Here is a 98,006-nt window from a genome sequence, read left to right as displayed (position 1 = left end):
CTCGACAGAACAGGCCAGTAAGCTGGGCGTGCAAATGACGAACCTCGAGGACCTGCTGCGTCGCTCCGACTTTGTAACACTCCATACCTCCCTGACCAGTGGCCCCTCTGGGACACGTGGCCTGATCGGCGCTCATGAGCTGAGTCTGATGAAGCCCGGCGCTCGCCTGATTAACTGCGCGCGCGGCGGCCTCATCGATGAGGAGGCCCTGCTGCAGGCACTCAAAGAGCAGCGCCTGGCCGGCGCCGCGCTCGATGTGTTTAGCCAGGAGCCGATTCGCGACCATCCCCTGCTGCGGGAGCTGGTCAGCCATGAGCAGGTGGTGACTACTCCTCACCTGGGCGCTTCCACCGAGGAGGCTCAGGTCGGGGTGGCGCTCGATGTGGCCGAACAGATTGTGACGGTCCTGCGCGGTGGCTTCCCACGCGCCGCGGTCAATGCCCCGCTCATTCTGCCCGAGACCCTGCAGGTCCTTCAGCCTTATATGACACTGCTGGAGAAAATGGGGCGCCTCTATACCCAGCTTCAGCCAGGTCCCCTTCATCGCATCGAGCTGTCTTACAGCGGCGAGATTACGGCTTACGACCTGCGCCCGCTCCAGGCCGCTCTCATCAAGGGCTTGCTGGAACCAATCTCGGACGCGCATGTCAATATGATCAACGCTCCTCTGCTGGCCAAGCAGCGCGGCCTGGAGATCACGGAGCAGAAGTCACCAACGTCCAGCGAGTTCGCTAATCTGGTGACGCTGCGCGTCTTGGATGTCAATGGCCGAGCTTCTTTCGCTGGTCAGGGCGAGAGCGAGGCTGAGCGGGTCGAGCTGCTCAGCGGGACGGTCATGCATGGAGAGCCACGTATCGTACGGGTGGGGCGCTACTGGACAGAGTTCGTGCCCGAGGGCTATATTCTCTTCTGCCACAATCCCGATCAACCTGGTATGATTGGGCGCGTGGGCACTATCCTGGGCAAGGCCGGGGTCAATATCCGCCATATGGATGTCGGACCGATCGAGCGCGCTCCTCGTCCACGTCGCCCCGGCACCAAGCCCGATATTGCCCTGATGATTATCTCAGTCGACGACCCGATCCCCGATTGGGCCCTTGAAGAGATCCGCGCCGCCGGCGATATCTTCGGCTTGACAGTGGTTCATCTCTAAGGAGTCACAGGCAGTCCTTTCCTTCCCGCCCGGTAACGCCCGCAATCCGGGAAGCAAGGACTGCCCTGTTCTCTTCTCCTTCTTCTTCAAACCCGCTCTCCCCAAGTCATTGGACCTTGAGCAGCTGACGCTCGGCCTCTTCTTGCTGCGAGCGCTCTTGCAGGAAACGCCTCCTGAGCTTGCGCTGCAGCAGACGGCTTATGGCAAGCGAGAGTACCATGACTGCCACTAAGATCAGACAGGCCGGTAGGGTATATTGCTGGATCAGGGCCACGCCCCAGCGCCAATGCTTTCCAAGCACCATGCCGACGCGAATGATCACCACGCACCAGAGCAGGGAGCCAAGCAACATGGCCAGGAGGAAGCGCCGATAGTTCAGGCGCGAGATCCCTCCCAGAAAGCAGGCAAAGGGTCGCACGTAAGGGGTGATCCGCGAGAGGAAGATCATCCAGACCCCCGCATGCTGAAACCAGCCCTCCGCCACATTCACTTTGCTCTCATCGATACGCAGGAATTTCATCAGCCGCATCAGCGCCGGACGCCCTCCTCGTTCGCCGATCCAGTAGGCCAGACAGGCCCCCGCACAGCTCCCAAACAGCGCCGCCCCTGCCAATGGCCAGAAGTCTAGATGGCCAAGCGTGACCAGCGCCCCGGTGAGGAGCAAGAGCGTACTGTTGATCACCGGAATTCCACAGCTTTCCAAGAGAAGAAATAGAGCCACAATACTATAAATAACTATTGGATGCGCCTTCAATAGCATATGATCGAGAAGGAACTGGATCAGTGTCTCTAGCATGTTGTTCCTTTCTGCTTAGACCAAACCACGCCAGCCAACGAGCGTCAGCGTTCTCACTCGCGGAAAGCGGCTCTCTGCTTCTTACCCCTCTTCTTGAAGAGTATACAACAGAAGACGCCTTTACTTTTCAATCATGAAACGGCCACGGACTTGTCTCAAGCTGAGTCTTCATGTACCCTTTTTACTTCACTGATAAGACGTGCGGGTCTTCAAGAGGGTTGCAAGATCTGGCCCGAAGCGGTGAGCAATCTTGCTGTGCAACAAAGTTGGTCTGGCAACGTATCATCTAAGCGAATAGCCTTCTTCGATGCCAGGGGAGCGCACGAGCAGGTCGGTAGACGAGATCTTATTGTCTGTCAGACAGATGAGATTCATGTCTCTGCCTCGCCCGTGTGCACTCGTCGGAGGTCGAAGTGGCTCTGGCAAAAAGGGGACAGCAGTGAACCTGGCGGCTTGAGCGCCTGCGAGTCGGTCGAACGCCAGGCAGGAGAGAGGATCTTCTGCCTGCTCTGCTCTTCTTCACTTTTTCTTTCTTTTTTGTCCTCTGCTGGGGCTGCTCGCTGTCCTGTTGTGCTATTACTGTGCATCTCTACGTTAGCAATTTCGCTCTGAAGAGAACGAAAGGAGTTCACCGATATATGACCGCCGTCACCCCGGCCTCTAGAGGTCAGCGCCTACGGCGGCCCACACGCGCCGAGGCACGCTTTGCTCTGGTCGTTCTATTAGTGATTAATATGCTCAATTACGCCGATCGCTATATTCTACCGGCGATCCTCCCCCGGGTCCAGCACGATCTGCAGATCAGCGATTTCGAGGCCGGGCTCCTGAATTCAGCTTTCTTGCTTGTCTATGGACTGACCACCTTGCCGCTGGGTATCTGGGCTGACCGCACGCTGCGCAAGAACATCGTCAGTCTCTGCGTCGGCCTCTGGAGCCTCGCCACCGCCATTACGGGGTTGACCCGAAACTTCATCCAGCTCTTCATCACGCGCTCGGTCCTTGGGATCGGCGAGGCTGGCTATGCGCCCGCTTCGCTCTCGCTGCTGGGTGACTATTTCCCTCCCGCCCAACGTGGGCGTGTGCTTTCCTACTGGGCGGCGGCGACGTTGATCGGCTCGGCGCTGGGTTTCGTAATCGGCGGCTTGATCGCCGATACACTCGGCTGGCGCTGGGCTTTCTATGTGGTCGGGCTGCCAGGGCTGGTGGTGGCTTTCCTGGCCTGGCGCCTCCATGAGCCTGCCCGTGGCTCGTTTGAGGAGGAGGAGGCACAGGAGACACAAGGGCGATCTGAGGCCTCTTCGTCGGCACTGGTGGCCGAGGGCCATGCCAGTCTGAGCAGCGATTTCTGGCGCCAGGCCCGAGCTATTGTGCGCATTCCTACCTATTGGGTGCTTTTGGGCGCCCTCATCTGCAGCTTCTTTACGATTGGGGGAACCTCAGCCTGGCTGCCAACGTACCTGTTTCTGGATTTTCACCTCACCCTGAGCCAGGCGGGCTTGCTGGCGGGCGCGCTCCTGGTCGGGAGCGGTCTGGTCGGTACAGTGCTTGGGGGCCTGCTGGCAGATCGCGCCCAGCGCCGCTTCCTCCAGGGGCGCTTGCTGGTGGCTACGCTGGGCTTCCTGATTGGAGCACCGCTAGCCTTGTTGGCTCTCCTCTTCCACCAGCTCTCCCTCTTCGTGGCAACGCTCTTTGTGGCTGGCGTGGCCCTCAATTTCTGTACTGGCCCATTGAATGCCGTTATCCAGGATGTAGTGCTGCCAGAAGTGCGCGCCACAGCTCTGGGCCTCGCCTTGCTGCTCGCCCATCTGCTTGGCGATGCCTCTGCCCCGGCGCTAATCGGCTTGCTGAAGGAGCACAGTTCTCTCCACCTCGCTCTGCTGAGTACCGCCCCCAGCGCCTTGCTGCTGGCTGGCTTGATCTGCCTCCTGGGTCTGCGCACAGTGGCACGCGATATGCAGCAGATGCAGCGTGCTCTGGAGGAGCGGCGCCAGCAAGGCAGCTGAGACCAGGTGAGGAGCCGCCTCTGCGACCATGACTCAGCAAAAAGCTCGCGAGTTATGGGAGGCTGGTAGAGGAGAGAGATAGCCAAAAGGAACGCCCCGCAGTGCGGGGCGTTCACAGGAAACCTGGAGCGGGCTACGGGATTTGAACCCGTGATCTCAACTTTGGGAAAGTTGCATGTTACCGCTACACCAAGCCCGCGTCTCACTCTTGACGGCATTTATTATAGCCCCTCCTCGCGCAAATGTCAAGAGGGGGGAAGGAAGAGGCCGACAGTTTTCCCAGGCTCCAGGGAGCCTGGTAGCCTCGTTTGTGATATCATGTCGACAGCGGTATCTTGGAGGTCTGGCGGCGCAGTACCGTCTGGCAGGCGAGAGCAGCACCACCACCTGGGGCGCAAGACCAACAAGCAATAGTACGAGCAAGAGATTAGTAAGCGCACAGCCAGCAGGGACTTCCCGACGGCAAGCAGCACGAGAGGAGGCAGTCATGGGCTTGCTTTCACGCCTGGCCTTGCTGCTGCGCATCCGCAGTAAGGCCGCCCTTGAGCGAGCAGAGGACCCGGCGCAGGTGCTCGATTATTCCTATCAGAAACAAGTGGAGCAGCTGCAGCAGCTTCGTCGCGCCGTCGCCGATGTGGCTACCAGCGAGAGACGCCTGGAACTTCAACAGGCAGAGCTGCAGCGCCAGACAGAGCGCTATGAGCAGAAGGCTTTTCATGCGCTTCGCGCTAATCGTGAAGATCTGGCCCGCCTGGTCCTGCAGCGCCGTGAGTTGTTGCTGGCTCAGCTCAATAGCTATGAGCAACAACTGGGGCAGGTGCGTGCGCAAAAGGAACAGCTGATTGAGCTGGAGCAGCGACTGAGGATGCGAGTGGAGGCCTTTCGTACCCAGAAAGAGGTCCTGAAGGCTCGCTATAGCGCCGCTCAGGCCCAGGCCCGTATTGAGGAAGCCCTCACAGGTCTGAGTACGGAGATGACGGAAATGCAGCTTGCCCTGGAGCGCGCTCAGGAGAAGATCCTGACAGCGGAAGCCCGCGCCAGCGCCTTGCACTCTCTCCTCGAACAGGGCACGCTGGACAGCCCTCTCTCTCCCCCTCTCCTGACCGCTGGCGGCAATGCTCTGGACCATGAGCTGGAACGACTTGATCGGGACGAGCAAGTAGAGCAGCAGCTCCAGTTTCTTAAGCGACGGCTCCTGTCAGATAGATCGGCATCAGAGGGGCAAGGCCATCTTCCCCCAGCGGAAGCGTAAGCGTCTTCGGCAGGTTCCTGTCTGTTGCCAGACGCTGCAGCCTGCAGCGCAAGGAACCAGAACCTGACTCGCCTTGCGCCTTGGTGGGAATCTGACCTGCCTCCTCAGCTTGCAAGGTCCTGGCCTTCGCTCCCTCTTCGCTGTGGTCCTCCTTCCTGGTGGCCTCCTGATGGCCCTACTACACCGTTCAGCCAACTGGCCGCCGTTACGCTCCGAGTAGCCCCCAGAAAAGAAAGGGCCAAGGGAAGAGTCAGCTCTTATCGCGATCTAGCTGCTTTTCTTCTCCTTGGCCTTGCGCGCTTTATAGTAGGAGCGTGGCTTGGGCCGGCGCGTCGTGTCCTCATAGGCTGGAGGCGCCGCCTCTTCGCGGGCCATCAGTTCGACCTCAGAGTGCTCTCCCATTAGCTCTTGCAGATCGTTATAGATATCGTAATTATCGATGACATCGGGCATGCGCAGCATGTGTCTTAAGACTTGCATCTGCGAGATCTGAGTCCGGTCATACCTGGTGGGTTCGGCACGCTTGAGCAGCTTCTCTACCAGGGCAATGCTATCTTCATGGGCCCCGATGTTGTTCAGGCGCTCATGAATGACTTGCAATTGTTCGTATAAGTTCATGGAAAGCTTACTCTCTTTCTAGGGTAGCGGTTACCGCTGGCCGAATATCACCCTCTATTATATGTTACTTGACCAGGCTGAGGGGTCACTTATCTTTCCCTGGGGAGCGGCTGCCACCCGGCTATCACCCGGCTGCCCCCAACTCCCAACTGGATGCGACGCGGGTCGCGAAGCGCCGGAGACGAATCAGGGTCCAGAAGAAGGCTACATGATGCAAAAAATAAGAAAGGAGCAGAGACTCATAAAGAGGAGAAGGGCGAGAGCAGAACGCTCCTCTTTGAGCGCCCTGAGCGGCGCGGCAGCGAGCCGCTCGACTGTATGTATGGGCTGAGAGCATGCCCCAGAGGCCTGGCAGAAAGCCCTCTCCAGCTCCCCGATCAACCACTGCTCAGCCACGCTCAGCCACGCTCAGCCATGTGTACCTACCGCACCACCAGGGTGCGATGATTCTGGTGATTGCGGCGCGCGCGCCAGGCACGCCGAGGAGGATCGACCAGCCAGCTCCAGGCACATTGCGCCACATAGACGCCGAGCGGCAAGCGCGGCGTTGGCACCTCTTGACCGCCAGGTGCAGCCTGCCGCTGGAGAATAGCTTGACGCAGCTCCTCTGCGCTCTGCCCGGGGAAGAGCGTGTAAGCCACGCCAATGTGCTGCCAGAAATGGGCATCGCTGCCACCAACCTCCGCCAGCCGCCATTGCTGGTTAGCCAGGCGTACTCTATGGCGCTGCGAGGCGTTTGCTGGCGAGGGATTGTACATCTCCAGAGCATCGATACAGTAGCCCTTGTTGAGGAGCTCTTCGATCCTGGCGCGGCTTAAACTGGGCACCAGACGCCCAAAGGGATGAGGCACGATGACCAGTCCTCCTTGGGCTTTGATCTCATCGATGGCTTCCTCTACCGGTCGCTGGGCGCGAGGGGCCTTCTCTACAAAGAGTCCCAGGAGATGGCCATCACGGGTGGTAACCTCGACCCCGATCACCAGTTCGAGAGGCGTCGCCGCTTCCGGGCCGTCTCCATCTTGACCGATGGCCTGCTCCCTGGCAAGCAGCTCAGCCACACGCCAGGCCCCTTCGAGGTGGTCGTGATCGGTGATAGCGATAAGACGCAATCCACGACGCCGCGCTTCCTTGATGACCTGCGCTGGACTGGCCCAACCGTCACCAAGGTTCGTATGCATATGAATATCTGCACGGCTGTATCCTGCAGCGGTCATCAAAGCCGTAGCGCTGGCCAGGCTCGTTTTGTGCTCATTGACTGTTGCAAAAGAGCGTTCCTTCGTCACCTACAACTCACTCCTTGTTACACTGTTCCTCAGAATAGAGCGGCAGCGCGATGTAGAAGGTCGAGCCTTCGCCGGCAATTCCCTCGCTCTCCATCCAGATCGAGCCTCCCATCGCCTCGGTCAGCTGACGACAGAGATATAGCCCTAACCCTGCACCGCGCTGCATACTGTTGAGAGCGTTGGGTAGGCGCATAAACCTGGTAAAGAGGCGCGCCTGATCTGCTCGCGAGATCCCCGGTCCCCAGTCACGCACCGCAATCAGTGCAAAAGCGCCCGACGGCGGCCTGGCCGGGCAGTGCTGACCCGCCAGAGAGGGGAGACCAGAGAGTTCTTCCCAGCTGAGACGTCGCGCCGAGATGGCGACGGGCGACCCCACCGGGGTGTATTTGAGCGCATTGCCAACGATGTTGAGAAGAATTTGACGTAGCCGCAGATCATCCGCCCACACCTGTAGATCCTCGGGCACCTCAATGGACATGCTCCTCTCCTCACGCACCAGGATCGGCTCCAGAATCTCCAGGATGAGCATGACAGGACGAACAACCTGCACCGGCTCCATTTTGAGCATGACACGGTCCTGGTCAATGCGGCTGGCATCCATCACATTGCCAAGCAGCAAGACTAACTCTTCACAGGCCCGGCGCGCGTTGTTGATGAAACGGGCTTTGGCCTCTTCATCCAGCGATTCCCCAAAATCCCCCAACAGCTCCAGATAACCCTGGATGGCCGTCAGCGGTGTGCGCAGCTCGTGCGAGGCAGTCATCAGGAAGTGATTCTTGAGGCGCTCGGATTCTTGCGCTTGCTTGAGAGCTTCACGCAATTCTGTATAGAGCTGCGCGTTATTCATAGCTATGGCCGCCTGAATGCCAATCTCTTTCAGCAGTTCCAGATGCCTCTGAGTGTAGGCCTGAGGCCGATAGGACTGCACGGAAAGCAGTCCCAGCACTTTTTCCCCATAGCGCAGCGGGACAAAGAGAATCGACTCCGCCGGTCGGTTGCTCCCAAGAAGATTCGCTCCTTCGTCGCTCGCCGCGAGACCGGCAAATTCAAGAAATTCTCGACTGGTTGTTATGAGTCGGCCAACCGGCTCATGAAAGAGGATATCATGCGTCTGCGGCAGAATGAGGCCGAACTCGACCGCAGGATACCTGACTCCATCGTCGATTAAGAATTCCATTACCAGCTTCTCGCCCTCGGCATCACGGACATAGCGGGCAATATAAAAAGCGTCGACGGGCATCATGGGCGCTACTTGCTCATAAATGGTCTGGTAGATGCTCTGCAGGTCCCCCGGGTCGTCAGGGGCCGAGAGGGCTCTCCCGATCTTGACAAGGGCTGCCCGCTCTTCGCTGTGCCGCTTCAGCTCTTCGTAAAGCCGCGTGCCTTCGATCACAATTGCAGCCTGGTTGGCAAACAATTCGAACAGTTCCAGAATCTCCAGCGTTGGGCGCAGGCCGTTGAGGGGAGAATCGGGCGTTAGAAAGCCAAGAAGAGAGTTATCGGCACCGCGCAGAGGCACGATCAGCAGATCTTCAACTTGCCATTCGGGGCCTAAATCCGGCTCGCCTAGCGGAGTAGAGTCCAGAGGTACGGCCTCGACGCGATCATCGACAATGATGAAGAAGCTGGCGAGGGTTGCGTCGCGCCAAATGGGGTCGCCTTTGGGTACAAAGTAGGAGTTACCGATGCGGTAGCGCTCGCAGATCAGCTTGTTGACCGCCTCCTCGGGCAGGGGGTGCTCGATCAGGTAGCGATGCTGCTCCGGCGAGAGGCCCGCTGAGGCCCTCGCCTCAAAAAAGCCGGCCCCGTTATTGAGATAGAGCGCCGAATAGCGAAAACGGAGCGCCTTACAGGCAGCTTCCGATACGCGCTGTAGCAGCGTATCAGTATCCATTCCCAGGCGTAATGAGGCACCGATATCTATGATGTGACGGAGCAACTCCCGCTGCTGTCGCTCTAGGCTGCTCTCCTGCTGCCTGGTTGATCGCTGTTTCACACGATGCATTCCCCTCTTCATGCCTGAAGACGAGATGAGACCTGCGAGTCAACCTCATTATAGCACAGTCTCCGCAGCTTCTGACACACACGGGCCTCAGCTCTCTCCAGAGGCCATGTGCAGTCGCCAGCGCTGCCGGCAACGGCTTCTCTGGCCAATCGAGAGAGAACTGGCTGGAACGGCTTGCCTTTCTGGAGGAGAGACAGTATGATAAGCGGGACCAGCCTGACAACAACACGCGTCTGACAGCAGCGAAGCAAGGTTGGAAGAGGCAAGAGCCGTCTTTGCTTTATCTTGCGGTAGAGACCGGTTTATGCAGATTGCCAGTCCCGCTAATCCACGTATTAAAGCGATCCGGGCCCTGCGCCAGCGCCACGAGCGCGAGCGCAGCGGTCGCTTCTTCATCGAAGGTATTCGCCTGGTGGCGGAGGCGCTCCAGACAGAAGCCCCCGTTGAGATGCTGCTGGTGGCGCCTTCTCTGCTGCGTAGCGACTTCGCCCGTTCCCTTGTGGCCCAGGCCCAGGCGGCAGGTGTCCCCGTACTGGAGGTGAGCGAGACAGTTTTTAGCAGCCTCTCGCAAAAGGAGGGTCCCCAGGGTCTGGCCGCCGTCGTCCGTCAACGCTGGCACCGTTTGGAGGAGCTGCACCCAGCTCCCGGCGACTACTGGGTGGCTCTGCATGCCGCTCAGGACCCGGGCAATATCGGGACAATCCTGCGCACCGCTGATGCGGCTGGCGCTCGCGGGGTGATACTGCTCGATCACTGCGCCGACCCCCATGATCCTAACGCTGTCCGCGCCAGCATGGGTGCCCTCTTCTCTCAGAGGCTTATTCGCGCCAGCCTGGCCGAGTTCTGGCGCTGGAAGGAAGAAACGGGCTGCACAGTGGTCGGCACCTCCGGGGCAGCTGCGACCGACTATCGCTCCCTGCGCTATCCACTTCCTCTGGTCCTGCTGATGGGTAGCGAGCGCGAAGGTCTCTCTCCCGCCCAACAGGCGAGCTGCGACCTCATGGTGAGCATTGCCATGACGGGCCGCAGCGATTCGCTTAACCTGGCGGTCGCCACGGCCCTGGTGCTCTACGAGATCTTCTATCAGTACCGCTCTTCACCTCCGCCTTCGCCTGCCTCCAGTTAGTTCCTGACAACCTCCTGCGACTCGCCGAAGGACGACTGCGACACTGCGGCAACAGGCTCGATGGTGACGAGCGTGGTGTGGAAGGTACTGCCACCATTGAAGTCCGCCAGGCGATCGGAAGTCAGCCAGTTGATATTGCGTCCATCGGGACTGAAGCGCGGCCACCAGACGGAGCTGGCCGCCAGCACGCCCGGACGCACCTCATCGCTTACTTCGGCAAAGACCAGACAGCTTCCCAGTTCGTTCGAGAGACGCACGAGCTGGCCATCTCGAATGCCGCGTGTTCGGGCCTCATCAGGATGGAGACGAACGCTAGGCCGCCCCTCTTTACGACGCAAGGTTGCTACATTGCCGAAGCTGGAGCTGATGAAGTGATGCGCACCCGGCGAGACCAGCACGAGGCGCTCGCGCTGCCCATTGGCTCCAGGACCAAGAGGCGCTTCGCCATCGGGCACCCAGTCGGGCAGGGGATCATAGCCTAGCTCTGCCGCCTGCTGCGAGTAAAACTCAACTTTGCCGGAAGGGGTGCCAAAGCGGCCATCGGCGAAAGGCAGGCGCCGCTCTTCTGGGATGGCCAGCGCCACCCACCCTTCACGCTGCAGGCGCTCCAGGGTGATGTCCTTCAGAAGCGGCGAGCGTGCCGCTGTGGCCTCCAGCACTCCCCGGATGACAGCTTCGGCATCTTCTTGCAGCCAGGGTTCGGTGAAGCCCAGTGCCTGCGCCAGGCCGCGCATGACATCCCAGTTGCTGCGCGCCTCCCCCAGTGGGGCAATGGCCTGGGCATTGTACTGAAGTGCAAGATGGCCATAAGCCTTGTGGAGATCGGTCTGCTCAAGCTGGCTGGTTGCTGGCAGCAAGATGTCGGCGTAGCGCGCTGTATCGGTTTCAAACAAGTCGTGGACCACGACAAAGAGGTCGTCGCGCTGGAGGCCCTCGACGATCTTGCCAGCGTTGGGGGAGGAGGCCACCGGATTGGCGTTATAGACATAGAGGGCATAGATGGGCGGGTCGGCCTCACCGGTGAGCAAGGCTCCCAGACGATTCATGTTGAGGGTGCGCGGCGCTGGCGGACAGGCCGGATCATGCTCGTGTTTGACTGCCTCAGCGTCCCACTGCAACCAGTCGCTGGTACTGTACATGACCCCTCCACCCACCAGCCCATATTGACCGGTCAAGGCCGGCAGGCAGAGCAGTGTACGGACAGTCTGCCCACCGTTGGTATGGCGATTGATGCCATCGGTCACCCGTAGCATAGCCGGAGTAGTAGTGGCATAGGTGATGGCCAGCTCCGTGATCGTTTCGACCGGTAGGCCAGTGATCTCCGCCGCACGCTCAGGTGGATAACGCATGATGCGCTCACACAGCTGCTCCCAGCCAACAGTATGGGCGTCGATCCAGGCCTGGTTGTGCAGGCCGCGGCTGATAATAACGTGCATCATAGCCAGGGCCAGGGCTGCATCGGTTCCAGGATAGGGCTGAATATGCCAGTCGGCAGAACGCGCTGTCAGAGTGCGCACCGGGTCGATGACAATAACTCGCGCCCCCTGATGCTGCGCCTGGCGCAGGAAAGGCATGATGTGCGGGGCCGTACTCGCTGGATTGCTGCCCCAGATCAAAATCAGTCGACTCTGCAGCAACATCTCTGGGGAAGGCGCCAGACGCCAGCCAATGGTGAGCCGCACCGCCTCCTCGGCAGCATACCCACAGATAGCACGCTTGAGTCGCGAGGCTCCCAGGCGATTCCAGAAGCGTGAGTCAGTCACGGCCCCGTTGACTAATCCAAGTGTGCCCGCGTAGCTGTACGGCAAGATGCACTGGGCTCCGTGCTCAGCAATGATGCGTCGCCAGCGTTCACTGATCTCAGCAAAAGCTTCCTCCCAGCTGATACGCACGAAGGAGCCGCTCCCTTTGGGACCCCGACGACGCTGGGGATACAGCAGGCGCTCGGGGTGATAGACGCGCTCCAGATAGCGATTCACCTTGGCACAAAGCCAGCCGCGGGTAATGGGATGATCAGCCCGCCCGCGCAAACTCACTGCCCTTCCTTGCTCGTCGACCAGGGTCTCTAAAGCGCATCCATCGGGACAGTCATGGGGGCAAGCGCCATAGACGAGACGCCCGGACGCCAGTGTCCCCTCTTTCCTCTCATCAGCAGAAGATGTGACCATGCGGAACAAGCTCCTCTACCAGTGAAAAGATCGCCAGCCCACCGCCCATCTTGCTCGCCGAAGGCAAAGACAGCTAGGGCCGGCTTTCCTCTTTTTCGATACGAAAAACCAGCTCCCCCGGGAAAGCAAAGCGTTCGAGCCGCCAGCCACAATCAGCAACCAGGGCGCGAAAGCGCGCTTCATAATAGGCCGCCATCCCTCGTTTTCCGCCACCCAGGCTCTGCCCGGGAAAGGAGACCAGCAGGTAGCGCGCGCGAATGGCCTGCAGGAGCCGCAAGCCGGCCTCTGGCTCAATATGCTCCAGACAAGGCAGGACTTTCAAGACAAAGGCGAGATCAACAGTCAGGTCCGGTGGCGCCTGCACGATGTCGCAGACTGTGGCCTCACCAGAAACCTCCAGGATCTCTAGAACGGCCTGCAGAAAGGCTGCCAGATCCTCATAGATATCACAGGCATAGTAGTAGCAGGCGCTCCCGGCGGATCGAAAGAAAGGCATCCAGGGCAGGGCCAAGGGATGGAAACCACAGGCGACATCGAGCACCCGCCTCACAGGCGGTAGATCGGCCAGCAAGCGCTCGTAGAAAGTAGCGAGCAGCTTGAGCCGTTCACGGGTTGAGGCATGCCAGGCCATCGCCCGACGGCAGACGACACGTAGCCGTTCCTCATCGCCGCTCGCCCGCGCCTGGCGCAGCTCTTCCAGCCAACGCTCATAGGGAGGCGTGCCGGCCAGATACATGCCTGCAATCTGATGCAGCCGGCGCCTGGTCGCCTTGATCGCCTCCTCGAGGTCAGCATAACGAGCCAGCTCCCGAGCACCTACAGCGGCGATCGTCCCCCTATACAGTGAACGGTACTTGCGGCTCGCCCGCACCGCTTCAACCAGCTGTGTGAGCCGCTTGCTGCTCTCGTTGCTCTCGCTCACCATGCAACAGCATTTCCAGGCGCTGCATCAGCTGCATCATAAAGCGCAGGTTATGGATAGTCGCCAGGCGCAGAAAGAGGGCATCGTTGACCTTAAAGAGATGATGCAGATAGGCCAAACTGTAGCGCGAACAGCAGAGGCAGTCGCAGAAAGCAGAGACCGGTCGCCGCTCGCGACGCAGGCGCTCATCGCTGAGGTAGACATACGTAAACCAGCTCCCATCGGGGTCAAGACGACTCGTGGTCGGGTCCTCAGTAAAGGAGTATAACCGAGCATGACGGGCGTCACGGGTTGGCATAGCACTGTCGAAGAGATCGTACCCCATGCGAGCACAGGCTACCACATTCAGGGGATGACCGATCCCCAGGCCATGCAGCGGAAAGGTCGCCGGAATCAGCTCGCGCGTCCAGGCCACGATTTCGCTCAGCAGCTGGCCCTCGCTGTCCAGCGGCCAGCCACCGAAACCAAAGCCATCAAAGCCAATCTCCAGCAAGGCCTCCGCGCAGGCGCGACGCAGCGCGAAATCGCCGCCTCCCTGCACGACCGCAAACAGCAGCGGACGCCGCTCGGGCGGCAGCTTCTTCTGTTCGACCAGGCGCACAAACTCGGCCTTGCCACGCCGAGCCCAGGCAATTGTCCGCTCGACTGACTCGCGCTGTCGCGACGGCGGCTCGTCAACATGGGTACAATCGTCCAGACAGACCACGACATCGCTGGCGTAACTGCTCAGCTGCAACTGGACACTCTTCTCAGGTGTGAGCAGGAAACGCCGTGTCGCTCCTTCTGGCTGAAAGGCCAGCCCCTTCTCTGTCAAGTGACCATAGCGAGCATTCTGGCGAATCAACGAGTAAGCCTGGAAGCCACCCGAATCGGTCACGATCGGACGCCGCCAACCGCTCAGCGCATGGACCCCCCCAATGGCCTCCACCGCTGAGGAACCAGGGCGCTGCATCAAATGGAAAGTATTCATGACGAGCGCCTGGACCCCACACTGCTCCAGGTCAAGACTGTCAACTGCCCGCACCACCGCCTGCGTCGCGTCGGGCAAAAAAGCTGGCAGAGAGACCGCCCCATGTGGGAGCACGAGCGCTCTTGACTTCTCCTGCGTCTCCGCACTCATCATCACTATGCCACTCTCTCTCGACTTGCTTGCTGCTCGCTACCGTCTACGCTTCAATGCCAGTACGATACCATAGGGCGCAGACGCGGGTCAAGTTTGCTCGATGTCGAGACCGGGCCGCGACTGGTCCCCGAGGCCATTCACCCCCAGGCCATCAGAGGTCAGCCAGTCTAAAACAGCCTCGGACATCTGGGCCACACTGTCCTGACGCTGCGAGCAACGTGGCAGCGAGTGCAGAATCAGCTGTCCATACTCCTTCGAGATCAGGCGCCGATCAAAGATAATGACGCTATTGCGCTTCCTGCCGCTCCAGGCCAGGCGGTTGAGCGTTCGCCGCAGGCGCAGAGCGGCGACGGGCACGGTCATTTGATGGAGCTGGTCGGCATACTGCTCGGCGCGTGCGGCCAGCGGGGGATCATTGAGAGCCGGCATTGGCAGGCGGGTGATAAACAGGCAAGAGGGCAGCGTCGGCAGTTCTTCGACCCCTTCCCAGAAACCTCCAGCTCCAAAGAGCATAACCCGCGGCTGTTCGGCGAAGATCTGCCAGAGCTGGCGCGGGGAGCCATCGATGCCATGACCGAGCAGAAGGATATCGCGGGCCTCCAGAGCGCTCTTAATGAAAGAGTACGAATTGCGCAAGGCGGCATGAGAAGTGAATAAGACCAGGATCTGGCCCTCTAAAGCTTCGGCCATCTGGAGAATGGCCTCATCCAGGCGCCGCTGATACTGGGGCATATTCGGCTCAGGGACATCGTTAGGAATGTAGAGCAGCGTCTGAGCGCAGCGATCGACTTCGAGCGAATAGGCTGGGCAGTGCTCCAGCTCCAGCGCCAGCCGGCCCCGCACAAAAGAGAAATCGCCGGCGACCGCTAAGGCCACGCCCGCCAGGACGGTTGCCCGCTGTGGCAGGAAGAGCAGGCGCTTCAGCATGGGTGCAACCTGAATCGGCTGGCCGTAGATAGCCGGGGCGTGCTCCAGCGGCTGCTCCACCAGCGGGGCCACAGTCGCGCTATCTAAAGCGCGAGGTTGCGGATGCAGCGGGGTTGGCGGAACCCGCAGCCAGTAGACCATCTCCCCTTCTGTGAGGGCAAAAGCCTGGTCCCCCTGCTCTTTCAGAACGCGCAGTCGTTGAGCGCTCATGGCAAACTCTGCCGCCAGGGCGTCGCTTAAGAGTCCTGGCCGCTCCTGGCGCGTTCTATTGCGGTTGCCCGTCAGCAGCAAGCGTTCAGCCTCCTGAGCCAGCTCGATCACCGTTTGTAGGCGCTGCGACAGCTGACGCCAGGCATGGGCCGCCTCATCCCAACTCTCCAGATTGAGCAGGGAACGCTGGAGGCGCAGGGCCTGGTCAAGGCGTTCGGCGAAGCGAGAACTTTGACCCTGGTTGCGTGCCACCTGCGAACGTCCACGCTCATGGCGAGACCCCTGATTGGCAGCAGGGGCACGCAACGCCTCATCCAGCAAGTGAGTCAGCGCAAGGAAAAAGTGATTTGCCGCCCCAGTGGCCTGACGCAGAGCCTGGAACCAGGAGAGCAAGCGCGTATCCAGCTCGGTCCGCGTGACCGTAGAAGAGGATGCCAGCTTCAGGGGAGCAGTGACGGACGGAGGAACCTCCTCGCGCAAGGCTGGAGCCGCGAGCGCCAGCAGACCCTGGTAACGCCCATTGGGCAGCTCGATTCCGAGTGTCTGCAGGAGCGTTAGCAGGCGTCCATGACTCAGCTCTAGCCCGCTACGGCGTGCCCACTCCTCTTCGAGGAGATCAGCATCGAGTATGAGGCGATAGGGAATCTCAGATAAGAGAGAATGGGAAGATGAGAGATCATCGAGCAGCCCTACATGGGTCGTCACCACAATCTGGGCAGCCCGTACGCGCTCCTCGGCTCGTTGATAGAAGCAGTAGCCCTTGCGACGATAGGCACAGCGCTCATAGATGCTGCCCAGGCGCTCATCGCTTGCCACAAGGCGCTCGCTTCCCGAACAGATGCGCTCCCAGCTCGCAACTTCGTAGGGCAAGAGCGTCAACTCGCCACGCTCACCCGTCAGCGTCTCCTGGGCCCACAGCGTAAACTTTGCAAAAGCACGAGCCTCCTCCGCGCGTGGCCCACCTCCCACTCGCACCTGGGCGGCTCCAAACCAACGATGCAAACAAAGATAGCCATCGCGTTCGGCCAGATAGGCCACCGAGAAACGCGCTCCTAGCTGCTCCTGGAGGCGGGGCAGCAAGGCATCTCTGATGCGATAGGCCGCCTGCGTGGAAGCGCAGCTGATCAGCAGACGAGGCAAGGGTCGCGAGGCTGCCTCTGTCTGCTTGGAGGCATCTTTGAGCCATTCAAGAGCCGTGAGCAGTAGCGGCATATAATCGTCGCTACCGAGCGTAGTCTCGATTAAAGCGGTCCCGCAGCGAGCAAAGGTTTCTTGCAGCTGATACTGCAAGGCAGCATAGCTAGTGAGGTGCTGACGTTCGCACTCTGAGCGTCTGGCCTCAAGCAGGATCTGCAGGTCAGGCACCATCTCTGGCGAGGCGGACATGAGAGGCTGAGCCAGCGAACGAGGGCGCTCGTCAGGAGGAGGCACGGTCTCGGGGGACAGGGCAGGGAGTGGCGAGCCGGCGTGCGCTACTGCGAACGAGAGAACCCGCGGGTCCATGCCCAACTGCGCGGCAAAATGCTGACCAAGGTTGCCCCAAATGGGGCCGCGCTGCAGCCCCTGCTCGCGCTGACGCTCGTGCAATTCCTGGCGAAAGAAGGTCAGCAGCGGCCAATCAGGCGGGGCATCAAGATGAGCAAGCTCCTCAAGCGCCGCCAGATCAATTGCCTGCAGGCGCTCATAGAGGGCGAGAAAGACATGCATAGCCAGCAAGGTATCGGCCATAGCCCGATGGCGCTCGGGGGAGCTGGGCACCCCCAAAAAACGCGCCACGTACCCCAGGCTGTAGCTCGGCAAGGAGGGGAGCAGCACCGACGCCAGCTCGAAGGTATCGATCAGCTGGTTATGATACGCCAACCCCTGTCGACGTAAGAAGCTCACATCAAAAGGGATGCTGTGCCCAACAATCGGAAAGCTGCCGACAAACTGCTGGAGCTTGCGCGCGATCGCCTCAAACGAAGGTACTCCGATCAGCTGCCGCGGCGTAATTCCCGTCAGGCGCTGCACCCGGTAAGGGATGGAGCGCCCCGGCGCCACCAGCGTTTCGAGCCGATCGAGGATCGTCGTGCCCTGGAACTTGACCGCAGCCACTTCGAGGATAGCATCTTGCTCTACGTGCAGGCCGGTTGTTTCCAGATCAAGCGCGACCCGGATAGGCGGCTTCTTCCCCATAGGAAATCTTTCTCTCCTGCTTGCTCACTCGCTCTTGTGCTCACCTGCTTGCTTGCGTACTTAGCGACCGCTGCTCTCCCAGCCGCAAGGCCAGGCTAAGGCAGAGTGTTGGGCAGGTCGGCAGAAGTAGCGAAGGGAGGCCAGCTTGCGAGCAGTCTCCGTGCCAGTTGAGCCGCCCTTCCCCGGTGACTGATGCGATGCTTCTCCTCCGGGGACAGCTCGGCTGTGGTCTTACCAAGCTCAGGAACGAGGAAAATTGGATCGTAGCCAAAGCCGTTGTTGCCGCGCGGCTCTTCGGCGATCTGACCTTCTACGACCCCTTCGACCGTGCGGCAGTAGCCCCAAGGCTCCGCAATGGCTATGCAACAGCGGAAACGCGCCGTACGTTGCTCCGGTGGAAGTCCTCGCAGACGCTGCAAGATAAACCGGAAGCGCTCCTCGTAGGGCGTCTCCCGCCCCATAAAACGCGCAGAATAGACGCCGGGCGCACCGCCCAGGGCATCGATCTCTAGACCTGAATCGTCAGCTAGCGCCAGTAGACCTGATGCTTTCGCATAGGCCCGCGCTTTGAGCTCAGCATTCTCACAGAACGTTTGCCCGCTCTCCTCTACCTCCAGCGTCAGCCCAATGTCTGCCGGGGAGACTACATGAAAGGGCAGGGCCTTGAAGAGCGCGCGCAGTTCTTCTAGCTTATCGCGATTCGCCGTCGCTAGCAGCAAGCGCCTTGGCTCTTGAGTGGGTTGATCGCTTGTCTCGCGTTGCTTCATCGACTTCAGATCACCACGGAGCAGACGCAGGAGGGAACACTCATCTCGTCAGGAGCCGTTAATGGGAACCGCTTCCCTTCCTTCGCCCTGATTTCCTGCGCAGGCAAGACCTTCTCAGGCCCGTTCGCTCCTTGTCCCAGGCGGATGATTTCGGATTTGATCCCATATTACCATACCGGGGTCACCTTGTCGAGAGGAGAAAGGGCCGCTAAACGCCCTGCCACCGGTCTCGCGGGACCGCCAGCGGCTACCTCCATCTTGTCGCCCATTGCCCCACCTTCAACCTTTTCGCCGACTGAAACGTATCTTTCTTAGAAGAGCGAACGATTAGACGAGCGAAGAAAAGCCTGCCAGACTGATCTGGATACGAGATGATGAGGTACAACTCGAACGATGACAGCAGCGCTGCTGGAGAACGAGCAAGACAGTCAACATCGGTCGCGGCTCGTTCTGGCTGGCAGCAGCGCCGAGCAAAGCGGAAAAGCGATTACGATACCTTGCCGAGGGGCTCAACCCCAGAGCCAATGGGCACACCACCAGGGCTGACAGCTTCTCTTCAGCAGGAGCCACCGCTCCCGGCTGGCGGCTTTGCTCATCTCCTTCGGTCGCTGCGCGAATACGACGGGCAGCTCTACCATCACTCGCTAGACGTCTACTTGCTTACAGCACCACTCCTGCAGGCTCTCCGTCTGTCGGCGCATGACAGTATCTTGATCGAGTTGGCCGCTCTTTTCCACGACCTCGGCAAACTGGCGCTGCCTAGACAGCTCTTGCATAAAGCGACAGCGTTAACTGCAGAGGAGTTCGCGCAGATCCGCACCCATTGCTTGAAAGGGGCCTTGCTCCTGAGCCGCCTGCAGGCTCCCCAGACGATGGTACAAGCCGTTTACCACCATCACGAGCGCTGGGATGGCCACGGCTATCCAACCGGGCTGGCCGGCGAGGCGATCCCTCTCGGCGCCCGCCTGATTGCGATCAGCGATGCTTTTGCCGTCATGACCAGCGGACGCAGTTACCAGGCGCCACGCTCCCCCCACCAGGCCCTAACGGAGCTTCGCCGCCATGCCGGCACCCAGTTCGATCCCACCCTGGTTGAGCTTTTTGCTCTGGCCCTCAAGAGCCGGGAGGCACTGCACCGGGTAACAGCATCGCCATTAGCCGGAGAAGCTCCTCTAGATCAAAAGGCTTGCGCAATAGATAAATACCGCGACGGCGTAGCTCTTCAAGCGGTAGGTCATTCCAGGCTGTGATGAGCACCGTAGGCACATTGCGCATGGTCTCAATCTCCTGCAAACGGTCATACAGTTCCAGACCATGCATACGCGGCAGCCGATAGTCTAACAGGATCAGCGCCGGCCTGACATGCGGAGCAGCATACAGCGTCAGCTCGCTCTCGCCAATCCAGAGCGGGCGGTAGTCCGTGCGCTCAAGAATGACCATTTGCAACAGCTCGCTGACGTCACGATCGTCATCTATAATCAGCACCGTCTTGCTTTCCTTCATAGGTCAGCCTGCAACTATTCTCGGCAAAGAGACAACCTTCTCATTTCGATAGAATAAGCACTACTTTCCTCCTTCGATAGAGACGCACCAGCTCCGCAAGAGGCACTCCTCTTTCAGAGAGTACTATTCTGGCTCAGGCTCGCCCCGGCCTGCCCTCTTCCGCCCCGCGGAGCATCCTGCCCCCGGAAATGAGGACGCCCGCACCAGTTGAAGCGGATAGCCTTTCTGCCAGCATGTATCTCCGCTGCGCTGTCAGCCACTTCACTGCGCCTGCGTGCGGCAGGATGCTCCTGGCCTGCGCGCCAAAACTGGTGCTTGACAGCCGCTCCAGATGAGGGGTATAATCAGAAGCGGCAATAGCCTCCGTGGCTAGCTCGGCCTGGAGTATTCAGGGTCGGAATGGTGCAGTTCCTTGTTCACCCTACTTCTAGCCGGTGTAGCTCAGTGGTAGAGCAGCGCCCTCGTAATGCGCAGGCCGTCGGTTCGAGTCCGACCACCGGCTCTTTTTTTTAGGTCGCTTCTGACTCCTCTGCCTATCGCTTTGCGCTTTGCTTTGCAGCATAGTTTCCTCGCCTCTCCTTCCCAGGAAACTTGCCTCCCCTAACCGATCACTGCAGGTGCGGGTCACCTATCGCCGCAGATATCGAGCCAGGCCAACTCGGACAGATACCCGCCTGGCCAGCTCCCCACGCAAGGGAGCGATGACGGAGGTCTTTCTCCTCTCCCCAGACTTGACGGCCAATTACTCGCCGCTCAAGCCCTGCCAGTCGGCCTCGCTGGCGGCGAACATGCTACCGATGGCCGCGATAATGAGACAGAAGCAGGTCACTCCTCCGATAATGTACCACCAGCTACTATTGGGAATGAGGGCCGGAATCCAGGAGAAAATCAGGGAATCGACGACAGCGAAAAGGGACGAGAGGAGGCCCAGGACAACGCTTCCCCAGAGGATTGGCGCCGGGAAGATCAGCTGAGCATGAAATGCTTCTCGATTGCGCAGGGCCAGCATGATCAGGTTGGCAAAGAGAAATGAGGCAGAGGTCGCCCAGACCAGCGTCGAAGAGGCCAGCATTACATTGTAGACTTCAGTGGTCAAGTCGACAGGAGAGCCAACGTGCACCACCAGCGGGGCCACAATGAAAATGAGGGCGGTGAGCATGATGGCCATGATGGTCTGAAAGAGGATGGCTCTGGCCGGAATGCGGTTGCGACTGAGACGCCCCACACCAGCAGGGAGACGTTGATCAATTCCCGCCACTAGCAGTAAGCGCGCATAGCTGCAGTTGTAGGCCACAATCGCGGTGAAAAAAAAGATGATCAGGCAAACAGCCATGAGGTTGCCAGCGATTTTGCCAAGGCTGAGATCAACAGTGGCCACCAGGGCCGGCAGCAGAGCCCCACTGGTCGGACCCTCGACGACAAGCAGGGCCGTTGTGGCGATCACGTAGCCGAGTAAGACAACCAGCGGCCCCCAGCAGAGGTGGCGCGTGATCACCCGTCGGTGCTTGATCTCACCGGCCATGTTGAGCGGCGTCTCAGCTCCGAGATAGGCCAGAATGACCAGGCCAAAGGTGGCAATGTTCCCACCATGTGGAACAAGGGCAGGCAGCCAGGGCCCTACCTCGCCAAAGTTGCTCAGGGGTGCATGTCCACTGAGCAGCCACCAGGCTGCCGCTCCCCCCAGAATGATCAGCGCTCCCACAATGGCGCCCGCCGCTGCCAGAATGACATTCGCTACGGTGCGAAAACGCTGGAGCGAGAGTAGGCCAGCCAGTGCCAGCGTGCCGATGATGATCAGTCCCTGCTGCCAGGGCAGCATCACCCACTGCCGATTTAACCCTTGAATAAAGGCCAGAACATTATCGGCGGCACTGACCATCACAAGAACACCTGGGAACCAGGCACAAAAAGCCGCAAAGAAGCTCCAGTAGCCTCCAAAGGCTTTGTGAGTCCAGTTATAGAGCGATCCCTCGTATGGAAACATCACCCCCAGTTGGGCAGTGGCGATGACACTGGGCAGAAAGAAGACCAAGGCCCCAATCACCAGATAGGTGAGCGCCGCCGGTCCCGCCGTACTGGCCGTGTTGCAGTTGGTAATGAAGAAGACAATCACGATAAAAAAGGCGGTCATTTCCAGGGTGCCCAGCACCGCCGGCATGGCTTTGACGACGTATTCCTCTGAGGCCAGCGGCTCTTGAGCACTGTGCCATTTGCTCCTCTCTGAATAGAGCGCCATGCGTTTTCTCCCCCTGACCCGCACCTTCCCACCCGCGCCGGCAGCAATCTCGCTGCCCCTCTCCGCTCTCCTTCCTTTCTCTTCCCCGGCCAGCTGGTGACGGGTTCGCTGTTCTCTATGCTGAGTGTACTGCTTTATCTCTCTTTTTCAAGAAAAATAACACAAGATTGGCCACATTTAGCTATAAATAGAAGATGTTGTATTTAACAACAAGATGAGAAGGAGGAGAGCGGGCCAGGAGAGGCTTTTGGGAGCTGTCCCGTTGCTCTCCTGACCCTTACTCAAGAGGCGGTGCAGGATGGATCAGTCTGTTGTGGAGGCAGGCAAAAGCGCCTCTCTGTTGACCTGCAGGCTAGGCGACATCGCCACGCACGATACGCCCCATCTTCTCATAGCGCTCTGGATCGCGGCGCGCCAGATAATTCGCGTAAAGCAGGCCACAGATGATCCAGGCGAGGACGAACAGCGGCAAGATATTGGTTGGGAAGGGAGTGGGAGCAAAACCCAGCGTTGTGAAGAAGGCGCCGACAGGGCCTGGGATTGCCGGCATGATAAAGGAGGCCAGTGGGATGAGCAGGACCACCGAGCTGAGCAGCGGCGCCACCACATGGCGCAAGATCCCAAAGCTGGAGCGGTCAAAGCGCCAGGCAAAGAGGGGAGCCGCCAGGTTGACCATGATGTAAACGATGATGAAGGCGATTGTCCCCGCCGTGGCAAGCCAGGCATAAGGAGCCAGCCCATCTACCTGCTGATAGCCGTTGCCTGACAGGCCAAAACCATAGCTACCTGTCCCCGGCTTCTGCGTCACTAGAGCGAAGAAGGCAATCAGCAGACAGGTAAAGAGCGACTGCGCCACAATAGCGATATGGGGACTGCGATAGCGGGGATGTGTCTTTCCAAAGAGGGGTGGCAGGATGCCTTCCCGCCCCATAGCGTAGAGATAGCGCACCATGCCATTGTGAAAGGCAAGACCACAGGCTAAGGCGCTGGTGCTGATGGCAATGATCATCAGGGCCTGCAACCAGCCGCCGACGTAGTCCGTGGCCAGGGCGTAATAGGCGGTGCTGGGATTGGCGGCAAACTGATCCACAGCGTGCTGCCAGCCGTAGCCGATGGTCGCTGAGTAGGACGTCCAGACATAGAGGATGATCAGGAAAGCTACGACGCTGAAGATGGCTACCGGGACTGCCAGACGCGGGTTGCGGGCCTCTTCTCCGTAGACAGCTCCAGCTTCGAAGCCTACCCAGGACCAGACTCCCAAGGCCATGCCGATCCCAATGCCAAGCACTCCCCCTGGCGCCGCTCCTTTGAGGTCTGCCCCCGCCGCACTGAAGGTGTGCAGCAGGTCATGGCCGCTCGCTCCTCCGCGCAGGCAGATCACCAGGTCAAGGATAACGAGTACACTGATCTCCAGGATCAGGAAAGGGGCCATGGCAAAGACTGACCATTTGACGTCAAAGTAGGAGAGAAGGAAAATGAGGAGCGTTCCAATGAGGGCCCAGCTCACCCACCCACCAGGTAGATTGAGATGGAGATAGGTTGCAAATGAGCTGTTGGTGTAGGAGCCAAAGGCTCCCATCAGGGCCGCTTCAAAGAGGGCATAGCCGCCCATCATGAGCCAGCCCGCCTGGAAGGCTGTGCCTTTTCCAAGGCTGTGACTGACCCAGGTGTAAAAACCACCTGCAGAGGTCAGCCGGCGCGAGAGATAGACAATGGAGACCCCTAGCAACAGGAGTCCTATCCCCGAGAGGAGGAAGACAAGCGGGGAGGCCGCCCCCGCCTGCTGGGCTATGGGCGGCACGTTGAAGAGCATGGCTGAGATGGGAGCCGAGCCGGCAATGCAGAAGTAGAGCACGCCAGGCAGGCCAATGACGTTCTTGTGCAGCTTGTCAACGTCGGCTTGATCAACATCTATATCCCCCTCAAGCAGCCCTTTCCGTACCAGTTCATCTTGCGTTGCCAATGTCACACCTCCATGCAAAACGTCTCCAGGCATCGCGTCGCTGGCAAAACTGGGGCGGCGCTGACCAGGGAGCCGCCGGCAGGCCCCCTGCCCGCAACACGCCCCTTCTCTTTTCTGAGCCGGCTCGCTGGAGAAAAAGGAGGGAAGAGATCTTTCTCTGCTACCTGTGAGCTAGCCAGGCACCAGTAAGCCTCAGAGTGGAGGCTCCCCCGCTTGTGCGTGGAGCGCAGGCATACCCAAGGGTTGCGTTTAGGGAGCCCCTCCTTGATCCCTCCGATAGGCAGTCTACTCAGTCTAGAGAAGGACTGCTATGCTGCTCCTCTGAGTAGGAATATTTGCTTACAGCGTTACTGACGCCGGTAGATGGCCCATTCTGAGAGAGGTAGTGAGGCCCTGGGACCTGACGCGAGGCTCGGGGTCTGCCCGGAAGCAAGTTTTCTGTCATTCTGTCCGGTGTCCTCCTGACCACTGATCTCCCCAGCAGCCTTTCGACCGCTCTTGCTCCAGCCAGGCTTCCCAAGCCTTACGAGTCAGACCCTACTGGCGCTTGCCAGCCTCACCAAAGACACAGCGGATGGCGGTGATGGTGTGCCCGGGCTAAGCGGGGCTTCAGAGAGGAAATGGTGGGCAACTTTCGCGGAATGCCCTGACCTTGCTTTCGACGTCTAGCATGTTCATATGCATCGCTGGCGGAACCATCAGGCTAAAAGTCAGAATCTTGCGATTGAGTTCACGCAGGGTCGCCTCGTAGTCGCGCAATGCCTGCGCCAGAGCGGTGTTGAAGGCTCGCTTCTCGCTGGGAAAAGGAGGAAGACGGCGCCTGATCAGTCGCTGGCGCCGCTCGCGCAGTCTGGCCAACCTGGCTTCTGCCTGCTGCAGCTCGCTGCGAATCTCTTTCGCCAGCTCGATCTCTTGGGGAGCAAAACCATTGCTCTTGAGCAGGTGATAGGCTAGCTCTTTCTCACGTGCATAGGGATTCTCATCAAGCTCTAGCGGCTTGCCCATACCCGGCAAATGATCAAATACCCCCCGTTCCTGGGCCTCGCGAATCTGGTCCTCTACAAAGTCTCGAAAACGCCGCTCATCGTAGCCCTTCTGGGTTCGCTCTCCATCGCTCTTCGCTTCTTCTGGCCGCTGCTGCCGTTGGTCGAAGGATCTCCGCTTCTCTAAATCCATGCTTTCCCTCTTCTTCTTCTCCTATCTAACCTGATGCGCTCATTCTCTCCCTGCTGCAGAGGAGTCGGTCGCTCCCGCAAGTCCGTCCGCCTGCGCCAGAGCCTGACCTTGAGGGCGAAGGCTCGCGTTCAGACACTGTTCTACAAGCTCATAGACGACGTTTAGAGGTAGCCCGCGTTCTTGAGCCAGGTGACGGCAGCTCTCGTACTCCGGCGCAGCACTCAGCACGCGCCCACCCAAACGCTTGACCTTGATCGTCACTGGTCCCAGCGGGGTAAGCAGCTCTTCCTGCTGGCGCTGAGCCTTGAGGCGCTGCATCTGCTGCAAGCGCACGCCAAGCGTTCCCGAGGAGCGCAGGATCAGCGTCGCCAGCTCCTCGCTCTGCTCTGGACGCGCCAGAACGCTCAGCAGGGTGGCAGGACGATTCTTCTTCATCTGCAAAGGCGAGAACGTTACATCGAGCGCCCCCGCGGCCAGCAGTTCATCCATCAAGGCTCCTAAAAGCTCGGGCGTCGTATTATCCAGGTTGCTCTCGATGAGGGTCACCCAATCACGGTCTAGTTCTTCTCCCGCTGAGCCATCCAGGCGCTCAGCTGTGCCAAGACAGAGGCGTAGACAGTTCGGCCAGGGGAGCCGGCGATGGCCAAAACCATAGCCCACTCGTTCGATACGGATGGCGGGCTGCTCAAAGCGCGCAAGCGTCGCGAGAATAGCCGCCCCAGTTGGCGTGACCAGCTCTCCTTCTACCGGACAGGGCCGCCACGGGGCCGCTACGCGACGGAGAATCTCTAAGGTAGCTGGAGCCGGGACAGGTAACAGCCCATGCGCTGTCTGAACCATGCCGCTGGTGAGCGGCAGCGGCGAAGCGTAGAGCTGCTTGATGCCAAGCACTTCGATGGCAATGGCCGCTCCGACGATATCGATAATAGCGTCAACGGCTCCTACTTCATGAAAATGCACTTCTTCTGGTTCTACTCCGTGTACACTTGCTTCCGCTTCCGCCAGCGTACGAAAGATAGCCAGCGCTCGCTGACGAATCTGAGCAGGCAGAGGAGCATCCTCTAGCATCTGACGGATCTCGGACCAATGCCGCTCTGGCTGATCAGGGTTCTCTAAGACCACCTCGAAGCGTTGACCGTGGATTCCTCCTTGTTCGACCGGCTCCCTGCGCAGCTGATAGCCTTCGACTGGGAGCAGCGCCAGCAGCTGCTGCAGGCTCTCCCACGAGAGTCCCGCATGAAGCATCGCCCCCAAGAACATGTTGCCGCTTATCCCCGAATAGCAGTCCAGATAGGCGATCATTTGCCCTCCTTGTCTCCAAAGTCCTCGCCAGCGACGGCGCACTCCATGACCGGCTCACGAACAACATCCGCCCCTCGATCTCAGGACCAGATGCGGCGGCTAGAACGCTTTCTTCGATTTTGGCCAGCCCCAAGAGTATAATTAAGAGATTGGTAAGAGACCATCTTCGTTCTCCTAGAACAGGACAGGTAACTCGTTCTGAGCCTTGTGCGAAGGGGTCTTAAAGGTGAAGAATTACATGACAATGCTCCGCACCTGCCTGCGCCTCCTGTGCGGGGTCCTGGTAATCATCGGGTTGCTCAATCTCGCCAGCCTGATGGTGCTACCACGCCTTTTTGGTTCATTCAATGCCATGATCTATAGCAGCCTCGTACTGGCAACCGCCCAGATCTTCATCGTCGGCTGCGCCTTCCTCAAGATCAGTAGCGAAGTGCGACATATCGATCAGGAAAATCGACAGCTTCGTCAGCAAAACGAGCAGCTTATCGAGGACCAGAAGAGCCGCGAACAGCTACTGCTCATCCTCAATCACGAAGTCAGAACACCTCTCGCCGCCATCAAGGGCTACGCCGAGTTGTTGCGCTGCTACCGCGAGCACATCCCAGGAGAAGTTGCTGATCAATACCTGCAACAAATCAATCACGCCTGCGATGAAGCCACCTTTATCCTGGATTCCATTAGCCTGCCCCAACGAGCTGGCGGAGAGAGCGGAGTCGAACACCTTGACCTCAAAGAGGCAGTGCTCTCGGTGCTGGCCTCCTTTGCACCTCGCCTGCAATTCGAGCAGCGAACACTTGAGATCCAGTTGAGCAAATGCAGCGTAATAGCACAGCCCCTGCAACTACGCCAGGTGCTGCGAAATCTGATCAATAATGCGCTTTCCTACTCTCACCCCGGGAGCCGCCTCTGGATTACTCTCACCACCGTCAGGCCAGCCAGCGCCCCACCGACTGCCGAGACAGAAGAGCAACAGAAGCAGCGTATCTACCTTGCGATCCAGGACGAGGGCGTTGGCATTCCACCAGAGGAGCAGCAACGACTTTTCCAGCCGTTTCAGCGTCTGGAGAGCGCCCAGCGTCTGGCTCCCCAGGGCAAGGGCCTGGGCCTCTATCTCAGCAAGCGACTGCTCGAAGAGATGGGAGGAGAGATCTGGCTGGAAAGCGCAGGTCTGCCCGGCAAAGGAACCTGCGTCTGGCTGAGCCTGCGCCAGGTCTGAACCGCGCGGGACCGCCGGGTGACCACTCTCCTCCTGCCTGCCCCCCTTCCTTGTCACTCCAGTGTCTGCCCGGTTGCCTCCCTCGCTTGTGCGCTCACTCACCATCGCTTTTGCTGGCCTCCCCCCTCATACGCTAACCGCTGCTGCTCTTCCTCTCCCGCACCAACACGCTCCTGCTCCTCCTTACTTTCCCTGGTGATGAAAGGCCAGGGCATTGCGATACACATCGACGTAGCGCACAGCGGAAGCATGCCAGGAGTAGTCGGCAGCCATCCCTCGACGCTGGAGATCGCGCCAGATATCCGGGAAGCGATACAGCTCCAGTGCGCGCACAATAGCAGCAAACAGTTCCCAGGGATCATAGCGTGTAAAAGTAAAACCATTCCCTTCGCCGCTACGCGGATCATACTCCTGCACCGTATCGGCCAGACCGCCCACGCTATGCACAACAGGGACACTACCATAGCGCATAGCGATCATCTGCCCCAGGCCACACGGCTCGAAACGCGAGGGCATCAGGAACATATCACTGCCGCTATAGATGCGATGAGCTAACTCCGTATTGAAGGTAAAGAAGCTGGCCACCTGATCTGGATACTGCTGCTCCAGGCTTTGGAACAGCTCCTGATAGTGTGGATCACCAATCCCCAAAACCACAAACTGCACTCCCTGGGCCAGCAGTGGATGGGCGATCTGCGCCAGGAGATCGAAGCCTTTCTGATCGGTCAGACGAGAGATCATTGCCAGCAAGGGAACATCGGGACGCACAGGCAAGTGGGCCTGCTGCTGCAATGCTCGCTTATTCTCAGCCCGCCGTTCTAGTGCATTGGAGTTGAAAGGAGCTGCAATATAGCGATCGTTCGCGGGGTTCCACTCTTCATAATCAATACCATTGAGAATGCCGAAGAGTCGGTCCTTGCGCGAACGCAGTAAGTGATCGAGTTTCTCCCCAAAGGCGGGCGTCAGGATCTCCTGAGCGTAACGTTCACTGACCGTCGTAATGGCATCGGCGAAGAGGATGCCGCGCCCCATGATATCAACCACATTGGCCAGCTCGGCGATCTGCGGATAGAGAAAGCCATTGGCTGCCACCCCAGCCACTTCGAGGATGCGATAGCCAAAGATGCCGTGGTAGGCCAGATTATGGATGGTATAGACGGTGGCAGCCCCCCCATAAAAAGGGTCGTGTCGATAGATTGTATGCATCCAATTCGGCACGATGCCAGTATGCCAGTCGTTACAATGAATAATATCGGGTGACCAGTCGAGCGCACGCATGGCTTCGAGGGCAGCGCGACAGAACAAAATGAAGCGCTCGCCATCGTCAGTATAGCCATAGACATTCTCGCGCTCAAAAAAGCGGGGGGCATCGATCATGTAAACCGGAATATCGTTGCCGATCGTGCCACGGCGCACGCTCACCTTTGCCTGGAACTTATTCATGTCCACCGTGATGCTATCGAGCACCGGCGTGAGCTGAAAGCGTTCAGGATCGACCTGGCGATAGCGCGGCATGGCCAGGCGTACATCATGTCCCAGGGCCTGCAGGGCCTTGGGGAGGGCGCCAACCACATCAGCCAGGCCGCCGACCTTGACAAAAGGCACGATTTCCGCGGCGAGAATTAAAATCTTGAGCGGACTCTCACTCTGCATACTGCCTACCTGGTCTTCCCGTTCTCACAATCTGTCCCCCATTATACATCATTCCGCTGCCAAAAAAGAGAGCGTCGCAGGCGCTGGTCCCTGCACTGATCTCACGGATACCAGCCAGCCCTGCGACGCTTTTCTGAAAGAGCGCTAGCCGCTCCTCTTCTTGCTCAGGCAGCCTTCTCCACTGCCTTTCTCTCTCCCCAGACTACACCTTATAGCGATTGCGCACCAGGAAGTAGAACTGGAGAGCGGCAAGCAAGCCCATCAGGACAAAGACAATGATCGCGTCGGGCGCGCCTTTGCCGGGGATCAAGAGGCCCGGCGTAAAGGTAATATTCGGCTCTGTCTCTCGGAAGCCGGGGATCGAGAAGAAGGCAAAGGCGGCAATATAGACGAAGAGACAGGTGCCCACCACAAGCCACTGGCCGAGACAGCCGAGATTGCGCTCGCCCACCACGGAGAACTCGCGCCGCGCCACGCTTGTCCAGATCGTGACCATGACCAGCGTGCCGCCACAGAGGAGCAGAGCGATCAGCGCCTCCTCGGGATGCAGGTGGGTCACCAGGGTCGCCAGGCCCAGAATCGCCGCCACCCAGAAACTTCCAATGATGACCAGGTTGCGGTTCGTACGCCAGACGCGAACCGCCGCCATCAGCAGGACAAAGAAGTTCATCGTCAAGAAAGCATCGACGATGTAGCCAGCTTGCTGCGAGAAGGTACAGGAACCCGGCACCACCGACTTACGCGCACAGACCGTCAGCCAGTCACCAAGACCCGCCAGAGACCAGCTGTGAATCCAGTCAAGCAACGGATAGAGGAAGAACCAGAGCAGCAGGAAAGCCAGGCCGAAGGGCAGGAGATTGACCCCCACTGCATAAAAAGGCGCCATGACACGCTTGCGCACCGGGCGCATCAGATAGTGAAGGCGCAGAGCAAAAGCCCCCAGAGTCGCAGCCACGGCAATGGCTAGCAGCGTGCCCTCGATAGCATTCACCACAAAGAGACCGGTGATCATCCCACAGCCCTTGGCGAAATCGATCGCTGCGGGGCAGGACGGATTGATGCGGGCCGCCAGGGCGTTGGGATCAACCAACATGGAGAAGAGCATGTAGGCAAAGAGGACCACACTGCCCAGGACCGTGAGGCTACGAATCATCGGCGTGGTCCCGGGATCGCTGCGATCGGGATCGCGCTGCTCCTTGAGCGCCAGGCCCCCATAGAACATAGCAGCTGCTCCGGCGATGAGGAGCACAATGGCGATCAACACAAAATCAACAGCCCCCGGCTCCAGCCAGAGCACATTTCCATCGAGGAGCGGGTTCCAGAAGAGGTTCGCCGATGGAAAGTACTGGCTGTTCGTCGTGACCCCCCCTGCCGTCACCGGGGTGAGCACGGCCCAGAAGAGCAGCGCCAGCCCCCCGACGAAGAGCACCAGGCCCAGGCCCACAAAGAGCATAGGCGGTAGCAACGGCTTGGGGTCAAAGAGAAGGACAATAACCTCAACAACGAAGAAGCCGAGCAAGCAGACCAGGCCGAGGGCAAGCGAGCCTTGCTCCATGCCCTGCAGCGTGGAAGCTGTCAGCTCATCGAAAATATAGCCCGGAAGCTGCCCGATCAGCAAGGCTGTAATGAAGAAGAAGCCGACACCAAAGATCAGGGCACGTGCCCACGACATGCGCTCAGGCAGCTCCCGTGGTTGAACTCTCTGCATAGTTGCCAGCCCTTTCAACGACATGTACCACAAACAGTTGCGGCGACATGCTTGATATGGGGCACGAAGCCCCGCTCTGATCATCGCGCCTTTCGCCGGGAGTAAGAGACTTCCCCTGGCCGCTCGTCAGTCCATGCTAGACCAGCAACCCCTGGCATTGCCTTGCAGACCTCCATATGGGCCAGGAGACCATCCCTCCCGGGAGCGAGCAATTGCTCGCTGATCTGCAGCCATTGATCTACCCTCTCTCTGCTCCCAGCTGGTGATCTCCTGGCCAGTAGTTCCTTGCGCGGCGAAAGGCGCCCTCACGCTCATCTGCGCTGACGTTGGGCGTCTACGCAGACCCCAGTATCCACCTGGCTGCCAGCCTATACAGTCCGTGCTCCTCCTGCTCTCTCAGCCTCTCTCAGCCTGACTCAAGAGAGCAGCAAAGGAAGCGATCAGGTAGTCAGACATTATATACAAGGCTGGCAGCCAGACCAAGCAGGTCGCACTCTCAGCAAGCGGCTTCTGATTAGGGCACAATCAAGAGAACCGCCACCATGCTTGGATGGTACTGGCAATAGTAGTAGACCTTATGGTCCTTATTCAGATTATAGGCCGCCATCGTCACCGTGTAGCTGAAGGTACCATTGGTCAAGATCGGCTTTGACAGACCAGAGTCGAAAATGTTTGAGGCGATCTTCTTATTGTTGAGATCCTCCGTCTGCAGAGCCGTGACCGTATGAGCCTGAGTATCCTTATTCACCCAGGTAATCGTGGTTCCGACCTTCACCTTCACATAGATCGGATCATAGCAGGCCGGCGAGCAGCTTGCCCCACTGGGGGCAGTCACCATATCGATCGTGACATTCTTTTTCGAAGTCAGATCGACCGGATTGCCAAACTGACCGCTACTCTCCTGAGCGACCGCTGTCTGATAGGCCGTAGGGTTATTCTTCTGGATTAGCCCCGGCACCTGGTCAAAGCCGTTACCAGATGGCAGACCATTGGCCTTCAAATAATCCGGATCAGACGAGCGAATCAGCTCAAAGAGATATTGGATATCAATGTTGGTCAGAGGGCCACCATAATCCTCACTCCAGGCCGGCATGATTGCCACGTTGAGCTGATTAGTACTTGTATTATAGATACCCGCGCTAATAATGCGCAGCAGATCATTATCGCTCAACTTATTGACCTGGGGATTATTGTTCAAGCTGGGGCCGACACGCCCCTGGCCCTTCGTACCATGACACTGGAAGCAGTACTGAGCATATAGCTCAGCGCCGCGCTCCAGAGCCGTTTGATGCTGCTGGACCTTAGCCATCGCCTGGCCATTACTCTCCATGATCCAGAAGACAGGGATCATCAGCGTGATCAGGGAGAGCATGATCAGCGCCCCGTAGCCGCTCTTCTGAACCGCATTTGTACGCGAGTAAAAGAGATAGAGCAGGCCGCCAACGGCCACCAGCAGCACGACAATGCCTATAGCTGCCTGGACAGGATTGATCATACGCGCTACCTTTCCAAGAGTTTTCCCTGTGTCCCTTCTCTTACCTCCAGCCAGGAACCTGCACGGGGAGCAGGCAGCCTCCAGATGTCAGAGGCCAGCGGAGAGCCAGGTCAGACAGAGACCGTACTGGCGGGAAGAGCCAGCCGGGTCGGGTCGAAGCTACCGCCACTGCCTCTCTAGGGGCCTGGTCCTCTCGGGCACTTCCTGGCCAGCCCACCCTACCCGTCCAGGGGGCGGAGAAGAGAAAGCGACCATCAGGCGCAGGCAATCGTCGGCTCGGGGATCAGGCGGGTGGACGCATCGGGGTGCTGAACCTTATTGTTCAACTGAGACGTGTCCACGATCACGCTCTCACCCTGGAAGAGAATGCGGAAGCGATCCAGGCTGCGGGGCGCCGGGCCATCGAGGAACTCGCCATCGACATTATAATGCGAGCCGTGGCACGGGCACTTAAAGCTCACACAGTCATCGCGGAATGGCACCGTGCAGCCCAGATGGACGCAACGCTGATAGAGCGCCACCCAGTACGAGCCATCGCTATCCTTGACAATCCACTCTGAATCCAGCTGATCGCTCAGAGACTGGCCGGAGAGCAATAAAGGCGTATCCTTGGCAAGATGGACCACATAGGTCTTGGCCTCCTGGCGATAAAAGACCCCAGACTGATCCAGCTTGGCCTCAGATGGCTTGGCAGCAGGGAAATCGCTCTTATTGCCCACATTGAGGGCCGAGCCGAACTGACCAGCCAGATTCGGATAGAGCATATTCAACGCCCCGGCCACCGCAGTCGTCGCCGAGAGGCCCCAGACAGCCAGCGTGGCACGGCGCAGAAAGCGCCGGCGCGAAAGGCGTTGCCGGGCAAGCTCGGCAGCCTCTGCGCCGCCGCCGTGGAGCACCTCGTACTGCTGCGGTGTCAAGGGTGGCCTATCTACATCCCGCGGCGGGAAATCCATACTCATAGAGAACAGATCCTTTCCTTCCGTTTTCCCAGAGTTCCCTTACAGGTCGAAGAAAAGACCCTGCCAGGGCCAGTACCACACCCAGCCGGGGCCACGGAAGAAACTCCCGGCCAGGGTCACGCAGGCCCAGAAGACCACAAACATTGTGAAGGTCACAATGGCGATCTTACGGTCTGCGTAGGCACGGCTGGGATTGCGATCCACGTAGGGCAGGCAGGCCAGGCCGACCAGCACCAGCCCCGGAATGAGCACACCGGCAGTCGTTGGTGGGAAGTAGTGCAGCAGCTCCTGCAAGCCCAGGAAGTACCAGGGAGCCTTGGCCGGGTTCGGCGTGACGTTGGGGTTCGCCGGCTCCCGCAGCGGCGCGTCGATTGCCACCGAGAGCAGGGTCAGCATGACCATCACGATGGTGGAGGCAAAGAACTCTCGCACCAGCAGATGAGGCCAGACAAAAACCGAGTCCTCCAGCGGTTTCTCAACGCGCGTGATGGCCTCCTGCCTCACTACCGCCAGCGTGCGATAGCGTCGCTGGGTTGCCGCTGCTTGCGTCTGTACCTTTGGCTCCTGTTCGATTGCCATTGGCCTATCCTCTCATCTTCGTTCTAATCCCTGAGCCAGCTTTTCTTGACAGGCCAGGCCAGACTGGCTGGCCTGGTGAGCAGCCAGAGACAGCAACGGCTTCTCTTTCTTAGTCCCGCTTTTAATCCTTGAGCGAGCGGGGCAGGCCTTACCCATCCTGGAAGGAAGGAAGAGCCGCGCCGGCGAAGGAGAGCCTCCTCAAGGCTTCATAGCTACTTTCCTCAGCCAGGGGCCTCCCGCTCAGATCAGAGTACCTCTCGCCTCGCCTGCTGAACAGTAAGCAAGGAAGCAGGCAGGCAAGCAATAGCTAGCCTAGCGCTAGGGCTAGCGCGCAGCCGTTGGCGCCAGCCCCTGCTCAGCTTCTGCCAGACGGGCTTCCAGCTCGCGCCGCGACGGCGGCGGTGGCCCAGCCGCTCCTCCATCCTTACGGATGCGCCAGAAGTGCACAGCCAGCAGAATAGCCGTGGCCAGCGGCAGCAAGATCACGTGTCCTACATAGAAGCGAATCAGGGTCGCCTGACCAACCGCAGGACCACCCACCAGCACCTGGTAGACCGGCTGACCGAGAATCGGAGTGTACGGGGCCAGGTTGGTTCCCACCGTAATCGCCCACAGAGCAATCTGGTCCCACGGAAGCAAATAGCCTGTAAAGCTCAGGAAGAGAGTACAGAAGAAGAGGCCCACACCCACAACCCAGTTGAACTCGCGCGGCGGCTTGTAAGCCCCATGATAGAAGACGCGGATCATATGCAGGGTCACGGAGACGACCATCAGGTGGGCCGCCCAGCGGTGCATGTTGCGCACCAGATGGCCAAAGGAGACCGCGCTGCTGAGCTGGTTGATGTTCTGATAGGCCGTGTGGGTCTCAGGAACATAATAAAACATGAGAAAAACCCCGGTCAGGGTCAGCACCAGGAAGAGGAAGAAGGAGATCCCCCCCATACACCAGGTATAGGTGATCTTCATCGCCTGGCGGCTCACCTTCACCGGGTGCAGATGCAGGAAGACGTTCCCCATCATCACCAGCGACTGGTTGAGTGGGGTGTCCGGATAGCCGTGGCGGAATATCGATCGCCAGAGCTGGCTCGTCACTATCTTCTGCGTGATGATGTCGAGCAAGCTCTTCTTTTCAGGTAGTGAACTCACACACAGTTCCTCCTGTTGTCATCCCTCAGCGAGCGTGACGACCATCTGAGCTGCCGCTCATAGGTTCGTTCCTTGCCTGCTTTTGTCCAGCAATTCCTGCTTGGGGCTGGTTAGCAGCAACGAGATGGGAGATGGGCGCTCAGCTGCGTGGCAGATTATACCACACCGGCTCTCTCCCTGAGTACCCCTTCCCAACAGGGTCCTGCTTCGCTCGGCTCTCCCCCCTTCTCTCTGCCCCTTATCCTCTAGGAAAGAGGCCCCTTCTGCGCCAGATGGGTAAGGCCGAACGGATGGGCGGGGCAGCTCCTCCTCTTCTTCCTCCGCTCTCGGCACGCCCCGAGAAGCGGCCCGCTCTTTCTCTGCCCCTCATTGTTAGATTACAGAGTTCTCCCGAGGAGAGCATCAGGTGTTTACCTGATTTTGTCTGCCGGCACCTCGCTCATGTCCCCTGCGCTCTCACCCAGAAGGCCACTCTGTTCTCCAGGGAAGGCCATGCCCGTTTTAGCTTGTAGTACACCTCTTTTGAGGAGAAAGGCCAGCGTGGAGGTTCTCAGCCGCCCGGAAGATTATAGCATGGGAACCGGAGGAGAACATCAGGTAAATACCTGATTCTGTCTTCCTCCTCGCGCTTTGCCAGGCCTCTCTCAGGATTGCTCCCTTCCCCCAGCGTTGACGGACCTCCCAGGTCTGTCAACGCCGAGAAATAGGAGAGAAGACCTTTCAATCATTTTTACTCTCTCTCCACTGATGTACCACTAGTATTATACTGAACGTATCAGCTTATAATTGCTAATAGTATAGCTAGCACAGGCAACCGGGGATGGCAGGTGCGGTTTTGTGTGCGCTCGTTTGACAGGCAAGCCCCCCAACGCTACAATTAAAGGAGAGGGAGGCTCCTCCTTGCCAAGTGTAGAGAGGTGCAAGAGCTATGGAGCGCAAGACTATCCTGGCCGGGTCCGGGGTGCAGAGCTGGCCAAGTTTGCTCAGGCCCCTGCTCAGCCTGCCTATCTTCTATAAAGTTCTGATCGCCAATAGCGTCATTATCTTTGTTGGTGCCACCGGCGGTACCTGGCTGGCCTCCCATTTGAACGATAGCCGGCAGGGACTGGCAACGCCTACCTCGCTGATCATTTTTATTACGGTGGGTTGGCTGGTGAGTGTGGCCCTGAATTTCTTACTGCTGCAGATCGCTTTCCGGCCATTGATGGATCTGGGCAAGGTCATGAGCCGCGTCCAGAAGGGCGAGCGCTCGCTGCGCGCCCCGCTGACCGGGCTTGATCCTCAAGCCGATCAGCTCGCTGCTACCTTCAATGTGATGCTGGAGGCCATTGACGAGGCTTCGCGACTGCGTTCAACTCAGATCATCAATGCGCAGGAGCAGGAGCGCAAACGGATCGCCCGCGAGCTGCATGACGAAACCAGCCAGATGCTCACTTCGCTGCTGATTAGCCTGGCCATCCTGGAGAAGTCGGTGACCAGCCCCGAGGCCCGCGAGCGTATCGCCGACACACGCAATCTGGCCCATCAAACGCTGCGGGCCATTCGTAACTTGAGCATCGATCTGCGCCCTAGCGCTCTGGACGACCTCGGTCTCTTGCCGGCGTTGCGCTGGTATATTAAAGAGTATCAACAGAAGTGCTCTATCGAGGTAGAGTTTTCGGCCACAGGCTTCAAGGGGCGGCTGCCCGCCGAGATGGAGACCGTGCTCTATCGCATCGTGCAGGAGGCCCTGACCAACACTGCTCGTCACGCCAATGCGACCAGGGTCTCTATTGTGCTGCGGGAGGAGGAAGGTGCCGTTCACGCCACGATCAGCGATAATGGTTGCGGCTTCGATGTCGAGGCCTTGATGAAGACGCCAGGCCAGGAGCGCGGTCTGGGCCTGGCCGGAATGCAGGAACGCGCCGTTCTTCTCGATGGCTCTCTGGACATTAAGTCACGTCCCGGTGCAGGTACCACTATCGAGGTACGCTTGCCCCTACGCCAGAGTAATAGCGAGTCCGTCCCCTATGCTGAGCTGACACCTTCGGAGCAGCAACCGCGCGGAGGTCCGGTAAAGGTATGACGACAACGACGAGTACAGCGGAGACGACGAAAGCCGTGCAGAAGATTCGTATTCTCCTGGCCGATGACCATACCATCCTGCGCGCTGGCTTGAAGATGATGCTCAATGCTCAGCCCGATATGGAGGTGGTCGGCGAAGCACAGGATGGCCGCCAGGCTCTCCAAGAAGCGCTTCGCCTCCAGCCCGATATCGTGCTCATGGATATCACCATGCCCGACATGAGCGGGATTGAGGCCACACGGCAGATTAAGAAGCAGGTTCCCGAGACCAAGGTCCTCATTCTGACGATGCACGAGAACGATGAATATATCTTTCAGGCGCTGCGGGCGGGCGCCTCCGGCTATATGCTCAAGGAGGCCGCCGACACCGATCTGATCTCAGCCCTGCACGTCATCCAGAATGGCCAGGTCTACCTGTCGCCAGTGGCTCAGTCGGTCATGGTGGGCGACTATCTGCAGCGTGTGCGCGCCGGTGAGGAGAAGGATAGCTACGAGAGCCTCACTGAGCGAGAGCGGGAGATTCTGAAGCTGGTGGCTGAGGGGTATACCAATACGAAGATCGCCGAACGCCTGGTTATCAGCCCCAAGACGGTGGACACGCACCGCACTCATATTATGGATAAGCTCAATCTCCATAGCCGCGCCGAGCTGGTCAAGTACGCGATGCGGCGCGGCCTGCTGGAAGATTAGCTGAGCGGCCTGTCCCCCCCCGCCCGCCAGTGAGACTCGTCGGCCTGGCGCCGAGTCAGCCTTCCTTGGGGAACAGCGGCAAGGACAAGAGAGGGGATAACCACCAATCCTTGCCCGGCGTCGAGGCCCCCCGGCTTTAGCCGTGGGGTGGTTGACATCACACCTCATCCTCATCGCTGAGGTCAGCTCCGCGCTCGCCCTCTCCGGCAAAATACTCGTCGCTGTAGAAGCCGACATCTCTGCCAACGTAGACGCTCACCAGAAAGTCGTCGCGTGGCATATCTGCTGAAAGGACCAGGTCTTCGTCGATCTGCTCGATCAGTTTGGTCAGCTCAGCCTCCTCCAGCTCGCGCTCCAGGATCAAGGTACCGTGCACCGCCGTTGTGGTGAAATGAATGTCAATGGTACCAAGCCGCGTGCTATTCTGCAGGCTACTACCCTGCATGATGTAATAGCCTTCTGAGTAGGGTGTGCGGAAGTGTCGTTCGAAGCGAATGTCTTCCATAAGCCTGCCAGGTCTGCGCGGCAGCTGGGCTTGACCGCCGCGCCCTCCTTTCTGATCACCAGATCTACGCCACACTGTCCGTCGATCGTGAAGCATGGGAAGCGAGGCTATCCCACTTTCCGGTGTTTCTCATGCCTATTCCCAGGGGAATAGGTCTGCACCGGATATCGCGCACATTATAACATAGTTCCGTCGCGATAGGGGATAGATAGATCACTTCTTCCACGCACTGCCAGCCTTCCCAGTTTCGCCGGTCGCGTTAATCTGCGCTTAGCTGAGAAAGCGGAAGGAGGCTCGCGCAGGGGCAAAGACCTGCTTCTCCTCATCTGTATAGATCTTTTGATACGCCAGCTGCATAAAGGTGTAGAGATGACCCGCGTGGCTTGTGACCAGCAGGGACTCGGTGTAGCTGGCACCCGCGATGACAACTGTCCCCCGCAGCTGCTGCCAGCTCACGCCGCCAAAAACCAGCGGGTCTGCCGATTTGGCACCAGTCAGACCTATCTGGCTTGCTTCTTTCTGGAGAGAGTGGGCCAGGTCTTGATCGCCAGCAGGAGCGACCAGGATGATCATCTGTCCAGTGTGTGTGCTATCGCTAAAAGTGACCTTGCCCTGCTGGTAATCCAGGCGATAGCTCCACCCTTGCGGGTAGGAGAGCGCTACGCCGAGACGCTGATCGCTAAATGCCTGCAGAGGCTGAGTAATGAGCGGGACACTGAACGGCTGATAAACAACCACCCAGGCAGTCAAACCGCCGCTGATGAGGAGCAAAGCCAGAATCAACGCGACAACGGCCAGCGGTCGTTTACGCCGTCGTGGAGCTTCGCTTTGGGCAGCAGCTGAGCGCGCTGCCGGCGACGGGCTGGGCTTTTCGACCTCGACCTGGGGCAGAGCCGCCGTTTCTTCAGCTTCCCATTGGCGGAGCGAGGCATGCGGACGCGAGGGATGAGCCACGTGTGGGGCCTGTTCGCCCTGGCTGGCCCCCCAGCTGGCGATTTCTGCCGGTCTGGAGGGAGCCCCGCCTGCTCCAGTCCCTATCGCCGGAGCAGGAAAGAGGGAGGCTTCTCCACTCCCGGGTAAGGAGGGAGACAACCCACCAGAGGAGGGGAGCGGGGACGCAGGCAGCGGCGTGATAGGTTGAGAGCGCCACGGGGCTGGAGCCACTCCAGGCCCGGCAGGAGGCTGCGCTGCCAGGCGCATGGTATCCAGCTCCTCAATGTCTCCCGAGAGGGCGGGAGAACTGACCGGCCCGGCAACGGGCATATCCCGCTCCCCGCTCAGCGCGTGCTCCTGCCAACGGCTGGGACGCGGCGTCGAGGCGCGTTCAATAACCAACCCTGGCCCGGGACTAGCCTTGAGCGGCATCGTTGGGAGATCATCGACAGCCTCTTGACGCTGAGCACGCTGCCCACCGGAGTGCGCACGTTCCGAGCGCGGTACCTCTATTCCTAAGAGATGCCCCTGCGTGGGCATGTCCTCATAGGAGAGAGAAGGCGAAGCGCTCTCAGCCTGAGTCAGAGACCACCCCTCCTCGGTCGGTATCTGCCTCGGAACTGGGAGCTGCTGAACCTCAGCTGCGCCGGCTTCCGCCGGCTGAGGCATAATCAGGGTCTCATTCTCCTCCCAGACACGTACATGCAACTCGCGTGGGGAGGGCAAGCGAGCTGAGCGCGGCCCCTCTGCTGGAGCAGAAGGTGGGGGCGACTGATCAGCCTCTTCTGCCGGAGTCGCTTCCGAGCGAGTGGCAGGCACCGCCGATGTTGGCGCATCAGCCAACCAGGCCCGGCGCCAGGCCTCTGCCACCGCCGCAGTCTCCGACTGGTCCCCTGTCTCCTCCGCAGCAGCCGATTCCTGATCGCTGGAAGGAGAGCTAGAGTGAGGCACAGCGGGCCGGGTTGACCACGAAGGCGCAGACTCCCGATCTGGCGACGCGGAGGCAGCCAGATCAGATGAGTCACCCGCAGAAGAAGGCGCCTGAAAAGAACTCTCTGTTTGCCCAGGCAGGTCGGGAAAGCGTTCAAGCGAGTCACGGCGCGGCGTCCGCCAGCGGCGGCTGGCCACCTCCCGATCTAACTGATCGAGCCAGGGAGGAGGCACATGCACGCTGCCAGAGGTAGGCGCCTTCCCAGCTGGCCCCTGGCTCTCCGGCGACCCTGAAGAGGATGGTTCCTCGCTGGCGGCAGTGGAAGGAGGAACCTGCTTTGTCGCAGGAAGAAATCTGCCACAGTTATTGCAGAAGCGTGCATTCTCTCTAAGCAAGGCTTTGCCACAATGCGGACAGAAAACAGCCACAAACTCCCTCCTGCATATGCTCGCTCCGGCGCATCATCACGACCTGCCTGAGTTGGCGAGCCTGACGATCCTTGATGGTAGCTACGGTATCTTACCAGCCCGGTTTCGTCAAGCGCGATAGCCCAAAAGGAGTGCTATTTCAGGGTCAAAACGGCCTCTCGCTCGGAGGGACTGGCCAGCACCTGCTGGTTCTTGATCAGCTCGACAAGCTTTTTGCGTCCTTTGGGGCTGCCGATCATGAGCGCGCCAACCAGCTTGTTTTCACGCAGGAATAGTTTGCGGTAGTTCTCATGGCCCTTTTCACCAGGCTCGCGCAGAGAGACGCTTTCCAGCTCTGGATTGTTGGACTCGGCAGTGCCAATGACGGCGATGTTAACATCAAAGAGCGGACTTGTGTAAGTGGGCACATCGACGTATGGCTCACGACCTCCAGCCATGTTGATCGCAGCAATGCGCCCATGCGCCAAAGCATTATCCCAGGTCCCCATCGTATGGTGACGGCCAATCGTCGGATCATAAAACTCGGCAACGTCGCCGGCAGCATAAACATGCGGCACATTCGTCTCAAGATATTCGTTCACTACTACGCCAGAGCGGACCTCAACGGGCGTGCCTTTAAGGAAAGCAGTGTTGAGCGTAATCCCAAGCCCTACGCCGATAATGTCCGCCTGGATCTCACGCCCCTGTCTGGTCTTGACGTAAGCCGGTACACCGTCGCGCGCAACAACCTCGCTAATTTCGTCGCCGTGGATGACAGTGACCCCAAAACGCCCGGCAATGGCGTCGACGATCTCGCCCCCCTCGGGATCAAGGCAGCTGCGCAGCCAGTATGGACCACGCATAAGCCAGGTGGTCTCTAGCTTGCGCATGGCAAAGCCATCGCACAGCTCATAGGAGATGAAGCTGCCCCCGTAGGCCAGGGCCGTGCGCGATTCGAGGATGCGCGCTATAATAGTCTTCGTGTCATCCAGGGTGACAAAGTTGTAGATGTGCTTCGTGCCGGCTGCCCCCGGCACCTGCAGCGGCTTGGCCCAGCCCCCACTGGCAATCAGAAGCGCATCATAGGGGAAATGTTGCCCGCGCTCGGTGACAACAACGCGCTCGTCCGTGTTGACCTCAGTTACGAGCGTCTCGGTCAGCAGAGAGATTCGGCGCTGCTCATGCCAGGCAAAGTCACGAATCATTACCTTTTGCTCGGGCAGCACCCCTTGCAGGAAACGCGGCAATGAAACACGGTTATAGAGAGGGTAAGGCTCGTTCGTAATCAGTTGGATGCTGCAGTTTGGATCAAGCTTGCGTAAGGTATCGGCGGCGGTAGTGCCGGCGATCCCGTTCCCAATGATAACGTACCGTTTGTCGTGCGTTGCCAAATGCCGTTCTCCTTGCCTGCGATGGTTTTCCTGGTCTCTTATCATGGGCGATTCTAGCATAGTTCAGGCGAAATTGCTACTGACTCTTCCATAAGACCGGCAAGAACGGCCTGCTTCCCTTTACTTGCCTCGCTAGTTTGCCTATCATATAATTAGATTGTCAAAGTGAGTAAGGAGCGACCATGCGACCAGATTCGCAGGATGATAGCGCAGCGCTGGCAATGGAGCTGCTGGATATTGTCCCCAAGGTGCTGCGCCAGATGCACACCGACGCGCTCAATTCCGAGGTCCTGGCTGAGCCTGACCGCGAGGACCTTTCCGAGATCCGTACCACCAGCGGCCAGCTGAGCCTGCTGCGCATTTTGATTGAGCGCAAGTGCTGTATGATGCAGGAGCTGGCTCGTCAGCTCGGGGTGACGCCTTCAACGGTGACGGCTATGGTGAAACGTTTGCAGGCTCAGGGCTATCTGGAACGGAGTCGCGATGAGGCCGACTGGCGTACGGTCTGGGTGAAGCCAACAGCGCGCGCCCAACGCCTGGTCCAACTCTATGACCGTGGCCGCCTGGCCTCGCTGGAGCGCCGTCTGGTACGCTTGAGCGAGACTGAGCGCGAGCATCTTGTCGCTGCGCTTCCCGCCCTGCGTCGCCTCATCGAAGATTGATGAGCGAGCGAGCCGCTGAAGGCGCCTATTCGCTCCGCTCTGCTCTACTTCGTTTCCAACGCTTTTGCTCTCTACACTCTGTTTCCCCTCTTCTTATCGTCCACACCTGTCACTGAAAAGGAGAGTAGAAAGGTTTTATTATGCAGACTTCATCGGAGTCTTCTTCGACGCCATTGACAGAAGCGCCTTATGCCTCCGAGCAGGCCGGTGCTGCCGGCGAGAGCCAGCTAGCAGGGCGAGACGATGGCTATCGTTGGACGGCTCTCTCGGTGACCACAGTGGGGGCGCTGCTGGCCTCTATTCAAGGCTCGGCCCTGCTGATCGCCCTGCCAGCGATCCTGGTGGAGCTACAGGCCTCCTTCTTCACGATTATGTGGACGTTGATGGGGTACTTGCTGGTGCTGACTGTCTTGACGCCCATCGTTGGCCGCCTGGCCGATATTTGGGGACGCAAGCGCCTCTATAACAGTGGTTTCCTGCTCTTCGCTTTGGGCTCGCTGGTCGCTGGCCTGGCTCAGCCCGCTTTCCACGGCGTCGATCTGGTGGCTGGGCGCTTGATTCAGGGCCTCGGGGCCGCCTTGCTGATGACTAACAGTACAGCCATTGTGACCGATGCTTTTCGGAAGGGCGAGGTCGGCCTGGGCCTGGGAATTAATCAGATCGCCGGAGCTGCCGGCTTCTTGATCGGACCAATTATCGGTGGTCTGCTTACTGAGTGGTCCTGGCGTTGGGTGTTCCTTTTTAATGTGCCTCTGGCAGCCTTCGGTACGCTCTGGGGAATCTGGCGCTTGCGCGAGCCGGTGCGCCCGGCTCGTCAGACTCCCATCGATTGGGTCGGGGGCCTGACTCTGGCTCTGGGTCTCTCCGGTACCTTGCTGGCCCTGACGATGGTGGCTTTCCCGTTGCTGGGGGAGTCGGTGACTGTGGCTATCCTGGTGGTGGGCCTAGTCAGCCTGCTCCTGTTCGCCGCGATTGAGCCGCGCGTTAAGGCCCCTATCGTCCAACTGCACCTTTTCCGTGAGCGCCTCTTTGCAATGGCCAGCTTGAGCGGCTTGCTGAACGGGATCGCACGCGGCGCGGTGCTCTTCTTGTTGATCTTCTTTCTTCAGGGACCCTACGGGAAAGATCCACTGACTGCCGGGCTGATGCTTGCTCCCTTCGGGGCAGCCTTCATGATCATCGGTCCGCTGAGTGGCCGCCTCTCGGACCACATTGGGTCGCGTATTCTGACCCCCATCGGTCTGGCCGTCTCAGCCTTGGGCCTGCTGGGCTTGACGACTATTACGCCTACGACACCGTTCTGGCTGCTTTCGCTCTATATGGCTATGATGGGCGGTGGCTCCGGCTTCTTTGTCTCGCCCAATACGAACGCGATTATGAGCTCGGTGCCACCTCATCAGCGCGGGGCCGCCTCGGGACTGCTGGGCATGCTTAATAATACTGGCCAGATGCTCAGTATTGCTATTGTCTTTCCGCTGGCGCTGAAGGGGGTCCCAATGGGAGCGGTGATGCAGGTCTTCATCTACGGCGGCGGTATGGGCCAGTTCCCTTCAGCTCTGGCCACCTTTATGCACGGCTTGCACTCAGCATTCCTGGTGTCGTTCGTTCTGAGCCTGGTGGCGATGCTGGTGGCCGCTTTGCGCCCTTCACATCGCTAAAGAGGCATCTTTTGATTGAGAGTCGCGGCGGGCGAGTCGGAGGTGCCCGCTTGCAACGCTCTCTCCCGGCGCGCCTCGCTCTCCGAGCGGGGCGCTGCCTCCTGGAGATGACTGAGCTGCTAGCAGGCCCCCCTCCCATCACTCGATCATCCTTCTCCCGCCCATGCTTGTGCTCCCCCACAGCCCCCTCCCTCTGCTGCCTGCTCTTGCCTCCCTCTTGACAAGGTCCCTAGGCCGGGCATATAATCCTGATAGGGAAATTGATAATGATTATCATTATTAGGTGACCCTAATATCTGGGTCCAAGAGAAGGATCAGCGGGCAGCTATGAAAGAGACCCTGAACGCCAACGCCCAGGCAGTTCTGGAGGTCGTACGCAGCAGCCACAACCACCCGACAGCCCTGGAGGTGTACGAGGCTGTGCGCAAAGTGCGCCCCCGCATTGGGGTGGCGAGTGTGTACCGTATCCTGCACAGCCTGGCGCAGCAAGGGCTGATTCGCGAGTTGGGGCGCAGTGATGAGGCCTGTCGATACGACGGGCACATCGAGCGCCACGATCACGCGATCTGCACGGCTTGCGGCGCTCTTCTCGATCTGCCTGTCGAGGTGCGCCTCTCGGAGGAGGCGCTTCGCCTGGCAGCGCTGGCCGCGGGTATAGAGCTGCACTCACATGAGGTACGGCTCTATGGCCTGTGCACCGCCTGCCGTCAGCGCGCGCAGGCAGAATCAACGGAGGATTGAGCCGATTGCCCACGAGCTGAGCAATCGGCAACCAGATTACCGGTATGGTAGGGGGAGTCTTTTTATGCCACACAACCCGGAGACCGAGACACGACGAGCAGGCGCGGTGACAGCCGCGCAGGAAGATCTGTCAGCCGAGATGAATGAGGTCTTACAGCACCGGCCTTCATCAGAGCTGGAGCGGGTGAAGATCGAGCTGGCCGAGATTCTGCGCGGGATCGCCTCTAACAATACGGATTCCCGCCACTTCTTGCTGCGCGTGGTCCAGCCTGGCCTGGCCGGGCTGATGGATGGGTCAGTTTCTACGTTGGCCCCCATCTTCGCTACAGCTTTCGCTACCCACCGTCCTTTCACGGCCTTCCTGGTCGGTCTGGCTGCAGCTACCGGTGCCGGAATCAGTATGGCCTTCTCGGAGGCGCTCTCGGACGACGGCGTCTTGACTGGGCGCGGTAGTCCCATCATCCGCGGCGCTATCACGGGGTTGATGACCTTTGTGGGCGGCTCTCTCCATACGCTGCCTTTCTTGATCACCCACCTGCAGCTTGCTCTGGCGACTGCCTATCTGGTGGTCGCTGCGGAACTGCTCGCCATTGCCGCTATCCGCCACCGCTACTTTGGAACGAAATGGCTGGTCTCTATTGTACAGGTTATCGGTAGTGGTATACTCGTCTTTCTAGCAGCTCTTTTCTTCGGCAATGCTTGACTCGACCCGCTCCCAAACAAGATAGGCGATAGGCTGGGCCAGGGCGCTATGCTCTGTCTTCTCTGAGAGAAAGCAGAGCAGCGGGAGAAAGGAACGCGCTCATAACGATCAACGACCCCTGGCTCAAGCCAGGGGCTTGTCCGCAGCCTCTTCGGCTCAGGCTTCGAGGCCACGTCGACAGCAGTCCACTGCTCCGCAGGACAGAAGAGCACCGTGGCCGGGTTGGCCCGCTCCCACCCTGTTGCACGGTGAGACGAAGCCGTTGCTGACCTTCTGGTCAGCGCCTTTGGCCTCGGGAGGGGGAGATCACAGGAGGGCTGAAGGGGTCAATCCTATAGCGAGAGAAAGGAGGAAGCCGCCTTTTTCCCCTGGATTCCTCCAGGAGTCCCCGGCGGCACGTTTTCTATGGAAGCTGTCTCAAGGCCACGTGTGAAGATCTGTTGTATTGGCAGCAAGGAGGAGGCGCAGCTGGCGATCAGCTACGGCGCCGATGCTCTGGGACTGGTTTCGCACATGCCCAGCGGACCAGGGGTCATCGCGGAGGAGTTGATCACCGAGATCGCTGAGAGCATTCCGCCGCCGATCGCTTCCTTTCTGTTGACCAGCCTGCAGGATGCCGAAGCGATCATCGAGCAGCAGCGCCGTTGTCGTACCAATACGCTGCAGCTTGTCGATCGCTTACCACCGGGTAGCCATCAGCGCCTGCGCGCGGCACTGCCTGGCATTAGGCTGGTGCAGGTGATTCATGTACGCGGCCCGGAGGCCCTGGAGGAAGTCCTGGAGGTCGCTCCCTTTGTCCATGCGCTGCTGCTCGATTCAGGTCAGCCCAATCTACCGGTCAAGATCTTGGGGGGTACTGGCCAGGTGCACGATTGGAAAATTAGTCGGCGCATTCGCGAGGCCGTTCCTATTCCGGTTTTTCTGGCGGGCGGCCTCAGCGCCGAGAACGTCCGTGCTGCGATTGAGGAGGTTGCCCCCTTTGGTATCGATCTCTGCAGCTCAGTACGCACCGAAGGCCGCCTTGATCCTCACAAGCTAGAGCGCTTCTTTGCTCAGCTAGAGCGTTCCTCGTTTTAGCATTGGGCTGCGAGCGGGTCCTGCTGGGGAAGAAGAGGGGGAGGCGGGGAAACTGGAAGCCAGCAGCCAGGCCTCTCCGCTCGCCAGCCTCAATCGATCAGCTCCAGTTTGCCCTCGCTGACACTCCCATCCGCTTTAATGGAGAAGACGCGCGCATCGGGTGGCTCAGGATGGTATTGCAACGAGAAGATGATGTAGTAAACGCCATTGCGCCTAGCCCACTCGATATCGCGAGCCGATGGATAGGCCTCGCTGCGTGGGTGCGAATGGTAGTAGGCGAACACATTGCCATCGTAGGTTTCGATGTCTTTATCAATGCGCAGCAGGTCCTGCGAAGAAATCTCGGAGAAATCATCAGGATGCTCGGCAGCATTGGGGGTCGGGTAGTTTTTCACCACCCGACCATCCTTGCTCGCCAGTAAGCCACAGGCTTCGTTGGGATAGCCGGCGGTGACGTGAGCCACCATCTCCGTGTAGATTGTACGAGGGATACGCACAACAAAGACTTCTGCTACCATAAGAGTTTACTCTCCAGATCATCCTCCAACGCGCTCAGATCGCGCGTCCACAGATCTTCGCTGAGATATTTCCAGCCGCCATCTGCGAGGATGACGACGATCTTCCCCCGCTCCATGCTGGAAGCGACGCGCAGGGCCGCGTGCAGAGCGGCGCCACAGGAAGGGCCAGCGAAGATGCCTTCCTGGTCCTTGAGCTGGCGCGTCCGGCGGATGGCGTCAATCCCCGAGACCAGAATGCGCGCGTCGAGGAGGGACAGGTCTAGCACAGGCGGAACAAAACCGTCTTCGAGACTGCGCAAGCCCTGCACGCTGTCGCCTTGCATTGGCTCAGCAGCGATGACGCGGATCGCCGGGTTGTACTCCTTCAGGCGACGTGCGTTCCCGGTGAGGGTCCCTCCAGTGCCCAGGCCGGCCACGAAGACATCGAGGTCGGGGAGATCATTGATGATCTCAACAGCTGTGCCGTAGTAGTGGGCGTCAGGGTTGGCTGAGTTGCCGTACTGATAGAGCATAACGTAGCGCTCATCTTTGCGTGCTAGCTCCTGCGCCAGGCGCACGGCGCCATTGCTTCCCTGAGCTCCATCCGAGAAGATGATGTCCGCGCCATAGAGTTCCAGCAACTGGCGACGCTCGCGCGTTACATTATCGGGCATTACCGCGACAAACTTGTATCCCTTGACTCGCGCAATCATCGCCAGCGCAATGCCAGTGTTGCCGCTCGTCGGCTCCAGCAGAATCGAGCCGGGCGCTAGCTTGCCGCTGGCCTCTGCCTCCTCGATCATGCGCCTGGCGATGCGGTCCTTAATGCTGCCAGAGGGATTGACTCCTTCCAGCTTGGCGAAGATCTGCACTCCTGGCCGTGGACTGAGGCTTTTCAGCTCGACCAGTGGCGTATTGCCTATGGTCTCCAGTATGCTGCTATAGCGCATGATGGCATTCCCTACTTACTCCTGGCCTCCGCCAGCCATTGCGGGCAGCAGGATCACGGTATCGTTGGGACCTACTGCTGTCTGCAGGCCCTGGAGGTAGCGCACGTCTTGATCGTTGACATAGACGTTGATAAAGCGGCTCAGCTCCTCTTCAGGCTGAATCTGCTCTTTGAGAGAAGGATACTGCCGATAGAGGTCCGCCAGCACTTCCGCCAGTGTGTTGCCTTGGGCGCTGACTTGCTTGGCACCCCCAGCCGCTGCGCGCAACACGGGGGCAAGACGCACTGTCGCCATTGTTCTCTTCTACTCCTCTTTTTAAGATACTACTACTGCTGCTGCTACTACTACTGCTACTACTACCACTACACACCGCGAACTCGCTCCCTTGGAAGCCCGCCGAGCGAGCGCGTTTGCTCACCGGCGCTGGCGCGGGCGAGCAGGTCAGCCTTGCAACGCGCTCACCTGCGCCAGCACAGGCCCATTCCTGTCACGACAGGGTTGATCGATTGCCAGATAACCGCCGTGGCGCCAGCTTCTTCAGGCCGAGATGGCGCAGACATCGGCGTAGGTTGGCAAGTTCTCAGGATGGGCATTCTCGCCGCAGGCCGGGCATTGCGGATCACGATAGAGCTTCAGCTCGTTGAACTCGCCGGTGAGGGCATCGTAGGTTAGCAGCCGTCCGACCAACGGCTCTCCAATCCCCAACAGGAGCTTGATGGTCTCGACAGCCTGCAGCAGGCCAATCACGCCGGGCAGGACGCCAAGCACTCCCGCCTCAGCGCAGCTGGGAGCCAGCGCTGCCGGAGGCGGCTCTGGATAGAGGCAGCGATAGCACGGCCCTTCGTGCGGCTTGAAGACCGTGACCTGACCTTCAAAGCGGAAGACACTTCCGTGCACCACCGGCTTGTTGGCGATGATCGAGGCATCGTTGAGCAGGTAGCGCGTCGGGAAGTTGTCGGTGCCATCGATGATGACATCGTAGTCGGCAATGATACGCGCCACGTTGGTCTCATCGAGGCGATCAACGTAGGTGATGACCTTGACATCAGGGTTGAGAGCCTCAATGGTCTCGCGCGCCGACTCAGCCTTGTACTTGCCAATGCGGCTGACGTTATGCAGGATCTGACGCTGGAGGTTGCTCTCATCGACGACATCGGAGTCGATGACTCCAATGGTGCCAACCCCCGCCGCCGCCAGATAATAGGCCGCCGGCGAGCCAAGACCACCCGCACCTAGCAAGAGGACGCGCGAGTCGAGGAGCTTTAACTGCCCCGCCTCACCAACCTCGGGAATGAGCAGGTGACGACTGTAGCGCTTGCGCTGCGCCTCCCCTAGTGTGCGCGGCTGCACCACCTCATAGCCACGGGCGCGCCATTGACCAAAACCGCCCGCCATCGAGATGACGTTTTGGTAGCCCATCTGCTTGAGAGTGGCCCCTGCCATGAGCGAGCGCACACCACCAGCGCAGTAGAGCACCACCGGCTTCGTCTTATCAGGTACCGCCTCTTCAATCTGCAGCTCTAGATAGCCACGCGGCACGTGCAGCGCACCGGGAATGTAGCCCTCGTTCCACTCGTGCTTCTCACGCACGTCAACCAGGACCAGATCCTGCGCTCCCTCCTTCTGGCCTTTGAGAGCCTGCTGGACCTGGTCGGGCGTCCATTCGGGGACTAGCTCGCGCGCGCGCCGCATGATTTCTCTGGACGCTTCGCCCATCGCTCTACACCTTTCGATTGTTGACTATGTTCATCGAGTTTGTCGCGTCGTGCTAAAGACAGACTATCACGCGCTCTTTTGATCTGTCAAGGAAGAGCTAATCAGTGAGGAGGGGTCAGCCTTTTCACGACATTCTTATTGTTAAGAACAGCCAGAGCTGGGCCTTTTATTCCTCTTCTCGTCGGTTAGCACCGCCCTGGCCCTCCCCGACAGGTTGAGCAGGCCGAGGCAGACTTGCCCAACCTGTCTTGGGTCCGGGTGTCGCTCTCTTCTCCCTTTGCTCAGGAAAGGAAGAAGGGTCAGGCGCTGGCCCTGGAGGGAGGGGAAAGAGTCCTTTGCCCACGAGCAGCGGCGAGCTGGAGCCCCACTCTCTCAGCGCGTCTGACTCCGCTGCTGGAACGTCCCCAGGACACGCTCGGGTGTCATGGGCAACTGAGTCAGACGCACCCCGAGGGCCGCCTTGAGGGCGTTGGCGATGGCTGCGGCGACGGGCACCACTGGCGGCTCGCCTACTCCTTTGGCTCCGAAAGGTCCCTGCTCCGATGGGACCTCGACAAGCAGCGGGGTGATGGTCGGGACATCGGTGCTGTGAGGCAGGGCATAATCCATGAGCGTGGCGGTGAGCAGCTGCCCATGCTCGTCATAGACAAAGCCTTCGAAAAGGGCCCAGCCGATGCCCTGGGTGACCCCACCATGAATCTGCCCTTCGATCTCGGCAGGGTTAATGGCGAAACCAACATCTTGGGCCGCCAGATAGTCGAGGACACGCACCTCACCCGTTTCGGGATCAACGGCAACACGCGCGACATGGGCTGCATACATGGGCGAGGAGCTGAGAGCCGAGCGCCCGCGCCCATAGATCGGCTGATAGCGGCTGCCGAATGCCGTGGTGACACGCCCGATCTTCTGGAGAGACACGGAGCGATCGGGCACGCCTCGCACTACGACGCGGTCTCGCTCAATCTCCAGATCTTCAACAGCGGCTTCCAGCAGCTCGGCAGCTACCTCCAGAATCTGCTGCCGGGCGTCACGCACAGCGGCCAGTACAGCTGGCCCCATTGTATAGGTGATCTTGCTACCGCCGGTACTGCCGCTGTGAGGCACGCTGTCGGAGCTGCCATGCTCGATTTGTACCAGCTCGGGAGAGACGCCCAGCCCTTCAGCGGCGATCAGGGTCAGCGCTGAGTCGGTGCCGGTTAGATCGACAGTGCCAACGATCACCGTGAGACGACCATCCCGGTCGAGCCGGCAGGCTGCCGCCGCCGGCTCAGTGCCGCCGGGCCAGCCACCGACTGCCAGGCCAATGCCAACCTTCCAGCCGTTCAGCTCGGGTGGCGGGGTTAACAGCTCCTGACGTCGCGCCCACAAAGGATGCTCACGCACCTTCTCCAGACAGTCTAGCAGCCCAATCCGCGGCCAGCGGGGACGCCGACGATCCAACGAGGGATCACCTTCACGCAGGCAGTTTTTGAGGCGAAACTCCAGGGGGTCTATAGCCAGCTCGCTGCACAGCTCATCGACGGTCGACTCCAGGGCAAAAGTCGCCTGGGGCGCCCCGGGCGCTCGATAGGCTCCGACTCCAACCTTGTTGGTCAGCACCTCATAGCAGCGGATATCGATGTTGGGACAGCGATAGGTGCTGGCAAGAATAAAGCCGGCCAGGCTGGCAGCAGCGCCGGCGTAGGCTCCGCTGTCGAAAACGACCTCCCCCTGGAGGGCGACAAGGGTGCCATCACGCCTGGCGCCGAGTTTGACGGTAATGATGGCCTGGGGCGCTGGATTGGCCGCTAAGAGGTCCTCGCTACGTGTGAGCACAAGACGCACCGGTCGCCGACTGGCGCGGGCCGCAGCGACTGCCAGGGGCTCTAGCAGGGTGAATTTGCCTCCGAAGGCCCCCCCGATCGGGACCGACTCAATATGAATCTGACGTTCGGCCAGATTCAGTGCCTCAGCAATTTCCGTACGTGTGGTGAAGAGACCCTGAGCGCTGGCCCAGACAGTGTACTGCCCTCCATCAGGAGAAGGCATGACCGTGATCGACTGCGGCTCCAGGTAAGATTGATGCACTACGCTGGTGCGATAACGCCGCTCAACAACTACGTCGGCCTCCCGCCAGCCTGCCTCAATATCGCCCTGCCGCAGGTGGCTCCTGTCGCAGACATTCTCAGAAAGAGGCTGGCTCTCTTGCTCTTCGCCCTCTTCTCCCCCGGAGACAGCGGCGTGGGCCTCCCCACCAGCAATTTCCCCCGTCCGCTTCTTCTCCAGGAGACGTGTCAGCGGGGCCCCTGGCTCCATCGCCGCCAGCGGATCAACGACTACCGGCAGTGATTCATAGTCAACTTCGATGGCGGCAGCTCCATCAGCGGCAGCAGCTTCGCTCTCGGCCAGGACCAGGGCTACCGGCTGACCAGCCCAAAGCACTTCCTGGCGCGCCAGGGGCGATTTGGTACGCTCGCCTGGATCATACCCCTCGAGCGGCAAAGTCTCGCCAGTATAGACGGCGCGCACTCCAGGCACCGCCAGCGCCTGGCTGATGTCGATCCTGGTAATGCGCGCGTGCGCATAGGGGCTGAGCACAGGCCGCGCAAAAAGGAGCTTGCCAGGAACTGGAATGTCACCAGCATAGCGCGCTTGCCCGGTGACTTTGGCGGGCGCGTCGGGGCGCTGATAGGGTTTGCCTATGGCTCTGTATTCAGCCGTATCAGCTGTCTGTGTCATCGGTCACTCACTCACTCACTCTACTCAGAGACAGGTTAAGGAAGGGAAAACCGCAGGGATTCGCTCCGGTCTCACCCTTCCTCCTGGATAAAAAGCGGCTCCTTACTAAAAGACAGTCCGCAGACAGTGTAGCACAAACTCTGCTTGCCTGTCATGAGAGCCGGAAGGAGGAAAGAGGCAAGCAAGAAAGCAGGTAGGCAGAGGACCAAGCGCCTTGCAAGGATCAAGATAGGAGAGGAGCAGGCGGCGCACTCGCCAGGCCGGATAGCACGAGGGAAGCAAGCTATTGGAAGGGAGTACGCCGCCTGTCACCGATGGAGGCAATGAGACGACAAGGCCACCAGAGAACCAGGAGGATCTTTTGAGAAGCGAGCGGGCCGCTGAGCTTGATGGGTCATATTTCTGCTCCTTTTTCGATTGCGACTGCTGCGACTCCTCATCCTCTGTGGTTCCCCACGACATTGGCAGTCTCGCGCGAGTCCAGGAATATTCCTTCCTGGTCTGGCGCTGCTGGCTGCTGTTGCCCCCGCAGGCTATCAGGCCGACCTGAATAGAGCCAGGAGGGCGAGGCAAAGGGGCGAGAGACCTGACGGCTGCCGTCGCAACTGCGGCTGGCGGCCAACCGCCAGGAGGTCCCCGACGCCCTTTGCCTCTAGCGAGCGGGGGTCAGAGTACCAAGGCCACCAGCAAGTGGCTCTGAATGTCAGCGGTGGTGCCCAGGCCAAGCGAGAGATTCAAGGCGGAGCCGCCACAGGCAGTATTGCCACTCAGCTTGAGATCAGTGGCCAGCACCAGATCGATCGGGTAAATGTAGCCCGAAACAGTAGCCCGGGTAGCGGCCAGATAGCCGGCGCCACAGATCGTATTGCTGACGATGCTGACGCCGCTGCCCTGAATGGTAATGCCGGCCTGGTAGGACTGGCCCGCCGCGCCGCTCACGTTGAGGATGCGCGCATTGCTAATGGTGTTACTGAGCAGAACGATATGGGTGGCTGTACGGGCCGCGACACAGAGACCCTGGCGCGTTCCAACGGTCAGCTCGGAGATCCAGATACCAATATCGTTGTCCTGCAAGACATTCGACTTCAGCTGCAGGCCCAGCGTCAGAGGCAGACCATAACAGGAGCCACCAACCACCGCAATGCCAGCGGCAACCGCCGGCTGACTGCCAACATAAACATTGGCAGTGATATGGTTGCCGCTGAGGGAAACATGCGCTCCTCCCACTACCTGGATGCCTGTCTGAGCTACAAAGGAAATCGGACCCAGACCAATCAAGGTGTTGTTGGTGATGACAGCGCTGTCCGATGGACCGGCAATAATCACACCCGAGCGCAGATAATGCGTGATGGTGTTGCCTTCAATGGTACCACAGGCATGGCTGTCATTGGCGAAATAGATACCCACCCCAACGTGGATGTTGCTCAGATGGACGTCGCCAATGTCATGAATACGCGACTGCTTGATCGTGACGTTGGCGCCGACATTCAACACACCAAAGTCCAGCGCCCCATAAATATCTGCATTGACGATGGAGCCGGTCACACCGCTGCTGAAAAAAACACCAACGTCACAGCCCGTCGCGTTGACGACCCCAGTGACCGTGGTCGAGGGGTTGACCAGCGCCGCCGTCAGCGTGACTCCATGCCAGCTAAAGCCCGTCGACTTACAGCTCGTGTGCCAGGCACGCGCCCCCACAAGCTGCGACAGCCCCAGACTCAACAACGCTATCACAAGCGCCAACGGCACACATGCCGCCAAAATCAAGGAAGCTTTTCTTCGCAATGCCTTCCTCCACTTGACACCTGTAAGATGTTACGCAGTCCCTTCCCGCTTCTACTTCAGACGGAACAGACTGCACGATATTCCCGAAGGCACTCGATCGAGCACCTTCTCCTATCGAAGCGTGGAAAAATATAACACGCTTTCCCATTGATGTCAATAAAGAATCTGCATTGTAATAATTTATGAATACATTGTAATGTTGATTGATATAAATGCACAAATGAAGAGAAGAAGAGAAAGAGGGCCTGGCGCCGGTGCGCAGCAGAGCAGCGAAGGGGGAAGACAAGGAGGCGGGCAGGTGGGCGAGCGCCAGGAGAGAGTGAGGCCCCGGCAAATAACGCGAGTTCATGCGCCATTTCCCGGGGCCGGGGGAAGTTTCGGCTACCGGATCGCCGTCACGTCAGCCTTTGAAGGGTCTGTCTAGGTAGGGTCAACGTCGCTTCAAGATCAGGCCACCTTCATGGCGGCATGCAGGGCGCGATCCAGGTCCCACAGGATGTCTTCGATATCCTCGATGCCGATGGAGACGCGGATCATATCCGGCGTCACTCCGCCCGCTAGTTGATCCTCTTCGGAAAGCTGTTGGTGAGTGGTGCTGGCCGGGTGAATGATCAGACTGCGCGTGTCGCCGACGTTGGCCAGGTGGGAGAAGAGGCGGACATTGTTGATGACGGCCTTACCGGCCTCGTAGCCGCCTTTGACGCCAAAGGTAAAGATGGCGCCGGCTCCGCGCGGCAAATAGCGCCTGGCCAGTTCGTAGTATGGGCTATCGGGCAAGCCCGGGTAGTTGACCCAGCTGACTGCAGGATGTTCTTTGAGGAACTGAGCAACCTGCAGCGCGTTCTGGCAGTGCCGTTCCATGCGCAAAGAGAGGGTTTCCAGGCCCTGCAGCAACAGGAAGGCATTGAAGGGGCTCAAGCAGGGGCCTGTATCGCGCACGGTTTCACAGCGAGCCTTCATGACGAAGGCGAAGTCGCCGAAGGTCTCGTAGAAGCGTACGCCATGATAGCCCGGGGACGGATCGACGATATGCGGGAATTTGCCGTTATCCCAGGGGAATTTGCCGGATTCGACAAGGACGCCGGCGATGGAGTTGCCATGACCGCCGATGAATTTGGTGGCTGAGTGCACTACGATGTCGGCTCCGTGCTCGAAGGGACGGCAGAGATAGGGAGTAGCGAAGGTGTTGTCGACGATGAGCGGCAGGCCGGCCTCGTGGGCAATCTCGGCTACCGCCTTGATGTCGAGCACATCTCCCCGCGGGTTGCCAATGGTCTCCCCATAGAGAGCACGTGTGCGTGGCGTGATGGCACGTCGGTAGTTTTCAGGATCGCTGCTATCGATAAAAATGGTGTTGATCCCCCAGGTGCGCAGAGTAATGTCAAACTGGGTGTGGGTGCCTCCGTAAAGGCTGCTGGATGAGACCAGCTCGTCGCCGGGCCGCAGGAGCGTTAGCATGGTGACCATCTGGGCCGCCATGCCCGAGGCGGTGGCGAGTGCCCCAGTGCCTCCCTCCAGGGCAGCGACGCGCTCTTCGAAGGCCGCCGTGGTGGGATTCATGATGCGTGTGTAGATGTTCCCGAAGCGCTGCAGAGCAAAAAGGTGGGCAGCATGGTCGGTATCGTCAAAGACGAAGGACGTCGTTTGATAAATGGGTACTGCCCTGGCCCCGGTGGTCGGGTCGGGCCGCTGACCAGCATGGACAGACAGGGTGTTGAAACCAAAGCTATGATCGCCGTCGATTTCTGGCATCCTCTATTCCCCTCTTCTTTTCTGCTCTCGTGTAGGCTAAGGCTCCTTTTTTGGGTGGTGTTGCTCTCGATCGTCAGTCAGCCCAGACCAGCCTGAGCAGCGGAGAGCAAGGAGCGCAGAGATCGTCGCTCACCGGGCCGGGCACTGGCTGACTATTATGTAGTATCGTATCACATGTGCTCTGAGGCCCGGCAGCCCTCGCGCTGGAAGGCGCAGGGATACTGTAGGGTAGACGGAAGGTGAGCGGTGGCTGCAGTTTCTCCTCTCTCTGCAGTACAATAAAGGGCGAGGTCTTGCCTACGCTTTGCTCCGTGGCTCCCTGCGTTTGGCCGCGGCGAGGTGGACAAAGATGGCTTGAGTTGCATTTGTCTTAAGAAGGATGAGGTCGAGCGTTCTATGATGCAGTATGCTCCCGATATGTACGACCGTCTGAAGCTCCTTCAGACGTATCGCCATGTGGCCATTGTCGGCATCTCGGCTGATCCCTATCGCCCGAGCCATTTCGTGGCCATTTATCTGCAGGCCGAGGGCTACCATATCATTCTGGTCAATCCGCGCTACGCCGGGCAGACGATCCTCGGAAGACGGGTCTACGCTTCGCTGACCGAGGCCAAGGAGGCCGGTGAAACGATTGAGGTGGTGGATGTCTTTCGCAAGCCCGAGGATGTGCTGCCCATCGCTGAGGAGGCGATTCGCATTGGGGCGAAGGTGCTCTGGCTCCAGCTCGGCATTCGCAACGATGAGGCCGGACGCCTGGCTCAGGAGGCTGGCTTAATCTTCGTGCAGAATAAGTGCATCAAGATGGAACATGCGCGCTTCTTTGGCGGCCTGCACACGGTCGGGCTGAACACGGGCGTGATTCTTTCGCGAGCCTTGCCCCGGGCCGAGGCGCTGAAGCCCTCTGCTGCTGAGCTGGTGCGCTAAAGGAAGGCCAGGACTTTCCTTGAAGGTCTGGCCTGGTTAGGGGCCGGTCCCGCTCTGCACGTCTCCAGTCGTTGCCTCAGCGCAGGAACCGGTCCCTCCGTTCTGATCGGCTCCACGTCCCGCCTTGAATGCGCTTTTGGCCTTAGCGGAAATGCGGTACGACGCTCCGCACAAAGCGCTCCAGCGAGGGGATGTCCAGGAAGCGGAAGATAAAGTGGGAGACTCCGACTTCGATGAACTGCTCTAGTTCACGAATGACTTCAGCAGGGCTGCCAGCGATGAAGTGCTTCTTGGGGTCGCGTACGACCAGGGCAGGATCATCGGCAACGCTGGCGGTGCTGAGATAGGTCAGGGTGATCTCGGCAGGATCGCGCCCGAGACGCTGGCAGTGCTGGCGCAAGATGCCCAGTTTGCGACTGTATTCTTCGAGCGTGCAGGAATTGAAGTTCCAGAGGTCGGCATAGCGCGCTGTGATGGCCAGGGTGCGCTGTTCTCCTCCGCCACCAAGGAGAAGAGGGATTGGTGGCCGCGGAGCCGGCAGGCAGTGGGCTGCTTCGATGCGATAGTGCTGCCCGCTAAAGGTGGCCGGACCGCCCTGCCACAAGAGCCGTATGATTTGAATGGCCTCTTCTAGCTGCTCCATCCGCTCTTTGACGCTCGGGAAGCGATAGCCGTAGGAGCGATATTCATGTTCTTGCCAGCCAGCTCCAAGGCCAAGGATTAGCCGCCCGCCAGACATGAGTTGCAGGTTCGCAGCCATCTTGGCCAGGAGCGCCGGATTGCGATACCCCTGGCCAAGGACCAGGGAGCCGACTTTGAAGTGGGGATAGCTCGCCGCTACATAGCACATGGTCGAGAAGCATTCCATGACGGCTGCCTCTCCCCAGTCAAAGTGATCTTCGACCCAAATCGTGCTGAATCCTTCTGCAGCCTGAATCAGCCGCTGGTTATAGTCCCATAGCTCATCTGGACTCAAAGGAGGACGCTGCATCATCTGCAGCATTAAGCCAAATTCGACACGACTCACGCTTGCTCGTCCCTTCTATCAGTGTAGACCTGAGCAGGCTTGCTCTCGACGAGAGCATCATACCACATGCTGGAGCACAACTGTCGAAGGTCAGGACCAGCCGCGAGAGGGTCCGGCTCAGGCTGGGCAGGGTCCAGAGCAGGCTGGCGCTCCTTGCTTTTCTCAACCAGGCGGCCACTGATAGCCAGCGGAGCGATAGATGGCCTCGATAGTGGCCAGGTTTTCTAGCGATTCCTCAAGCTGCAGTAAGGGGGGGCGCCCGGTGCGCAGGCAGCTTCCAAAATGCTCGATCTCCAGACGATAAGGGTCGCTGGGCGGGAAGCGGCGCACAACAATCTGTTCGCCGACGGTGAGAGTCACCGTGGTCTCTGTCTGACCAGGGGTGAAGGGACCATTGAGAAGAAGGGTCCCGCTCTCGCCAACGATCTCAGCAAGCTGACGGGTAGGCAGCTCAAAGCTGCTGTCAACGAGAGCGAAGCGCCCTTCCCCGAAATCGAGGAAGGCCACAACGGCCCGCTCCACTTCTCCGCGGGCCGGAGCATAGACACGCGCCCCGACCGCCAGGGGGGCCCGGCCATAGATAGCCCGGCAGAGATTGAGCGAGTAGCAGCCCACATCAACGAGCGAGCCGCCCCCAAGAGGAGTCTGCAGGCGAATGTCCTGGGGACGGCTGCGCAGGTCAAAATAGAAGGAGGACCGCACGAGCTTGACGGCCCCAATGAGGCCCTCGCTGATTTGCTCCATGACCCAGAGCATCTGAGGATGGAAGCGATACATGAAGGCTTCCATGAGCAGTCGCCCCTGGGCGCGAGCGGTCTGGAGCATGCTTAGCCCCTGCTCAACGGTGAGGGCCAGTGGCTTCTCGCAGAGGACATGTTTGCCGGCCTTCAAGGCTCGAATGCTCCATTCTGCGTGCATGCTGTTGGGTAAGGGCACATAGACGGCCTCTACCTCTCCGTCTGCCAGCAGGCTCTCATAATCACTGTAGACGCGCACGGCTGGGGGGGCAGATACTAGCAGACGTACACGGTCCGGTTCACGGCTGGCGATGGCCACCAGTTGGGCATTGCTAGCCGCTTGCATAGCGGGAATCACGCGCTTGAGGGCGACGCTGGCAGCGCCGAGTATCCCCCATTTCACCGGCGCTTCCGTTGAGTGTAGCTCGCTTTGCATAGACCTCTCTTCCTGAGAGAATGCACAGAGTGCTATTGCGTCCCTTGTCTGTCCTGCACGGGCAGATGGCTCTACTCAGCTCACGGTCGCTGGCCGCCCAAGAGGGCATCATGACCTGCAATGAGCTTCTCTGCTCTTCCTCCGAGAAGGTAAGCAGAGACCTGAGCAGGCGAACGAGGCAAGAGAGAAAGACAGGACCGGTGGCCCCCAGGCAGGCCACGGAGACAGTAGCCTGGGTGCGCTGGATGAGCCACCGGTCGAGCAGCGAAAGGAGGCGGTCCGTCCACCGCCCCACTACCGCCAGGCTACGCTTTGCTTCTTCCCAGCCCTGCAGGCAGGCCGACCAGGAACCTACTGTCTACCTCTCTCCTGCCAGGAGAAGCCAACGGTTCGGCAGGCAGCCTGCGCTGGACAATGACACGAATACCATCGAGGAAGGCATCACCGAGCCAGGCTTCGACATCGCTGATCAGCTCGAAGGGCTCGGTTGCCTGGGGATGGGTGCGAATCATCAGCAAAGCAAAGCGCTCCTCATGGGGCTGCAACCAGAGCGGCTCTCTGAGCATCAGGCGGCGGCCATCTTGCGGGAGCTCAACCCAGGCCCGGAAGGCTCCCTCTTCCAGACCAGTGCTCTGGAGGTTAAGGCGCAGGCGCAGGGGCTGGGCTTTCTCGGTGGGGTTCCCCAGCAGAAATGGTACCAGCCAGCGGGAGGTGTCTGCCGTGGCCTCGATCACGCGCAGATTACAGCCCACGATCCAGGGGTCTGACCATCCCTCGATGTCGAGATGGATACGCAGACAACGGTGCCCGGCGGCAGTCGGAAGCCACTGCCAGGTGAGGGTCTCGACACGGGCCGGGTCCGGGGCTAAGGTCAAAGGCCCTCGCTCCGGCAGACGCTCCTGCCTGAGGGACCCGATACCAAAGGAGTAGACCCGCGGCGAGATCTTCCGCACCGTGAGTGACTGCCCTGTTTCATTACAGAGGAGAAGACGGATCGAGGCCGCTTCCCCAACACGGGGCGGGTTCGGCACGATCTCCAACCCTTTGGAGGCAAAGTGCGACTGGCGCCAGATTTCCTCTGGAGGAAATCTTTGAGGAAGGGACACAACATTCGTGTTCACGGATCTCCTCCTTGAACAGCAAACAAAAGCACGCTCTTTACGAATCGACTTATTATATGCTCTGGCCAGATAGTGATGCAAGCGAGGCACGAGGAGAGCAACAGCCCTAGAGCGTCCGCCTACGGCGATCTTCCACACGCCTGGCCTTTAGCTCAAAGCGCGGTAGGCTTCCCTCTTCGACAGCCTCGACAGGGATGCGCAAGCCGAAAGCAGCCCGCAGGGCCTCGTGAATCTCACTGACCAAGGAGGAAGGGCATTCGACCTGGAGCGCGATCTCATCCAGCGGCCCATTGTTGGTGATGATGATGCGATACTCGGCCACTTCAGGAAAGCGATGCAAGATATCGGCGATTGCTGAAGGATAGATATTGACACCGCGTACAATGAGCATATCGTCGATGCGCCCCAAGATCCCCCCGGGAAGTAGGAGGAAGGCCCGACCGCAGGGGCAGCTATAGCCACCATTGCGCACCAGGTCACCAGTGCGATAGCGCAGGGCAGGATTGCCCCACCGCCCCAGGTTGGTCAGCACTAGCTCGCCAACTTCGCCCACCGGCACAGGCTGGCCTGAGCGAGGGTCCAGAATTTCAGCGATGAATTCGCCTTCATTGACATGCAGCCCGTGCTGCTGTTCGCAGGTAAAGCCGTAGGCACCCATTTCGGACATGCCAGCATGGTCATAAGCTTTGGCCCCCCAAGCCTCTTCAATGCGCCGGCGCGTGGCCGGAATCGAGGCCCCCGGTTCGCCTGCATGGATGGTAATACGCACCTTGAGCTGCCGCAGATCAAGACCCTCCTGACGGGCTACCTCTGCCAGACGCAGGGCATAGCTCGGCGTGCACACCAGGACCGTGGCCTGCACGTCCTGCATCATGCGCAGCCGCTGCAGTGAGTCCATGCCGCCGCCGGGAACCACCAGGGCGCCCAGATTTTTGGCCCCTTCATAGGCCGCCCAGAAGCCGATGAAGGGTCCAAAACCAAAGGCGATGAAGATCACATCGTCACGAGTGACGCCCGCCGCCTGATAGACCGTTTTCCAGCAGTCGGCCCACCACTTCCAGCTCTCAACTGTATCGAGGACACGCAAGGGGCGTCCGGTCGTGCCCGATGTCTGATGGTAACGCACGTACTCGCTGAGCGCGTAGGTCATGTTCTCGCCATAGAGTGGGTGCCGCTCCTGATCGGCAAGCAGCTCCTGTTTGGTCGTAAAGGGCAAGCGCGATAGATCGCGCAGCCGCGTGAGAGAGAGCGGCTGGCCATTGGCCAACAATTTTCGTTCGTAGAAGCTATTGCGCGGTAGAATGCGCGTCAGCCCTAGCTGGAGCCTGGCCAATTGCCGCGCTTCAATCAGCGAACGCGAAGCAGTCTCCAGCCGTGGATGATTCGATTGAGGCATGGATCACGTCCTTTCACTCCCGGTCCCGAGCTGCCCGGCGGACAGGAAAGCGCGCCATATCCTTTCTCTTCTCCTTGCGGCATTCTTGTTCTTTCTTCTCTTTCCTCCGTTTTTGCCTGTCCTGTACCTGTGGTTGCAGCAAGTAGCTCTCGCTGGAAGCCTGGCCTGCGCCCGGGCGGGGCAGGGCAGGGGCTGCCTGCCGGGCCAGATAGAGCCAGGGGCCCGCAGACGGCAGACAAAGGACGGCCCTCTCTTTCCGACCTACCGGGTAGACGGGCGGAGCTTTCTCATCCAGTAACACGCCTGGACAGCGGCGGAGCGCTTCAGAGTCGGCCCCAAGCTTACTTAGCTCCGCCGCCCTGTTCTTCCTCTAGCAGCAGGTCGAGCGCTCGTCGAACATAGACCGGTGTGAGCTGTTTGCGATAGGTGATTGTCAGATCCGCGTTGTCCAGTGGCCTGGCGCGCTTTGCCGCCAGGGAGGCTACCTCTTGCAGCAGGGCAGGTGTTGGCTGCTGCCCCCGCAGGTGCGCCATTGCCTCTTCAGCTTCCACGGGATGAGAAGCAACAGCGCCCAAGGCTATGCGCGCATCGCCTATGCGGCCATCCTGCTCACGACGCAGGGCCACGGCCACACCTAGAATGGGGAAGTCAAAGGAGCCACGTCGACGTAGCTTGAGATAGGTGCTGCGCCAACCAGGCGCAGGCGGCAGCCAGATCTCACTTAAGATCTCATCGGTCTCACGTGTATAAGGGCGCATGCCGTCGTCACGGAACAGCTCCTGGATCGGTATCTCGCGCTCGCCACGCACGCTGACCAGTCGTACCCGTGCCTGCAGGACGACAAGCACGGGCACCGTATCCGCCGAGGAGATGGCCCAGCAGCGTGGGCTGCCTGGAGCGACCAGGCAGATGTTGCCATCACGCTTCATGCAATAGCCGATGGAATGGCGCCAGAATTCGGTTTGATTATAATAGTTACAGCGCGTATCAAGCAAGATATTGCCGCCAAGCGTGCCAGCATTGCGCAACTGCGGAGTAGAGACTGCGGCGGCAGCCAGAGCCAGGGCCGGATACTGGGAGCGAATGAGTGGATGGTTGCTTATGCTTGTCAGGGTCTCACCTGCGCCGATACGCACTCCCACCTCTGGGGAGCCGCTGATCCCCTTCAGCTCGCGTAGACGGCGCAGTCCAACCAAGGCGGCTGGCGTCAACTGGCGGCGCTTCATATTGGGCAGCAGGTCTGTTCCACCGGCCACAGGCATAGCCTCTGGTCCCTCGTCGGCAAGCAGCCGTGTCGCTTCGCTCAGGGTGCGTGGTGCCAGATAGCGAAAAGGAGGCAGGCGCAGCATCAGACAGCTCCTCCTTTCCGTGGAAGCTGGGAGGGGGTGGAAGCCGCTCCCTGGGGAGTGCTCTCTTCCTGCTTCTGTTGCTGTTGGTGACCGTTGCTCAGGCTGGGCAAACGCTCGGGCGACCAGCGAATGAGTCGCGCTGGCCACGGCCCGCTCAGGGCAATGGGCATGACGCGCGGTGGGGGTAGCGGACGCTCGCCTGGCTCGCTACGAGCTGCTTTGAGGGCGCGCAAGACCTTATCTGGTGTGATAGGCACTTCGTCGATGCGGATGCCAACAGCGTTATAGATGGCATTGGCAATGGCCGGCATGACGGGCAGCAGCGGCCCCTGGCCTGCCTCTTTGCCCCCAAAGGGGCCTTCTTCGTCAGGCTGGCCAACCAGGATGGTTTCAATCTCTGGGGTATCGAGGGTGGTGGGAATCTTGTAGTCCAGGATCGACGGGATCTTATGCCGCCCTTTGCGAAAGATCTGCTGCTCCATGAGGGCCTCCCCGTAGCCCATGTAGGCGCTTCCCTCGACCTGGCCAGCAACGAGTAAAGGGTTAATCGCCTGGCCCACATCATGAGCCAGCCAGAGCTTTTCCACTTTGACCTCGCCTGTCTCGCTGTCGACCGCCACCAGGGCAACGCAGGCCGAGTATGAGTAAGCGGGTGAAGGACCAACTCCGGCCCCCTTGAAGTCGCCATGAATGTCCTCCGGCGGTGCATAGGAGCCGGCGGCGACCAGCGCTCCGTAGCGGGCTTCCGCCAATTGCACGGCCTGCTCAAAGGAGAGGGCGACCTGTGGATCGTCGACAGCGTAGATGCAGCCGTCGCCGCTCTCCAGGCGATCAGGAGAGAGGCGCAGTCGCTCAGCCGCAGCGCTGTGCAGGAGCTCTTTCAGACGTCTGGCCGCTTGAATGGCGGCGTTGCCCGCCATGAAGGTGACACGACTGGAGTAGGAGCCAAGGTCGACCGGGGTCAGGGTGGTATCGGCGGTCTCCAGGTGGATGCGCTCCGGCTCAATTCCTAGCTCCTCGGCCACAATATAGGCAAGCACCGAGGTTGAACCCTGGCCAATGTCGGTGGCGCCGCAGTAGACGGTGACTCCACCACCGCGATCAAGTCGGATCTGAACGGCGGAATGGGGCATATCGTTCCAGTAAATCGGCTTGCCGGCCCCACAGATGTAGGTTGAGACCGCCAGCCCCATGCCGTAGCGAACGGAGGAGGAGCGCCTCTCAGCATCGGCCTCGCGCGCTGGACGGGCCGCCTGAAATTCACGCCAACCAGAGCGAGCTACGACCTGGTCCAGACATTCCTCCAGCGCGCAGCTTGTGATGCGCAGGCCGTTGATGGTCCGACTGTAGGGCCGCACCAGGTTGCGCTTACGCAGCTCGATCGGATCAAGCCCCAGATCGGCAGCGATTTTGTCGAGATGGACCTCGACGGCGAAGCGCGGCTGGGGCGTACCGTGACCACGCTTGGGGCCACAGGGTGGCTTGTTGGTGAACAGGCGCATGCCCTCGAATTTGTAGGCGGGCAGAGCATAGGTGACCGGCTGGAGGGCCCCCGTATAGTAGGTGGTGGCGACACCGTAGGAGCCATAGGCCCCGCCATCCAGAAAGGAGCGAAAATGCATGGCGGTGATGGTCCCGTCACGCTTGAGACCCGTCTTGATCCACATCTTGACTGGATGGCGTCCACGATGAATGAGAAAGACTTCTTCGCGCGTACAGGTGATCTTGACAGGCCTCCCCGTGCGACGCGCTAGCTCACAGGCACAAATCTCATGCGAGAAGGGATCACTCTTGCCCCCGAAGCCCCCTCCCACATGGGGAGCAATCACGCGCAGGTGAGAAGGCGGAATACCCAGGACCTTGCTGACTTCGCGATGGACATAGTGAGGGGTCTGGGTCGAAGACCAGAGGGTGAGCTTTCCTCCGACAGGATCATGAGGGTCTGGCTCCCAGCGCGCGACACAGGCATGGGTCTCGATCGGCACGTGGTTATTGCCCTCGTAGTAAAACCAGTCTTCACGTACGTAGTCGGCAGCGGCAAAGCCAGCCTCGACATCACCGAATTCGTAGGAAACGGCCTTGTGAATGTTACCGTTGCGCGCCTCCTCGTGAATCTTGATGTCAGGATGGGCCAGCGCTTCATCGATGCTCATGAGGGCCGGCAGGACCTCATACTCGACTTCGATCAAGCGCAGGGCTTGCTCCAGCGTGTCCGGGTCAACGGCGGCCACGGCAGCTACTGGATCGCCAACGTAGCGCACTTTGTCGATGGCTAAGGCCGTCTCATCCTGACTGGAAGGCAAAATACCGTATTTGCGCGGTAGATCTTCGCCAGTAATAACCGCCAAGACCCCCGGTAGCTCCCGCGCCTTACGAGTGTTGATGGAGAGAATGCGTGCATGGGGATGAGGCGAGCGTAGGAGGCCGCCGTAGAGCATGCGCGGGAGCATGATGTCGTCAGCATAGATGGCCCGCCCGGTCACAGTGCTATAGGCATCAACTTTGGGCAGGGGCTGACCTACTACTCTGTAGGGACCTGCTTTGCGCGGTTGCAGGCGCCGCCATTCGTCCATAGCTTCTCCTCCCTTGTGTGTACCGGTGCCGGGCTGAGCGGACAATAGCCGCTCAGTCCCACTGTGCCAGCATGCCGCCGTCAGGGCCGCAGAGCAGCATCGGGCTGCCACTCGTCTTTGGGCACGGCAGACAGACGCTCCGCCGCGGCTTCGATCGCCTCGTAGATCTTGGTGTAGCCGGTGCAACGGCAGAGGTTTCCAGCAAGAGCCTGCTTGATCTCTTCGCGCGTTGGATGGGGATTCTGACGCAGGAGGGCTGCAGCAGAGAGGAGCATCCCAGGAGTACAGTAGCCACACTGAGCCGCTCCCAGCTCGGCGAAGGTCTCCTGCAGTGGGTGTAACCTGCCCTGCTCCTCCAGTCCTTCAATGGTCGTAATCTCAGCGTCCTGGACCTCTAGCGGCAGTGTCAGGCAAGAGAGGACCGGTACGCCGTCGAGGAGCACGGTACAGGCGCCACACTCGCCGAGCTCGCAGCCATGTTTTGTGCCGATCAGCCCAAGATCCTCACGCAGGACCTCCAGCAAGGTCCGATGAGGCAGCACCGCCACCTCATAGCGTTCACCATTGACACGCAGGGTAATCAGTTCGCGCATGTGGTCTCCTTTCGGCCCGATGGTCATCACCAGGGTGACTCAGAGAAGACTCCTCAGTGAGTACCCCGGCTGACAGGGGAGCCGATCGGGTTCTTTAGATAGTGCAACCCTGTGTTATTATAACATTTTTCCTTGCATGCCATCTTGCCTCAGTGCAGCACTGAATCTGTAAAATGCACGCGGCTCCCCGTTCCACTCAGCTGAGGGCAGACCTCAAGTCAAGGAAGACCGATGACGCGCAAATCGCGCGGGTGCTCGACCACGAAGCGCTCTTCCATTTGCTGCGTGCCCCCAGCGGGCAAGATGAACTGCCAGGTAAGCTGCTCCAGCTTGCTGCGCTCCTGTGGCTCCGGCTGCAGAGAAACAATATTCACTTTGATGCGTTCGTGGCGCGAGACGGGCAGACGGTCCATGATCACGACGCGACGCTCGCCCCGGGCGAAGCTCTCCACTGTAATGCGGTAGGCATAGGTGATGCGTCGCAGGTTCCCCTGCAGACGACCGCCCTGCTCAACCTTGCGCTCGATCAACTCACGCCGAATGCGTACGGTGTCGTCGAGGCCAAGGAAGAGGCGGAAGGTTTGCCCAGGAGCGGTCAGGTCGATTTCTGTGGTGCCAACATATTCGTTATCGACGAAGATGTTGGCTTTGCCTTTGAGCAGGACTCCACCGCTGCTGTTCTCTACGGTGGCGCGCAGGTGAGCTGCCTCCTCCAAGGCAGGGATCGCAACCACTTCCAGCCGGCAGGGAAGTCGATATTGGGCAATGAGCGTTCGATGGGGCGAGCCGTCGGCGGGAATGCTGATGGAGCTTCCACAGCGATAGACCAGGGCAGTGGCCCGCTGCTCAATCTCGGCCCCCAGCTCGACGGCCTCCTCGCTGGCCGGCGCTTCTTCTTTGGCCTGGATCTGGCTCTCTTCGGAGAGGGCTGCTGCTGGCAAGGCTCGCTGCTGCCGTGAGCCGGGGCTGGGGCTGGGGCTGGGCATGGCATAGAACACAGGAGGGGACCCCGGAGCAGGGGCCGCCCCTACGAGCGGCGTGAAAACCGGTTGGAAAGTATCTACGTACCAGGGCTTCAGCTCGGGGAGAACCGTCGCCTGGGCTGGACGTGCCGTGGAGAGCGCCAGCGTGACCTCGTTCCAATCTTCACCGCTGTGCTGTTCCACCAGGCCAAGACAGGTGAGATCAACGTTGCTCTCCAGACCGCCAGCGCCGTCATTGTGATCCGTGAAGGAGAGACGCGCATCGTAGCTGGGATGCCAGGCGGCCCGTTCGATCAGATAGCTCAGCTCCAGGCTCAGCTCACCAGCTTGTGGCAGCTCCACGTTGACGAGCACGGCCAGACGGTCAGGATTGCTGCCAAGACGTTTCTGCTCCAGCTCACGTTTCTTAGCCTGCAACTCCTCTTGCAGTTGTTGAAGTTGGATAGCCACATCCTGGGAAGCCTCGGCATCCTGCAGCATTTGCTCCAGGAGAGCAGCAAAAAAGCTCTGGTAATCGCCCGGTTGTAAGCGTCCCTGGGTCAGACCCTGGATTAGCGTCGGCGCCTGCTCGCCCAGGGCCTGAACCCAGCGTCGGCGCTGCTCCAGGGCTTGCTGACGAGCCTGCAGGAGCTGCACCTTGCGATCCAACAGATCGCAAGCCGTCTGTAAGCGCAGCAGCTCTTGTTCGGGTGGACGCGGCAAGAAGGCTGTGGTCGTCTCAACACCGAGCAGGCGCGTTCCCGCTGGCCCCCTACCGCTCGCGCGCAGGGAGTCCTTGAGGAAGGGCGGCAGATAGTTGATGCGCAGCTCATGCTCGCCAGCCTCCAGGGAGAGGCCCCCCTGCCGCTTGACCAGGGCCCGATCACCATAGACAGTGACCTCAGTAATGCGGGTCTCTAGCTCAATGACCATACCCTACCTCCTGATGAGAAAGGCTGATTGAGAAAGGCTGATTGAAAGCCTGACCAGAGCAGCAAGCGCTCAAAGCCTTGGTCGCCTATACTGGCCCGTTTCTTTGCCTGCTGCCAGCTCAGAATCGGAACCAGGCGTCTGCTCTGGGAGAAGCTCTAGCGCGCTCTGCTTGCCAGCTCCCCTGCGAGCGAGATGATGGCGGCTGTCAACAGCAATTTCTTCTAGGAGAAACGCTCATCTCTGCCCTCCCCGGTAGATCCCTCTGAGCCTGCCGCCAGGTGAGGACTTCTCTAGCAGCGCCAATCTTGTCTAAGAGAGCCGCGCGTAAGGAAGATGGCCGTCAGTCGGTAGGCTCCTTTGCCAGCGCCTAAAGGCCAGACGAAGCAGTCACACAGCTTCTCAGAGTATACTCACCCCCTAAGCAGCATTCGCTCGTCTGCTCGCTCATCCTCCAGCCCAGCTTTTCAGCATAAAGTCATCTCTATTGCAGCAGGAACAGGAAGAGGAGGAACAATGTTGTTTGCTGGCACTATGCAACATCGTACCACCCGGCACTCTTGGTGTTCCCACCTGCTCAGGCTACTTAGTGCCTGCGGTGCTCTGGGAATCTGGCTGAGCATCGGCTCCTTGTGGCCGCTTGCTCCTTCGGCCACCATGAGCGCCGCTCACTCCCTCAGTGGCTGGCATCCGTTGGCAACACGCTCTGCCCGGACTACCAGGCCGCAAGCTGCTAACCAGAACCTGCTTTACCACGATGGCCCAGTGATGAGCCGTACGATGACAGCTTATGCCATCTTCTGGGAACCGGCTGGCTCCCAGGTCAGTGCAGGCTATCATCAGCTGATCGAACGCTACTTCCAGGATGTGGGCAGCTCCGCGCTCTATCACAACAATACACAATACGGCGATAGCAGCGGTCAGGTTCCCAGTGGCGCCAGCTTCGGCGGGTCTTGGACCGACCACCGCCCATATCCCTCCTCAACCCTGAGCGACGCCCAGATCCAGGACGAGGTCAGGCGGGCGCTGCAGACCCAGGGCTGGACTGCCTCGCTTGCCACCATGTTCTTTGTCTTTACGGCCCGAGGAGAAAACATCTGTTATAACAGCTACTGTAGCTTCTCTAGTTTTTGTGCCTATCATGGCTACTTCGACAAGGAGATAATCTACGCCGTCATTCCCTATACAGGCAGCGATCCCGAGGCCTGTGGCGTTCCCTCATCGCCAAACCACGATAGCGACGCCGAGAGCAGCATCAACGTGGCCTCCCATGAGCAGATGGAAGGGGCCACAGACCCGCTGCTCAATGCCTGGTACGATAGCCAGGGAAGCGAAATCGGTGACAAATGCTCCTGGGAGTTCGGATCGCCGGGTCCCGATGGGGGGAATGTCACCTGGAATGGCCATCGCTACCTTGTGCAGGAGGAATGGAGCAATCAGAGCGGTGGTTGTGTCCTCAGCGGCCCGTAAGCAGAGAGGGCTGCTGGTCTGCAACGGCCCGCCGATGCCAGCCGAACACCGACAACCTGAGCAGGCAGGAGCGAGTAAACATCAGGTCCGCTCAGTGACTACAGCCGCCAACGAACTGGCCCAGGTCAGCAGCTCCTCATCGCGCATCCAAGCAGCCACACACTGCAGGCCAAGCGGTAGGCCGTTCTCCGCCAGGCCCGCTGGCAGGCTCAAAGCAGGCAGGCCGGCCTGAGTCCAGGGCAAGTTCATAAGGCCACTGCCGGTTGTCTGCAGACCCAGGGGAGCCGGACCAGGGGCCGCCGGGGCCAGCCAGAGATCAATGCCCTCACGCGCCATCAGGGCCTGCAACTCGGTGCGCAAGATCTCACGCCCTGCTCGCGCCTCTAAAATCTCTTGAATGCCGATCGTCGCGCCTTCGCGAATAGCAGCCGCAGTCAGCGGACGGTAGAGGGCAGCATAGCGTTCAAACCAACGTGCATGCACCCGAGCCATCTCGGCATGGACCAGACGCAGATGGCGCTGATTGACAGAGGTAATATCTTGCAACGCTGGCACGCGCTTGAGGCGATAGCCCGCTTGCTGAAGGCGAACCAGCTGCTCCTCAAAGGCACGCCGCCCCTCTGGGGAGACCTGGTCAAGATATGGGCCTTCCGGCACCCCCAGCACAGGAGGAGGGAGAGCAGGGAGGAAGCCACGCCAGCCGCGACAGAGCAGAGGCACCACGCGAAGCAGCCCCGTGATGTCCTGAGTAAACAGACCCACGGTGTCGAGGGAAGGGGCACAGAGGACCAGGCCATCGGCAGAGATGCGTCCGAAGGTGGGCTTGAAGCCCACAACGCCACAAAAGGCCGCCGGACGCAGGACCGAGCCGATGGTCTGAGTTCCGAGCGCGAGCGGGCAGTAACCGGCAGCCACTGCTGCCGCGGAGCCGCTGCTGGAACCACCCGGCGTATGGAGGGGATTCAGCGGGTTGCGCGTTGGCCCCGGTTCGAAATAGGCGAATTCAGCACTGACGGCCTTGCCGAGCACGAGCGCTCCCGCTTCGCGCAGCAGGGTCACGCTGCTGGCCTGCGGCCCACTGAGAACCTCCTCCGGGAGCTGAGAACCGGCCCGCGTCGGGAAGCCATGCACGTGGAAGAGATCCTTGACGGCAAACAAGATGCCATAGAGCGGGGGCCGCTCGGTTGGATCAGGATACCGTTGTTGCAGGCTTATAGCCTCTCTACGCAGTCGCTCGCGTCTTCCTTCCTCGGGCAAGAGAGCGGCCAGCTTGGGTTCAGCTCGCTCTACCCAGTCACAGGCTTCCTCAATAGCGTTTATCAGGTCCTGGCGACCGCTGCTGAGCTGCTCCGCCTGCTCTTGCAATCGCACATTTCTCGTCCACATCCCCTTTCTAGGCTCCTTTCCTCATGTTCGGTGAATATTTCGTAACGTGCGCTCAGCCGACCAGACGCTCACTTCTGCACCGCCAGAGCACTTCTAAAGGCCAGGGAGGTACCTGGCGCTGCGATCTTCTTCTCGTAGTCTTTCTCGTCGACTGCCGCAGATTTCTCAGGAAGAATTTGCAGACTCCCTATTTACGACGGACTATGGTAGACTAGACACAGTTTCTCCGAGCACAAGAGCGATTACGCTGCGCAGGAGGGTCGCAATGCGCGCCTGCAACTATTGTGGCACGAAGCTGCCAGATCATGCCAGATCTTGTGGACACTGCGGGCAGCCTCTGCCCACAGAGGAGCCAACCCAGCCACTTCAGGCCAGGGACGGTATCGTTATGAAGCAGCCGTCCAGCATCGCATCTGGTTCAGTTCGGACCTCTGCCGGTGAAGGTAGGGAGGAAGAGCCTGAGCAGCAGGATGAAGCAACGCGGCCACTGCCGCTGGAACAGGAACCAGGCCCTGTTGCTCCACCCGGCCTTTCAGACGATGAGACGATCTCAGACTGGTGGCAGACGATCCCAGAGCCCCTTTCCTCTCCCCCCTCAGATGAGGACGGAGGGCCGGCCCCTTTGCCCCTTTCGCCTTCCGTAGAGGCTACCTTTGTCGCTCAACAGGACAACCGGGCTGCTCAGGAAGAGGAAGAGCCTCGGCGTCGTCGGACCTGGATTCTGCCTCTGCCCCTGCCAGGCGGGGAAAAGCTGGTAGCCAGTCAGGGGCAGGTGCCCCATGTTCAGGGCAACCCGCCAGCCCCTGTGCCCTATGTGCGCGGTAGACCTCCCCACAGTCCCAAAGCTTCGAGTCACGGCGAGGAGATTACCAGTTTCCAGCCGCGAGCTGAGCAGCCGCTGGCCCAGGCTGTTCTCCCTGCGGCCAGCCCGTCTACCTCTCGCCGTTCCTGGCAGCCGCTCGCTCGTCCGAGCAGCGGGCCACCGGCCTGGTTGACACTCGCCCTGGTCGCCTTCTGCGCCGCTTTACTGATTACGAGCAGCACTGTGGCCGCGGCCTTTACTATCTGGTCGCCCACGCTTGCCTTACTCTCTGGCAGCTCGACCGTGACCCCGGGTGGTTTGTTGCACTTGCACGGCTCCCATTTCTTGCCCGGTAGCACGGTGACTCTGACGCTTGATCACCATCTTCCCTTGCATTTCAGCAGCAGAGCGGCCCCGCAACAGCGGCCACAACAAGGGGTTGTCTCGGCTGAGCTGTTCGATGCAGCGACACTGGTCTGGCAGGCACTAGAGGGGAATAGTCTGCAGACACGAGGAGACGGGACTTTCGATGCCACGCTCACCATCGATCCTGCATGGCCCCTGGGTCAGCACTCAATCCAGGCCCAGGAGACACTAACTTCCCGCAGCGCAAGCCTGACCTTTACTATTGTGAGAACCAGCCCGACGCCCTCGACGACCAGCAGTCCGACACCAACAGTGGAGGTTAGCCCGACTAGCTCGCCAACAGCGACAGCTACGGCAACTGCCGCCCCAACGACTCCCCCTCCCAGTGGGGGACTGAGCTGCGTTAATCCCTCAGCCGTGACTTTTGGTCCGCTGAGCGCCGGCTATAGTACGCCTGTTGAGCAAAACATCACCCTCTGCGCCGCCGGCAGCGGCGCCGTTGGTTGGAGGGCCAGCTGGGATAACCAGCAAGCCCCCTGGCTCTCTATGAGCGCCACCTCGGGTCTGCTGGCCGCGCCTGGCGAAGAGCAGATTAGCCTCAGCGCAAGCACCAGCACCCTGGCGGCGGGCCGCTACAGCACCGAGATCAGCTTCAGTGACGACGCCGGCCATCCTGCCCTGCTCCTGCAGGTGACACTGATCGTGGTCAAGCCTTGCCTGAGCGCCTCGCCTACCTCGCTCAGCTTCACTGCTGTGGCCTCCACCAGCGACCCGGCACCTCAGACCCTGACCATCCAGAGCTGCAGCGGCCTGGAGAGCTGGTCGGCCACCCTGCAACTGGAGACAAAACAGGTCTGGCTGCATCTCAGCAGCAACAGCGGCACCCTCAACGCGAATCGCTCAACCTCGGTCACGGTCTCTGTGAGCAGCCTGCAAACCAGACTCGCAGCGGGAAGCTACCAGGGGCAGATTCTCCTCAGTAGCGGGCAGAGCCAGCTCACCATCCCCGTGACACTGACAGTACAGCCTGCCCCGGCGCTGGTTTTAGACTCTCCGCAGTCGGGCACGCTTCAGGCAACTAGAGATTGCCAGCTTTCCAGTTCTGAGACCAGCTGGCAGTGCCTGGTCACGATCGAGGCAGCAAGTCAGAACGCCGCTGCGCTGAACTGGAGCAGCTCCAGCAGCGGCATCAGCGGCGTTACGTTTGCACCCGCCGCCGGGACCCTGCCCCCCGGCCAGAAGGTGTCGATCCAGGTCTCGATCCCTACCAAGGCCTGCCCATCTTCCGCTCTGCTACTCTTCGAGGGGCCAGCCAATAGCATCCAGGTCACCTGGAGCTGCACCCCTAGTGTCTCCTGATACGCAGGAAGCCAAACGGAGGCATGCGCCAGAGGGAGCCCGGCCTCGTGGTCTGCCACGAATGATAGACCACGATGTCCGTCGAGCACGCCGGAAGGAGCGATCTTTCTAGCAAAAGCAGAGAACATGATGGATAGCGACGCATTGATTGGGCAGCGGCTCGGTGCCTATCTGATTGAGCATAAGCTCGGCGAAGGAGCAATGGCGCGAGTCTATAAGGCTTACCATTCACGACTGCGGCGCGATGTGGCTATCAAGATCATTCGCCCGGAGGTGGCGGCGCGCCCCGGCTTCGCCGCCCGCTTTGAGCAGGAGGCTCAACTGATTGCGAGTCTAGAGCATCCTCACATCGTAGCTGTCTACGACTTCGGCGAAGCGGACCTTGGCCAGCTCGGAACGATCCCTTACCTGGTGATGCAGTACGTCGGCGGTGGCACCCTGCGCGACCTCCTGCGCGACCGTCGCCCTCTTGACCCAATGCTGGCCATGCGCTACGCCCGCGACCTCGCCCGCGCTTTGCATCTGGCCCACGAACGCGGGATCGTTCATCGTGACGTGAAGCCCCAGAACATGCTCTTGAGCAGCGGCCCGCAGCGCCAGATCTTGCTCTCCGACTTCGGAATTGCCAAATTGCTCGACCGACGCGCCATCCTGGCGGCTCGTAGAGACGGGTCGCCGCTGTCTGGCCAGAGCGAAGAAGATGGTGAGCCGACACAGCCGGAGCTGGAGCGCCCGCAGCTCACCAGCGCAGGCGAGCTCATCGGCACGGCAGCCTATATGGCTCCAGAGCAGATCAAGCGGCTCCCAGTCGACGCACGCACGGATATCTATGCCCTGGGAGTAGTTCTTTTTCAGATGGTGACAGGGCATCCTCCTTTCGAGGCCGATAGCACCCTCGGTCTGCTCTATCAACATGTTCATCGCCCAGCACCAGACGCCCGAACGCTCAATCCAGCTATCTCAGACGACCTGGCCCACATCACTACCCGCGCTCTGGCCAAAGCTCCCGATGAGCGCTTTCAGTCAGCAGCAGAACTGGCTCATACACTGGATCTCCTGCTGTCGCGAGAGAGCACGACCATTGCTTTCCCAGGCCGAGAGGGGGACGCAAGCCGAACGCCCAGCCAGTCAAACAGAGCCAGCGCTCTTGAGCTTGCAGCAGCTCAGGCCAGCGAGGCTGGCGAGCTGGCGGCTCCGGTCCAGATCACCTCTGCCCCGAACCACACAGAGACGCCACCCGTTGCGACCTCTGCCCTCACTTCGGTGCTCAGACCCACCAGGGCCCACATGGACCCCGCCCCCAGTTCTCATCAGGCCCTGCCCGCCTCTCCGCGAGGTCACCTCTGGCACCATCGCTGGCTTTCCTTCACCCTCGGTGGGCTGGTGCTTCTCCTCCTCATCGCCGCCACGCTCATGCAAGGTCAGCTGAGCAACTGGCTGCCGTCCGTGAGCACATCAGGCCCCGCTTCCGAGGCCGTGGCCCGGCCCTTTACGGATACTTTTCAGAACAATCAACAGCGCTGGACCGTCAGCGCTCCCGCATTCAGCACCGCCATCGGCAATGGCCACTATCTGATCACGATCGACCAGACGCCACCAGCCACCTACTACTTCCCCTATCCCCAGGCCGTAGGCAGCCTGCCGACCAACTTCACGCTCCAGGCCCAAATACAGCGCCTGGCAGGTGGGGAAGAGAACTGGTACGGCCTGGCTTTCCGCCTCCATCCCGAAGGGAACTACGTTTCCTGCTATGCCCTGGTCATCGACGGTGCTGGCCACTACGCTCTCTGGAAGTTTGATGCCCACGCGGATCAGCCCGGTACTCCCTTAGTACTGGTGAGCGGGGCCTACTCTCCCCGTCCTCATGCTCCCGACACTCTGGAAATCAGCGCCCGCGGAGATACCTTCACGGCTCGCATCAACGCGGTTCCCCTGGATTTCAATGCCCCAACCCAGAGCGTGAGCGATCGCGGCGGCTACAGCGGGGGCAGGGCCGGCCTGCTGGTGACTGGGCCCAATGCCCGCTTTTCGATCACGCGCTTCAGCCTCACACTCCCCTGACCCGAGCGCGCCCCAGAGCTGGAGCAAGGCAGGGGCAGCACGGCGCAGCACGGCGCAGCAAGCAGCGCCCTTCCGCCAGTGGGAACCGCCACCCGCCACCCAGGCCCAGGGGCGCCAGCCAGCAGAGTCAGCGAACCTCACCCCACCGAAACGCCTGGAGAAGAGTCCTGAGAGCTGGGCAGGAAGAACCAGTTATGATAGAGTACAAGACGGTGCGTAGATGCGAGAGGAGGTTGCTTCTTTCTCATGAGAGAGCCTATCATCAGGCAATTTCTGGACGAGCCACAGTATAGCCATCCTGACAAGGCACGGGTAACCATCATTCCGGCGCCGCTTGAATACACCGTCTCATATGTGCCAGGGACACGCCACGGCCCCCAGGCCATCCTGAATGCCTCCAGCCAGCTGGAACTCTACGATGAGGAGCTAGAGTGCAGCCCGCTTGAAGAAGTGGGCATTTACACCCGCCCAGCCCTGGACTACCAGGGACTGGACCATGCCAGCGCGCTGAAGCTGACCGGCCAGGCTGTACGTGAGGTTCTGGCACGAGGCCAGTTTCCTCTGGTGATCGGCGGCGAGCATTCGCTGTCCCTTGAGCCGATTGCCGCAGCGCGCGAGTTTTTTCCCGACCTGACAGTTATTCATATTGACGCACACGGCGATCTCCGCGCTGAATACGAGGGGTCCCCTCTCTCACACGCCTGCATCGCCAGGCGGGTACTAGAGCTGGGCATCCCCGTGCTTGAAATCGGTATTCGCAGCATCAGCGCAGAGGAGATGGATTTTCTACGCAATGGGGCCGATGCAGCCATTGTCTGGGCCCGCGATCTCGCCCGCGGCCAGGGGCGTATTCCCTGGGAGCGTCTGAGCGAGCACACCTATCTGACCTTCGATTTGGATGCCCTCGATCCCGCCGAGATGCCCGCCGTAGGCACCCCAGAGCCAGGCGGATTGAGCTGGTACCAGACGCTGGAGTTGTTGCGTGAGATCTACCGGCGCACAACCGTGGTAGCCCTGGATGTGGTTGAGCTTTGCCCCATCCCCGGCCAGATCCGCGCGGATTTTCTGGCGGCCCGCCTGATCTATAAGATGATTGGCTACCGGTTTTCGGCCCGGCTACGCGCGTAGCGTAGATCCCCAATAGTATCCACCAACACAACCGGCAAGAACCAGCGAGGCTAAGAGCACGGGAGGAGAGATGAACGGAGAGAACAGCGAGCAGGGCTTTGGCCTCCCAATCAGGGGACAGGCAAAGACAGGGATCTGGGCCAGCGAGAGACCCAGGCACTACCTTGATGAACACCGCTCAGAGCGGTACCGTAGCCGGTCAAAGCTGCCAGGGCCTTGGCCGGAGGGCAAGATCGTCTGCTTGCTTCTGCTCTTGCTGCTGGCCCTGCTGACAGCCTGCGAATCCAACACGAGCGAGCCAGTAGCAGGCCAGGCCCACTTGCGCCAGCTTGATAACGGCACTATTATTTACGATAGTAGTGCTGAGACTGTCTTGCTGCGGACCTTCCGCGGTGGGGGCCGCGAGGGAACGCTTAACCTCAGCCCGCAGTTGAGCATTTACGGCGATGGTAGCTATATTCTCGGCCCCGGCCTGCAGATGCGGCAGGGACATCTGAGTCAGGAGCAGCTCAGCCAATTGCTTCATACGCTGGTGAGCAGCTACGGGCTGCTGAACTTTCAGCGCCAGCAGTTCTACGAGGTACCTGATCAGGATGCGGTCTTGCTCCAATTCAACGTGAATAACCAACACTATCAGTTTCTCTACAGTAGCTTTGGACAGCGTCAGGAGAGCCAGCAGGATCTCGACGAGTACCAGCGCCTGGGCAAGGCACTCACAGCGATCAACGAAGCCGTGAGCCAGGGATCAACGGCAGCCTATAACACCACGCGCAAAGCCCTGCTTGTTCACCAGGACTTCAGCCCCGATCTGAGCCAGTCGATCCCAACCTGGAACGTCCCAGACTTTACGCTGCACCAGCTCGCCCAGTTCGAATGCGGCCCGGTGCCCCAGGATATCACAGGACCAAACGCTGACTCAGGCTGCCTGACCTTTACGACGCCACAGCGAGCTTTGCTCCTCACTCCCGAGCAGAGCCGCACCATTGGCAACCTGCTGCATGGAAAGCCGAGCGGGGAATTTTACGAGCCAGCAACAGGGTTATACTATACAGTAATGCTCCGCGCACTCCTGCCGGATGAGCTGAATCAGGGGGTGCTGGCCATGTACGGTAGCCAGGACCTGACCTACAGCGGGGTGCCACTGCAGCAGGGACCGCTTCCAGCTACGGCCTCTTCCCAGGCCCCTAAGCTCAGTTAACAGCGTAGCAAGCAAGCGGCACCAGACGGCACAGGTTGGGTCAGGCAAGTCAGCCCACGTATCGCTGGCCATCGATGTTGTCCACAACCAGTCGAGCAGCGAGGGAGGACAGACAGGTCATGGCGTAGTGTGGTATACTGAGTCACAGAGAGTAAGGTCCCTCCACAACACCGCTAACGCAGCGTGTAACGCACGCCAACCATGAAGCAGGTACGTTTGCCGATGTAAGGTCGCACCAGGACTGGCAGCCTACGCTCAAGCCACGCTCAAGAGACGAGCACGTAGGGATTTCTCCTTTCCTGGCTGCACCGTCTACCTCGTGATTACTCTACCCCTCAATGGGACGAGCAGAAAGGACATATGACCAGAGAATTCGAAAACAGGCGAAGAGATACTTTTCGCTTTTCCGCTCGCAACCAATCGTCAGCCAACGGCAGATACAATCAGGAGCGCTCTGCCCGCCCGAAGCGCCCTCGTTTGAATCGTGAGATTGTCGACCGGGCCTGGCAGATGGGTGCTCGCCTGCACCATCCAGATTATCAGCCGCGCGCGGACCTTTATGGACCTTCCTACTTCCAGTCGACCAGCACTCCACCCTATCGGTCCAACGCTTCCTGGACACCGCCGCTGCTGAATCGCTCGCCTCAAGGCCAGCCGAACCGACGATCCCGGGGCCGCATGGCCGGAACGGGGAATACGGGACGCGGTGGTCCTGGCCCTCGTGCGCAGCAGGGACCGCGCTCTCACGAGCGAGAGCTGGGAGGACCCCCCTTCTCTTCTCATAATAACGGTAACGGCCGCTGGCAGTCGGGAAAGCCCCACCGGGAGCAGCCCCACCCGCGGGGAGCACCATCCTCCCCGCGCAGACAGCATGGCTCGACCTATGGACCAGATATCGAGCCATTTAAAGGTGGCGGCAAGCACAATGGCGTCTATGAATACAACGCCCCCTATCCGCGTACTGGAAACCGCTATTCGCCAGCCTCCGTGAATGGCTTTCGTTCTTCGCCTCCACCTGGCAACACCCGTGCCGCTCGCGAGCGCGGGAGCGGGAAAGCTGAGAAAGAGAAGAAGAACCATAGCAAGCGCGATAAGGCCTTCTGGGAGGAGATTTCGCAAGAAACCGATCACCTGCTCGGGCGCCTCCCACTCAATGGTCATCAGCCAGCGTCGTCGGCTGAGGGGTCTCTTACTCCGTCGCAACCAGCAGTGCCCGACCTTCCTGGCTCCCCTCAGACCGATGATCACCCGACAGGGCTAGAGACGCCAGATCACACCAGCGCACCTCAACAGCAAGAGGACTAGCCCACGCTGTGCCGACCTTTGACAAGTGAGCAGAGGAGAGACCATCTTGCCCAGTCTCATGGCCCTACCTTGTCCCTCTTGCTCCGCCTGTCTGCTCGCCTGCCTGGCAGCAGGTTGGGCCGCCAGCCTGCAGCACAGCGGCCTTGCGCCGCTCACCAGGAGAAGGAGCGCCCGCCCACACTCGAGAGGCTGGCTGCTCACACTCAGGTGGCCTGCATGGCAGACGTCCAGCAAGCGCCTACCTCGTCGCCCAAGCGGCCCAGAGCTGGGTCTGCACCTTCCCTACGCCAGCCAGCACTGGCCGCCACGCCAGACAGAGGCCATCACCAACACCGGAACGTCGCCCGTATCACAGCGCGGCAAACACGCTAAGCGAGCGGGAAAGGTTCGACAGCCAAGGGAGGAACAGCAGCAAGGGCCATCAAAGACGAGGGGCTCCGGGTGGGATCATGGATAAGGCATGCTATAATCTGAAGGGAGGTACGCACAGGGGCGTGGTTTCTTCCCGCCCCTGTGTGCATGTTGGGGTACTCGTCACATCCCTGTGATAGAAAACGTCAGGCAAGCTGGCAGGAACTTGTTCCTTGGCGTATTCTTGCTTGCTCGGTCGCTCGCGAGACTGAGGAGCGTCACAGGAGGAAGGAACCACAAGCATGCAGGCTCTCCTCTCTTACCCTGCATCCTCCAGCCAGGAGTCCGACCCGCCTCTCGCTCCGGCGGAAACGGGGGAAGACGAGAGACCGCCTGATCCTGGCCCGCTCGGCGCAGTACTCTCTGTACTTTGACTGTCTCAGGGCCAGCTTGGCCCGCACTTGAACGTAAGGGCTAGCTCTAGCTCGTCAGAGGCGGCAATGGAGGCCTGCGGGGCCTCCGTTCGCCCGTTGAAGGTGATGAGCACCTCCTTCCACAGGCAGGAAGGAAGGGTACTATCTTGCTGTCGCTCGCCAAGACCAGGAAGAAAGGAGGACGGCGTTTCCCCCGGCTGAAGTGCGCAGCGAAGTGCCGCAGTGCGCAACGCAGCCAGGTTCAAGCCAGCCAGCCAGGGGCCTCCACGCCGCAGATCATATGAACGATACAGCCACCTTAAGCCGCCTTTTTGCGGGTATCCAGGCTGATCTTGACGAAGTAGATAAGGTCTTCCAGGAGCGTGCCAGATCCGGTCTCCCAATTCTGCATTCTGCTTCTATGCACGCTCTCTCCTCGCCAGGCAAACGCTTGAGAACGGCCCTCACGCTGCTCTCGGGGAAACTGAAGGTCTACCACTTCGAGAAGCTACTGCCCTTAAGCGTCGCCTTCGAGATGGTCCACCTGGCGACGCTTATTCATGATGATATCGTTGATGGCGCACACACCCGGCGTGGTCAGCCAACGGTCAACGCCCTCTGGGGCGATCACATCGCGATCTTACTTGGTGACTACTATTTTGCCAAAACTGCTGGCCTGATCGCTGATATCGAAGATAATCGGATTAATCATCTCTTCTCCGACACAGTGGCCACCGTCTGCGAAGGCACCATCATGGAGATGCTGAGCGCCCGCCGCCTGGATCTTACTGTCCAGGGCTACTACGATAAGATCAGCCATAAAACAGCCTGCCTGATCGCGGCCTGCTGCAAAGGTGGCGCCATCCTTAGCGAGGCCTCGGATGAGGAGATTCAGCATTTATACGAGTATGGCATGAATCTGGGCATCGCTTTCCAGATCATTGATGACGTGCTGGATTACACCGAGGATCAGACCACGATTGGCAAGCCCGCAGGGAACGATCTGCGCCAGGGTCTGGTGACGCTTCCGCTCATCTATGCTCTACAGAGCCAGCCCCACAATGGCCATCATCAACAGGTTCAGCTTCTGCTCTCGGGAGAGGGAGGCAGCGAGGAAGAGATCCGCAAAATCGTTGAGTGGGTCGCCCGTGGCAGCGGAATCGAACGCTCGTTCGAGGATGCCTATCGCTATGCGGCACGGGCACGCGAGGCCCTGTATCACTTTCCTCCTTCAGCGGACCGCGATGTCCTCGATGAACTGATTGACTTCGTTGTCTTGCGCAAGCGCTGAGGCTGACCGCATCTTGAGAGAGGAAAGAAGAGACAGGTCAGGTTGCTTCGCACTCATGCTGATGAGCGACCTGGACTTGAGGAGCTAGCATGCTCCAGTGAAGGCGGAGCTGGAACCACCCATCGGCCTCGGCGGTGCGCCAGGACGGATTGACAGCATCACGCGCCTCCTGGCCACCTCCAGGCATGGAATCAGCCAGGCCGCAGGACAGACAGACCTTACTCGCCAGTCCGCTTCGCTTGCTGGATGAGCCTGCCCTGCCCTGCCCTGCCCTGCCAGCACACCCAAGAGAAATCGCCAGAGGCAGACCCCAACCTCAGACAGCGCTGGTTCGCGCTACCAGTCTCTCAACGAGCAAGAAGAGCAGACTCCCCCCTGAGCAACCTGCGCTTTCTCCTGCTGGCCAACCAACGAGCAGCCTGGTGGTCAGCTCCTCACACTATTGGCGCTGGAAACGGGAAGAGAGCTGCCAGCCACTCCCTCCTTAGAACAGCCCGCGTGCGAAGATAACCACGGCAATCAACGCCACCAGGATGCCAGCCACCCACAGGGCAGCATTGAGTGTATCGTTGCTCTCGCGCATTGGAGGCAGGTCTTCGGGACGCGGCAAGAGCAGACGCTGCTCATCTTCTTCCAGCACCGCCCCCAGCATCAGCGGCAGGGCCTGGGCCACACTATCAGGCACCGGCGATGGCGAGGAGGGCACTTGAGTAGGAGCCGAAGCGGACGTCGAGACCGGTCGCGGCGAGAGCGGAATCGATTGTTCAGGCCATTGCTCGACCACGGAGCCAGTCCCCCCGATCGCTGAGCGCAGCGCCAACAAATCGTGACGGAGTTCGGCAGGACTCTGATAGCGCTGACTGGCAATAGGACGCAAGCCCTTCGAGAGAATCGCCTCAAACTCAGAGCTGACCAAAGGATTGAGCCGCTGAGCCGGTGGAATGCTTCCGCTCATCCCTGTCGGAGGACTACCCGTCACCAAATGATAGGCCGTAGCCAACAAGGAGTAGAGATCGGTGCGGCTATCTACCGCCCCACGCACGAATTCAGGAGGTAGATAGGGAGAGAGACGAGAGCGATCCAGCCCGGAAATGAACTGAGTAGCGCCACCAGCCAACACAATGGAAAAGTTCGTGAGCAGATACTGAGAGCCGGAGCGAGCCACAATAATATGCTCGGGGCGAATCAGGCCATGCACCAGTGGCGGCGTTTGCTGAACCATCGTCTCCAGGATATCCACCATCTGCAGGCAGCACTCAACCACTTCCTGCTCCGGTAACGCCCGCCCACTGCGGCGCAGACGCGCCAGCAGACTTTCGCCCTCGGTCATCTCGAAGACAAAGAAGCTACGCCCTTGATCACTGAAGGCATCTAATAAAGCAGGCACTCGAGGATGGCGCCCAATGGACGAAAGCGTCATGGTGGCCGTCCGCAACATGGACTGCACAGCAGCCGAAGAGCTTTCGGGCACCACCAGCTCACAAATAGTCACCAACGCCCCAGCTCGCTGGGCATCCTGACCACTCCACGTAGCCTCAAAGACGCCATTGAGCCACTCCTGACGCTCCAGCAGTTCCTGAAGGCGATAGCGCCCACCTCTGAGCATCGTGCCCGGCATCAAGGGCCGCAGCGCGCCTCCCAAGATGCCACTGCTGCTGGAACCGGCAGTTGAGAGCGGCATCGAAGCAGGGAAGGGAGTCGCGGTCGTCACCGCCGGCGTGGGCGTTGAAGGGAAAGTCGGGGGCACCGGTGTTTCACGCGCTAAAGGATCAGTCACCAGGCGACTAACGCGGAGCGGATTCTGAGAGCGCGAAAGATCTTGAGGCAGAGCACCGCTCGTGCGATTGGGACGAGTGGGAACCTGAGCACGCGAGGGCGTACCTGGGCGCGAAAGCGAAGGAAGAGAAGAGTCGCCCGCCACCTCCCTGCGTGGGGACGAGGAAGGCCCAAGCGGAGGGCGCGGCTGGTTAGGGGAGGCCAGATTTCTGTTGGTCGCAGCATCGGAGCCTGCCAGGCCCGGCTGCGAGAGTGGCCTGCTCACCCGCGGGCTACTAAGGCCAGGTCCAGTACGGCGGGGCGCCGAATCGAGGGAATGCGAGCCTTGGCCCGAGCCAAAGCCAGCGTTGGCCGAACCCGCCCCAGAGGAGCCGGAGAGCGGGCCAGACGCACCAAAGGGCGAAGAACGCCCACCTGGACCCGTAGCACCTGTCGTCGATAGCCCCGTACGTGCTCCACTCCCCATCCCCGGGCTGTTGAGCGGCCCACTCCGCATAGAGGCAGGACCCGGGGGGAAACCAGGTAGCGAACCTGAACGTTGCTGGAGATCAGCAGTACTCGAAGACTTCTGCTGTTGGGCAGGGGAAGATGTCGACCAGCCTGACGCCGATGCTCCCCCGGACAGGCCCGGCAGGCGAATGACCAGGCCACAGCGGGTGCAGGGGCCTTTACTTGCATCCCACTCGTTGCCACAACGAGGGCATATCATGGACTCTTCCTCCTCATTTCTTTTCTAATCCCTGATGCTAATCCCTGAGCGGGCTTGAGAGGTGCGCCCAGCGAGCTAGTCCTTCTCTTCTCTTCTTTTTTTCCAATCTCTGATTCCAGTCCCTGATTCTCATTCCTGGGCGGGTTCTTTGACCAGGCTCACACGTCAATGGGGAGATTCGTTCAAATAGCGCACTCGCCTGCCGTGAGTAGATGCAAAGAAGACCTCATCCCGCCAGCCTGCTAGCTGGCCTGTCCACCTGACCTCTCTCTCACGTTGTCTGCGCAACGGAGCGCCAGCTGCAGCAAATGGCTTCACTGACCCGATAGGCTGAGAAATAAGGTACTCGACCCCGGCACCCCTTGCCACTCCTTCCTCTTCGAGGAGGAGAGAGCTAGAAAGCCAGACAACCGCGCAACTACAGCCAGGAACCTCACTCACTCTCCTCTGCGCGTGCGCGCAGAGGAAGGGCATCTTTCGCGAAATAAAAAGCAAACCTTCTTTGCACCCGACCCCACAATAAATTCGTGCAGGGTGCACTTGTCGAGAGTATAGAGAAGAGGATTTACGGCTGTCAATGCCGCTACCCGTTTGTGCTATCAGGCCATGCTTTTTGCTCAGCGCGCCTTGCGCCCAATCGGAGCCACCGCTGTGAAGAAGGTCTCCAGAGCCTTCGCCAGCTCGTAGAGCTGGGTAGCCTCATAGACTGTCACCTCGTGGCCAGGATGAGCCACCTGATAGAGCAGCTGCACCGCCGGCAGCTTCAGCGACTGGCCCGCCTCACCCGCCAGCGACCCAATCAAGGAGGCACGCATGGCATCAACGCTGGCATTGACCTCCTCAAGCCGCTCAATATCAATAAAGCTCGCCTTCTGCTGTTGCTTTTGACGCTGATCCTGCTCCTTTTGACTGGCCTGCAGGCCCTGGCCCCGGCCTGCCTGAGCCGCCTCCCACTCCTTGCGCGCCTGCTTACCAGCCGAACAGTAACAGAACTGGGGATGGGCTGAATCTGAATTCTGCAGGCCGGTATCATCGCAGATTGGGCAAATAGGCATGCCTGCCCTCCTTTGCTCTCAGCCTTTGCACAAACTACACGGCGCCTGCAACAACTATACCACACCAGAGAGCAGGGCGACACCTCCTTTTCTTTCTACCAGGACTTTCAGGAGGCAGCCACCAGCGGGAGGCATTCCTGCACAGTCAGGGTCTGAGCATCTGCCAGTGACAGATCCGCCAACAGAACAGGGTTGCCGGCTAGCTGATACAGCCAGCAACCCTACTTGCAGCTCTGGTCAGATTTGCAGGTCGGCAACCGCCTCGGCCAGCAGATCGATCTGTTCCAGTTCAGGAATGGTAGCCCAGAGCATGAGCTCGTCAGCGCCCACCTCGGCGAAGGTCTGCACGGTCCGGCGAATGGCCTCCGGCGTAGTGGGGATCATCTGGGCCATCTGATGAGCCCGAGGGCCGGTAAAAGCATAGTAATGGCTGAGATAGACATCAGCTTTTTCAACGGCTCGCTCACCCAAGCCGTAGTAGACCGAGCCGACAAGACGGGGCCTGCCGGGTCTGCCGGCTTCCTGCCAGACCTGCAAGGCCAGGTGGAAGAATTGGCCGGCCTGGTCGGGCGCGCTGCCGCCAGCAATAAAGCCATCGCCCCAGCGCGCCAGGCGCCGGATCGCTGCCGGCGAATAGCCGCCGAGCAAGACCTCCGGTCCGCCGGGGCGTACTGGCTTGGGGCCAATGGGACCTACCTCTGCGCTCACCGGCTCGCCAGACCAGATGCGCTTCATAAGGGCCAGCTGCTCATCGAAGATCTTGCCACGGCGGTGAAACGATACCCCAGCCGCGAGAAAATCGTCTTCGCGGGCCCCTATTCCAAGCCCCAGCGTCAGGCGACCACGCGAAAAGGCGTCCAGGGTCGCTGCTTCTTTAGCCAGGATGGCCGTGTTACGCAGCGGCGCGAGGAGGACGGTCGTCATCAGGCGAATACGCGAGGTGACTGCCGCCACAGCGCTCAGCGTGATCATCGGCTCCAGACCGGGATAGACTAGCCGGTCAATTATACCCAGGGAGACAAACGGCCCCTGCTCCGCACGTCGCGCCCACTCCAGCACAAGGCCAGGATCAACCCCAGGAATCGAAGCCGGTAGCCCAATGCCAATCTTCATAGTCCTTTCCTCCCAGAAACGCAGTTTGCCGACTATCCTTTCTCTTGGAACTATACTTCTGTAAGTCTGACATAGAGGACCAATAGTTTGCAACCTCATCGGTGAAGATGATAAGCTAAGTTGTAGGCGGGAGGCCGCTACCGCCAGGCAGCCTCTCGTTGCTGCAGAATCTGGCAAGGAGTGATGTGAAGCCTATGCGCCTCATACGGCGTGCCACCAGCGACGATATCGCCACCTTAACAGCGCTCCGCCTGGCCCTGCTGCGAGAGACCGGCAGGGTCACCGATGATCAGCAAGAGCAGCTGCTCCGCGAGCTGACAGACTCTTACCTGCGCCGGGCGTTGCCGCAGGAGGAATTTCTGGTCTGGGTCGCGGAGGTCGATGAGCAGGGAACCATCGCGGCTACTGGTGGTCTGGTCTTCTTGAGCCGTCCACCTTCGCCCGAGAATGAGGCCGGTCTGGAAGGCTATGTCCTGAACATGTATACGCTACCAGCCTGGCGCGGGCAGGGCCTGGCACGAGCTATTCTACGCCAGATCATCGCCTACGCCCGCCAGCATACTTCCGCGCGCCGCCTCTGGTTGCACGCTAGTGACGCCGGTCGCCCGCTCTACGCCAGCGAGGGCTTCCTCCCGATTACACGTGAGATGGAACTGCTCTGGTAACTGAGATGCAACGCTATCGCCTGCTGGCCATCGATCTCGATGGAACACTGTTGACACCTTTTCCGGCGAAAGAGGTGACGCCTCGCGCGCGCCGAGCCTTGGAGATCGCCCACGCCTCCGGCCTGATGATTACCATTACCACAGGGCAGATGCTGGCTGTGTTGCGCCAGGTCTGCGCTGGCCTGCCGTTGAGCGGTCCCCAGATTCTGGAAAATGGGGCGATGATCGTCGATATCGCCAGCGGGGCGGTGCTTTCCGAACGCTTCCTGCCCAAGGAGCACATCCTGCCCGTTCTAGAAGCAGCACGCTCACTGGGCCTCTATCGCGCCTATCATACGCCAGAAGTGGTCTATGTCGATCGCCACACGCCGCGAGCCCGCGATTGGTATCGCCCTCCATTGCCGCCGGCGATCGAGGTCGATGACGTAGCCTCTCTCTACCCACGCCCCTGCATCAAGATCGCCGCCGTGGGTCTGCCAGAGACGCTGCCAGCGAAACGCCAGCAGCTCGAGCACTGGTTTGGCGAGGTCCTGCATGTGACGCAGTCGACGCGCGATTTACTGGAGCTGCTGCATCCCAGGGCCAGTAAAGGCCAGGCGCTGCGCGAGGTCGCAAGCTTGCTGGGAGTGGCTCCAGCCGAGATTGTGGCCATCGGCGACCACTATAATGATGTGGAGATGCTGCGCTTCGCCGGCCTGAGCATTGCTATGGGCAATGCTCCCCCTGAAGTACAGGCCGTGGCCGACTATGTGACCAGCGATAATGCCCACGATGGCGTGGCTCAGGCTCTGGAACGCCTCGTGCTGCCAACTCTCGGCTGGCACAGCTCACCCTCAGCAGAGGAGACAGCAGCAGCAAGCGAGGACCCCAGGAACGAGGAAGCCTGCTGATCGCGACAGAGGGACTATCAGCAGGCTCCAAATTTCGTTCGGGAACGGATCGGTCTATCGAGAAGACTCAGGCATTCGAGGCAGCAGGCACTTTCTCGGTAATCTCTAGCTCGATCTCAATCTTGACCTGATCGTCGACAATGACTCCACCGCTCTCAATGGCCCGGTTCCAGGTCAGGCCAAAGTCTTTGCGGCTGATGGTCGCCGTGGTCAGGATGCCAGCCCGACGCAGCCCAAAGGCGTCGACGATCGGGCCGTTGAATTCTCCGGTGAAGGTGACGGGACGAGTCACACCGTGCATGGTCAGATCGCCCGTGACACGGTACTGATTGCCACCCAGCGGCTCGATTTTGGTGCTGACAAAGGTAATGGTGGGATATTTCTCGACGTCAAAGAAGTCGGCGCTGCGCAGGTGCCGGTCACGATCAGCCTGACCAGTGTCAATACTGGCAGCCTCTGCCTGAGCTGTAATCTTCGAGTTCTCAGGGTTTTGCTCGTCGTATTCGATTTCCCCACTAAAGACTTTGAATGACCCACGTGCTGTGCTGACCATCATGTGCCTTACAGCAAAGGCAACACGCGAATGGACAGGATCAATCTGCCAGGTCACTTCTCGCTTTCCTCCTTCAGTGCTTCCGTAATCTCTTTGCTAATATAAAGTATGGTGCTTTACTTATGTAAGTATCATAGCATCGGTAAGCCAGAGCTGTCAAGGGAGGCTTCTTTCCCGTGGGCATTTTGCTCTGGCCTCATTGCTGCTATACTACGGCAGAGATGGCCCGCGAGGAGGAGGCGGCCACCGACGCCAGAGCCGCCTCGGGCTGCTGTGCCCCCTGTCTCGTTGGCCAACTACCAGACATCTGACTGCTGATGCTTTCTTTGGGAAGAGGGGTCTATGCAACAGGATCATGTTATTACGCTTCTGATCTCTTGTCTTGATCGGCCAGGCATTGTGGCGGCTATCTCGCAGTTTATCTTTGAGCACAATGGTAACATCGTCGAATCAGATCAATACGCAACGGCTCGTCAAAATGGCACCTTCTTTATGCGCATCAGCTTCTCAGAAGAGGGGTTCCAGCTGAGCGAGCGCGAGCTGGTTGCAGCTTTCCAGCCGATTGCTGCGCGCTTCGGCATGCAGTGGAGCGTCCATTATTCGCGCAACCGCAAACGGGCGGCCATCCTGGTTTCGCGTCTGGACCATTGCCTGGTCGACCTGCTCTGGCGGTGGCACAATGGAGAGCTGGTGATCGACATTCCCTGTATCATGAGCAATCACCCCGATCTAGAGCCTCTGGCACGCATGTACCAGCTCCCCTACTATCATTTTCCGGTTCGTCGCGAGAGCCGTGCTGCTGATCAGCAGCGCATGCTCGAGTTTCTGGAAGGCAAGGTTGATTTTCTGATTCTGGCGCGCTACATGCAGATTCTGGAGCCGTTTTTTGTGCAGGCCTACCCTCAGCGCATTATCAATATCCATCACAGCTTCCTGCCGGCATTCACCGGGGCCCGTCCCTACGAACGGGCTTTCGAGCGAGGGGTGAAGATCATCGGGGCCACCGCTCACTATGTGACGGAGGAGCTGGATGAGGGGCCGATTATCGCTCAGGATGTGATTCACTGCAACCATCGTGATAGCGTCGAGGACCTGATCCGCAAGGGGCGTGATGTAGAGCGGCGAGTACTGGCAGAGGCAGTGCGCTTGCACAGCGAGGATCGTGTGCTCGTGTATAAGAATCGCACGATTGTTTTCTAGCCAGAAGGCTGCGCCTGTGCGATAATCTCTTGAGAGGAGGTTGTCGTCCGCCACATTGGCCTTCCATTGTTCGAGGAAAGGTTGCTGCGGACAGAGGCCGAGAACCAGGAAGGAGTAGGGGGCAGCCAGCTGCCAGCGCCTTACAGGAGCCGTAAGGCTCAAGCCCACCCAGCAACCGCGCCTCGTCCGGGCCACCGTGGGAGAACCGGATGCCGGGTTGCCGAGGAAGGATGCTGGCAGGCCCTCCTCAAAAACAGGAGAGAGCATAGAGAAAGCGGTGAGTCTTATGGACGAGTCATTGCCCTCTTCCGCCGCATGCGTGCAGCCAGCGCTGGCCGCCAAGGTGAAGCTGGGAGCGCGTGAGATGCTTCCGAGCTTCGCCCTCCCCGACCCTGCAGGAGTTTTGCGGGGGCCCCATGACTACAAGCAGCGAGACCACCTTTTGCTGCTCATTGTACGCAGCGTCGAGCTGCCGGGCACCCGGGCCTTCTTGAAGCAGTTCACGGAGGCAGAGCCAGCGCTGCGTGAGGAGCAGTGCAGTCTGCTGGCCATTAGCCCGGATCACCGAGCGCGAAATGCGGAGGTGCAGGCCAGCCTGCGGCTCCCTTTCCCGTTGCTCGCTGATCCCGAGGGGCACGTCATTGCTCGCCTGACACAATGGGAAGCGCCTCGGCGGGCGCTCAATCCCAGTCTGTTGTTGGCGGATCGTTACGGCGAACTCTATCAGCAGTGGGTCAGCGCAGATGAGCATGCGCTACCGCCGCTCAGCGAGTTGCTGTCCTGTTTACGCTATCTAAACCGCCTGTGCTGTCCCTAGCCAGCGGTAGACCAGGAAGGTTGAGTGAGCCAGCAATGTGTACGAGCGCTTGGGGTCGGGCTGCAGTCCTGCTCTTCCTCCTGGGAGCCACTGGTGGAAGCGCGCTTGATACCTTCTACGTCCACCAGGGGGTGAAGCGCTACGGCACAGTTGTGGTCACCGGTCCCCCGCTCTTCGGCTTGCCCTGGTGGGCGCCGCTGCTCGCCGGCAGCGCCGCCGTTGCGATTGGTCTTTCTCATCCCCTGCTAGATCCTCTTCTGGCCCACTCGAGGACCGCGCGCCGTCTCTCAACGAGCATCGCCGCTCTCGGCTGGCTGTGTCTAGCCTATCTATTGGGGGCTATACCACTCGCTCCTCTCGCCCGCTTCGGCCTGTTGGGTCTACTCTACCTCAATTTCTGGCTGCTAGCCGGGCGAAGCTGGCAAAACCTGATCTTCTCCGCCGTGGTGGCGATTACAGGGACGCTGATTGAGATGATCCTGGTGAACGCAGGGATCTTCTCTTTTCCGCAAAACGCCGATGTACTCGGTGTGCCCGTCTGGCTCCCCTGGCTCTATGCCTCCGCCTCGCTCGCCTTGGGAGACCTGGGACGGGCTCTCATGTTACTCCAGAGAGGGGGATGACCTTGACAGATCAGCATTCTTCAGCCGTCTGGAAATTGGAGACCCATCTGGTACAGGACGGCAGGCAGCGCTGGAGTGAAGGGCCTGCCCACGTTTCAACCGTGCAGCCGATTTATGCAAGCACGACCTACTTGCACGGCAGTATGGAGCGTCTGGACCAGGCGTTCAGTAGCCCGACTTCGGGAGAGAAGCGCTCGTTTGTCTACGCGCGCCAGGGGAATCCCAATGCGACCCAGTTGGAGAAGGTGCTGGCTCGCGCCGAAGGAGGTGTAGGGGCTGTGGCTTTCGGCTCAGGTATGGCAGCCATCCATGCTGCGCTGCTGGCCGCTGGCGCGGCTCCAGGGGCCAAGATCCTGGCAGCTCAGGACCTCTATGGCCAGACGATCGCCCTCCTGCGCCAGGTCTTTGCTCCCCAGGGTGTGGAGGTCGTGCTTTGCGATCTGTGTTGCGCCTCAGCCGCGGAGCGGATTCGCGCCGAACAGCCCGATATTGTCTTTGTCGAGACGATTTCTAATCCCCTGGTAAAGGTCACCGATCTGGATGCCATTAGCACCGCCGCCCGCGAAGTAGGAGCGATCACCCTGGTCGATAGTACCTTCACGACCCCCTGCCTGCTCCGCCCGATCGAGCACGGCTTTGATCTGGTGATCCACAGCGCGACAAAATACCTCGGGGGGCATGGCGACAGCACTGGCGGCCTGGTCGTGAGCGCCCGCGAGAGCCTGCTGCAGTCGCTGCGCTCCCACGCTTCCTTGCTGGGCGCGATGCTGAGTCCCTTTGAATCCTACTTGATCCTGCGTGGCCTGAAAACGCTGGCCTTGCGGATGGAGCGCCATTGCGACAACGCGCTGCGCATCGCTCACTTCTTGCACGATCATCCAGCCGTGGCTCGCGTCCACTACCCAGCCTTGCCCGAGCATCCGCAACACGAGCAGGCTCGACGCTTGCTTGCTCACGGACGCTTCGGTGGTTTGCTCTCGTTCGAGCTGAAAGCACAGACCCGCGCTGCCGCTTTTCGCTTCATGGATAGCCTGCAGCTTTGTGCTCCTGCTACCTCCCTCGGAGATGTTCACACGCTGGTGAGTTATCCGCCTATCTCTTCCCATCGTGACCTCTCTCCTGCTGAATTACAACAGGCTGGGATCACCGAGGGCTGTCTGCGCCTTTCAGTGGGGATCGAAGATGCGGAGGATATTATGCACGATCTGGACCAGGCTCTTCGCCAGGTCAGCGCTTGACAGAAGGAAAAACCCGCGATGAAGCGGGGGCGGAAAGAGGCGCCAGCAGCGCTTCCGACCCCCGCCGCTCTGGCTATGGTTTGCCGAAGTAGCTGCCGCGTCGCTGGGCTGGCGGTGGAGTGAAACGCTCGCTCTGAGCCGCGGCAGCTCTTCCGTTCAAAATGACCTCATGGGCCCAGATGAGATCATCGGCCAGAACCTCGCTGCGTCCCAGCTCTAGCGCATGAAGGGCGGCAGTGAGACAAACCTCGCGGAAGTGACTGCCGGGCTGCCCGAGGAGCCGCGGGGCGACGCGCGCATGCTCTTCTTCACAGTAGCTTGCACCGAGCAAGCGCTGCAGAAAACGCACGGCCACTTTCTCATCGCGCACCAGGCCAATTTCAATCAATGTGTCGATGCGTCCAGGGCGATCACGAATACGCGGATCGATCTTCTCCGGGTTATTGCTCGTAGCAAGCAGCAAGGTACCAGCAGGATTATCAGGCGTGGCCACACCATCCAGCGTATTGAGAACAAGCTGTTGCTCTTTAGGGTGTGAGACGAACAATTCGAAGTCTTCAACCAGCACCAGCGTCGGCAGCCGGCTGTCAGCCGCCATCTGCAGAGCCTGCGAGAGCACGGCCCAGGAGCTACCTTGACCCTGGAACGATGGAGGAGTGACATAGAACACACGCCCGCCACGACGGGCATGATAGGCCCCTTCTGCTTTGAGGAGCGTGGTCTTGCCTGTTCCTGGTGGTCCGATCAGCAGCACCTTGCGCAGGCGCGGGATACCCAGGGCAGCATAGCGACGCAAGAGAGAGGGATCAAAGATACGTCGCTGGGCCTCCACCAGAGCACGGGTCTCTTCTGGCAAGATGACATCGCGCCACGAGGCCCGTCGGATGACAGAGACCAGCTCCTCACGGCTCGCCGCGCCGCCGATGATTTCGATACTGCCACGTCCATGTTGACGGACATACTGGTTGCGCATCTCAACCAGGAGGCTCAGAAAGGCCAGCCACTCATCCTGGCGACCGACAGGTAGCGCGACGAGGGCCACATCCTCTCGACCATCCTCCAGCGCATAGTAGACAGAGAGAGCCGACCAGCCGCTGGCGAACTGGTAGAGCTTCCAGCCATAGAGAGGGGCAGGCTGCGCTCCCCGGTCGCCAGGAGCGGCCCTGCGTACCAAATCGGACTTCAGCAGGTAATCGGCATCAGCAGAGGCCGTGAGGCCCCAGGCGAAAGCCGGAGCCTCCAATGGACGCCAGCCACTGAGCTGGCCAAAGCGCGGACGCTTGCGCCTCTGGCCAGCCGCCACCAGGCGGTCAAGCAGCAGCGGATGGTGTTCGTAGTGTAGGTGCAGAGAGGGAGGAGAGAGAGGCGAAGAGACGATCAACAGAGAGCCTGGCAGACCCAGCTGCCGCCATAGCTCCTCTAGCCCGAGAGAAGCAAGCTCCCGCATCTGCAGCTGCAGATGCCTGTTCAGGGCCGTCCTGGCCAGATGTCCATTACTCAGCGAAGATGGCCAGGGCTCCGCTGTAGGTAATACCTCACGCTCATTCATTGCTTCTTCTTCCTGGTCCTTTCAAGCTCTATCAAGAGTAGCGCGTCGATACCGGCTCATCGCTCATTTAGATACGTTTCTCCTTATAGAAGAGTTCCAGAAGAAGCGTCTGTTTTCGGCAACACCAGGGGGAGAGGGTCCAAGAGAAAGCGAACAGAGGGAAGCAAATGAGGCGGAGGTGGCCCGCTGGCAGCCCAGGCAGGAAGGGAACCAGCAGGCCCTCCAGGATCAAGGAGATGAATGGCGCCAACCAGGGCAGGCAAACGGCTCACTTCGTATGACGCACGTAGCGCCCGCCCGGTACCAGATCCTCATCTTCGGCCCCAGTAGAGGCCATGACGGGCAGATGCTCAGCTGTGGGATTGACCGTTAGCTCATTGAGCACCTGCCGCACGCCTGGCACGGAGCGCGCGATTTCTGCCGCAACGCGCTTCTGCTCTTCCGTGCGCACAGCCCCACTGAGGCGCACGACGCCCAGCCGCGGGTAGACTCCTATGGGAAGGCCCCGGGTGCGCGGGTCACGTCCCAAAGCCAGCGCCACCTCACTGGCAAGCGTATCATCGGCTACCAATTTGTTCCTGACCTCCAGTAGACCTGGTATCCCCACCACCTGGCGCTCGACCAGGTCGGCGCGCAGGGCACTAGAGATGTTGCCATCCAGATAGAGAACGCCGTCAAGGACGCGCGCCGAGATCCCGCGCAGATCAATGTGCAGCGGATAGAGGTCAAACAGGACCGCCTCGACCTCACGCTGCAGCTCGCGATCGGGTCGATAGGGCGGCAACGCTTTGAGAGCCTCGGCAGAGATGTTGAGACGCACGGCCTCCGCGCTCAGCTCGGCGATTGTGCTCGTGCGGAAGAGGGTATCCTGCCCTCTGGGGAGGTTGTGAGCCACCAGATAGGTGATCTCCCCACTGCCAGGCTGGACAGCCAGCAGGAGCAAGGTGCCACGCTGACCCACCGCCGGAGCCTCGACCAGGCTGCGCCCCGAGAGATGTACCCCATCCGGTGAGGCGACCGCCTCTTGCTCCAGGGCCGCCAAACTGATGGTCAGGGTCACGCCATCACTGGAGGCCTCGCTGACCTGACTGAAGGCGAGATAGAAGCGCTTCTTAACAAAAAGGCCCCGGCTGACCCCCACATGGGTGACGCTGCGCCGGGTCGAATCAACTACCACATCATCAAGCAGGCCATATTCTCCATCGGAGCAAAAGACTTTGCTGCCGAAGCGGAATTTGAGCAGTTCAGAGATAAGTTCGCTTTTCATCATCGCATTCCTCGCGTACCTTCCCAACGCTGGCAGCATGAGAGAAAACTGGCGAGCTGCCAGCCCTCGCCACAAGAGAGTGTAGCATGGGCCGACACAACCAGGCAAGGCGCCTGGACGGCGGCAGACTTTCTGGTAATATGAAAGAGCCAACGGCTACCAGCCGCGCTCTCGGGCAAGAAGCTCCTTCGAGTGAGGTAAGAGAGTAATGAGCGAAGAACACGAGTGCTATATCGAGCAGTTTCCCCATAGCCTGCCGCATCGTGACCAGGCGGAGCTACGCCCCTGTGGACACTACGCCTGTCCGCCGCATACCATTACCTACTATGGCACAGGTGAAGATGAGGAGCTGGTCGGCGACTACTGCATGGTCTGCTACACACGCCGATTCCCACACCTCTGTCCCGATCCGCTGCTGCGCCGGGCTCTGCTGGGCGAGAGCTAAGCCCCCATCCCCAGGCCGGCCAGATGTAGCCAGCTCAGGTCAGTACCCGCGCTCCCAGGCGCGTGGCCGCGGCAGAACCAAAGATCGTGGCTGCCGCCTCGGGAGCATAGCGCTCAACGATGCTTTCGGTGATGGCGTTGGCACGGCAGATCTCCCCGAACATGCTGGCGCTGGGACGTGGGCGCCGCTCTTGCGTCTGGGGATTCAGCTCGACCAGACCAAAGTGGGCGCCCCAGCCCTCGTTCCACTCGAAGTTATCAACCAGCGTCCAGTGAAAATAACCACGCACCGGCAGCCCTTCACGAATAGCACGATGGAGCATGGCCAGATGCTCCAAAATGGCCCGCGGACGGAGCCGATCTTCGAGATCATTGAGACCATGCTCGGTGACATAGAGTGGCTTGTTGCCCCGCGTGCGGCGATACACGAGCTGAAGCACGCGATAGAGACCCTCGGGATAGATCTCGCCGAAGTAGCCGGCCCGCCCCGGGTCCTGCATGGGCGCCCCCGGAGATGGGAAGCGACGGCCAAAAAGCTCGCCCGCTCGCCGCGGATCAAAGGCGACCAGGTCACGAGTGTAATAGTTGACGCCATGATAGTCACGCGCGCCCGCCGCCCGCGGCAGCGCCGGTAGGGCTACCTGCAACGGGAACACCACAGGCTTGCCCTCAGCCAGCTTGAGCGCCAGCCAGTTGAAGAAGGTATCCTGCAGGTTAGCCACTACCCGATCAAGAGGAGAATAGGTTAAAAAAGGATCTAAGAGGCGATAATTAAGGCAATAGCCGATCTGCCCTTCGGGCTGCCATTCGCGAATGGCATAGAAAGCCTGGACATGGGCCGCCATCAGATTACGCAAGACGCGCAAAGCGCGAAGCGCACTCCGCTCGCCGGGCGGGAACTCGCCGGTGAGATAGCCCAGGAAAGCATAGACATTCGGCTCATTAATAGTCAGCCAGAATGAGCAAAGGTCACGCAGTTGCCCAACCACGAAGCGGACAAAGCGCACGAAATACCTGATATTCTCCTCAAGCTCAAAACCTCCGCGGTCGGCGAACCAGAGCGGGTCGGTAAAGTGATGGAGTGTTACCAGGGGCGTCATATGGCGCCGGCGCAGGTCAGCCAGGAGGGAGCGGTAGCGCTCCAGAGCGCTCTCGTCCCAGCGCCCTTCTTCTGGCTCGATGCGGCTCCACTCCAGGCTCAGACGCAGAGCGTTGTTCTCCATCTGCTCGGCCAACTCGAAATCGCGCTCTGCTTGCTGCCACCAGTTGGCGGCCACCCCACTGCGCTCGCCCGTCAGGGTACGGCCCTGCTGCTCCCAGCGATACCACTGGTTGTTGAGGTTGCCACCCTCGCACTGATGAGCCGATGAGGCTGTACCCCAGAGGAAGCCCTCGGGGAACTGCAGCGTACGTTCTCTCGCCATTGTCTCTCCTTGCACACGAGCTTGCATGCAGGAGGCGCAGCGCAGCAGCGCAGCGCAGCACCTGTGTCTATTCTAGCCCGCATAGCCCAGCCAGAGCAAGTCTGGACCGGGCCGCTTTAGGCGGGCAGATAAGGCCAGCGCACTCACCTACCCGCCCCTGGAGAGACCGACGGATGAGAGGATCACGCGCTAATCGGGAAGATAGATAGAGACACGACCCGTTCCCTGACAATTAGGACAAACCTGCTTCCTGAGAAGGTCCAGGTAGCCGGAGCCGCCACACATGTTGCATTCGTCTTCTTCGCCGTTGCGCATGCGATGAAGATGGTCATCCTGGTTGTACATACTTCCTCCTGTCTGGCTAAGACTCCACGCGCATTGATACTTTTACCCCCGCCGGGTTAGCCTTTTCATTTCTCTGTCGGGCCATACCCGGCGCTATTTCTAGTAGAGAGTGTACCCATGCTCTCTTAAGCAGACAAGTTACTTTTTTCCTATTTTTTTGGGAATTTATGGCACATGACATCACGATGAATATTATAATAATTGACTATTTTATAACGGAATATAATTGAATCAATGTTGTTATATTCTTTTTCAAGGAGACAGGCGATGTTAGAACAATGGGAAGCATTGGAGACATATTTTTCAGCAGTCACCGATCGTCTGGGGAAACCCATTGACGAGGAGATCTTCGAGACGGTTGTGACGCTCAACGCCGCAGGGCTCCCAACCGTCATGTCCTGCGGGGGCCACCTCGATGAGAGACGCGGTCTGCGGCTGCCCTGGGTGGAGATCGGTCCTCAAGACGCAGCATTTCAAGCGCTGGTCCAGGAAGAGGAAGAGCTGCGCCACAAAGTG

The 98,006-nt window shown here is 59.9% G+C and carries 75 protein-coding genes, 2 tRNA genes and 2 pseudogenes; 30 read left to right on the top strand and 49 right to left on the bottom strand.

The genetic code is table 11. The annotated features are described in order from the left end of the window. On the top strand, window positions 1–1,153 hold a 1,153-nt coding region (locus BGC09_RS09780; protein WP_141727713.1), incomplete at its 5' end, for an NAD(P)-dependent oxidoreductase. A 106-nt stretch (window positions 1,154–1,259) separates the two neighbouring features. Here the strand turns inward: BGC09_RS09780 and BGC09_RS09775 are convergent. After that, window positions 1,260–1,949, bottom strand: coding sequence for a DedA family protein (locus BGC09_RS09775; RefSeq protein ID WP_069803763.1), 690 nt, complete (start codon window positions 1,947–1,949; stop codon window positions 1,260–1,262). Window positions 1,950–2,587: 638 nt separating this feature from the next. Between BGC09_RS09775 and BGC09_RS09770 the strand changes: the two genes are divergently transcribed. Continuing rightward, the gene (locus BGC09_RS09770; protein WP_069803761.1) at window positions 2,588–3,952 is read left to right on the top strand and encodes a spinster family MFS transporter; all 1,365 of its coding nucleotides are present in this window, start codon (window positions 2,588–2,590) and stop codon (window positions 3,950–3,952) included. Window positions 3,953–4,076: 124 nt separating this feature from the next. Here BGC09_RS09770 and BGC09_RS09765 read toward each other — a convergent pair. Next, window positions 4,077–4,151: transfer RNA gene (locus BGC09_RS09765), tRNA-Gly, on the bottom strand. A gap of 288 nt (window positions 4,152–4,439) precedes the next feature. On the opposite strand from BGC09_RS09765, the gene BGC09_RS09760 reads away from it, so the two are divergent. Then, window positions 4,440–5,204 carry a PspA/IM30 family protein gene (locus BGC09_RS09760; RefSeq protein ID WP_069803759.1) on the top strand — a complete coding sequence of 255 codons (765 nt, stop codon included), beginning with the start codon at window positions 4,440–4,442 and terminating at the stop codon, window positions 5,202–5,204. Window positions 5,205–5,471: 267 nt separating this feature from the next. Here BGC09_RS09760 and BGC09_RS09755 read toward each other — a convergent pair whose 3' ends face one another. From BGC09_RS09755 to BGC09_RS09745, 3 genes are all read right to left on the bottom strand, one after another. Further along, entirely contained in the window at window positions 5,472–5,822 is a 351-nt protein-coding gene (locus tag BGC09_RS09755; protein ID WP_069803757.1) for a hypothetical protein, read from the bottom strand. A gap of 422 nt (window positions 5,823–6,244) precedes the next feature. After that, window positions 6,245–7,105, bottom strand: a complete 861-nt coding sequence (locus BGC09_RS09750) for a CehA/McbA family metallohydrolase (protein WP_069803755.1) — start codon at window positions 7,103–7,105, stop codon at window positions 6,245–6,247. Between the two features lie 7 nt (window positions 7,106–7,112). Next, window positions 7,113–9,101 (bottom strand): GAF domain-containing sensor histidine kinase, encoded by a 1,989-nt coding sequence (locus BGC09_RS09745; RefSeq protein ID WP_176728894.1) that lies wholly within the window; start codon window positions 9,099–9,101, stop codon window positions 7,113–7,115. A 313-nt stretch (window positions 9,102–9,414) separates the two neighbouring features. Between BGC09_RS09745 and BGC09_RS09740 the strand changes: the two genes are divergently transcribed. Then, window positions 9,415–10,236, top strand: a complete 822-nt coding sequence (locus BGC09_RS09740; protein WP_069803751.1) for a TrmH family RNA methyltransferase — start codon at window positions 9,415–9,417, stop codon at window positions 10,234–10,236. Here BGC09_RS09740 and BGC09_RS09735 read toward each other — a convergent pair. The 5 genes from BGC09_RS09735 to BGC09_RS09715 form a co-directional block, all read right to left on the bottom strand. Further along, on the bottom strand, window positions 10,233–12,404 hold the full coding sequence (locus BGC09_RS09735) for a molybdopterin-containing oxidoreductase family protein (RefSeq protein ID WP_069803749.1): 2,172 nt from the start codon (window positions 12,402–12,404) through the stop codon (window positions 10,233–10,235). The two genes, BGC09_RS09740 and BGC09_RS09735, sit on opposite strands and share 4 nt — an antisense overlap. Before the next feature lie 73 nt (window positions 12,405–12,477). Next, on the bottom strand, window positions 12,478–13,329 hold the full coding sequence (locus BGC09_RS09730; protein WP_069803747.1) for a class I SAM-dependent methyltransferase: 852 nt from the start codon (window positions 13,327–13,329) through the stop codon (window positions 12,478–12,480). After that, window positions 13,280–14,449 carry a tRNA-ribosyltransferase family protein gene (locus BGC09_RS09725; protein WP_218104008.1) on the bottom strand — a complete coding sequence of 390 codons (1,170 nt, stop codon included), beginning with the start codon at window positions 14,447–14,449 and terminating at the stop codon, window positions 13,280–13,282. Before BGC09_RS09725 ends, BGC09_RS09730 begins: the two co-directional genes overlap by 50 nt. Before the next feature lie 87 nt (window positions 14,450–14,536). After that, a complete protein-coding gene (locus BGC09_RS09720) occupies window positions 14,537–17,761 on the bottom strand; it encodes an exonuclease domain-containing protein (protein ID WP_069803745.1) in 3,225 nt (1,074 codons plus the stop codon). A 95-nt stretch (window positions 17,762–17,856) separates the two neighbouring features. Further along, the gene (locus tag BGC09_RS09715) at window positions 17,857–18,528 is read right to left on the bottom strand and encodes an XTP/dITP diphosphatase (protein ID WP_069803743.1); all 672 of its coding nucleotides are present in this window, start codon (window positions 18,526–18,528) and stop codon (window positions 17,857–17,859) included. A 371-nt stretch (window positions 18,529–18,899) separates the two neighbouring features. On the opposite strand from BGC09_RS09715, the pseudogene BGC09_RS23510 reads away from it, so the two are divergent. Further along, window positions 18,900–19,607, top strand: a pseudogene (locus BGC09_RS23510) (HD-GYP domain-containing protein); the annotation flags it as partial. A 34-nt stretch (window positions 19,608–19,641) separates the two neighbouring features. Here the strand turns inward: BGC09_RS23510 and BGC09_RS23250 are convergent. Then, window positions 19,642–20,013 carry a response regulator gene (locus BGC09_RS23250; protein ID WP_245688580.1) on the bottom strand — a complete coding sequence of 124 codons (372 nt, stop codon included), beginning with the start codon at window positions 20,011–20,013 and terminating at the stop codon, window positions 19,642–19,644. A gap of 448 nt (window positions 20,014–20,461) precedes the next feature. On the opposite strand from BGC09_RS23250, the gene BGC09_RS09700 reads away from it, so the two are divergent. Then, window positions 20,462–20,533 (top strand) — tRNA-Thr (locus BGC09_RS09700). Window positions 20,534–20,773: 240 nt separating this feature from the next. On the opposite strand, the gene BGC09_RS09695 is transcribed toward BGC09_RS09700, so the two are convergent. From BGC09_RS09695 to larC, 4 genes are all read right to left on the bottom strand, one after another. After that, entirely contained in the window at window positions 20,774–22,267 is a 1,494-nt protein-coding gene (locus BGC09_RS09695; RefSeq protein ID WP_069803737.1) for an APC family permease, read from the bottom strand. Between the two features lie 352 nt (window positions 22,268–22,619). After that, window positions 22,620–24,230 (bottom strand): APC family permease, encoded by a 1,611-nt coding sequence (locus BGC09_RS09690; RefSeq protein ID WP_069803735.1) that lies wholly within the window; start codon window positions 24,228–24,230, stop codon window positions 22,620–22,622. Window positions 24,231–24,839: 609 nt separating this feature from the next. Further along, window positions 24,840–25,406: a DnaJ family domain-containing protein gene (locus tag BGC09_RS09685; protein ID WP_069803733.1), complete on the bottom strand. Its 567-nt coding sequence runs from the start codon at window positions 25,404–25,406 to the stop codon at window positions 24,840–24,842. 39 nt (window positions 25,407–25,445) lie between these two features. Beyond that, window positions 25,446–26,708 (bottom strand): nickel pincer cofactor biosynthesis protein LarC, encoded by a 1,263-nt coding sequence (larC, locus tag BGC09_RS09680; protein ID WP_069803731.1) that lies wholly within the window; start codon window positions 26,706–26,708, stop codon window positions 25,446–25,448. Between the two features lie 238 nt (window positions 26,709–26,946). On the opposite strand from larC, the gene BGC09_RS09675 reads away from it, so the two are divergent. Then, entirely contained in the window at window positions 26,947–27,924 is a 978-nt protein-coding gene (locus BGC09_RS09675) for a sensor histidine kinase (RefSeq protein ID WP_084658303.1), read from the top strand. 183 nt (window positions 27,925–28,107) lie between these two features. Here BGC09_RS09675 and glgA read toward each other — a convergent pair whose 3' ends face one another. From glgA to extP, 6 genes are all read right to left on the bottom strand, one after another. Further along, on the bottom strand, window positions 28,108–29,577 hold the full coding sequence (glgA, locus tag BGC09_RS09670; protein ID WP_069803727.1) for a glycogen synthase GlgA: 1,470 nt from the start codon (window positions 29,575–29,577) through the stop codon (window positions 28,108–28,110). A 202-nt stretch (window positions 29,578–29,779) separates the two neighbouring features. After that, window positions 29,780–31,285 carry a hypothetical protein gene (locus tag BGC09_RS09665; RefSeq protein WP_141727712.1) on the bottom strand — a complete coding sequence of 502 codons (1,506 nt, stop codon included), beginning with the start codon at window positions 31,283–31,285 and terminating at the stop codon, window positions 29,780–29,782. A 514-nt stretch (window positions 31,286–31,799) separates the two neighbouring features. Next, window positions 31,800–32,780, bottom strand: coding sequence for a c-type cytochrome (locus tag BGC09_RS09660; protein ID WP_069803723.1), 981 nt, complete (start codon window positions 32,778–32,780; stop codon window positions 31,800–31,802). A 254-nt stretch (window positions 32,781–33,034) separates the two neighbouring features. Continuing rightward, window positions 33,035–33,739, bottom strand: a complete 705-nt coding sequence (locus BGC09_RS09655; protein WP_069803721.1) for a QcrA and Rieske domain-containing protein — start codon at window positions 33,737–33,739, stop codon at window positions 33,035–33,037. A gap of 39 nt (window positions 33,740–33,778) precedes the next feature. After that, the gene (locus BGC09_RS09650; protein ID WP_052888330.1) at window positions 33,779–34,318 is read right to left on the bottom strand and encodes a cytochrome b family protein; all 540 of its coding nucleotides are present in this window, start codon (window positions 34,316–34,318) and stop codon (window positions 33,779–33,781) included. A 324-nt stretch (window positions 34,319–34,642) separates the two neighbouring features. Continuing rightward, complete coding sequence (extP, locus tag BGC09_RS09645; protein ID WP_052888329.1) at window positions 34,643–35,464, bottom strand: selenite/tellurite reduction operon b-type cytochrome ExtP; 822 nt, start codon at window positions 35,462–35,464, stop codon at window positions 34,643–34,645. Window positions 35,465–36,392: 928 nt separating this feature from the next. Between extP and BGC09_RS09640 the strand changes: the two genes are divergently transcribed. Continuing rightward, the gene (locus BGC09_RS09640) at window positions 36,393–37,529 is read left to right on the top strand and encodes a HAMP domain-containing sensor histidine kinase (RefSeq protein WP_069803719.1); all 1,137 of its coding nucleotides are present in this window, start codon (window positions 36,393–36,395) and stop codon (window positions 37,527–37,529) included. Continuing rightward, on the top strand, window positions 37,526–38,218 hold the full coding sequence (locus tag BGC09_RS09635) for a response regulator (protein WP_052888327.1): 693 nt from the start codon (window positions 37,526–37,528) through the stop codon (window positions 38,216–38,218). The genes BGC09_RS09640 and BGC09_RS09635 overlap by 4 nt, the downstream gene beginning before the upstream one ends. A gap of 157 nt (window positions 38,219–38,375) precedes the next feature. On the opposite strand, the gene BGC09_RS09630 is transcribed toward BGC09_RS09635, so the two are convergent. The 3 genes from BGC09_RS09630 to BGC09_RS09620 all read right to left on the bottom strand — a co-directional run bounded on the left by BGC09_RS09630 (window position 38,376) and on the right by BGC09_RS09620 (window position 42,385). Then, a complete protein-coding gene (locus BGC09_RS09630; RefSeq protein WP_141727711.1) occupies window positions 38,376–38,723 on the bottom strand; it encodes a hypothetical protein in 348 nt (115 codons plus the stop codon). Between the two features lie 270 nt (window positions 38,724–38,993). Then, complete coding sequence (locus BGC09_RS09625; RefSeq protein ID WP_069803715.1) at window positions 38,994–40,526, bottom strand: hypothetical protein; 1,533 nt, start codon at window positions 40,524–40,526, stop codon at window positions 38,994–38,996. Window positions 40,527–41,149: 623 nt separating this feature from the next. Further along, a complete protein-coding gene (locus BGC09_RS09620; RefSeq protein ID WP_084658301.1) occupies window positions 41,150–42,385 on the bottom strand; it encodes an NAD(P)/FAD-dependent oxidoreductase in 1,236 nt (411 codons plus the stop codon). A gap of 182 nt (window positions 42,386–42,567) precedes the next feature. Between BGC09_RS09620 and BGC09_RS09615 the strand changes: the two genes are divergently transcribed. From BGC09_RS09615 to BGC09_RS09595, 5 genes are all read left to right on the top strand, one after another. Beyond that, the gene (locus BGC09_RS09615; protein ID WP_069803713.1) at window positions 42,568–43,047 is read left to right on the top strand and encodes a MarR family winged helix-turn-helix transcriptional regulator; all 480 of its coding nucleotides are present in this window, start codon (window positions 42,568–42,570) and stop codon (window positions 43,045–43,047) included. 140 nt (window positions 43,048–43,187) lie between these two features. Continuing rightward, a complete protein-coding gene (locus tag BGC09_RS09610; protein ID WP_084658299.1) occupies window positions 43,188–44,705 on the top strand; it encodes an MFS transporter in 1,518 nt (505 codons plus the stop codon). A gap of 327 nt (window positions 44,706–45,032) precedes the next feature. Beyond that, window positions 45,033–45,446 (top strand): Fur family transcriptional regulator, encoded by a 414-nt coding sequence (locus BGC09_RS09605; RefSeq protein ID WP_069803711.1) that lies wholly within the window; start codon window positions 45,033–45,035, stop codon window positions 45,444–45,446. A 64-nt stretch (window positions 45,447–45,510) separates the two neighbouring features. Continuing rightward, complete coding sequence (locus BGC09_RS09600) at window positions 45,511–46,149, top strand: VIT1/CCC1 transporter family protein (protein ID WP_218104007.1); 639 nt, start codon at window positions 45,511–45,513, stop codon at window positions 46,147–46,149. Window positions 46,150–46,554: 405 nt separating this feature from the next. Then, window positions 46,555–47,226, top strand: a complete 672-nt coding sequence (locus tag BGC09_RS09595; RefSeq protein WP_069803709.1) for a phosphoribosylanthranilate isomerase — start codon at window positions 46,555–46,557, stop codon at window positions 47,224–47,226. A gap of 89 nt (window positions 47,227–47,315) precedes the next feature. Here BGC09_RS09595 and BGC09_RS09590 read toward each other — a convergent pair whose 3' ends face one another. The 7 genes from BGC09_RS09590 to BGC09_RS09555 form a co-directional block, all read right to left on the bottom strand. After that, entirely contained in the window at window positions 47,316–47,744 is a 429-nt protein-coding gene (locus BGC09_RS09590) for a M67 family metallopeptidase (RefSeq protein ID WP_069803707.1), read from the bottom strand. Further along, window positions 47,738–48,673 carry a PLP-dependent cysteine synthase family protein gene (locus BGC09_RS09585; protein WP_069803705.1) on the bottom strand — a complete coding sequence of 312 codons (936 nt, stop codon included), beginning with the start codon at window positions 48,671–48,673 and terminating at the stop codon, window positions 47,738–47,740. Before BGC09_RS09585 ends, BGC09_RS09590 begins: the two co-directional genes overlap by 7 nt. A gap of 15 nt (window positions 48,674–48,688) precedes the next feature. Beyond that, entirely contained in the window at window positions 48,689–48,967 is a 279-nt protein-coding gene (locus BGC09_RS09580) for a MoaD/ThiS family protein (RefSeq protein WP_069803703.1), read from the bottom strand. A gap of 243 nt (window positions 48,968–49,210) precedes the next feature. Further along, window positions 49,211–50,389: a molybdopterin-synthase adenylyltransferase MoeB gene (gene moeB, locus BGC09_RS09575; protein WP_069803701.1), complete on the bottom strand. Its 1,179-nt coding sequence runs from the start codon at window positions 50,387–50,389 to the stop codon at window positions 49,211–49,213. Between the two features lie 372 nt (window positions 50,390–50,761). Beyond that, window positions 50,762–53,107, bottom strand: coding sequence for a xanthine dehydrogenase family protein molybdopterin-binding subunit (locus BGC09_RS09570; RefSeq protein WP_069803699.1), 2,346 nt, complete (start codon window positions 53,105–53,107; stop codon window positions 50,762–50,764). A 666-nt stretch (window positions 53,108–53,773) separates the two neighbouring features. Further along, complete coding sequence (locus BGC09_RS09560; RefSeq protein WP_176728892.1) at window positions 53,774–54,874, bottom strand: right-handed parallel beta-helix repeat-containing protein; 1,101 nt, start codon at window positions 54,872–54,874, stop codon at window positions 53,774–53,776. Between the two features lie 465 nt (window positions 54,875–55,339). Further along, window positions 55,340–56,644 (bottom strand): O-acetylhomoserine aminocarboxypropyltransferase, encoded by a 1,305-nt coding sequence (locus BGC09_RS09555; protein ID WP_069803693.1) that lies wholly within the window; start codon window positions 56,642–56,644, stop codon window positions 55,340–55,342. Window positions 56,645–57,043: 399 nt separating this feature from the next. On the opposite strand from BGC09_RS09555, the gene BGC09_RS09550 reads away from it, so the two are divergent. Continuing rightward, on the top strand, window positions 57,044–57,568 hold the full coding sequence (locus BGC09_RS09550; protein ID WP_069803768.1) for a CoA-binding protein: 525 nt from the start codon (window positions 57,044–57,046) through the stop codon (window positions 57,566–57,568). 142 nt (window positions 57,569–57,710) lie between these two features. On the opposite strand, the gene BGC09_RS09545 is transcribed toward BGC09_RS09550, so the two are convergent. The 8 genes from BGC09_RS09545 to BGC09_RS09505 all read right to left on the bottom strand — a co-directional run bounded on the left by BGC09_RS09545 (window position 57,711) and on the right by BGC09_RS09505 (window position 68,695). After that, complete coding sequence (locus tag BGC09_RS09545; RefSeq protein WP_141727710.1) at window positions 57,711–58,595, bottom strand: LLM class flavin-dependent oxidoreductase; 885 nt, start codon at window positions 58,593–58,595, stop codon at window positions 57,711–57,713. A 162-nt stretch (window positions 58,596–58,757) separates the two neighbouring features. Further along, window positions 58,758–59,768: a Gfo/Idh/MocA family protein gene (locus BGC09_RS09540; protein ID WP_069803689.1), complete on the bottom strand. Its 1,011-nt coding sequence runs from the start codon at window positions 59,766–59,768 to the stop codon at window positions 58,758–58,760. A 305-nt stretch (window positions 59,769–60,073) separates the two neighbouring features. Further along, the gene (locus tag BGC09_RS09535; protein ID WP_069803687.1) at window positions 60,074–60,889 is read right to left on the bottom strand and encodes a hypothetical protein; all 816 of its coding nucleotides are present in this window, start codon (window positions 60,887–60,889) and stop codon (window positions 60,074–60,076) included. Window positions 60,890–60,995: 106 nt separating this feature from the next. Next, window positions 60,996–62,285 (bottom strand): phenylacetate--CoA ligase family protein, encoded by a 1,290-nt coding sequence (locus tag BGC09_RS09530; RefSeq protein WP_069803686.1) that lies wholly within the window; start codon window positions 62,283–62,285, stop codon window positions 60,996–60,998. Window positions 62,286–62,626: 341 nt separating this feature from the next. Next, window positions 62,627–63,634: an FAD binding domain-containing protein gene (locus BGC09_RS09520; protein ID WP_069803682.1), complete on the bottom strand. Its 1,008-nt coding sequence runs from the start codon at window positions 63,632–63,634 to the stop codon at window positions 62,627–62,629. After that, entirely contained in the window at window positions 63,634–66,207 is a 2,574-nt protein-coding gene (locus BGC09_RS09515; RefSeq protein ID WP_084658295.1) for a xanthine dehydrogenase family protein molybdopterin-binding subunit, read from the bottom strand. The genes BGC09_RS09520 and BGC09_RS09515 overlap by 1 nt, the downstream gene beginning before the upstream one ends. Window positions 66,208–66,287: 80 nt before the next feature. After that, window positions 66,288–66,800, bottom strand: coding sequence for a (2Fe-2S)-binding protein (locus BGC09_RS09510; RefSeq protein WP_069803680.1), 513 nt, complete (start codon window positions 66,798–66,800; stop codon window positions 66,288–66,290). A gap of 218 nt (window positions 66,801–67,018) precedes the next feature. Continuing rightward, window positions 67,019–68,695 carry a mucoidy inhibitor MuiA family protein gene (locus BGC09_RS09505; RefSeq protein ID WP_069803678.1) on the bottom strand — a complete coding sequence of 559 codons (1,677 nt, stop codon included), beginning with the start codon at window positions 68,693–68,695 and terminating at the stop codon, window positions 67,019–67,021. A gap of 777 nt (window positions 68,696–69,472) precedes the next feature. Between BGC09_RS09505 and BGC09_RS09500 the strand changes: the two genes are divergently transcribed. Continuing rightward, window positions 69,473–70,162 carry a hypothetical protein gene (locus tag BGC09_RS09500; protein WP_069803676.1) on the top strand — a complete coding sequence of 230 codons (690 nt, stop codon included), beginning with the start codon at window positions 69,473–69,475 and terminating at the stop codon, window positions 70,160–70,162. A gap of 81 nt (window positions 70,163–70,243) precedes the next feature. Here the strand turns inward: BGC09_RS09500 and BGC09_RS09495 are convergent, their stop codons facing one another. Beyond that, a complete protein-coding gene (locus BGC09_RS09495) occupies window positions 70,244–71,548 on the bottom strand; it encodes an amidase (protein ID WP_069803674.1) in 1,305 nt (434 codons plus the stop codon). Window positions 71,549–72,170: 622 nt separating this feature from the next. Here BGC09_RS09495 and BGC09_RS09490 point away from each other — a divergent pair. The 6 genes from BGC09_RS09490 (at window position 72,171) to BGC09_RS09465 (ending at window position 81,822) form a co-directional block, all read left to right on the top strand. Continuing rightward, entirely contained in the window at window positions 72,171–74,075 is a 1,905-nt protein-coding gene (locus BGC09_RS09490) for a BACON domain-containing protein (protein WP_141727709.1), read from the top strand. Between the two features lie 126 nt (window positions 74,076–74,201). Continuing rightward, window positions 74,202–76,136 (top strand): protein kinase domain-containing protein, encoded by a 1,935-nt coding sequence (locus BGC09_RS09485; RefSeq protein ID WP_069803670.1) that lies wholly within the window; start codon window positions 74,202–74,204, stop codon window positions 76,134–76,136. 246 nt (window positions 76,137–76,382) lie between these two features. Further along, complete coding sequence (gene speB / locus BGC09_RS09480) at window positions 76,383–77,264, top strand: agmatinase (RefSeq protein ID WP_069803667.1); 882 nt, start codon at window positions 76,383–76,385, stop codon at window positions 77,262–77,264. A gap of 70 nt (window positions 77,265–77,334) precedes the next feature. Further along, window positions 77,335–78,462, top strand: a complete 1,128-nt coding sequence (locus BGC09_RS09475) for a hypothetical protein (protein ID WP_069803664.1) — start codon at window positions 77,335–77,337, stop codon at window positions 78,460–78,462. A gap of 477 nt (window positions 78,463–78,939) precedes the next feature. Next, window positions 78,940–79,767: a hypothetical protein gene (locus BGC09_RS09470; RefSeq protein WP_069803662.1), complete on the top strand. Its 828-nt coding sequence runs from the start codon at window positions 78,940–78,942 to the stop codon at window positions 79,765–79,767. A 1,065-nt stretch (window positions 79,768–80,832) separates the two neighbouring features. Then, entirely contained in the window at window positions 80,833–81,822 is a 990-nt protein-coding gene (locus BGC09_RS09465; protein ID WP_069803766.1) for a polyprenyl synthetase family protein, read from the top strand. Window positions 81,823–82,306: 484 nt separating this feature from the next. Here BGC09_RS09465 and BGC09_RS09460 read toward each other — a convergent pair whose 3' ends face one another. The 4 genes from BGC09_RS09460 to BGC09_RS09450 form a co-directional block, all read right to left on the bottom strand. Continuing rightward, on the bottom strand, window positions 82,307–83,743 hold the full coding sequence (locus BGC09_RS09460) for a serine/threonine protein kinase (RefSeq protein ID WP_069803660.1): 1,437 nt from the start codon (window positions 83,741–83,743) through the stop codon (window positions 82,307–82,309). Between the two features lie 116 nt (window positions 83,744–83,859). Then, the gene (locus BGC09_RS22855; protein WP_176728891.1) at window positions 83,860–84,057 is read right to left on the bottom strand and encodes a hypothetical protein; all 198 of its coding nucleotides are present in this window, start codon (window positions 84,055–84,057) and stop codon (window positions 83,860–83,862) included. An 867-nt stretch (window positions 84,058–84,924) separates the two neighbouring features. Next, window positions 84,925–85,362 carry a hypothetical protein gene (locus tag BGC09_RS09455; protein ID WP_069803658.1) on the bottom strand — a complete coding sequence of 146 codons (438 nt, stop codon included), beginning with the start codon at window positions 85,360–85,362 and terminating at the stop codon, window positions 84,925–84,927. Between the two features lie 237 nt (window positions 85,363–85,599). Then, the gene (locus tag BGC09_RS09450; RefSeq protein WP_069803656.1) at window positions 85,600–86,475 is read right to left on the bottom strand and encodes an LLM class flavin-dependent oxidoreductase; all 876 of its coding nucleotides are present in this window, start codon (window positions 86,473–86,475) and stop codon (window positions 85,600–85,602) included. A gap of 194 nt (window positions 86,476–86,669) precedes the next feature. On the opposite strand from BGC09_RS09450, the gene BGC09_RS09445 reads away from it, so the two are divergent. Further along, window positions 86,670–87,140 (top strand): GNAT family N-acetyltransferase, encoded by a 471-nt coding sequence (locus BGC09_RS09445; RefSeq protein ID WP_069803654.1) that lies wholly within the window; start codon window positions 86,670–86,672, stop codon window positions 87,138–87,140. Between the two features lie 5 nt (window positions 87,141–87,145). Continuing rightward, a complete protein-coding gene (locus BGC09_RS09440; protein WP_069803653.1) occupies window positions 87,146–88,030 on the top strand; it encodes a Cof-type HAD-IIB family hydrolase in 885 nt (294 codons plus the stop codon). Between the two features lie 67 nt (window positions 88,031–88,097). Here BGC09_RS09440 and BGC09_RS09435 read toward each other — a convergent pair whose 3' ends face one another. After that, a complete protein-coding gene (locus tag BGC09_RS09435) occupies window positions 88,098–88,640 on the bottom strand; it encodes a YceI family protein (RefSeq protein ID WP_069803651.1) in 543 nt (180 codons plus the stop codon). Between the two features lie 285 nt (window positions 88,641–88,925). On the opposite strand from BGC09_RS09435, the gene purU reads away from it, so the two are divergent. The 4 genes from purU to BGC09_RS09415 all read left to right on the top strand — a co-directional run bounded on the left by purU (window position 88,926) and on the right by BGC09_RS09415 (window position 92,461). After that, window positions 88,926–89,783, top strand: a complete 858-nt coding sequence (purU, locus tag BGC09_RS09430; protein WP_069803649.1) for a formyltetrahydrofolate deformylase — start codon at window positions 88,926–88,928, stop codon at window positions 89,781–89,783. Between the two features lie 286 nt (window positions 89,784–90,069). Continuing rightward, window positions 90,070–90,600: a peroxiredoxin family protein gene (locus BGC09_RS09425; protein WP_069803647.1), complete on the top strand. Its 531-nt coding sequence runs from the start codon at window positions 90,070–90,072 to the stop codon at window positions 90,598–90,600. A gap of 35 nt (window positions 90,601–90,635) precedes the next feature. Beyond that, window positions 90,636–91,223 (top strand): hypothetical protein, encoded by a 588-nt coding sequence (locus tag BGC09_RS09420; RefSeq protein ID WP_069803645.1) that lies wholly within the window; start codon window positions 90,636–90,638, stop codon window positions 91,221–91,223. Next, entirely contained in the window at window positions 91,220–92,461 is a 1,242-nt protein-coding gene (locus BGC09_RS09415) for a trans-sulfuration enzyme family protein (RefSeq protein WP_069803643.1), read from the top strand. The genes BGC09_RS09420 and BGC09_RS09415 overlap by 4 nt, the downstream gene beginning before the upstream one ends. A gap of 73 nt (window positions 92,462–92,534) precedes the next feature. Here the strand turns inward: BGC09_RS09415 and BGC09_RS09410 are convergent, their stop codons facing one another. Together BGC09_RS09410 and BGC09_RS09400 are read right to left on the bottom strand one after the other, a co-directional pair. Beyond that, entirely contained in the window at window positions 92,535–94,010 is a 1,476-nt protein-coding gene (locus BGC09_RS09410) for an ATP-binding protein (protein ID WP_069803641.1), read from the bottom strand. A 268-nt stretch (window positions 94,011–94,278) separates the two neighbouring features. Then, complete coding sequence (locus BGC09_RS09400; protein ID WP_176728890.1) at window positions 94,279–95,280, bottom strand: BON domain-containing protein; 1,002 nt, start codon at window positions 95,278–95,280, stop codon at window positions 94,279–94,281. Window positions 95,281–95,485: 205 nt separating this feature from the next. Here BGC09_RS09400 and BGC09_RS09395 point away from each other — a divergent pair, with 205 nt between their 5' ends. After that, window positions 95,486–95,722 (top strand): hypothetical protein, encoded by a 237-nt coding sequence (locus tag BGC09_RS09395; RefSeq protein WP_069803635.1) that lies wholly within the window; start codon window positions 95,486–95,488, stop codon window positions 95,720–95,722. A 34-nt stretch (window positions 95,723–95,756) separates the two neighbouring features. On the opposite strand, the gene BGC09_RS09390 is transcribed toward BGC09_RS09395, so the two are convergent. Together BGC09_RS09390 and BGC09_RS22850 are read right to left on the bottom strand one after the other, a co-directional pair. After that, window positions 95,757–97,145: a glycoside hydrolase family 1 protein gene (locus BGC09_RS09390; protein WP_069803632.1), complete on the bottom strand. Its 1,389-nt coding sequence runs from the start codon at window positions 97,143–97,145 to the stop codon at window positions 95,757–95,759. Between the two features lie 189 nt (window positions 97,146–97,334). Then, the gene (locus BGC09_RS22850; protein WP_176728889.1) at window positions 97,335–97,490 is read right to left on the bottom strand and encodes a hypothetical protein; all 156 of its coding nucleotides are present in this window, start codon (window positions 97,488–97,490) and stop codon (window positions 97,335–97,337) included. A gap of 267 nt (window positions 97,491–97,757) precedes the next feature. On the opposite strand from BGC09_RS22850, the pseudogene BGC09_RS09385 reads away from it, so the two are divergent. Beyond that, window positions 97,758–98,006, top strand: a pseudogene (locus tag BGC09_RS09385) (hypothetical protein); the annotation flags it as partial.

The sequence above is a fragment of the Thermogemmatispora onikobensis genome, assembly GCF_001748285.1.
GTDB lineage: Bacteria > Chloroflexota > Ktedonobacteria > Ktedonobacterales > Ktedonobacteraceae > Thermogemmatispora > Thermogemmatispora onikobensis.
The sequence above is the reverse complement of the archived record's forward strand: the minus strand, read 5'-3'. Positions and strand labels throughout refer to the sequence as shown.

What these genes read in the sequence shown, in the direction of transcription:
- BGC09_RS09775 (WP_069803763.1), bottom strand. Translation starts at nt 1,949, where the DNA reads ATGCTAGAGACACTGATCCAGTTCCTTCTCGATCATATGCTATTGAAG.
- BGC09_RS09770 (WP_069803761.1), top strand. Translation starts at nt 2,588, where the DNA reads ATGACCGCCGTCACCCCGGCCTCTAGAGGTCAGCGCCTACGGCGGCCC.
- BGC09_RS09760 (WP_069803759.1), top strand. Translation starts at nt 4,440, where the DNA reads ATGGGCTTGCTTTCACGCCTGGCCTTGCTGCTGCGCATCCGCAGTAAG.
- BGC09_RS09755 (WP_069803757.1), bottom strand. Translation starts at nt 5,822, where the DNA reads ATGAACTTATACGAACAATTGCAAGTCATTCATGAGCGCCTGAACAAC.
- BGC09_RS09740 (WP_069803751.1), top strand. Translation starts at nt 9,415, where the DNA reads ATGCAGATTGCCAGTCCCGCTAATCCACGTATTAAAGCGATCCGGGCC.
- BGC09_RS09735 (WP_069803749.1), bottom strand. Translation starts at nt 12,404, where the DNA reads ATGGTCACATCTTCTGCTGATGAGAGGAAAGAGGGGACACTGGCGTCC.
- BGC09_RS09730 (WP_069803747.1), bottom strand. Translation starts at nt 13,329, where the DNA reads ATGGTGAGCGAGAGCAACGAGAGCAGCAAGCGGCTCACACAGCTGGTT.
- BGC09_RS09725 (WP_218104008.1), bottom strand. Translation starts at nt 14,449, where the DNA reads ATGATGAGTGCGGAGACGCAGGAGAAGTCAAGAGCGCTCGTGCTCCCA.
- BGC09_RS09720 (WP_069803745.1), bottom strand. Translation starts at nt 17,761, where the DNA reads ATGGGGAAGAAGCCGCCTATCCGGGTCGCGCTTGATCTGGAAACAACC.
- BGC09_RS09715 (WP_069803743.1), bottom strand. Translation starts at nt 18,528, where the DNA reads ATGAAGCAACGCGAGACAAGCGATCAACCCACTCAAGAGCCAAGGCGC.
- BGC09_RS09695 (WP_069803737.1), bottom strand. Translation starts at nt 22,267, where the DNA reads ATGGCGCTCTATTCAGAGAGGAGCAAATGGCACAGTGCTCAAGAGCCG.
- BGC09_RS09685 (WP_069803733.1), bottom strand. Translation starts at nt 25,406, where the DNA reads ATGGATTTAGAGAAGCGGAGATCCTTCGACCAACGGCAGCAGCGGCCA.
- larC (WP_069803731.1), bottom strand. Translation starts at nt 26,708, where the DNA reads ATGATCGCCTATCTGGACTGCTATTCGGGGATAAGCGGCAACATGTTC.
- BGC09_RS09675 (WP_084658303.1), top strand. Translation starts at nt 26,947, where the DNA reads ATGACAATGCTCCGCACCTGCCTGCGCCTCCTGTGCGGGGTCCTGGTA.
- glgA (WP_069803727.1), bottom strand. Translation starts at nt 29,577, where the DNA reads ATGCAGAGTGAGAGTCCGCTCAAGATTTTAATTCTCGCCGCGGAAATC.
- BGC09_RS09665 (WP_141727712.1), bottom strand. Translation starts at nt 31,285, where the DNA reads ATGCAGAGAGTTCAACCACGGGAGCTGCCTGAGCGCATGTCGTGGGCA.
- BGC09_RS09660 (WP_069803723.1), bottom strand. Translation starts at nt 32,780, where the DNA reads ATGATCAATCCTGTCCAGGCAGCTATAGGCATTGTCGTGCTGCTGGTG.
- BGC09_RS09655 (WP_069803721.1), bottom strand. Translation starts at nt 33,739, where the DNA reads ATGAGTATGGATTTCCCGCCGCGGGATGTAGATAGGCCACCCTTGACA.
- BGC09_RS09650 (WP_052888330.1), bottom strand. Translation starts at nt 34,318, where the DNA reads ATGGCAATCGAACAGGAGCCAAAGGTACAGACGCAAGCAGCGGCAACC.
- BGC09_RS09640 (WP_069803719.1), top strand. Translation starts at nt 36,393, where the DNA reads ATGGAGCGCAAGACTATCCTGGCCGGGTCCGGGGTGCAGAGCTGGCCA.
- BGC09_RS09635 (WP_052888327.1), top strand. Translation starts at nt 37,526, where the DNA reads ATGACGACAACGACGAGTACAGCGGAGACGACGAAAGCCGTGCAGAAG.
- BGC09_RS09630 (WP_141727711.1), bottom strand. Translation starts at nt 38,723, where the DNA reads ATGGAAGACATTCGCTTCGAACGACACTTCCGCACACCCTACTCAGAA.
- BGC09_RS09615 (WP_069803713.1), top strand. Translation starts at nt 42,568, where the DNA reads ATGCGACCAGATTCGCAGGATGATAGCGCAGCGCTGGCAATGGAGCTG.
- BGC09_RS09610 (WP_084658299.1), top strand. Translation starts at nt 43,188, where the DNA reads ATGCAGACTTCATCGGAGTCTTCTTCGACGCCATTGACAGAAGCGCCT.
- BGC09_RS09605 (WP_069803711.1), top strand. Translation starts at nt 45,033, where the DNA reads ATGAAAGAGACCCTGAACGCCAACGCCCAGGCAGTTCTGGAGGTCGTA.
- BGC09_RS09600 (WP_218104007.1), top strand. Translation starts at nt 45,511, where the DNA reads ATGCCACACAACCCGGAGACCGAGACACGACGAGCAGGCGCGGTGACA.
- BGC09_RS09595 (WP_069803709.1), top strand. Translation starts at nt 46,555, where the DNA reads ATGGAAGCTGTCTCAAGGCCACGTGTGAAGATCTGTTGTATTGGCAGC.
- BGC09_RS09590 (WP_069803707.1), bottom strand. Translation starts at nt 47,744, where the DNA reads ATGGTAGCAGAAGTCTTTGTTGTGCGTATCCCTCGTACAATCTACACG.
- BGC09_RS09585 (WP_069803705.1), bottom strand. Translation starts at nt 48,673, where the DNA reads ATGCGCTATAGCAGCATACTGGAGACCATAGGCAATACGCCACTGGTC.
- BGC09_RS09580 (WP_069803703.1), bottom strand. Translation starts at nt 48,967, where the DNA reads ATGGCGACAGTGCGTCTTGCCCCCGTGTTGCGCGCAGCGGCTGGGGGT.
- moeB (WP_069803701.1), bottom strand. Translation starts at nt 50,389, where the DNA reads ATGGGCGAAGCGTCCAGAGAAATCATGCGGCGCGCGCGCGAGCTAGTC.
- BGC09_RS09570 (WP_069803699.1), bottom strand. Translation starts at nt 53,107, where the DNA reads ATGACACAGACAGCTGATACGGCTGAATACAGAGCCATAGGCAAACCC.
- BGC09_RS09555 (WP_069803693.1), bottom strand. Translation starts at nt 56,644, where the DNA reads ATGCCAGAAATCGACGGCGATCATAGCTTTGGTTTCAACACCCTGTCT.
- BGC09_RS09550 (WP_069803768.1), top strand. Translation starts at nt 57,044, where the DNA reads ATGCAGTATGCTCCCGATATGTACGACCGTCTGAAGCTCCTTCAGACG.
- BGC09_RS09540 (WP_069803689.1), bottom strand. Translation starts at nt 59,768, where the DNA reads ATGCAAAGCGAGCTACACTCAACGGAAGCGCCGGTGAAATGGGGGATA.
- BGC09_RS09530 (WP_069803686.1), bottom strand. Translation starts at nt 62,285, where the DNA reads ATGCCTCAATCGAATCATCCACGGCTGGAGACTGCTTCGCGTTCGCTG.
- BGC09_RS09520 (WP_069803682.1), bottom strand. Translation starts at nt 63,634, where the DNA reads ATGCTGCGCCTGCCTCCTTTTCGCTATCTGGCACCACGCACCCTGAGC.
- BGC09_RS09515 (WP_084658295.1), bottom strand. Translation starts at nt 66,207, where the DNA reads ATGGACGAATGGCGGCGCCTGCAACCGCGCAAAGCAGGTCCCTACAGA.
- BGC09_RS09510 (WP_069803680.1), bottom strand. Translation starts at nt 66,800, where the DNA reads ATGCGCGAACTGATTACCCTGCGTGTCAATGGTGAACGCTATGAGGTG.
- BGC09_RS09505 (WP_069803678.1), bottom strand. Translation starts at nt 68,695, where the DNA reads ATGGTCATTGAGCTAGAGACCCGCATTACTGAGGTCACTGTCTATGGT.
- BGC09_RS09500 (WP_069803676.1), top strand. Translation starts at nt 69,473, where the DNA reads ATGACAGCTTATGCCATCTTCTGGGAACCGGCTGGCTCCCAGGTCAGT.
- BGC09_RS09495 (WP_069803674.1), bottom strand. Translation starts at nt 71,548, where the DNA reads ATGTGGACGAGAAATGTGCGATTGCAAGAGCAGGCGGAGCAGCTCAGC.
- BGC09_RS09485 (WP_069803670.1), top strand. Translation starts at nt 74,202, where the DNA reads ATGATGGATAGCGACGCATTGATTGGGCAGCGGCTCGGTGCCTATCTG.
- speB (WP_069803667.1), top strand. Translation starts at nt 76,383, where the DNA reads ATGAGAGAGCCTATCATCAGGCAATTTCTGGACGAGCCACAGTATAGC.
- BGC09_RS09475 (WP_069803664.1), top strand. Translation starts at nt 77,335, where the DNA reads ATGAACGGAGAGAACAGCGAGCAGGGCTTTGGCCTCCCAATCAGGGGA.
- BGC09_RS09465 (WP_069803766.1), top strand. Translation starts at nt 80,833, where the DNA reads ATGAACGATACAGCCACCTTAAGCCGCCTTTTTGCGGGTATCCAGGCT.
- BGC09_RS09455 (WP_069803658.1), bottom strand. Translation starts at nt 85,362, where the DNA reads ATGCCTATTTGCCCAATCTGCGATGATACCGGCCTGCAGAATTCAGAT.
- BGC09_RS09450 (WP_069803656.1), bottom strand. Translation starts at nt 86,475, where the DNA reads ATGAAGATTGGCATTGGGCTACCGGCTTCGATTCCTGGGGTTGATCCT.
- BGC09_RS09445 (WP_069803654.1), top strand. Translation starts at nt 86,670, where the DNA reads ATGCGCCTCATACGGCGTGCCACCAGCGACGATATCGCCACCTTAACA.
- BGC09_RS09440 (WP_069803653.1), top strand. Translation starts at nt 87,146, where the DNA reads ATGCAACGCTATCGCCTGCTGGCCATCGATCTCGATGGAACACTGTTG.
- purU (WP_069803649.1), top strand. Translation starts at nt 88,926, where the DNA reads ATGCAACAGGATCATGTTATTACGCTTCTGATCTCTTGTCTTGATCGG.
- BGC09_RS09425 (WP_069803647.1), top strand. Translation starts at nt 90,070, where the DNA reads ATGGACGAGTCATTGCCCTCTTCCGCCGCATGCGTGCAGCCAGCGCTG.
- BGC09_RS09420 (WP_069803645.1), top strand. Translation starts at nt 90,636, where the DNA reads ATGTGTACGAGCGCTTGGGGTCGGGCTGCAGTCCTGCTCTTCCTCCTG.
- BGC09_RS09415 (WP_069803643.1), top strand. Translation starts at nt 91,220, where the DNA reads ATGACCTTGACAGATCAGCATTCTTCAGCCGTCTGGAAATTGGAGACC.
- BGC09_RS09410 (WP_069803641.1), bottom strand. Translation starts at nt 94,010, where the DNA reads ATGAATGAGCGTGAGGTATTACCTACAGCGGAGCCCTGGCCATCTTCG.
- BGC09_RS09400 (WP_176728890.1), bottom strand. Translation starts at nt 95,280, where the DNA reads ATGATGAAAAGCGAACTTATCTCTGAACTGCTCAAATTCCGCTTCGGC.
- BGC09_RS09395 (WP_069803635.1), top strand. Translation starts at nt 95,486, where the DNA reads ATGAGCGAAGAACACGAGTGCTATATCGAGCAGTTTCCCCATAGCCTG.
- BGC09_RS09390 (WP_069803632.1), bottom strand. Translation starts at nt 97,145, where the DNA reads ATGGCGAGAGAACGTACGCTGCAGTTCCCCGAGGGCTTCCTCTGGGGT.
- BGC09_RS22850 (WP_176728889.1), bottom strand. Translation starts at nt 97,490, where the DNA reads ATGTACAACCAGGATGACCATCTTCATCGCATGCGCAACGGCGAAGAA.